Raw genomic sequence first — 115,343 nt, forward strand, 5'->3', positions numbered from 1 at the left:
ATAATCGCCAGCTATTCTGGTATCGGTGAACTGGTATGTTGTATTCGTTTCTCCAATAATATCTACCCAGCTGTTGCCATAGTCGTCAGAAAACTGCCATTGAAACCGAGGATCTGAGTATCCTGCAGAAATAATCGTTTGAAGAGTATGGTCTACGCTTTCATCTTGACAAGTAATAATACTAGTGCCCGTTTCATTCTCTATGGAATTTGTTATGGTGGGTCCGCAAGGTTTAAAAGTTATATCATCTAAAACAATATCATTACCTGGGTGTGCACTTGGTGCTGTATTTAATATGGTGATCACCACTTCGGTATCACTTTCTAAGGTAAAAAAGAAACCATATTGCACCCATGTACCCGAAGATGTCTGTTGAATATCTCCTGTATTATAAGAACCTAAAATTGTGCCTGATGTATCACTTACTCTAAATGTTACATCTGGGTGGTACTCATCTGTACCCACACTTGGGTTCATCACATTCATAAGCCATGCAGAAAACTCATAAGTAGTATTACCACATAGCCCTGTAACCGATTTTCTATAGAAGACACCTTCTTCTGAAAGTACGGCGCTATTAATGACCATCATATACCCATTAGTATCGCCGGTATGATCGCCGGTAACGTGCCAAGCATTTCCTTTTAAACCGCTTGTACTATTAGCAATGGTATATTCGCCCTCGTCTAATTCTCCTGAACTGCTATAAGTAAATGCTGTGATAGCTGTTCCTAGAGTAGCACCAACGTTTGTTCCCGAACCAAAATTAATTTCGGCAACGGGGTCTCCTAAACTTCCTTCACATAATTGAGTATATGCTTGTGTCGTAAAAAATATACATAAGAATAATAAAAAATGGTGATTGGTGACCAACGTATTTTTTTACTAAATCTATTTAAGTGACTGTAGTTAATCAAATAAAATCAGCGAATGCATCTTATAAATAAGTGAATGGCATTTAAGGGTGTATATGTATCTCTGGATATAATTTAGGAATGACACTATAAATAGACCGAAAATTTTAAACCAATCTTTTAATATTTGAAATTTGATGCTACACTTTTCTAATAACTAACATAGGTTTGCTTTAATCGTCATATCAATACATCCACCAATCCTTCAAATAGTTTCAATTATTACGTAATTTCGAAGTGTCTAAAGACATGAACTATGGAGGTTAGTAAAATGAAGAGTTATATTAAAGATGTATTAGAACATATGCCAAGTGATTGGTTGAACCTAACAACGCATCGACTTGATATTTACAATGAAGAATTGGCTAAAGTTCAATTTTTAGACCAGTTCGAAAATTTAGCTAAACAGAATAATTCTGATGCCACTGCGCTAAGTAATTTACCAACTGCTTACGATTACATCCGTCTTGGTCATCCATTGTCTTGTATTTTAGAATGGGCAATTGGGTCTTTAAACAACGTAGCGCCTGAACAGGTGATTAGTTTCTTGTCAAAGACGACTCCTATTTTATCCATCCTTAGAACAAATTTATTAAACAATAGAAATACGCTTATTGCTTATACGGGAGAATTACCTAGTGCTTTTGATGCCGATGTATTACGAGAGATTTACGGCTATACTTTTGAATTAAAGAAAGTTGAGAATGTTGCAGATATAGTGGCGTTCGATGGTAGTACTATTTTTTTATCGCATGATGATGAGATTTCTGCTTCTGACCTTAACACTAATATTGATTTTTACATAGATATATATGCCGATTTAGGTAGTATTTTATTGGTGAACGGCGAACAGAACAAAAGCTATATTTCAGATATTCAGCATGTTAGACGAAGAGAGACTGTTGCTATGACTCCCGCAAATTGTCTTAATGCGCTACAATCTTTAGTTGATCAGCCTTCTACTCAAATTCATAAAACAAATGTAGCTGATAATAAGGCAAAGATATTAGATGCCATAAGAGATGTTTCTGGGAGTAGTACAACCCCATTGGTGGCTTCTAGCGGATTATCTATTCAATATGCAATTATGATGGGATTGGTTCACCATGCAATCGAAAATCATAAAGGGAAAGCGATTAAAATTGTTGTTCCTCCAAATTGTTATGGTGGTACTAACGACCAAGCGAGACGTGTGGCTGCTTGTAGCAGTGCTATTGAAATAGTCGATTTACCAGTGGATGGGGATAATGATATGGTACAAAGTATTGATAAGGTTCTTAATCAATTAGCCAAAGAAGATGCCATACCATTTATTATTGCCGAAATACCAACGAACCCAAGAGTTGAAGTCCCAGATGTTTATAAATTAAGAGCTGTTTTAAGTGCTAAAAGAAAAACGGCAAGTGGGAGTGAGGCTATAGATCCTGTATTTATTTTGGATCAAACGTTCTGCCCCAATGTTCACTTTTTAGGGGATGCTGATATTTTGTCATCCGTAAGAACAATTTCATTTGCTAGTGGGTCAAAATTTCCAAGTGGTGGTAAATGCACTGCAGGTTATTGTATCGCAAATAAAATAGCGGAACCTTTAATGGATAAAATCGGCTTGCATTTAAGTCTTTGTGATAATGAAGCTACCGATTTGCAGTATGAAATTTTAGCAAAGCAGATGCCATCGATGATACAGCGTATTCACGATGCTTATGAAAATACACTTGATTTTGTAAACTATATTAAGAAGACATTGCCTGCCGCTAAAATCAATTTTGTATCTGAAGAATTGGCAAACGAAGGATTTACGCCTTCTGTTTTTTCTTTAGACCTGCCTACCAAAGGCGATAGCCCTGAAGAAAGAGAAACGTATAAACGAGAAATGAACCATAGGCTAATCAACCTAATGATTACCGAAATACCTAATGAGAGTAAATACTGTGTTAGCTACGGACAGTTACATGGTTGTTACTGGACGATACCGGCAACTTCTACCCAAGGCACCACTAAAGAAGATGATAAAGACTATATTGCCCGTGTATCACTTTCTCCTAATATGGATGTGGAACTTCACAAAAAAGTATTTCTGAAGTTTGTTGAAAGTATGTAAAAACTGTTTGAAAAAGGCTATTCTATATAGCCTTTTTCACGCATCCAATCATCATTGAACATTTTACCAATATAACGACTACCGTGGTCATGAAATAATACTACGACTACATCGTCTTTTGTAAAATGTTCTTTTAATTGCAGCACTCCTTTTATTGCAGATCCGGCAGAGTTGCCCAAAAACATGCCTTCTTCTTTAGCTAAACGTTGCGTGTATACTGCACCGTCCTTATCGGTTACTTTGGTGAAACCGTCAATAATGCTGAAGTCAACATTTTTCGGTAAAATATCTTCACCGATACCCTCAGTTACATACGGATAGATTTCCTTTTCATCAAAAATTCCTGTTTCATGGTACTTTTTAAAAACACTACCATAGGTATCAATTCCCCAAATTTTAATATCCGGATTTTGCTCTTTTAAGTACTTACCTACGCCAGAAATTGTTCCTCCGGTACCGACACCCACAACAAAATGGGTGATTTTACCATCGGTCTGTTTCCAGATTTCTGGTCCCGTACTTTCGTAATGTGCTTTTGCATTACTCGGGTTATCATACTGATTTACGTACCAGCTATTTGGAATTTCAGTAGCCAATCGTTTAGAAACGGAATAATAAGACCTAGGGTCTTCTGGTTCTACAGCAGTTGGGCAAACCACCACTTCTGCACCTACAGCTCTCAAAATATCGCACTTTTCTTTGGACTGCTTATCCGCCAGAACAAAAATACATTTGTACCCTTTTATAATTGCAGCTAATGCAAGTCCCATACCAGTATTACCCGAGGTTCCTTCAATAATGGTTCCGCCAGGTTGTAGTCTTCCATCAGCCTCTGCATCTTCGATCATCTTCAACGCCATACGATCTTTTACCGAGTTGCCAGGGTTAAAAGTCTCGTATTTAGCTAATACTAAACAAGGTAACTCCGCTGTAAGCTTATTCATTTTTACAAGAGGCGTGTTACCAATGGTACCTAGTATATTTTCTGCGTATTCCATAGCTGTTTTTAAAGTCTCTCAAAAGTATAAAACTAGATTGGTATTCGCAATATTGTTGCAGATGCATCAAAAATTATATATAGTATATCGTTTGGATGTTAATGAGACACTACCATAAGATTGAAGTTGGCGTATTTTAATTTATCATAATGTCAAAATTATCATTACCATTGATACATCGATAAATTATTCACAAGTATCGCTTGAGTCCTTTATTAGAATAACATTGTACATAGTCTCTAAGGCACAAACTTCTGCCGGTATAACCCTAAGATTTGCAGTATTACTTATAACCAGTCTGTTAAGATTAATCAAATTTCCTAATTCAGTTGGTAAAGAAGTTAAAATAGAATTTCTCCCAATATCTAAATTATACAAATTCTCAAGATTGCCTATTTGGCTAGGGATTCTCTCCAACGGAGTACCTTCAAGAAACAAATTCTCAAGATTAGTAAGATTATCGATTGTTTCAGGTATCATCGTTATTTCTGTATCTGACATACGTAGATAATTCAAATTCAACATATTAGTGATTGTAATAGGAAATATTGCAATTGGGTTATCAGCGAAATGTAACTGTTGTAAAAGAGGGAAATTAAGTTCTTCAGGAAAAACAGTTATTTGATTATTACTCATAACTAAGAGTTCCAATTGAGTAAGGCTACCTAGTTCAATAGGTAATAATTGTATGTTGTTCGTGTTTAAATATAATTGTATCAGTTGAGTAAGATTACCAATTTCTGTAGGTATACTATTAATATTATTATCACTTAGATTTAAAAATTGTAAATTAGTAAGGCTAAGTATTGTATTTGGAAATTCGGACAAGTTGTTACCACTAACATCCATTCTCCAAATTTTTGTCAATTGCGATACGCTTTCAGGTAAAGAGGTAAGTTGATTGTTTTGAACGAAAAAGTTACCCAAATTGATCAAATCACCAATATTAGCTGGTAATTGAGTAAGTAAATTATTATCTAAATGGAAATAATCTAAGGATGTTAATGTGGTAAATTCATCTGGTAAGGTTGAAATTTCATTTTGACCTAGATTAATATAGGTTAAACTTTCCAAATTTGCGATTTCAGGGTCAACTATAGTAATATTATTATTACTTAAATCCAAATAATCAAGGCTTGAGATTTCATATATTTCATTAGGTATAGCGTCCAATGAATTAGATGACAAATGTAAATTACTTAGTCTTGTAAAACCGCTCATACCTTCTGGAAAGTTGGTGATATTTCTACCTTGAAACTCTAATCTCCTAACTGATTGATTGTCGAAGGTTTCAACAAAAGGTAATTCATTTAAGCTCATAACACTAAAATCCCAACCTAATGTATTATCAGGATTAAGTGCATCAATTTCCATTAAAAGTTGACGATCAGGTTTTAAACCTGTTGTTAAAGAAACTTCATATGTTTTAATATTTCCAGCTTGTGAAGTAACTGTATAAGTAATAGGTTGACTAAAATTATGAGCAACTTTATTCTGGGGTGAAATGGTTGCAAATTCTGAAGTTGTTATAGTTGGTACTAGTTCGTCGATTTCTGTTCCGACCGGAATGGCAATTGTAATAGTATTATCTTCTTCATTGATTGTACCAACAATATCTTCATGAATTTGTCCAAAAATGGTACCGTCATTATTATCCATAGCCAACAAACTAAAATTCACAACATTGCCTTCTTCATTTTCATTTTCTGATATTGAAAGTCGATATTCTTGACTAGTACCATCTTCTGCAGTAACCGTAAATTCTACAGAAGATTCTAAGTCTATTGCTGCTTTACTAGCAGGAACTATAGTTGCGTTTGGAGAAATTTCAATTGTTGGAATTAGACCGTTTAATTCGGTGGCAAATGGAAAACCTCCACTTAGACTTAAAGTATTTTGATCGATTGAAATAGTTATATCTTCATTAAGATTTAAATTATCTTCTTTTAAAAATTTAAAACTTACAATTTCTTTATCTTGACTTTTAACTATAGGTGCTGGGGTATTATCCTCAGTTGGTGAGTCTTTGCTACAAGAGGTTATTAAAATGAATAATGCAGCTATTTTAAAAATTTTTGATTTCATGTAATTTTGGCTATTCAGTTATATAATAAACTGAATTTTAATTTATTTGTTGCTCCTTCCTATTAATTTTTGTGATATATAATGGTACTATAACTCACATGGGTCTTCGACTGCGCTCAGACTGACAGTAGTTACCTATCTAAAGAAGATAAAAAATACAATAAGTCATTCCTAAATTAAAAGCGGAGTGGCATAGTATTGCTCCTAAAATTGAGCCGGAACCTTCTCTGCAGATATAAAACATAATATTCACCAAAAACATACACAAAACCCATATTGCAGATGGTACTAGCAAAAACTCCCATTGCTGATTATGGAATACTAAACCAAAATGGGAAATATGTACAATAGCAAATGCTGAACTATCTATTATAGATGCCTTATTATTACCTAAGGAATTAGCAAAACTTGAATGAACTATACCTCTAAAAAATAGTTCTTCACCTATGGGACTAAATGTCATACCTATAAATGCCGAAATACCGAAGGTTATTAGTTTTGTTTGTTCGTTTATATCTGTAGATATATTATAAGATTTACTAATATATTGATACCAATTCTCATAGGATTTACCATAAAGTGATTCACCTAAGAAGTAAAGAAACATACTAAAAGTTAAACCAATACAAATTGCTATAATTAGCCAGCTATAGTTTGCAGGTTTTTTGATACCTATTTGATATCTACCATGCTGACTTAGAAATATAAATGGTGCAACGGCCATAAATAGCATCATTATACCAACAAATTGCATATTACCAATTTGATTGCCATGTAAAACCAAAACTATGCGTGGAATACAAAGCAGAAGAATTAAAAACAAACCGAATTTCCAATCGAAATTGAAATACTTATTCCAGAAGGGTTTTAATTCGTTCTTGATATTTTACTAAGAAATATAAATTAACAATAGGTAATATTATAAAAAAGAATAGATTGATTAAAGAAATAGATTAAGTTTCGTTATCGTGTTTGTGTATGGCTTTTGCGTGTTTGAACAACTCAAATTATTTAAATGAACGGTTTCTCAAATAAAATATTATTAGAATAAAATTCTGATAAATTTTCAGTCGCCTTTGCAATTTCTATTTCGCTAAAGTTTTCCTCCATTGTTGCAATTTTGTTACGAATATTACCTAGCGGAGTCAGTTTTCGTAGAAATTCAAAATCAAGTATTTTTTGCTTTACAAGCTCTTCTACGACCTGTTTTATGGTTTGATCCTCTTTAAATGTATAACCGCTATTATTGTATAGTGAAATTATTTCATCTTGGATCGAGTTCCACTTATTAAAGTAACTTTCTAGTAATTCGTTATTTACTTTTACAACGCTTTCTAATAATGCACTTTTTTCTTTTTGTGGAATAATAATTCCGTCTACAGAATCTATTGCTTCTTCAAACTTTTCTTGCAATTTTTTTACTATTTGGTTTAGTTCATCGTATTCATTCGATGAAATAAAATTATTATGAGCGATTAAACAACGCAATTCGTAAAGTCTAGTCCAGTTTTTCAAAAGAAAGCCATCTTCACAATTTACAAATTGACTAAAATAACGTTCCCAATTTGATTTTGGAATGAAGTCTTGAAAATAGTCTATATCTAAATTTTCTAAATCTTTTCTTTTCCGTAATTCTTTAAAAAGCAACTCAGAACTCTTCGTAGAATAGGGCTTAAAAAGATAATCAGCAAGCTGTATAAAATCTGTGTCGTGTAGATAATTATTTTTATCTATCTTACTTTTTATATTATTTTTAACTTCATTGGGAGTGCTTTCATCGCTCCATTCATTTCCGAATTTAGATATCATAAAATACGTAATCAATTTTCTAAAAAGATTCTCTATCCTATTGATTTCAGGATACCCTAAACGAGAAAAGTGATTTGAAATATCATCCCAAATAATGCTAAGCTTTCCATCTGTTTTATGGGTCAACTCTCTTACAATTTTTAATAAGTCAGAAAAAATATTGATAGAATCGACTTTATTAAATTTTATCTTAAGTTTAAACAACCGTTGATTTTTATCGGCTATTTCATGAACTATCAAATTATATTCAAACTCTTCTTTATCAAATAAAATTTTGTCATTATTAATTTGAATTTGAGAATTTGACATTAATAGGTTATTAAAACCTCTCACGTCTTGAAGAAATTTTCCTTTAATGTTATATGTTATTAAATACTCTATCGTCATATTATTTCTGGTAACTGCGAGCTAAGAGAAGTTCAATACTTCGGCAAGCTCAGCACAAGGTCCTTTTAGCGGATGATACCGAAGTTCGTTCTTTCAAAAATTATAAGCAACTACTTACAATATGACTTATAATCAAGTTATTAACGAAATAGTTAATTAACTATAGCCCAAAATGATTAATAGGTCCGTTGCCTTGACCTAAGGTTTTATGTTTGCCAGCCGCAATTGCCTTATTGACATAGTTGCAACCTTTTGTAATAGCACTAAGCATAGGTTCTCCTAAACTTAAATAAGCGGCAATGCTTGAAGAAAGGCTACAACCCGTACCGTGAGTATTGTCTGTATGTACTCTTGGGTTTGTTATAATGCTTACTTCTCCTGTGTTATCATCATAAAAAACATCGGTCATTATAATTGTATGGTCATTTATATGTCCGCCTTTTAACAATACAGAACTTTGAAACTGTTCTCCGATCTTCTTTACCATGACTTTCATGTTATCACTTGTAATTTTCTGACCAATTAACAATTCTGCTTCAGGAATATTAGGAGTGATCAAACTTACTTTTGGAAATAAATTCTTTAGACAAGCAATGGCATCATCGGTAATTAATTTATGTCCGGATGTAGTGACCATTACTGGGTCTAAAACAATGTTCTTTAGTTCATATTCCGCTAGTTTTTCTTGTACTAGTTTAATCACTTCGCACGAATGTAACATCCCAATTTTAATGGCTCCGAATTGAATATCACTAAGTACAGCATCTAACTGCTTTTCTATATGAGAAATGGGTATAGCATGTATATCTGTGACTCCTTTTGTATTCTGTGCCGTGGTTGCTGTAATTACCGTAGCAGCATATGCTCCGCAGGCACTAATACTTTTAATATCTGCTTGAATACCTGCACATCCACCAGAATCGCTTCCAGCTATGGACAATACACTATTGTATGGCGTCTTTATATCTTCCATGCTTCTTTATTATAGGCGCTGTCCCAAAACATCCATTCTAATTTCGATGCTTTTTCAAAAGCTGCTTCCATTTTATGTAAGACATCATCAGAAGCTTGTGCTGCGTATTTGTTTGTTATGGCTATGGCATTATTTACCGAGGTTGCAAATGCTTCGCCACCATAGGTATCTATCCAATCTTGATAGGGGTTATCGGCTTTATTCGTTTGGTTCGCTTGTATGTAATCTCCTATTTCTTTATAAATAGTAAAGCAGGGCAATACGGCAGCGAATGCTTCTTCTAGCGAATGATTTGAAACAATGCGAGATAAATAACTGGTATACAGTTCGCAAGTAGGTGAGGGCTCGTGTGCCAACTGATTATCCTTTAGAAATATTTGATGCAACGCATTTTCTACATTGATAATACCTGTGGCGGAATCTAGAAAAAATTGGGTATCATCGACATGCTCACATTTTACGCCAACAGTTGCTAATACCTTTTTATATTCCGCCAAATACATGGCATCTTGATTAATATAAAATTGAAAAATGTCTGATGGTAACGTGCCGTTCATCAGTTCTTTAATGAAGGGTTGCTCTTTTATAGCTTCCAGAATATAATCTGTCTGTGTTCTTGCTAGTTTGTACCAGTCTTGCATACTATTTCTTTAAGTTCTTTTGTTGCCGCTTCAGGATCTTCTGCATTAGAAATGGCAGAAACTACTGCTATTCCGTCCGCTCTATTTGCTATGATTTCTTTTGTATTGTCTTTGTGAATTCCTCCTATGCAAACAATAGTTTTTTTATAAATCTGTCGTATTTCTTTTAGACCCGAAATGCCTAAGGGTTGTGCTAAATCGGTTGTCTTTGTAATCGTTGAAAAAATAGGGGAGATGCCTATATAATCCGCTCCTTGAGCATTAGGCTGCTCCGCTTGTTCTTTATTACTGACCGATAGTCCAATAATCTTACTATTACCCAATAATCTACGTGCTACTTCATAAGGCATGTCGGTTTGACCAATATGTACACCGTCTGCATCTATGGCAAGTGCAATATCTAATCGGTCATTAATTATCAATGGAATATCATAGGTGCTACATATTTCTTTACACCGTAATGCACGTTTATAAAACGCCAAGGTATCTGAAGTTTTCTCTCGTAATTGAATGATGGTTGCTCCGCCTTTTAAAGCCCCTTCTAGAATAGCAAAAAAGTGGTTGTCATCTCTAATGCTATCATCAGTAACATACATTAAAGCGTAGTCTACTTTAGGCATTTGTTTTAACTTTTGATGCTAAGATATCGGGAGTAATATCATATAAACTATCATAAAAATTCATTTGAAAGCTCCCTGGTCCTGCACTTTTTTCATTCGCCATATCTCCCGCAACGCCCATAATCGCCATTGCCGCAGTTGCTGCCAAATGAGCATTTTCTTCCACACCTAAACATGCACCTACCATAGCAGTTGCCGTACAGCCCATACCGGTAATTTTAGCCATTAGCGGACTCCCGTTTTCTATTTTAGTAATGATGTCGCCAGTAATGATATAATCGGTTTCACCACTGATTACTACCGTGTTATTAAATTTCTTAGCTAATAGGGTAGCACCTTCAATAGCATCTTGCGTATCCATCGTACTATCGACCCCTTTGGTAGAATTGGTCAATTTTGCCAATGCCATAATTTCTGATGCATTACCACGAATTACATTGGGTGTGGCAGCATTAAGAATCATTTGGGCAACTTCGGTTCTGTATGCCGATGCACCAACGCCAACAGGATCAAATACAAACGGAGTTTTGGTTGCCTTTGCTTGCTCAGCAGCCATTAGCATACTTTCTACCCATTTCTCGCTCAATGTACCCATGTTTATTACCAAAGAAGAAGAAATCGAAACAATATCTTTTACTTCTTCTTTTGCATGTGCCATAACAGGCGATGCACCTACAGCTAACAACGCATTGGCTGTATTGTTCATTACCACATAATTGGTGATGTTATGTACTAGCGGACTCTTGGTTCTTATTTCTTGTAATACAGACGAAATACTGCTCATTATAATAGTTGATTATTGATGAATGATTCATTTTTAAACGGAATCAACTAAGATCGCTATAATCAAAAAAATAGCATACAAAATCATGTTACCATTGTGATAAGTTATTAACGGGAAGAATAATTCAGTGTAATAAAGCATATTTATATTCGTTATTTATTTCATACGTTTTAGCAATAGATAGATTACGTATAAGAAATTAATTTGTTATGAAAATTATAGTAAAAGGTATCTTATTGTTTTTGACATTTATCACATTATCGTGTTCTTCTGAAGTAGATAATGATTCATTGCCCATAATAGACAATACTCCAATTGAGAAAGAAGTTATTGAAGGTCTTGATTTCGTAGGCGCGACATTAGTTGAAGACACTCTTGACAAAAGTTTTAGCGCTTGTTTTGTAAATGAGGATAAGATGTATGCAACTGCAGAAGATGAAACTTATATGTTTGAGTTTGCTACAAATACCTGGAGTTTGCTTGCAACAGATGTAGATACTCCGGATTCTGATTTTGAATTAGGAATAAATTTTATTCGTAATAATAAATGGCATAGGCTTATCAGGAAAGGATTATTTGTATATGATTTTGAAACGGCAAACTGGGAAAGGGTAAAATTACTTACTAACACTTTAGGCATTTTTTCAAATGAAGGTTTTTATGTTGAAGAAGACGACGCAGTTTATTTTGTTGATCAAACTAATGGCAAAGAAAATATCTTTATCTATGATTTATTGTCCAATGAATTAAGTATACATAGTACATACGTAAATGATGGAGGTTGGTATCCAATTTCAACAAATGCCTTTACCAAAAATGATACTAATTATATAGTTAGTTTAAGCGGATGGGAAAGCATGAAAATATCTAAGTTCAATGATGATTTCACCACTTTTGAAACGATAAATAATTTTGGAACAGAAAATCATTTGGATGATAGTGTAGCTTGCCAATATGGCGATTATTTCATTTTTGGATTAGGTGGCGTACCTACTGGTGATGGTGAAGGTAATATAATCTCTGACCCGTCTACTTTAAATTTTTTCTATTATAACATACTTAACAATACTTTTGGCACTATGAGCACTCCATTCTATGAAAGTCGTAGAAGTGCCCAATTAGTTACCTATAACAATGAATTCTATCTAGTAGGTGGATATACCATTAAAAACGGTAAATCAGAAATCACTACTAAAGTTGAGAAACTTGAGTTTAAAATTGTGGAAAAATAATATGACGTTATATCTCTAGTATTTATTTTTTAAAATCAATCGTTCTTCGTAAAATACCCTTCGTTAGATACAGCTGCATCGCTAACGCTTATACTGGCTGTTTTAAACCACACTTCGGCATAATTACCATCTGCATATTGCTTTTGAATATCGCCGCCATGGGTTTCTGCACCTGAGCACCAATTCATATTAGTTTCTGGATATTTACCATTTGTTTGGTTGTAAGTACCCAATTTAAAAAATAGACCTTCACCAGAATATGCCTCTTTTCGCTCAACACCATCTTGACCAATTGGAAAGAATAATTTCTTCGTTTGCTCTGGAATATCAGCTTTTGTAGTGTATTCAGATTCTAAAAGATTCTTAGTAAATGTTTTAGTTTCATGTCCGTCACTCATAAATTTCAAGCTCATGATTCCGTCTTTTACAACAACTTCATAACTGAATTCTTCACCCAATGCTATACCATCTTCTGGCTCTGCAGGATAGGTGTCAGCTGTTTCACCAACTACAGAAAAGTCATTTCCCCAAACAGCATTAGAGTAGTCCCATCTGCCAGCATTATCATCACCAGCGGTATTAATTTCATAATGCCAAAAAACAGAACCTTTAGTATGTCCCGGGAATTTTTTGTAGAATATTTTTAATGGTTCATTTTCAAAGGCATCTGCACTATGAATTTGACCAACCACAACAGCATGTGTTGCTGCTACACGTGCATCACCAGTAGAAGAAACATTCATAACTTTTAATGTAGCGATTAATTTATCATCTGCCGTTTCTGGATAAAACTTTTTAATCTGCGCTAGTTCTGTTCTGGTATTATTAGAAGTACCATGAGTATCGCCACCATTGGGAGCTTTAAAAACTACCCAATCATCTTTGCCGTCATTTGTAGTATAGAAGAAATCTTTATTTTCGAAATTATTGGCAATTCCTGCATTCGATCCATCCCCCAAAATTAATTTCCAATCATCGAAAAAGGGAATTACTTCACTTGCGTATATAATTTCTTCTTCGTCTATTTCGCTAATTGCCTCTTCGTTTGCAGCATTAGAATTTTTAGAAGTATTCTTGCAACTAGTCAAAGAAAATCCAATTACTAGAAGTGCCGTCGCGAGGCTAATGGTTGTTTTTTTCATATCATTTTTAAATGGATGATTAAGATATGAATTGTTTAGCTGATTGATATAGAATTTTGAAGGAATACTATAACGGATTGCGAGAGATTTGTTTTTATTTATAAAGCATCATTCCCAAACCATAACTACTTTCCCTCTTGTTCTCAGCTTTTCAATATACTTTATCGCATCTGGTATTTGAGTATATTGATATGTCTTTTCAATATAAACCTTAATCTTATTTTCTTTCACCAATGAAGCTAAAATTTTTAAATCTTGGGTATTGGCTTCGGCAGTAAATTGAGTTAAAGGGAACTTACTGAACGCCTTTTTAAAAAGAACAGAAAACATATGACCCATAGTAGTGAAACCGACCATAACACCTCTTTTACCCATTCTCGTATAATCGTCATGTTTTAGGTTACCATGGGTATCGATGATTACATCATAGTTGTCTTTATATTCTTGAATGTTTACTTTATCATAAGCAATGACATTATCTGCACCAATAGATTGTACAAAATCAATATTTCTACTAGAACAAACTGCAGTTACTTTAGCGCCATGAGCTTTTGCTATTTGTACGGCAAAGTGGCCAACACCACCTGATGCTCCATTGATTAAAACCGATTCACCAGCTTTTATTTTTCCATGGGTGATCAAGGCTTGGTAAGCGGTTAAACCCGCAACAGGAATACTTGCCATTATAGGGAAATTTACATTCTCTGGCACTTTAGCACAAACATTAGTTGGTACACATGCATATTCTGCAAAAGCACCACCACCTAACATTTCACCAAATACATAATCACCAACCTCAAAATAATCTTCATTAGCACTAACTTCTTGTACGATGCCCGAAAAATCTATACCTAATATAGCATCTTTAGGTTTGAACAACCCGAAAGAGAATCTTGCTAAAAATGGTCTGCCGCGTAGAATATGCGAATCTGCAGGATTAGCAGAATTTGCCAATACCTTTACCAAAATATGATTATTCTTAAGTACTGGTTTATTAACTTCTTCTAATTGCAATACTTCTGATCCGCCATATTTATATTTAGTAAAAGCTTTCATTTTAATTAGTCATTAATTCAAGATGCTTTTTCAACCTTCATATCGGGCTGATAATGGGCTTTAAACTCAAAAATATCGTTACGAGAATAATGACCATTGACATCAAAATCTAACTTTGCATGTACTATTTCATCTAAATCTATTTCTGCTACCAATGCGCCGGCTTCATCAAATAATGGACCTGCAATAATTTTACCTAAAGGAGAAACGATAACACTGCCACCACGACAAAGATTTTCAGGTTCATTTTCTACCAAATGCCGATATTTATCAGGATACATTGACTTTGTATAATACTGATTGCAACCTAAAACAAAACACCTACCTTCTAAAGCAATATGTTTCATGGTAGATGTCCATTCATCTCTTGAGTCCGCTGTTGGTGCGATATATATTTCTAAACCTTTTTGGTACATTGCCATTCTAGCCAAAGGCATATAATTTTCCCAACAAATGAGTCCGCCCAGTTTACCAATTTTAGTGTCGAAACTCACCAAAGATTTCCCATCGTCTTCGCTCCAAATTATGCGTTCGCTACCTGTAGGTTTTATTTTTCGGTGAACACCCAAAAATCCGTCAGTAGGAGAGATGTAGAGCATAGAACAATATAGACTTCCATTGTTGGACTGTTTTTCAGTGATACCAATAACTAAATATACCTTCTCGGTATTGGCAAGTTTTACTAATCTTTGGAGTTCTTGACCATCTAAGTCTAGACTATTTTTATGATACTCGGTATAGATTTTTCTACCTTCTTCTGTTCTGCTGCCAACCACGGCGCCAAAAGAGAACCCTCTTGGGTATCCAGGAATAAAGGATTCTGGGAATACAATTAATTCACAACCTTGCTTGGCATGAGACTTTACGAGACGTTCAATTTTTTCTATGGTTTTCTCGATGTCAAAGAAAACGGGACTATCTTGAATAAGGCAGATTTTTACTTTCATATTTTACACTAAGTGTGATTATGTTTTTCTTTAATATTAAAATACATAATGTAATCTTAATAAAAATTTTGTCCGTTTTATAGTTTATTTAATATTAAGATAAAATAACATTTATGTATTAGTCTGAAAATTATTGATTTAAAATTCACAAAAAGCAAATACATCATTTATATTAGTACACTTAATCTTACAAAATGGAATCAACATCTGAAAAATCATGGTTACAAAGTTTATGGGACAAAAAAGTTCCTCAATATCTGGGTACTTATTTTGCAGTTGGTTTCGGACTTTTACAATTCGTAGAATTCCTAACAAAAAGATATGATTTAGGGGATAATTTAGTAGATCAATATCTATTGTTGTGGTTCACATTAGTACCCGCAATTATTACTATAATTTATTTCAGTGACCAATTAAACCCGAGAACTTCTAAAGGTATTGTTCGATGGCCTAAGTTTTTAATAATAGGAAATTTCATTCTTTCTTTCATTCTAGTTGGTTATTTTAATTTTAAGAGCCAAAAGGAAAATGTTGAAATAGTCAACCTTTTAAATGATGAAGGTGAAACTGTGCAAGCAGTAATACCAAATCTAAAAAAAATCAAAACCATAGCTAGTTTTCAATTTATAAATACTGGAAAAGATGAAGATTTAGATTGGTGGGGTTTAGCATTTTCCAATTTGTTGGAATACAATCTTGATCAGCGACCAGAATTCTATACTACTTCTCAATATGGGCTTCATTGGTATTATGATAAACTTAGTCTGCCACCGTTTAAAGTGCCTAATATTGGAATGCAAAGAGAAATTGCTAAACAGTCTAGACAAGATTATTTTACTCGTATTTCTTTTACGCTAGCAAAAGATGTTTACTCTTTTAAAGGAAGCCTATATAGTGTAAAAGATGGTAATATAGTTTTAGAAATTGATGCTTTTAATTCTGATCCGTTTTTAGCTATAGATGAAATAACGCAACAAATTTTTGATAAAATTCCAAATCGTTTTCATTTTAATGATCAAGTTCAACTACCTAGTTCAAGTTTAATTACCGACAACATTGAAGCTCTTAAGTACTTTACACTTTCGAGATTGTCTTTCTTTAATAACCCAACTGGATTAGATGAAGTTGTAAATCTTGTAACTAAATCTATTGAACTTGACCCTTCTTGTGCGATATGTTACATTTATTTAGGTGATCCTTTATATGGGCAAGGAAAAAGGGACGAATCCATACTTAACATTAAAAAAGCTATCAAGTTTGGCGCATCACTTCCTGAAAGAATGCAGTTTTATTCAAAAGAAATGCTTTATGGTATTACCAATGATATGGATGCCTATTATAAACTTCAAGAGCTCAGGAGAAAAATGTTTCCTTACGAATTTAGCCCGTATGAAAGATTGCTTCCTCTATATCAATCTACTTATGGAATAGATAGTGCAAAAGTATTGATCAACGAAGCAATTGATTATGGAAATATTGAAAAGGGACTACTGTCATTATATGATTTACAGCTTGATAACGAAGAATATATTGAAGCAAAAAACACCCTTGATAAATTAAGTGAAGAATTTCCAACACGAGATGAGGATAAAATGAAATATGCGGACATTTTTGAGAAGCAGGGGAACCTTGAAAAAGCGAAATTAATTTTAGAGGAAGAGGAAACCTTAGACCCATTAAATTCTACTATTCAAATGAGATTGGCATTTATAGATTTTAAAAATTCAGAAATTCAAAATGCAAACAATAGACTAGAAAGAAATATAGCCCAGTCTACAACATTGACTGATAGTTTAAGCTTTATATGGTTAAAAGCAAATTTTTTAAGACTTTCTGGTCAAATTAATAAATCATTGGAATTGTTAGGTTCATATGAGAAATTTGGTGTTAAAAAGATACCTTTAAATGTAATGATTAGAGAGACTTTCAATATAAAGTCTGACTTATACTATTCTATAAATCAGGTAAGTAAACCAGAAGAATTATTGTCTGATTTGATGAAATATTCTCCTGAAGCCGAGTCAATTTATAAATGTATATGCTTGATGAACGTTATTGAAAAAGCATATCAGAATAATTCTTACACCAGGGATTTTAAGGATTGTCGTGATGAATTTAAAGCCTATAGCGAAGGTTATGCTGAAATTTTTGATGTAATAAACTTTTATCAATTGGGAGATTTTGAAAAATCTATTGAAATTCTGGAGCGCGATAATGGCAGAATTAAAAAGTTTTTTTCTGAAAAGACATATTTTTTAAGTCAAATTTACAAAGATTCAGGTAATAGAGATGAAGCATTTAAAATCTTGGAAAAAAGTATTAATCAAAAATCTGAAAACCCTGTTCACTATTACTTAATGGCTTGTTTGCTCGAGAGTGAGAACAAACAAGAGGCAAGAAAATATTTGAATTTGGCAATGCATTTTTGGGAGAATGCAGATGAGAAATTTATACCGCTACAAAAGGCAAAAGCGCTTTCTGAAAGACTTTTGGTCATTAATGATGAGGAAGGCTAAAATAGTTTTTTGAAGATTATTAATATATTTCATAATTAGTTTTTATATTAATATTAGTAGTGGTGAGAAGTTGATAACAATTATTCCAATCCTTTTTTATCCGGATTCCAGAATGGTTTGGTTTTAATTTGTTTTGCACTCCAATTCAACTCTTTTCTGAAATAATTGGTCAACGCAATACAAACGCGACTATCACCAGCGATATACACCATGGTATCGCCTTTCATTTCAGGAATTATGCTATTCAATTTTTGGATAATTTCTGTAGATGAATTTTCACTCATCACATGAAAATCAAAAGGTTTTAAACCATCAACATCTGTAAAAAAATCGTTGCTGTCTTTACTGTAAATTAAACTCTTAACCTGCTTGTTATCCGGTAGATTTCGATTAATAATATATAGATGTGAAAGTGTTGATAAATCACCGATCATTAAATAACTATCTGCGGAGTCATCAACAAGAAATTTCCCTTTTTTCCACTTAAAATATACCGTGTCATTGGGTTTGCAAGTTTCTACCCATTTAGCGCCAATACCCTGGCTATGAGTTGCGATGGCAATATCTATTGTACTATTTTCTTTATTAATATCCCAAACGCTATAACTTCTTACTTTGTCTTTTAAAGAAATTTCATCTTGATCAATTCCTACGCCTAACCTTAAAAAATGCCCAGGCACAAAATCATAATCAGCAATGCCATCACTCTGAATGCGTATTTTATACACTGAACCTGATAGCTTTGTTTTTTCTATTATAATCCCTTTTTCAAGAACCTTTTTAATAATGGTTTCCATCAACCCCATATTGTTTCGTTTTTAATTAATAAACAAAGCACCTAGAAATTATATTCTCGGTGCTTCGTCTATAATTTTATCAATTGCTCTCAAAATTAAATGATCTAATTCTTAAAAATGGTTAAGCTTCACTGTTGTTCTTAAACTCAGAAATCATCTCGAAAAGAGATTTAGGAGCCCTGCCCGTAGCTTTTTCATAATCGGACGTTACATCGTTAGCTCCAGCTTTTATCCCTTCATAAATACCCGCAATAACGGTACCCATGAAATCTCCTAAAGCAGCTTTTCTATCTGCAGCATAATTGTCGACCGTTACCGAATTGTAGATAAGGTTAGTGCCATACACCTTATTGATATTTTCTGGCAATTCGGTTTGCGTTACTGGCTCACCAACCAAGTTGTATACTTGACCATTGTGTTTATCTTCAATTAATAATTTGGCGTAGGCGTAACCTAATTCTTCTCTGCTAGTGTAGGTACATTTTCCTTGTCCGGCACAGTTCTCTATTCTGCCTTCTTTAATATAAGTATCCAAATACTCCAAATCTGGCTCAATATAGATTCCGTTTCTACCAATTACCCATTGCAGTCCAGATGCTTGGACGTCTTTTTCTGTTTGTCTATTGCTTTGTACTATAGGGCTAAAAGCATTCTTATCTTCATCACCAACAATGCTAGTATATACTATTTTTTTAACGCCATTTTGTTTTGCAGCTTCTATGACATTTCTATGTTGTTGGATTCTTTTTTGAGGTTCGTCCATTCCGGAAACCAAAAGAACGGCGTCTACGCCTTGTAATGCTGAATTAAAATCTTCACGACTATTATAATCTCCTTTTCTAATTTCTACCCCTAAATAGGTTGCCTTTTCTACAGTTCTGGCAATACCTATTACATTCTCTTTTCCTATTAAGTTAATTAAGTGTTTTACAATAGATACACCTAATTTTCCACTGGCTGATGTTACTGCTATTTTCATTTGATTTTATATTTATCTTAAGCTACCGTAGCTTTGTTTTTTCTTCTATTAATAAATTTGTCTTTTATAACGGGTATTCTAATGATAAAACCTAATCCCACAATTACGGCATATATGATCCAGGTTTTTTCTAAAATGGCAACATGTAAAAGACTAAGTACAATGGCGGCATATGCCCAACTCTGAAGCTTTTTCCATGTAGCTTTTAGCTTTTTCATCCATTTTCTATTAGAAGTGAATAACAATGGAATTAGAATTAAAACAGCTATAAAACCTGCTACGTAATTTACTTGAGTAAACGTTTCTAAAAAGCCTTCTGCCCAAATAAATATTATAAAGTGTAATAAACTCCATACTGCAGTAGCAATACCCATTGCTTGCCTAACAAATAGATTTGTGACACCAATAAGTATGAAAAATGGAGTACAGGTTAGTACAGCAGTCATCCATCGAATAGCAAATTCACCTGTAATATGGTATAACATTTCTAGGGTAGACAAACCTTCTTTACCACCGTTATCTACCAATGATACATGGAAGCCATTAGATATATCAATTTTAAACACATTGCTTAAAATGAATAATGGAAGTGTTGCCAAAATAGCAACAATCATCCAACCATAATTTTTCTTTAAAAATGCCATATTATAATGAAGCTTTTAATTCATTCAATTCTTTTTCCAAAGCTTCAGATCTTGCTTTGAACTTTTCCATAGCTTTCTTTAATTGACCAATGTTTTAAAGGCTTCTTCATCTTGTACAGCTGAATAAACCGTTTGACCGTCAACCTCTTTTATTTTCGATTTGCTACCACAAGTTGGGCAATTTGCTATTTGGCTCATAAGCTTATTACTTAATTCTAATTAATACAACTTTACCTTCAAATATACTTTCTAGGGTGTACTTATCATTTTGACCTACAGCTGTTAAAAATGCACGAGATTCGGTCATATTGGCATTATCAACATAAATTATGGTATTGGTATGAAAGTTCGATTCTAACATATTAAATAGGGGTTGATATAAATTCTTCCAACCATCTAAAAACAATAAATCTATAGGCTTCTTATGATTTTGTAAAGTTTGCATGGCATCACCAATTCTTACATCGATGATATTGGATACTTCCGCTTTCTTAAAATTCTCCATAGCCTTTTCAGCCTTTGAAGCAATTAACTCGGTGGTAATAATTCTGCCTTTCGTCTCTAAAACACCTTGTGCTAAAAATAGGGTAGAGATACCAAATGACGTTCCGAATTCCACCACATTCTTAAGGTTATTTTTCTGTATTAATTCTACTAAATACAGCCCTTGTTCTTCGGAGATTGCGAGATAGGCATCTTTAAAATCTTCAGGTTGAATTGGTCTAAGTATACTCTTGACCAAACCTTTTATAATTCTAGTTTTATCGTATTTAGCATCATTAAATAAATCTAACAAAGTAGCAGTAATAGAATTATGCGTTGCTGTTATCATATTATATTTTTTTAAAAAATTAGAAGGAATACCAGTGAATACAGATATTCCTTCTTGATTCAGTTTTACAATTTAGAATTTACCATTGGTATTCTTCCAATCAGATTTTGCAGGAATAGTAGCTATCACATCCCAATGCTCAACTATTAATCCATTTTCTAGTCTGAACAAATCATAATATGCCGTATGGTCTCCTTTTCCAAATTTTCCTTCACTAACACTTAATACAAAGTTCCCTTGACCTAAGACCATATGAAGATTATCATACTCCATTACTAATCCGTTTTCTGCGAAGTACTTCATTGCAGCTCCAAAACCTTCTAAACCGTCTGCAACTGCAGGGTTGTGTTGTACATATTCTTTAGGATTGATGTAGCTAGCCACTTTATCCATTTGATGATTTAACAATACATCTTCAATAAATCCTCTAACTACTGCTTTATTAGCTTCAGTCTTGTCTAAATCTGTAAGCGCAGTTGCACCATCAAACTGAGTATGACCACTTGGGTTTGGTTTTTGAACCTCTAATAGATTATCCCAATGCTCAACAATTAATCCGTCCTCAAAACGAAATATATCAAATGCAGCTTTAGGTCCGAAGAAATCATATTCTGTTTGTGCAAAAACATAATCGCCATCTTGAAACGCACGAACAACGTTTGCTTTAAATCCGCCTTCTGGAGCATGTTGCATTAATTCTCCAAAACCTTGTAAACCATCTGCAACACCTAAGTTGTGTTGAATGTATTTGTTCGGATTTATGTAAGAAATTGGAGTTTGATCACCTGTATTAAAGCTTTTTAACAAAGCAACCACTTTATCCTTATTTGATAATGTTACGTTTTTCAAAGAAGCTAAAGATTGGAATCTCATCATATCTATAGTAGACTGATCCATCATTCCCATAAACTCTTTGGCTACAGGAGCATTCATGAAATCATTGATTACAGCATCTGAATTTGCTTTTGTATCCCAATAAACGACTGCTACTTGTTCACCAGAATCATTGGATCCCGTAATGCGTTGTAAAAAGCCTTTTTGTTTTTCGGTAAACTTTGGACCAACACTTTTATTTACTTTATTGAAAGCTTTTAAATCAGTACCCTCTTTTGTGTTGAAAGTCATTACCTCTGTAAACGTGCTATTAGTTGCCTTAAATTTATCTGTGATGTTGAAACCAGACATTTTCATGGTAGACCCTTCAATCATAATAGCATAACCAGCCACAGATTGGTCATTCATAAACTTATCCATAGATGCTTTGGCATCTGTAAGTGATTTCCAATATACCAGTACAACGTACTTACCTTGTTCGTCCACACCACTTTGACGTCTAATATAACCAGGTTGTTTACTTGTAAAAGTCTTTTCTATTTCAGCATCAAGGGTATTGAATTCTAGTTCACTTGCCGTGGTTTTTAGATTATAACTTGTTACTTCTAAAACTGTTTCTATTTTTTTATCTTCTGTGTTACAACTAGCTATTGCCATTGTAAAAAGACTTAATGCTATTAATTTAGATTTCATAATGTTCATTTGTTCTTAATTAGTGTTATTTAACACTACAAAACTAATGGTACATTAATATGTATTGATTATCAATATGATGCTAAGAATGGTAAATGTGAGATTTCTAGAGTTGCTTGTTTCTGAACTCTTTAGGAGATAAATTCATGTTTTTTTTAAAGAACTTGGTAAAATTGGTGAGTTCGTCAAAACCTGTATCAAAAGCAATTTCCTTAAAGCTTTTATTCGTACTTACAATAGCACGCTTAGCCTCTAAAATAACATAACTATCAATGAAAGTTTTAGCAGTATTCAACGTGAATTCTTTAACAATTTCATTAAGATGTTTTGTGGTAATAGATAGCATTTCTGCGTAATCTTTTACATTTCTAGTTTTTATATAACACTCTTCTACTAAATTTTTAAATGTAATAAAGACCGGGTAGTGCTTTGAGTTGTTCTGCTCTATATTATTCTGCGAATTACGCTCTAATCGTAATAAATACAAATCTATTAAAGCTGCAACAATATTAATTTGAGCAAAGGTATTGGTGTTTCTAAGCTCTAAACTTAGCTCCTTTAAAAAGTCTTCGTTAAGAGATTCATTATTAGAAATGGGAGAGGTAATGTGGTAATTATACAGATGTGAAATAATAGCAATGGAAGATTTTGAAAAATGATTTAAGACGAAATCTTCTGTAAAAATTAATAAGCAACCTTCATAATCTGCATTTTTCTGAAACGCGTGTATTTGTCCTTTTGCAATTTTAAGAACTGAACCTTTCTTTAAGGTATATTCCTTTAAATCTATGCTATGTTTTCCAGTTCCTTTTGTAACGATTAATAAGGCGAAAAAATGAATTCTATGAGATAGGGTAGGGTCATGGTCTGCCATCTCAGGTATTCTTGCGAATAATTCCGTTAGTACCAAACACTCAAAATCTTTTGTGTTATCAGGACCTTGAAACGATATGTTGGGAATTTCTTTCAAATTAAAATGTAGACCTTTAATAACTAATAGGCAATTCTACTCTATCCATATCCCAAGCTATATACATAACACCAACTCCTTCTTCTACATCTTCAAATTGTATAGAGAATTCTTCAACTGACTTCTGGTTATGTAATACATGCGCATTTATTCTGAGAACATCATTATTTTCATCGTAACTGTAATGACCCCAGTGATTTAGAGCAGTATTGAAAATGATTGTCCATTGTTCTTCAGTGGGTATTGCATACATAGTATAAGTACCCTTTTTGAGAAGTTTACCATCTATTTTTACATCTTTATAAACTTTAATCTCTGTAGCTTCATTAGCACCAAGACGCCATATTTCATTGTATTTGACCATACCGCCAAAAACTTGTCGTCCATTTTTCTGTGGTCTACTATAATCAATTCTTAAAACTGGAGCATCAGGAAGGTTTCTTTCTGGGGCAAATTTTATGTCGTGCGCAAAATGATCTGGCAAATACACTCTATCTAACGGACTCTTATCTAGCCCTCTAAATTCTTGGGCGAAGCCAATTGTGGTAAATAAACCTAAAATGGCGACGACGGCGATAATTTTTTTCATACTACTTTAGGTTAAATCAATTAGTACGGGAATTTAAGAATTATCAGCCAATTTTGAGATTATGACTAATAAATCTATTTACCTCACCTCATTGATTAACTCCGTATTATTCTTAAAAGCTTTTATATTCTCTAAGGTTGTTATCGTAATTTGATCCATTGCCTCTTTAGTGAAATAGGCTTGATGTGAAGTAATCAATACATTCGGGAAACTCAACAACCTCAATATTTGCTCATCCTGTATAATGTGTTCAGATAAATCTTCAAAAAATAGATTCTCTTCTTGCTCATATACATCAATACCTAAGTAGCCAATTTTCTTCGTTATTAATCCTTCAATGGTATCTGCAGTATTAATTAAAGCGCCACGGCTTGTATTAATAATCATAGCGCCTTCTTTCATAGTAGCTATAGAAGTATTGTTGACTATATGTTTGGTGTGTTTGTTTAGCGGACAATGAAGAGATAAGATGTCTGACTGTTTAAACACATCTTCTAATGAAACATATTTAACCCCCAATTCTAACAACTCTTGATTCTCGGCGATATCATATGCAATAATATTACAGCCAAACCCTTTAATTATTTTGCAGAAAGTAACTCCGATTTGTCCGGTTCCTATGACACCTACCGTTTTTTTATGCAGATTAAATCCGATTAGATTCTTTAGAGAAAAATTACCCTCTCTAACTCGGTTGTAAGCTTTATGTGTTTTTCTATTTAAGGTCAGTATCAGTGCTAATGCATGTTCTGCGACTGCCTCAGGTGAATATGCTGGTACTCTGACCACTTTTATGTTATGAATTTTTGCCGCTTCTAAATCTACATTATTATAGCCTGCACAGCGTAATGCTATTAATTTTACTCCGTTAGCTGTTAATACCTCAATTGTAGCTTTGTCGACAACATCATTTACAAAAACACAAACTACATCGCTACATGTGGTGAGTTTAGCCGTGTCTGAATTTAATGCAGTTTCATAGAATGAGAACGTATATTGGTGCGTATCGTTGTACTTTTCGAAGTATTCTTGGTCATAAGATTTTGTACTAAAAACAGCTATTTTCATAAATATTTAATTGGTAATTTATTACGGAATAAAATTACTTAATGGAACCTAAAATTTTATGACAATTATCAGGTTTGCAATTTATGTTTTCGGGTCTGTTCTAAACAACTGTATCAGGTCAAATATTAACACACAAAAAACTACCCAGATGAATCCGGCAATAAATCCGCCAGCGATATCTGATGGAAAATGAACTCCCAAATAAATTCTGCTTATACCTATGCTTAGAATAATAGTAATTAAGGCGATAATCAATACATATTTTATCACCTTTTGAATATTGAACTTGGTGACTAGAAAAATTAAGAATCCGTAGAATGCCATAGCACTCATTGCATGACCGCTAGGGTAACTCAGCGTTTCTACAGAAACGAGATGTTCTATTCCTGGTCTTGCGCGATCAATAAAACGTTTTAGCATCATATTCGAAATTGTTGCCAATGCCAATACCATGGTCGCTTGTACAACATATTTCCAACGTTTAAATACCAATAAGGATATTAAAAGGAATATTACTAATACAATTAAATATCCGTACGTATCACCAACATTAGTCATAAACTTAAAGTAAGATGTTAAGCCCGGTGATCGATGAGAAATTACATAATCGGTAATCGTGGTGTCATACGTAGCAAGGGTTTCTGTTTTTAAAGTTTCAGTTAATTCTACAAATAAATTTATACCGCCTACGACTATTATCAAAGCTACAATAACCGTAATAACGTATGGTAAGGTGGTATTGTACTGGTTTAATTTATTCGCTAAAAATTCTCGAAGCGATTTTATAAATGTGTAAAGCGATTTTTTCATGAAACGTACTATTGATTATTTTGTAAACATAGTAGATAATGGGCATATCTTCTGTTTCAAATAAATTGATAACTGACTCGATTGAGTTAATGCCTAAATTTTAAATCAGGTAACCTAGTTTTCAAATTTGGACAGGTATACCTTGAACCCTTATCTTTATGCGATAATAGAATTGTTAGAAATTATGAAATCACCCAACTGGAAAACAGCTATAGAATTTGATGATATTACCTATAAAAAATGTGACGGCGTAGCGCGTATTGCGTTTAACCGACCAAATGTTCGAAATGCTTTTAGACCACATACGACAAGCGAGCTAATTAAAGCTTTTTATGATGCTCAAGAAGATACTTCTATCGGCGTGGTTTTGCTTTCTGCGGAAGGACCTTCTACAAAAGACGGAATATGGTCTTTTTGTTCTGGTGGAGATCAAAAGGCTAGGGGAGAGAAAGGCTATGTTGGTCAAGATGGTCAGCATCGTTTAAATATATTAGAAGTTCAGCGGATGATTCGCTTTATGCCAAAAGTGGTTATTTGCGTTGTACCGGGATGGGCCGTTGGTGGCGGACATAGTTTGCACGTAGTTTGCGACATGACGTTAGCTAGTAAAGAACATGCTATTTTTAAACAAACCGATGCAGATGTAACCAGCTTTGATGGCGGATACGGTTCTGCTTACTTAGCTAAAATGGTGGGACAGAAAAAAGCACGTGAAATATTCTTTTTAGGCAGAAACTATTCTGCACAAGATGCTTTTGATATGGGTATGGTAAATGCCGTAATACCACATGACGAGTTAGAAGATACTGCTTTTCAATGGGCACAAGAGGTTTTAGAAAAATCGCCTATTTCAATAAAAATGCTAAAATTCTCTATGAACCTTACCGACGACGGAATGGTGGGACAACAAGTATTTGCAGGTGAAGCAACAAGATTAGCCTATATGACCGAAGAAGCTAAAGAAGGTAGAAATGCTTTTCTAGAAAAACGTAAACCAAATTTTGGAAAGGATAATTGGCTACCTTAATATAGCTGTTGGCTGTTGGCTGTGGTAAAAAAGTTCATTTTTCCTTGGAAAAATGAACTTTTTTAGGCTAAAGGCTAAAGGCTAAAGGCTAAAGGCTAAAGGCTAAAGGCTAAAGGCTAAAGGCTAAAGGCTAAAGGCTAAAGGCTAAAGGCTAAAGGCTAAAGGCTAAAGGCTAAAGGCTAAAGGCTAAAGGCTAAAGGCTAAAGGCTAAAGGCTAAAGGCTAAAGGCTAAAGGCTAAAGGCTAAAGGCTAAAGGCTAAAGGCTAAAGGCTAAAGGCTAAAGGCTAAAGGCTAAAGGCTAAAGGCTAAAGGCTAAAGGCTAAAGGCTAAAGGCTAAAGGCTAAAGGCTAAAGGCTAAAGGCTAAAGGCTAAAGGCTAAAGGCTAAAGGCTAAAGGCTAAAGGCTAAAGGCTAAAGGCTAAAGGCTAAAGGCTAAAGGCTAAAGGCCAAAGAAGCAACTGAAAACTGATACTGCCAACTGAAAACTGAAACACCTGTAACTAAAAAGAGTCCGATCAGTGAAGATCAGACTCTTTTACGAGAACACTATATGAAAATGAAAATTTTTAATTCGTTTTTAATAACACTGTAAATGTATATATCATTCAGGGTTCTTTGAAACTATTGTTGCCACACATGAGAATTTTGTTGTGAACTGCTTAAAAAATGTGGTATTGCATTTAAAAGGTTAAAGTTTTGCCCTTTTTATCGAATAGAAACTATTATTTCTTTCAACAGTGTGTTGAATTGCTCGTCGGTCTGTTCTTTTAGTCCGGTTCTGACTATCACAAGATCTTTAGACGGTATAATAAAGATGCGTTGTCCTTGAAATCCGTTTACCGAATATAGGTCTGTGGGAATGTCCTCATATTTACCTTCTGCATTCAGCCAAAAGTGTGCGCCGTAGGTTCCGTTAGAATTAATTGTAGGCTTGGCTACATAGTCTGACCAAGATTCTGAAAAGATTCGATTACCATTCCAATCTCCCTTATTCAAGTAAAGTAATCCGAATTTAGCCCAATCTCTCGTTGTTGCCCATCAGTATGATGACAAAATATAGTTGCCAGATAAATCAGTTTCTAAGAGCATAGAGTTCATTCCTATTTTATCGATTAGTTCTTTATACGGGAAATCTAAATATTCTTGATGTGTAGCAAACTGCTCTCTTAGAATACCAGAAAGTAAGTTAGTGGTGCCAGAAGAATAGTTCCACACTTCTGTTGGTTCGGCGACTACTTTTTTATATCGCTGCGCCAAAGTCATATCAGAATCTAAGAAAAGCATCTTTGTAACATCAGATATTTTAAAATAGTTCTCGTCCCATTCCAATCCGCTTTGCATACGTAAGAGGTGATTAAGGGTAATATCGGGCTTGTGGTTCTTCATGCTCATTTCCTTTGCAAATGGCTTAAATTCCATATCGATGTCATCTTGGTACTCTAAAATACCATAAAGCGTAGCCAATATACTTTTGGTCATTGACCACCCAAGAATTTTTGTATCCTTAGAAAATCCGCGTATATAACGTTCTCCAATAATTTGGTTTTTATGCACTACTAAAAGAGATCTGGTTTTTTGTTCGGGATCCTGAAAAGCATTTTCTAATGCTACTTCTAATTTATCATAAGCTACATTTTCTAGTACCGTATCGATAACACCGTTGTTTCCATATGGGAAAGGCAGTGAATCTTTCACTTGAAACCTATTGGGTACAATGTCGAAATTATGCTTAGAAAACTCTTTGTTGGTAAGTACAGCCCCAAGTCCTTCTTTATAAACCGCTATTCTAGGCATTAGACCGTATACCTTGGCAGTGGCAGATTTATTCTCATTTGTAACCTCTGTATCTGCCAATTTGATCAAAGGCATATCATTATCGTTCAATGTTATATCTACAGCATCTCTATCAGCAATAAATACCGTAGAAGCCATATTTTTAGAAGCATATCCAGATATTAGATTAAGTTTGGGGTAGTTAAAATATGCCGCGGCAATGATACCTACTAAGACAATGCCTAAAAGCAGTTTTGTTTTCTTCATTCTTAATATGTTCTGAATAAGATTAAAATGTGTTGATATCTTAGGTTAAGATAGACTTCTTTTTTACCTGAATTATTTGACTTTCTCCCAAGTTTTATCTGATGTAAGTTTAAAACTACCAACATGGTTAAAGTTACATTCTTGAGGTAAAATCAATGATAGAAATGTACTTTCATCTTTAGCTTTATACAAGTGATATACCTTACCTACAATGGGTTCGAAATTGAATTTTGCACTGTATACCAAATTATTGTATTCAAAATTTGCCATCAGTTTCTTGTACGTTTCTTGAAGTGCTTCATATTCTGCCTTAAACTGATTATTAGCACTAACAATGTGTGTATTCTTCCAAGAAGTTACGTCTGGCGGAGTAATTTTTGGTGCTGATACTCCGGTTGCAAAAGGGGATAGTTTTCCGTGATACTCTTGGGTATCTTCATTGAAAACTACATTATCTGGTTTTTTTTCTTTTTTCATAGCGATACAAATTTAAAGAAAAGCCTGCATTTATCACTTGCAAGATTATAGGGGTATAGGTATCTTCCATTTTTCAATTCCGAATTCAACAAAACATCCTAATTCTAATGGCTTTTAAATCTGTCTTCTACTCCCTACTATTATGTGCCATTGTATCTTGTAACACAGAAAAACGTTCAAAAGAAGTGGTGCTTTATGAAAATTATTGTGCCAGCTGCCACATGGCACCGAATATCAATGATTTACCAAAAGATATATGGCGAGATAATATACTACCAGATATGGGTGCTCGATTAGGAATTATTACACCAGATAAACACCCCTATTATAAGCTTTCTTTCGATGAACAGGCAGCTATTATAAAATCTGGAATATACCCAGGTAAACCATTAATTAATGAACAAGACTGGCAACTATTGGTCGATTACATTATTAGTTTGGCGCCAGATAGCGTAGTCAACAATCCGCTGAAAATTGAAAACGATAAGCTTTCACAATTTAATACCAAGCCAGTAGCTTTAGATAGTATAAAGGGTAATCTGTACACTTTTTTAAAGATTGATACACTCCATAATCAAGTACTTACTGGAGATAGGAGAGGAGTTTTAAGTAGCTATGATCTGCATACAGGCGAAAATACGTATTTGGGTAATACTGATTTAGCTATTACAGATGCACGACTAATTGGCGATAGTATATTTGTTACCACTATGGGCGTAATGGATCCTTTTGAAATACCTAGGGGGAAGACCATTCTCAAAAGTGGAAGTGCTACAGCTATTTTACAGGATTCGTTACATAGACCTGTACATACTTTGTATATCGATTTAAATAAAAACGGAAACGAAGAAATTATTATAAGTGAATTCGGTAACCTAAAAGGTAAACTTACACTGCTTGAAAAAGACAAATACGGATTCTATAAAAACACAACATTACTTAATGTACCTGGCACCATAAGAGTTATCGCTATGGATATGAATGCAGATGGTCAAGAAGATTTAGTAGTCATGGCAGCGCAGGGCGATGAAGCGATATATATATTATATCAAAAAGAAAATTTGACTTTTGATACTGAAAAAGTGATTCGCTTTAGTCCCGTATATGGCTCTAGTTGGTTTGAACTGGTAGATTATAATGGTGATGGTTTCGACGATATCATTACAGTTAACGGTGATAATGCCGATAAATCTATATTTCATAAACCTTACCACGGCATGCGAATTCATATCAATGATGGAAAGAATAATTTTACCGAAACTTTTTTCTACCCCTTAAACGGTGCTACTAGAGTTGTTGCCAATGATTTTGATGAAGACGGCGATATCGATATTGCGCTGTTAGCGACTTTTCCTGATTATGAAAAGCACCCAGATTATAATTTTGTTTATTTAAAGAACGAGGATAGTGAAAATTATTCTTTTAAATCTGAGCATTTTGCAGATATTAATATGGGTAGATGGTTTTTGATGGATGCCGCCGATATTGACGGTGATGGCGATAAAGATATGGTGCTTAGTGCTTTAAATTATTCTTTTACCGAGGTGCCTAAAGACATCAAAAAAGCTTGGGACGAAAGTTATACCGACCTTTTAATTTTAGAAAATAAACTACATTAGTAGTTATGATAAAAAGGTTGTCCATTTTTTTTCTGCTATTAATAGCTTTTGGCTGTTCAGATAAATCTTTGGATAAAAAATATAAGTGGGTTCCTTTACAAGTAACTGCAACTGCATATAATTCGGTTCCCAACCAAACATCATACGAGCATCCTGCAATTACTGCCTGGGGAGATTCTATTAAACCGGGTCAAAAATGGATAGCGGTATCTAGAGACCTATTAAAAAAAGGACTTGCATATAATACCTTAGTGAAAATCGACACCTTTGAAGGTATCTATATCGTTAAAGATAAAATGCATTCGCGATGGCGCAACCGTATTGATATTTATATGGGTGAGAATATTAACCAAGCGAAAGAATGGGGAAGAAAAAAAATCACCATTTCATATGCCGTTGAAAAAGATAGTTTACAAATTGCGGAATGATGAAAAAACGTATACTTTATTTTATTCTGTGTCTGGTCTTGGTATCGTGTTCTGCTACCAAAACAATTGTAGAACACCCAATTACCTTTAATGAAGAACGAAAAATACTGACATTAGAATATTTGCAGAATAGATACGGATTAGAGCAAGATTCCCCTAAAATTGAGCCCAAAATGATTGTTTTACATTGGACGGTCATTCCGACTTTTCAAAAGTCATTTGAAGCTTTTGATCCGGTTACGTTACCCAATTGGCGACCAGATATTAAAAATGTAAGTGGCTTAAATGTCTCTTCTCAATTTATGGTCGATAGAGATGGTACTATTTATCAACTATTACCAGAAACTACTATGGCGCGACATGTCATTGGTTTAAATCATTGCGCGATCGGAGTGGAGAATGTTGGCGGCACCGAAGAACTGCCATTAACAAAAGCGCAATTAAAATCTAATATTTGGCTGGTGAAGTTTTTGAAAGATAAATATGATATCGACTACGTAATCGGACACTACGAATACACCCTTTTTGAAAATCACCCTTTATGGTTAGAGACCGATGAGGGCTATAGAACTGTAAAAACAGATCCAGGACCTGAATTTATGGAGAATGTGAGAAAGGCAGTGAAAAATTTAAATTTTAAAGAATTACCCAACAAACAATAAAAAACATCTAAAGAACAGCAATAAATGAAAAACATATTTCTATCTATATTAAGCTTATGCTCGCTTTCGGTATTAGGGCAATCAGATAATATAACCACCCAATTATATGATACCTACGAAAATTATAAAGAAAGTTCTATTGGCAAACGACGTATTAAAAGAACCGATATTCAACCGCTTATCGATAAACTTTCTGCTAACAGCAAGTTTAAAGTAAGTACTGTTGGTAAATCTATTGGTGGCAAAGATTTAAGTCTTATTAGTATTGGAACAGGAGAAACCAATGTATTCCTCTGGTCTCAAATGCATGGCGATGAACCAACGGCTACACAAGCTATTTTTGATATTCTTAATTTCTTTGACAGCGCTGATTTTGAAAAGGAGAAAGAGGCCATTCTTGCCAACTTGACTGTTCACTTTTTACCAATGCTGAATCCTGATGGGGCTGAGCTTTATCAACGTAGAAATCTGTTAGGTATAGATATTAATAGAGATGCGTTGCGTTTACAGTCTCCCGAATCTCAGACCTTAAAACGAGTACGCGATAGTCTTAATGCCGATTTCGGATTCAATCTTCATGATCAAAGCACATATTATAATGCGGAACGTACCGAAAAGCCTGCTACAATATCTTATTTGGCTCCGGCTTATAATTATGAGAAAGATATCAATGAAACCCGCGGTAATGCGATGAAAATCATCGTTTTCATGAATGATATTCTACAGAAATATGCACCGGGACAAGTTGGTAGATATAATGATGATTTTGAACCAAGAGCTTTCGGAGATAATATTCAAAAATGGGGGACAAGCACTATTTTAATTGAATCTGGTGGATTTGCTGAAGATGTAGAAAAGCAAGAAATTAGGAAACTAAATTATACCTCTATCTTATCTGCAATTTATACTATTGCTCAAAAATCTTATGAGGCTATCGGAATTGAAGAATACGAGAAAATTCCGCAGAACGATAGAAAACTGTTCGATTTGAAAATTGTCAATGCGAGCTATGAACTTATGGGTAATACCTATTCAATTGATCTAGGTATTCACCAAGTAGAAGTTGATTACCCAGATCACAACTCTTTTTGGTATAGTAGTAGAATTTTAGATCAAGGAGATTTGTCTACCTATTACGGTTATGAAACATTAGACGCTACTGGGTACACGATAAAGCAAGCAAAGGTTTATCCGAAGAACTTAACGAATTTTGATGAAGTAAAAGCGTTGAATTTTAAAGATGTTTTGAAAAAAGGGTATGGTTATGTACGTGTATCATCTATTCCTTTAAAGAATATTAATTCACCTTTTCCGGTTCATATATTAAGTCCAAAATTTATAATTCCTATATTAAATTTAGCTCCTGGTATCAACCCGACCTTCTTTTTAGAAAAAGCGGGTATTATAGAATATGCTGTGATTAACGGATTTTTGGTTGATTTAAAAAAACAAGATATACATGTACCAAACGGAATGATCTTTAGATAACAAGTTTAGATTTTAAGCATAAAAAAAGGGAAGCAATAGCTTCCCTTTTTAATAGTATTTAATCCTAAAGTTTATAAGCTATCTTCTGCATCTAAAAGTGCAAAGAACTTATCTAAGTTAGGTAAAATGATGATTTTAGTTCTTCTATTCATCGCCATGTTTTCTTTAGTATCATTTTCTACTAAAGGCAAGTAGCTACTTCTACCAGAAGCGATAAGTTGAGAAGGATCAACATCATATTCTTTCTGTAATTTACGAACGATTGAAGTTGCACGTTTTACACTTAAATCCCAGTTATCGGTTACCATCGGAGTATTGATTGTTCTAGCATCAGTATGACCTTCAACCATAACTTCCATACTTGGCTCTGATTTAATTACATCTGCCAATTTTTTAAGAATTTTATCAGCTTTGCTACTTACATTATAACTTGCTGTGTTGAATAATAATTCATCAGAGATGTTGATCATTACTACAGTCTTGTCAATGCTAACATCGATATCTTCTCCTTCTTCAGAAATTGATTGTTTCAATTTATAAGAAACTGCCAAATTCATAGAATCTTGTAATGTTTTTGCACCTGCTAATTTTGCTGGATCTACATTTTTCAATGTATTTCTCATCTTAGCTTTTGTATTATTGCTCATAACCGCAACATCATCAACACTTGTGAACTGACTATCGTTCATTTCTTTCAATGAGTTGATTTTTGAATTGTACTCTTCAACACGAGCTTCAATTTTTGTCATTTGAGCTTGTAGCTCTTCTTTCTCAACTTGAGTCTTTTGTAGACTACTTTGTGTTTGAGATAAGTTATCTTCTAAAGCAACATATTTCTTTTTAGAAACACATGAAGTTAAAAGTGCTATCGATAAAATAGTAACTAAGGATACTCTTTTCATTTTATTCTCTTTTAATTAATATTAGTGTAATCGGTTTTATATACGGCACAAATCGATAAACGGATGTTTAAACCTTTACTCAAATATCCTTCGCGCTGAAACTTTATTACTCAACAAAATGATTATCAATAAGTTGTTGTTTTCACTTTAGGGCAAAAAAAAAGAAGCATTTTCATGCTTCTTTCTATATTTTCATCGGTAATTACCTATTCGCAACCACCTGTAAATCCGTTTGCACTAAACTTGGTCTGTACTGCACCTTGTCTAGAACCTGTGTTGATTTCAATCGCTAAATTATTTTCGCCACTACCATCTCTTTTTGGACTACAGTATTCGAATAAGTAAAAGCTGTTCGCTCTTTCAGAAACCTTTTCAGAGATATCTCTAAATGTTCTTTCTAGTTCATCTTTATTCTGTGCGAATACACTTGCCGTCTTACCAATAGCAGATAATACTTCGGTATCTATTTCTGCACCTAAACCAATACTAAAGAATGATATGTTAGCGTTCGCGTCATTAACTTTTTTCAAAGCAGCGTCTTCTGTAAATCTAGAAGCTTGATCGGTACCATCGGTAAATATAACTACAGATGCCGCCCCAATTTTACCACCAGCGGTAGAGACCTTAACTAATTCTGAAGCAATGTCGGTAGATTTTATAACCGCACCATATAAATCTGTCGATGGGTCATTACTAATATCATTGGTAATACCATCAACAGCATCTTTAAGCTCTGCTCTTGAAGTTGTCAATGCATTTAATAAATGCAACTCGTCTTCTCCATCAAACCAGTAAATAGCCATTTTTACAGACTCTTGTGGGGTAGATGGCATAACTGCATCGATAAAACTTGTTGATGCTAACTTCAACTCATCTAAGCTACTGCTTAATACACTATTACTTAAATCTAATACCAATAAGGTATTGTTAGAAAATATCTGCGAGTTCGGAGAAATACGTGCCGAAGATTCTGATGTAGATATCGTTTTAAAACAATCGTCGTTTCTGCCTTGCTCGTAAATAGTGAATTGATTTGCTGTTAAACCTGGAACCGGATTACCGCCTGTATCAGATACTCTAAAGAAAACAGATACTTTACCTGGTAGGGTGGTATATTGTTCTTGTATAGATAAAACCAATTCTCCTTCTTCAAGTCCTAAACAATCATCAACTTCAGTTCCTTTTCCTAAGCCGTCGCCTGTAATTAAATCTAAGTTTACATCATCATCTGCATTGCCACAAGAAACAAGTAGTGTTAAGATAAATAACACACTAAAGGACTTCAAAAAATTTTTCATATTAATTCATTATAGGTTCAACTAGCAGAACGGACAAAGTTTATTTAAATTATGGGGAATAATAAAATAAATGTTAAAGATTGTTAAAGCGGAAGCTGTTCCTTATCTAAAGTTCTCAAAAGTCCTATATTTCCTTAGGTTTAAGACAAATACACTTTAGAAATATTAGCCTTAATTTTACTACATTAGAAGGTGTAAAAACTAGTATCTATGACCCATGAATTCAAGAAGATTATTAAAGAGTATAGCATTGCTACTTCTGCAAACCTAAAATGTGTTTTGGCAACTGTTGTCGATTTAGATGGTTCTTCGTATCGCAAGCCTGGTGTGCGTATGCTTATTCGTGAAGATGATATAATGATCGGTGCGGTCAGTGGTGGCTGTGTTGAGAAAGAAGTATTGTTTCAGGCACAATCTGTTTTTGAAAATCAAACCTCAAAATTAATGACCTATGATGGTCGATTTAGATTAGGCTGTGAAGGTATATTATACATTATGCTAGAATCTTTTTCACCAAGCGATGCGCTGATAGAAGTTTTTAACTCTGTCATTGAAAATCGTGAATCTTTTGAGGTTCGTATCTCATATAAAAAGGAATATGGTATTATGGACGGATATGGTAGCTTCATAAACCTATCTTCAAAGTCCTACACTTTTAATAAGAACACCAAAGAACAGTCAAAAGCTTTAATCTTTACCCAATTAATGCAACCGTGCCAACGCCTATTATTAATAGGAGGTGAGCATGATGCTGTTCAATTAGCACATTTCGGATTAAGTATGGGGTGGGAAGTGAATATTGCCGTAACTCCGAAAGAGAATAAATCAATTTCAGATTTTCCTGGTATAGATGCTTTACTGGACTATGAACCCGAAGATTTTCCTGTTGAAACAATAGATAAGAATACAGCCATTCTTTTAATGACGCATAGCTATGTTAAAGATTTGAAGTATTTAATGATGCTTAAAAATAGTAGTCCGACCTATTTGGGAGTCTTAGGACCTATAAAACGCAGAGAGAAATTACTATCTGAATTGGTAGAGCATGATATAGATATTGATTTAGATTTTATAGAAGGTATTCACGGACCAGCAGGATTGAATATCGGAGCTGAAACTCCCCAAGAAATAGCAATTTCTATATTGGCTGAAATTTTGACCGTCATTCGTAAAATGAAACCCGTAATGTTGAAAGACAGATTGAAACCGATTCATAATTGAAAACAGATTTAGATATAGCAGTACTAATAATGGCAGCTGGCGCCTCTAAAAGAATGGATGGCATCAAGCAATTAATGCCTTGGAAAGATTCTAATTTCTTATTAGAAACTATTAAAACTGTTCAAAATACCAATGTAAATTCATTGCATGTTGTCTTAGGCTCAAACGCTGAATTTATTACTAATCAGTGTAGATTAAAAGAAAAAAATATAGATGTTATCATTAATTCAAATTGGGAAAACGGATTGGGTGATAGTATTGCAAATGGAGTTAAAGTATTACTTAAACAAAGACCTACCTTAGACGGAATCTTAATTTGCCTTGCTGACCAGCCTTTATTGAGTTTTAAATACTTAAATTCCTTAATGGTAGAGTACGTAAAACATCCTTCAAATATCATAGCAACAAACTATGGTAAAAAGGTAGGTGTACCCGCATTGTTTCCTAAATTGCTGTTTGAAGAGTTATGTACGTTAAAAGGAGATTTCGGCGCTAAAGAAATTTTGAACAATAAGAACAATGCTATTATTCCATTAGACGCGGCAGATCAAATTGTTGATGTAGACACAAACCTAGAATATCAGAATCTAATAAATCGAACCAATAACACGCTTAACACATAACATGATCAACTTAAAATATACAGTTCTTGTCGTACTTACTTCCTTACTTTCCACTCCAATACTAGCCCAAGAAATGGGTTTTGAAGAGTATAATCCGACATCTACTTTGGTGGTACCGGGTAATGAAATTACCAAAGCAAAATTCCCTTTTATAGATGTACATAGTCATCAAAACGACATGTCTGTCGAGGCTCTAAAGGGTTTAGTAGGTCATATGGATGCTATGAACGAAGCAATTATGGTGAATTTAAGTGGACGCTCAGGAGAAAGTTTAAAAGAGAAAATCGATAATATAAACAAGAGTTACCCTAACCGGTTTGTAGTTTTTGCCAATGTAGATTTTGAAGGAGCAAAAGATATGGAATGGGGAGAAAAAGCTGCTGCGCAATTAGAACAAGACATAAAAAACGGAGCTAAAGGTTTGAAGATTTTTAAAAGTTTAGGCTTGCGTAATAAAGATGCTAATGGTAATCGTTTGGCGATAGATGACCCTCGACTGGATCCTATTTGGGCTAAATGTGCCGAAATGGGCGTACCCGTATTGATTCATGCTGCAGATCCAGAATCTTTCTGGGATGATATGGATGCCGATAACGAACGTTGGTTAGAACTTAAGACCCACCCTAGAAGAAAGCGTACGGCAACAGATCCCGCACCATTCGAGCAGATTATTCAAGAGCAACATAATGTGTTCAAAAAACACCCAAATACCAAATTTATAAATGCACACATGGGCTGGCATGCGAATAACCTTAAGAAATTGGGAGAATTATTAGATGAAATGCCAAATATGAATGTGGGCATATCGGCTGTAATTGCTGAACTTGGTAGACAACCGCAGAATGCTAGAGCATTTTTTATCAAATATCAAGACAGAGTGTTATTTGGAAAAGATAGCTGGAAACCAGAAGAATTCCCTACATACTTCAGGGTTTTGGAAAGTAACGATGAGTATTTTCCGTACTACAAAAAATACCATGCATTTTGGGCAATGTACGGATTGAACTTACCTGACGATGTGTTGAGAAAATTGTATTACAAGAATGCGCTAAACCTTATTCCTGGTTTAGATACATCGTTATTTGAAAAGTAGATTATATTTTTTTTAGTACTACAACTTCTGCTTTAACGGGAATATCTTTAACATCTTGAAAAATACCACATGATACTTGCTTTTTAGCTAGTGCTGGGGTATTTTTTCTTTTTGTCAAAGCCTCAATTTGCGGATTTAAATACTGCATATCAGATTATTTTTTTAATAAAACGCACATATATATCTCATGTTGTACTAGTTAGAATTATTTTACTCTAATTTAAAAAAGAATTTACACTGAAGTGTGATAAAGTTCATAAAACTCATACTAATGGGTAAATAGGTTTTTATACATGCAAAAAGAAGCAGTCTTTACTGATTTAATACGAGAGCATCAGGCGCTGTTATTTAAAGTGACTTCCGTTTACACCGATAATAAAGAAGATCAAGAAGACCTATTTCAAGAAGTTGTATATCAGTTGTGGAAGTATTTTGATTCATTTCGTAACGAATCAAAAATAACAACTTGGATGTATCGAATTGCAATGAATACATCGATTACATTTATCAAGAAAAAAAAGAGAAGACCAGATTCCGTTCCAGTGGCAGAGGTCTTCAGTATACAGTCAGATACGAAAGATGATGAATTCGAAGAAAGATTAAGATTACTGTATCAGCATTTACATCATTTAAATACCTTAGAAAAAGGACTCATTTTTCTTTTGCTAGAAGGTAAGAGTTACAAAGAGATAGCACAGATTACAGGATTAAGTGATAGTAATGTAGGGACAAAAATATCTCGGGTAAAGAAAAAATTAAAAACGAACATGACAAATCATTAAATCATGGAACTAGAAGAACTACAATCAGCTTGGGCACAAATGAGCGAAGAGCTCAGTGATCAAAAAAAATTAACGAACCAACTAATATTAGATATGACAAAGCAGAAATATCAGAATAAATTTACTACCATAACCAAATATGAAAATTTAAGCGCTGTAATCTGTTTTGCTGTGGCATTCTTCGTACTGCTAAGCTTTGATAAATTAGACACTTGGTATTTAATTGTCTGTGGTATTTTCACACTTTCTTTTCTTATAATACTACCCATATTGGTGTTGAGCACGCTAAAAAAAATTAAAGATATAGATATATTAAAAGGATCGTACAAAGAGAATTTAAGTGCCTATCTAAAAACAAAAAATAGACTTTTAAAGCTACAGCAAATTGGTATTTTAGTAGGGTTTGTTGGCTTGGTATTCATAGCTCCGGTGACTTCGAAAATCATGTCCAATAAAAATGTTTTTCTAACAGGTTTGAGAACAGAACAATATGTGATTTTTGCGATTACCTTGGTAATATTAGCATTTTTTTGTAATTGGGCCTATAAGGGTTATCAGAAGATAACTCAATCTGCCCAAGAGTTGATTCAAGAATTAGAGTAAATACTTTATTCAGTAAGTTTCTTTTGAACGTAGTTTAAAATTAACATCCAATTCATTTTTAATAGGAGGGAAGCCGTCGGTACATTATCATCGGCAATTGCAGAAATGATGGAGTCATGCTGATTATCAGATTTATTGTAAAAAGAATCATCTTTGGTAAAAGCCCGTTCGTAGAAAAATATGCGTGTCTTTAAATCTGTTAGAATTTTCAATGCCAAATCATTTTTATAACCTTTGGTCATTAATCTATGAAACTCTAAATCAGCTTGTATTCTTGAAATAGCGTTGGTGGCATTTTCAAATACTTCTTGCTGATTTTTAAGATTGATGATGTCTTCTTGACTGAATTCTGAATTTTCAATTGCCATGACTTCTAAGTTGGCAACGAGTTCATAAAGATCTTCAGCTTCTTTTACATCTAATTCAGCGATAATGAACCCTCTATTTGGTACTGCCTTAATAATATGTGCCTGTTGCAATTGTGTTAACGCCTCTCTTATAGGTGTTACACTTACATTCAAATGACGCGCAAGGGCAGCTAAATTAATAGTTTTACCTGTTTTAAGATTACCGGTAATCATTTCTGATAATAGATAATCGCGTACTTGATCTCTTAAATTCATTTTAACCAACATACATCAAATATAATATATCGTATACGATTATAACTGTTGTATATAGCATTTAGTACATGGTTAGCACATCATTTAGTGGTATAAAAAAAGACATGAGTGATGAATTCATATCTTTTAATCACTAAAATGCTAAATGCCGTTCATTTGATACCATTTTTCTCTGCTTGTCTTTTATAGCATTCCATAAATTAAGTTTTGCAGAAGTTTTGGGTAATACTTTTAGAAAAGTTCTCATGTTGTTCGTTTTAAATTCGGTGATGAGCCGAGTGATTGATGATTGATTTTTTGATTAATAAATTTTAATGGGTATGATTTCTTGATGATGCCCATTGCACTCTTTTACTATTCTTAAAACTTGAAAAGAATGAATTTCTTCTAGTTTCTGTCGGTGTGTTTCTGATAAAAGTTCTCATGTTGTTCGTTTTTAATTCGGTGATGAGCCGAGTGATTGATGAATGTTTATTGTAACTATTTTAATGGGTATGATTTCTAGATGATGCCCATTGTACTCGTTTACTATTCTTAAAACTTGAAAAAAATGAATTTCTTCTTGTTTCTGGCGGTGTGTTTCTGATAAAAGTTCTCATGTTGATCGTTTTTAATTCGGTGATGAGCCGAGTGATTGATGAATGTTTATTGTAACTATTTTAATGGGTATGATTTCTAGATGATGCCCATTGTACTCGTTTACTATTCTTAAAACTTGAAAAAAAAGTATTTCTTCTAGTTTCTGTCGGTGTGTTTCTGATAAAAGTTCTCATGATATTCGATTTTTAATTGATGATTAATAAATTTGTTATACTAAGTAGACGACGACACTTCTATTTTGTTACAGTACTATGCATAAAAAGGTACTATTTTTAACAAAATTCATTTTATAAAATACTTCAATTGCCTGTTTTACAGTTATTTAATCACCTTTATAAATATTTCATTTTAACATAAATTTTATTAATCAAATAAAAATTGAAACGATTAAAGTAGAAGAGGAGCGTATAAATTCTGAAATTATGATAAGTAATAAGATGTAAATCTGAGCTATAAATTATCTCTATTAAAAGATTGATAGAATGAGTCATTTTAATGTTAAATAATTGAAATACAAATCATATCTTTGCAGAACTTTAAAGGGATGCAGATGATTCTTGCAATGACCTTACAACAAGTGGCGTTATAAGTTTACTCAAAAGGCTTACCATTTGTTATACACGTCACCACGTATTTCAATTCCTTTACAGTAAAATCTATTATTATCATTAAAATTACGAATGGCAAAATCACAACAGACATTTAATAAAACTGAAAAAGAAAAAAAGCGCTTAAAGAAGCGTGAAGAAAAAAAGAAAAAAATGCTTGCTCGAAAAGCAGCTACTAAAGAAAGTGGTACTTCTGGTATTCCTCTTGCTTATGTAGATTTCAACGGAAACTTGGTAGACACTCCGCCAGATCCAGCGATGAAAGTAGAAATCGATGCAGAAGATATCATTTTAGGTATTCCAAAGAAAGAAGAAGGTGATGTAGAAGAATTCGATCCAGTAAGAAACGGTAAAGTTTCTTTCTTCGATACTACAAAAGGTTTCGGTTTCATTATAGATACTGAAAACAACGAAAAATACTTCGTTCACGTTAGTGGTCTTATCGATGAGATTATGGAAAACGATAAAGTTTCTTACGAGTTAGAAAAAGGCATGAAAGGTATGAATGCCGTTCGTGTAAAGAAGATTTAGTTTTAAAGATTTTTAATGGTGAAAATGCAACGTAACACCGTTCTGGTAGTATTGTCATTTTTCGCCATTTATTTCATTTGGGGATCTACCTATTTATGGAATAAAATAGCAGTAACCGAATTGCCTGCCTTTATGTTGGCAGGCATTCGTTTTGTTATTGCCGGTAGCCTAATTTTTGCTATCTCAAAAATATTGGGCTTTTCTCTAAAAATTACAAAGCAACAATTCAAGAATACATTTCTTGCAGGCTTTCTATTTCTAACTTTCGGAAATGGAGTAGTCGTATGGGCTCTTAAGTTTGTAGATAGTGGCTTTGCGGCTCTAGAAGTATCTGCCCAGCCGCTAGTGGTTTTACTAATGATGCGTGTATTTCAAGGTAAGAAAATTCAACCAATGTCACTAGTGGGTGTAATTCTTGGAATTGCAGGTATTTTTCTTTTAGTCGGTCAGAAAGAAATAATTGCACAAGACGGAGCGATATTGGGAATGGTACTAATTTTTCTTTGTATGCTCAGCTGGTCTTATGGTAGTTTGTTTGTTGGTAGTGCCGAGTTACCCAAAAATTTCTTTGTAAATACGGGTTATCAAATGTTAACTAGTGGTGTTTCATTATTAATAATAAGCACACTATTTGGCGAACAATGGTCATCACCGGTAACATGGAGCACTCCCGTTCTTTGGTCTATGTCGTTATTGATTATTTTTGGTAGCATCGTAACCTTTACCGCCTTCAATTACTTACTACGCATTGTATCGCCAGAAAAAGTAGCTACTTCTTCATATGTAAACCCCATTATTGCAATGATTCTGGGTTGGTATTTTTTAAATGAAGATATCACCATACAATCAGCTATTGCATCTGTAGTACTGCTAACTGGTGTTTACTTTATTAATACTAAAAAGAGTTTGACCATTTTCTCTAGGTTTTCAGGAAAACGGATTCCTAAAGCGCCGTAGAGTAATTTCAATAGGAGTTACATCTCTAGGATTCATTTTTTCTAAATGAATTGTACCGATGCGAACGCGAATTAACCGAACCGTCGGATACCCCACGGCAGCAGTCATTTTACGGACTTGTCTAAATTTACCCTCTTTAATCATAATGCGAACCCACGATGTCGGTCTATGCCTACCAATTCGCAATGCTTGATCAGCATCTGGTAGCGATGGTAAATCGTCTAAAACGGTTATTTTACAAGGTTTTGTTGTGTATTTATTACCAAATATTCCGATGGTTACTCCTTCTGCTATTTTTTGAATTGCATCAGGTGTAATAAAGCCATCTAGTTGAGCTAAGTATTCCTTTTCTATTCCTGAACTATTTATAGTGTCACTCAACTTCCCATCCGTGGTCATTAATAATAACCCCTCAGATTTTTCATCTAATCTACCAATTGGCATTATCCCATCCGGAAAATCATAAAGCTCACTTAAAAATCTTTTTTTTCGAAGCTGTCGATCTTCTCCAGAGCTCATCTGACTCAACATTGCAAAGGGTTTGTAGATTTTAAAATGGCTGTGTTGCATTAATTTTACCCTTTACGGTTTATTTTGATGACATATGGTCGCAAAAGATACCCTTTTTAACGCATGAATTAGTAATCTACTATAGAGAATGTTACCTTTGTACCCTCCAGAGAAGATTTTATGCAAGAGACAGTTTTTGAATTACAAGATAGAAAGACCGATAAGGAACTTTACAGCTATCAACAAGGAGCAATTCAACAAATTTTTGATAAGTTCGATTCAGAACGAGATGATTATCATCTACTATATCAACTACCGACCGGTGGTGGTAAAACAGTGATTTTTTCTGAAATGGTACGTCAGTATTTAAAAAACCACAACAAGAAAGTTTTGGTAATGACGCACCGTATTGAACTTTGTAACCAGACTTCTTCAATGCTAACAAGTTTTGGTGTTGTTAACAAAGTAGTCAATAGTAAAGCAAATCTTGATGACCATGAGCGCTATAGCTGTTATGTAGCAATGGTAGAAACCTTGAACAATAGGTTGAACGATGATCAATTAGATATTTCTGATGTTGGTCTTGTTATTATTGATGAAGCTCACTATAATTCTTTTACCAAACTATTCAAGTTTTTTGAAAATTCTTTTGTTCTTGGTGTTACGGCAACCCCGTTAAGTTCGAACAAAGATTTGCCAATGAACAAAAACTATGATGAGCTTATACCAGGTGAAACCATAGAAAATTTGATAGCCAATGATTTCTTGGCTAGGGCAGAGGTATTTCAGTATGACATGGGACTTACATCTCTAGAAATTGGTTCTAATGGTGATTATACCGTTAAATCTTCTGCTGATTTATATACGAGTCCGGCAATGTTGAACAAGCTTTTAGAAGCGTATACTAAGCATTCTAAGAATAAAAAGACATTGATTTTCAACAATGGTATAGAAACATCTATTCAAGTTTACCATACTTTTCATGCTGCAGGTTTAAATATTCGGCACCTTGATAATACCGCTACCAAAAAACAGCGTAAGCAAATATTAAAATGGTTTAAAGAAACACCTGATGCAATTTTAACATCGGTTAGTATTTTAACTACAGGTTTCGATGAACCTACTATTGATACTATTATTTTAAACAGAGCAACAAAATCGCTAACACTTTACTACCAAATGATCGGTAGGGGTTCTAGGATTTTGAATAACAAATCGAAATTTACGGTTATAGATTTAGGTAACAACCTTTATCGTTTCGGACCATGGGGTGCAGACTTAGATTGGGGAGCTATTTTTAAGTCTCCGAACTTCTACATGGACCGTATTAAAGATGATGAGGATATTGAAAGTGATTTTAAACTTGAGCTTTCTGATGAAGTTAAAGAAGAGTTTAAAAATTCTAAAGAAACCTATTTCGATATTAAGGAAACCTACGAAACGGCAACGTTTGCAGGAGATTCTTCTAAAGTAGTTTTAGAACGTTCTATCGCTCACCATGCATATATGTGTGTCGAAAATAGTGAGGATGTTTATGATGCTTTGGCATTGGCGAAATTATTAAAAGAAGATATTGACAACCGTATACATGTGTACGGAAAATGTATTAGCAAGAGTACCTACAATTTCTTGAGCTGGTTAAAAGATGATTATCAAAAGAAATTGAATGCGTATTTACGTGAAAATTTTGATACTGTATTTGAAGAAATTCATGGGCATCCGCCAGAGGATTAATTGGAACATAATATTCTATTTTTTTATAGAATTTAAAAGCATAAAAAAGGGCTGTTCATTTAAGAACAGCCCTTTTTATGTATAGCTAATTACTTCTTACTCTACAATAAGACTGTATTGTGGAGTTGGATTTAAAGGACAGAAATATACATATTCGCCTTTTTCCAGTTTCGTTTCTTTAGAATGACCTACAGTGTTATTCTTAACCGCAGCTGTTACATAAGCCGTCTGAATGTGATTTTCTGGTTTAGAGGCATCTTTACCTTTTTTTACCAAAACCAAACCAACATCTTTACCTACGCTATTATTTGTAACATCAAATATGTATGTGCCCTCACTAACAGTAATTGATTTCTGTGTAAACTCGCCAGTTGTTTGCTCTAATGCAATTGTCTTAACTGGTTCTTGCTTCATCATTTTATCTTGAGCGTTTGCGCTGAATGAGAATGCTAATACGATAACTAAAATTGATAATACTTTTTTCATTTGTTTTAAATTTAAAGGGCTTTTGCCCAAATGGATAGATTAATAATTATTGTTTGTAAAATTGTTTATAATGATGGTGCTACCGGAAAATCAACTGGCACTTGCGTTGTACTGTGTATGTAGTTCGATATGGTTTTATCACCTACTAATGAAATGGTATCTATTAAATTTGCTTTTGTATACCCAGCTTTAAAATAGTTTTCTAAAACTTTTTCGTCTGTACGACCTCTATTTTCAGTAACATTTTTCGCTAATTGTGCTAAAGCATCTAATTTTGTATCAAATGAAGCTTTACCAGCTCTAAGTTCAAGAATTTGCTCGTCGGTGAATCCGTTCATTTTACCAATTGCGGTATGCGCAGATAAACAGTAGATACAGTTGTTTACTTGACTAACTGCTAGATTAACAACTTCTTTTTCTTTAGCTTACAATGATGTTTTAGCATTAGCAAAATTTAAATAGTTTTCTAAAGCTGTATCACTATTAGCGTAGGTTGCATATAAGTTTGGTACAAAGCCTAAAGCTTTTTTAAGGTTATCAAAAATTGCTTGATTATTTTCGCTTACTTCTTCTCTTGTTGGTATATTAAATGTGCTCATGATTTTATTTTTAAATTTTATTATAAATTGTTTTTGTTCTATTGATTATCTGGTACAAAGGTATATTTAGAATGATGTTCTAATCATGTAGAGACTTCCTTTCTACATGTCGATTTTTCCTTTACATAAAAGAACTGAATGCTTTGGTCAATTTTGAAGACGTATCAGAATCACAGTAGTAATCTGATATTTGGTTATGAAGACAATGTTTTTCTATATTGATGGTATTCGCGACTATCGCCTTTTTAGACGTAAATATTTCTATTAAATTGAAAATTGATGTGTGTTTTAAATTCATGTCTTTGTTGTTTTAATTCTACACTACAAAGATCAAGTTATTATGAATCTTAAAACGGGCAATATCACCCAAGGTGTTGTCGATATTTCCCTAAAATGATTTTTTGAGTTGTTTTTTGAAATCTGATGGAGATTGTTGTGTTTGGTTTTTAAAAAGACGACTTAGATGCGAGGCGTCATCGAAACCAATTTCATACGCTATTTCTTTTGCTGTCTTATCAGTATAGATAAGTAATCGCTTTGCCTCATGAATAATTTGTAGGGGAGTGGTATTAAATTTTGAAAAGGTATTGGATAAGGTTTTAGGAGATTTAAACAATTTGTCTGCATAGAACGAAACTGAATGTTCTGACTTGTAATGCTCTTCGACCAATAAATTGAACCCTCTTAGTAAATCAACTTTTACATCGTTGACAGCTTCACTGAAACCTTCTTTAGCTTTAAGTAATCTTGTACTCATAATCATAAAGCGAGCCATGAGCATACGTAGCATTTCTGCTTGTATAGTGTCTTCGGTTTCTAACTCATCAACAAATACCTCGTGCAACGTATCGAATTTTCGTTGTTCTTTCTCGCCTAAATCGATTACAGGTATGTGTGCATTACCAAAAAATAATAATCCGGCACAGCTTACTTCTTGATCATGGTCCTTTATGCAATAGAACTCCCGGTTGAATTGATACACAATTAAATCGCTGCCTTCTATATATCGAAAAAACTGGACAGGAGTCAGTGCCAATAAACTATGTTCAGAAATTGTATACGGAACACCATCTACTTCTATAGAAGCTTTTTGAGTAGTGGTTCTAATAAAAATATAAATTCCTGCTTGCTTTGGTTTTCTATATGATTCTAATAATAACTCATTACCAATTTTAAGTAATCCACCCGTACTAAAATCTTTAAAAACTTCTTGCATAAAAACTTGGTCTAAAAAAAGGTTGACTCATTACATACGTAATGAATCAACCTTTATAAATTTTATAAACAACAATTTAACTTAAAACCTTACAGAAACCTTTCCTCTTAAATAAAACGGAGTACCAGGAGTAAAATGAATTTCTTATACTGATGCCGTTTCATTAAATAACCTGCTTTCGGTAGTAAATTGAGTTTCGTTCCATTCGGTGTCAAATAAATTCTCAACAATTACACCAACTGTCCAGTTTTTGATATGGTAGTTTAGGTTTAAATCGGTTACGAAATAGCCTTCTGCTACAATACTATTATCTTCATTTGCAGCTCTATCACCCAAATATCTATAATTAAGGTTTCCTGAAAAATTACCAATATCACTGAAAGACAATCCACCTACAGCTGTAAAATCTGGTGCTAACGGAATATAATCTTCGTCATCTGGTTCTTCTGTACTTCTAGCATACGTATAGTTTACATCACTATATAGATATAACCAATCTAAAATTTGATATCGACCACCAACTTCAACACCAACTCTCCTGGTTTTACCACTTGGTTCAACAATACCAGCATCGCCAACATAAACAAATTCTTGATCTAAGAACAGCCCCCATAAAGTTGCATTAAGCACCATTTTATCTATTGGTTTAATGATTGTTCCGAAATCTACACCATATGCTTTTGGTAACACATCTCGACCTTCATTCGCTGTAACTACACGCGCATCATTAGAGTGAAAACCTAAACCGATTTTTAAGAACAATTGCCAATTTCTATTTACAGAATATAAGGTGTTTAATTTCGGACTTACAATTGCTTTATTTTCGCTTTTGTTATCATATAACTCACTCAGTTTATTCTCATAATCAAAATTGAAATAGTCTAAACGTACTGAAGGGTTAAAAGTCCAGTTTCCTGTTTTGTACTCTCCATTTACAAATCCATAGATATTAGTTTCATCAACATCACCAAATGCATATTGCTCTAGAGAGGTTTTTCTATTTAAGGTGTGCTCTAAAGTAACATCATCTACGTTATCATTTCTAAACCCGATTCCTGTAGCATATTTAAATCTATCATCAGTGCCTACGGCAATATCAATCTGTTCGAAAACAGTTTCGACACCCATAATGGTTCTATCTTCATACTGTCGTATTTGGTCTCCATTAACAGGGTCTTCTAAAAAGAATGTGAAGTTTGAAAACAACTCAAAATCATACTTGCTTACAAAGGCTCGTGTTTTTAAAAATTGATTTTCACCTAAGAATTTGGTATGATTCAACATTAAGTTCGTTCTACTCGTTTGTCCACCTTCCTTGTCATCAATAGCTCCAAAACGACCTATTATATTTTGATCTATTGCGCGTTGCGGAATTTGACCAGAGGCATCCCATTTACTTTGAAAATGAGACGCGGTTAGTGTCAGTTCTTCTTTTCCTATATCCATATAATGATAATGACCTAAAATATTTACACGGTTAAAGTTTTGAGGAGAATCAAATGCTCCATCGGTTAAATAAATTTCTGAGGCTAAATACGCATCACTCTTACTAGTTTCCAAAATATTAAAAAGACCAACAAATCGATTGGTATTAAACTGGCCCGATTCATAAGAAACCATGCTTTTATCTACGCTTTTCATAAGACTTAAATCGACATATCCTGCTGTGTTAAAATCTCCTTTATCAGCATAATACGGTCCTTTTCCGAAGTTAATATTTTCTATAGTTTCTGGTATTACAAAGTGCAAATCTGCATACCCTTGCCCGTGGGCATGAGACACCATGTTTACTGGCATACCATCTACACTAATGGCAACGTCTGTACCGTGATCAATATCAAATCCTCTTAAAAAAATCTGTTCTGCTTTACCACCGCCTGCATGTTGGCCAATTAATAGTCCGGGTACTTTTCTTAGTATTTCCTGCGATGATTTTACGGGATCGTTTTGTACATCTATATTCACAAATCTTGTCATGGCATCTACCTTAGAAACAACTACTACTTGATCTAAATTAATACTTGATTCTTCTAACACTATAGCTGTCCCTTCATCAAAATGGTTTTGATTTACAACCAATATAAAGGTCTTAAAACCCAAGTTGGAGAAGTAAACGGAATCATTTACTGATGTTGATGGGAGTGAAAATGCGCCTGATAAATTAGTATGGCTGTGTTGCCCTGATGTTTGATTAAATATACCGACATTCTCTAAAGCAATGCCTTCTTTATCGGTTACTATACCTTTTAGATTTTGTGCTTCTACAACATTTGATGCAATAAGTAAAAAGGTAAATACTAACAGCTTTAATGCCCAATTATAGCTATAATTCATAAAATAAAATTTAAATAAGGTTGTCGTTTGCAATACCTACGATAAAAAACAAGATTGGTTTTATAAACTTTTACAAAGCGGCAAAATTAATTTATATAGATATAGTTCAAAGTATTTTATGCTTTATAGCAATCTTTTTTCGGTAAGAGTCAAAGAGCCTCATTTAATAGTGAGATCTTTGTAACACAAACAAAACAACTTACATACACATATATGAGCACACAAGCATTATTAACCCCGTTTCATAAAAATATTAATTTAAATAATCGTGTCGTAATGGCACCTATGACTCGAAGCAGAGCTGCAAACGAAGGCAATGTGCCTACCGAAGATTTACATGTTCTTTATTACACTCAAAGGGCATCTGCAGGATTAATTATTACTGAGGGCTCACAGGTTTCTAAAGATGCCGTAGGTTATATTAACACTGCAGGTATTTATTCTAAAAAACAGGTAGAAGGCTGGAAAAAAGTAACAAAAGCAGTTCATGATAAAGGCGGAAAGATTTTTATTCAATTGTGGCATGTTGGTCGTATGTCTCACCCAGATTTTCATAATGGGGAATTACCACTAGCTCCTTCTGCTTTAAACCCGAATGCGAAATCATATACACCTGAAGGATTTAAAGATACCGTGACACCTAAAGCAATGACTTTAGAAGATATTAAGCAAACGGTAGAAGATTTTAAAAACGCCGCTATAAATGCCGTCGAAGCGGGATTTGACGGAGTGGAAATTCATTCATCTAACGGCTATTTATTTCATCAATTTTTTAATGGCACTTCTAATATTAGAACAGATGAATATGGTGGGAATATGGAAAATAGAACTCGCTTCTTTTTTGAAGTTTTAAATACGATGAAAAGTGTTATTCTACAAGAAAAAATAGGAGTACGATTTAATCCGTCATTGAACGATATGTTCGGTATTACTTTAGATGAAGAAACGATACCAACTTTCGAATATATTATTAAGAAACTGAATGATTATAATTTAGCTTACGTTCATTTATCTGAACCATTTAATGACGTTTCTAATGTACCATTCGCTGTAGAACATATTGCGAAGCATTTTAGACCTCTTTATAATGGAACCTTAATGATCAACGCTGGTTTTGATCAAGATTCCGGTAATAAAGTAATTGAAGAAGGTAATGCAGACTTGGTTGCATTTGGTAAGCCGTTTATTTCTAATCCGGATTTGGTAGAACGGTTTGAGTATAATTATCCAATTGCAGATTGGGATGCAGACACTTTCTATACTCCAGGTAAAGAAGGTTATATAGATTACCCAAATTATAAAAAAGAAGAGCACTTGGCTAAGAAGTAGTTCTAGAATATTAATTTTTAAAATAAAATTTATGAAATTCACAAGAAGCGCTAAAGCACAATGGAAAGGAAGTGGCAAAGAAGGAAAAGGAACTATCTCCACCGAAAGTACCGTTTTACAAAATGCTCAATACTCTTTTAATACGAGATTTGAAGACGGAAAGGGTACCAACCCCGAAGAGTTAATTGGTGCTGCCCATGCGGGTTGTTTTTCTATGCAATTAAGCTTTTTACTTGGCGAATCGGGTTATACACCCACAAGCTTAGATGTTAATGCAAAAGTTGATTTTAAAGATGGAGAGATAGTGAAAATAACTCTAAATTTAATTGGCGATGTACCTAATATTAATGAAGATGAGTTTAAAACCATTGCAGAGAAGGCTAAAAAGATTTGTCCTGTTTCTAAATTATTAAATACTGAAATAGAGTTAAATGCAAAGCTTTCGTAATACCAAGTTCAATAGCATATAAATTAAAGGCAGCCTATTAAGGCTGCTTTTTTTTACTAGATAATCGAGATTTAAATGCTCTGAGGTCTGCCTCATAATGTTATTGTAGTTCTCCTACGAATGCCTCGTGGGTTTATCTCGAGGTTGTTTGCTTTCTAGAAATTTAGCATCTGTGTCAATATAAAACGGTAAAGCATTAATGTGTACTACGTTATTTAGCCAACTTGCGCTAAAAATAAAGAACATGGAAAATATTTTAGTAGCCGGAGCCAACGGTACAACCGGAAAAAAAATAGTAAACCTTTTAAAGAACTCGCAATATTTTCAACCTATTGCAATGGTGCGAAAAGAAGAGCAAAAAGAGCAGTTTGAAAAAGAAAACATAAAAACAGTGCTTGGTGATTTAGAAAAAGATCTTTCACACACTGTAGAAAATATCGACAAGGTAATTTTTGCAGCTGGATCTGGTGGTAAAAAGGTAGTCGAAGTGGATCAAGAAGGTGCTAAAAATTTAATCGATGTTTCTAAAAAAGCTAACATTAAAAAGTTTGTAATGCTTAGTTCTATGGGGGCGGATAATCCTGATGAGGCTAGCGATTTAAAAGAATATTTAAAGGCAAAACATAATGCAGATGAATATTTAAAATTGGCTAATTTAGGTTATGCCATTGTTAGACCTGGTTCATTAACAAATGAGGTTGGTACAGGTAAAATTGAACAAAAAGGGTTCTATTACTAGAGATGACGTAGCGCAGACATTGGTAAGATCTTTACATGATGATGCCGCCATTAATTCAACTTTTGAAATTATACAAGGCGATACTTTAATTGGTAAAGCAATGGATGCTTAATAGTTCAGCTATAAAATTAATTAAGACCCATTATTGGGTCTTTTTTTTTGCATTAATATTTCCTTTTTTTGGAACAATAAGAGGTTTCATTTATTTCGTAAAAGAATTAAACTCGCCTTAATTTAGATTAAAAAAATTATGGCTACTAAACATCTATTTAACAAGAGCGCACAAGACAAAATCAAAGAATTAGCTGAAGCTATAGATTTTACTATGCTAGCGACCAATTTATCTAAAAGACCTATTCACGCAATACCTATGAGTACCAAAAAGGTTGATGAAGACGGACATATTTGGTTTTTAAGCAATAAGCACAGCACACATAATGCGAATATTCATAGCGATGAAGAAATTCACTTATTCTATGCAAAGGCAATGAGTATGGAGTTTATGAATGTGTATGGCACTGCCGAAATTCTAGAGGCTAGAAGTATCATATCAGAATTATACCAAAAAAGTGATGACAACTGGTTCGATGGAGAAAATGACCCTAATATTACTGCAATAAAAGTGACACCAAAAGATGCACATTATTGGGATACTAAGAATAATATGCTAATTAACCTTTTTAAAATGGGGATTGGCGCTATAACTGGTGAAAAAACAGATCTTGGCGAAGAGGGTAAATTAACCATCTAAATATTCGATTTGTGGGTGGTTTTACTATTACAAACATCTGTATTATAATGGGGTACAAACTAAAGCTTGTTGCGTATCTTCGTAATAAACTAAACAACTTAATATGAAAATTTCATTTTTAAAGATAACTATGGCACTCGCCGTAGTAATATCTCTAAATTCTTGTAAAGAGAGCAAGAAAGAAAATAAAGATAGTGCGGTTAAAGAAATGGAACTTGACAGCACCGATTTGGCATTATTAGATTTAAACTTACCTGAAGGATTTAAGATTGAAGTTTATGCTAGGGGAGTAGATGGTGCTCGTTCTATGGCTATGGGTGATAACGGGACGCTATTTGTTGGTACACGCACAGAAAACAACGTGTATGCGATACAAGATACTGATGGAGATTTTAAAGCTGATAACATTATTGTTTTAGATACGATGGAAGTACCTAATGGTATCGCCATGAGAAACGGAGATTTGTATGTTGCTCAAGTGGGTAGCTTATGGAAATATCCGAATATTGAAGAGCAGATTGGTAGCGAATTAGAAAAGGAATTAATTTATGATGATTTTCCGACGGAATTTCACCATGGATGGAAATATATAGCCTTCGGACCAGACGATAAACTTTATGTTCCTGTTGGGGCTCCTTGTAATATTTGTAATAAGACGGATGAAGATGAGCGATTTGCAACCATCTCAAGAATGGATCCTGACGGTAGTAATCGTGAGATTTACGCAAGAGGAGTCAGAAACTCTGTCGGATTCACTTGGCATCCTGATACCAAACAAATGTGGTTTACAGACAACGGTCGTGACATGTTAGGTGACGATATTCCGCCTTGCGAACTAAATACTGTAACTGAGGCAGGTCAGCATTTCGGTTATCCTTTCTGCCATGGAGGTATTGTTAAAGACCCTGAATTTGGAGATTTACGTCCTTGTTCAGATTTTGTTGATCCTGCTTTACAATTAGACGCTCACGTTGCTCCACTTGGTATTAAGTTTTATACTGGTACTATGTTCCCTGCGGAATATAAGGGTAAAGCTTTCATTGCAGAACACGGTTCTTGGAACAGAAGTAAGAAAGTGGGTTACAGAATAATGATGGTTGATATTCAAGATGGTGAAGCAATTAGCACTGAACCTTTTATTGATGGTTGGTTGGACGAAGTTGCTCAAAAAGCAACAGGAAGACCTGTAGATATATTAATGCTAAAAGATGGATCTATGCTGATTTCAGATGATTTTGGCGATGCCATTTATCGTGTTTCTTACAGTGAAACTGCTGTAGCAAGTAACGAGTAGATTTACGAACTCAATAGAATAAAAAGCAGCCTTTATGGCTGCTTTTTTGTTTGCAAAATGTTCAAGTTCTTTATGCAAACCTTATATTTATAATCCGTATTTATTTAATCGCAACATCATCATGAACGACTCAAATTCTCGCAGAACATTCTTAAAACAAACCGGTGTGCTTTCGGTAAGTTCGATACTGCCATTATCTGTAATACCGATGGATTATAAATATAAAATGGGTTTGCAATTGTTCACCATTCGCGATGCAATGGCGAAGGACCCAATCGGAAGTATTAAAAATGCACGTGAGCTAGGATATAATGACGGAGAAATTTATGGTTACGATGGTGATAACGATACGTATTACGGTATAAAATCTAAGGAATTTAAAAAACAGATCGATGATTTAGATTTTACCATATCTAGTGGTCATTATGATTTCTCTAGTCACTTTAACGATTCTAATGATAAACTTTTACGTTATGTTGACCAATGTATAGAGGGTTCTAAAACTTTAAACAGCACCTACATTACTTGGCCATGGTTAGCACCAGAATATCGAACTATTGAAAATTTTAAAATATTAAAAGATAAATTAAATGTAATAGGCGAGCAGGTAACCAATGCCGGTTTACGGTTCGCTTATCACAACCATGATTTTGAATTTACAGACCATAATGGTGAGCAAGGCTATGATATAATTTTATCTGGCACAGATGCAAATTTGGTAAAATTACAAATGGATATGTACTGGGTCGAACATTCTGCAAATAAGAGTCCGGCTGAATTAATTGCTGAAAACCCTGGTCGCTATGTTATGTGGCATATTAAAGATATGGACAAAGTAACTCGCGATTATTCTGAGATGGGTAATGGATCTATTGATTACAAAAGCATGTTATCATCTATCAATAAAGATGATTTACAATATTACTATATAGAACAAGGCGGTAATTTTGCAGAGAATTCTATGCAAAGTATTACCGATAGCGCTATCTATTTTAAAAAACATCTTCAACGTTATTTATAAGTTTTATGAGTTACCCAGATAAAGTATATCTAAACGGAAGTATTGTAAATTCTGCAGATGCTAAAGTATCTGTTTTCGATCGCGGATTTATTTTTGGTGACGGATTATATGAAGTAATGGTTCAGATAAACGGCAGATTCTTTTATGAGAAAGAGCACCTAGACCGCTTACAATCAGGACTCCAAAAAATTAATATTAAGTTCGACGTTAGCTTGCTCAAAAATGAAATTGCCACTTTGTTGAAAGTAGCAGCGCTAACCGATAAAGACTGCATGCTTTATATTCAAATTACTAGGGGGGTAGCACCAAGACAACATTCATTTCCTGCAGATATAAAACCTACAGTTATGATGTATGCCGTACCAAAAGTATTACCTGAAATAAATACTGTAAATGCCCATGTAATTACCAGAAAAGATTTTAGATGGTCTCGTTGCGATATTAAAATGACGTCTCTTTTAGGTAATGTGATGTTGAATGAGGAAGCCATGCAGCATGAATGTTACGAAACTATATTACATAGAGACGGAGTATTTACTGAGGCATCTCACAGTAATCTGTTTTTTATCAAAGATGGGGTAGTATATACTCATCCGGCAGATGAATATATTCTTAATGGTATTACTAGAATTGTTGTAATAGAGCTTTGTCACTCTTTAGGTATAGAAATTGTTGAAACTCCTATTTCATTAGCAGAATTGAATACTATTGATGAAGCATTCTTAACCGGTACGAGTACACAGATTGCTGCGATTCAACAAATTGATGACTACATACTATATACAAGGAATGAAAAAGGCCCCGTAACGCAAAGATTACAAGAGGCCTTTTTAAAAATTAAATAAGATTCTAGTCTACCTTAAAATAGGTAAAAAATTCATCTGCATCTTTAATATCCATAAGGTTTAAAATGACACTATCCCATTAACTGTGTAAGTTAAAAATAACAGGGGTTGGACTTTTATCTAAAGTCTGACCCTTTTTTCATAGATCGTCAGGAACTGATTTAGGATTATGCCCCAGTTCCTTACAGGCATCGACCACTTTTTGGTGGCCTCCCTTACCGCCAAATATACGGATTTCATCACGGCATCGTCCGTCGGGAAGGACAGCTTGTTCTTGGTGTACTTCCTGATCTTGCCGTTCAGGTTCTCGATAAGGTTGGTGGTATAGATTATTTTCCTGATCTCGATGGGGAACTCGAAGAACACGGTAAGCTCGTCCCAGTTGTCCCTCCAGCTTTTGACGGCATAGGAGTACTTCCCTTCCCATTTGTCCGCAAAGTCCTTTAGGGCGGCCTTCGCCGCAGCTTGTGTAGGTGCGTTGTAGATAAGTTTCATATCTGTTGTAAAGGCTTTTTTGTCCTTCCAGACAACGTACCTACAGGCATTCCTTATTTGATGCACCACACATATCTGGGTCTTGGATTCGGGGAACACGTTCTTGATGGTCTGGGTGAACCCGTTCAGATTATCGGTTGCGGTTATCAGGATGTCCTCGGTGCCACGGGCGCGTATATCGGTCAGTACGCTCATCCAAAAAGCGGCGGACTCGTTCTTGCCCAACCAAAGCCCAAGGACCTCTTTCTTACCGTCCCTGCGCAATCCTACCGCGATATAGACCGTTTTGTTGATGACCTTCGAGTTCTCGCGTACCTTGAACACGATCCCGTCCATCCAGACGATAAGGTATATCGGTTCCAATGGCCTGTTCTGCCAAGCGACGATGTCCCCGGAGATCTTGTCGGTTATCCTCGATATGGTGGATGTGGAGATATCGAAGTTGTAGACCTCCCGTATCTGCTCTTCGATATCGCTGTTGCTCATTCCCTTGGCATAGAGCGATACGATCACGTTCTCGATACCGTCGACCATATTACCGCGCTTGGGCACGATCATGGGGTTGAAACTGGCATCCCTGTCCCTTGGCACCGCGATCCTTGATTCCCCGAAGGAGGTACGGACTTTTTTGGTCGAATGGCCGTTACGTGTGTTCCCGTTCCTGGCCTTTCCATGTTTGTCATAATCGAGGTGGCCGTCAAGCTCGCCTTCCAGCATCTTCTCGATACCACGTTTTTGGAGTTCTTTCAGAAAACCGTTCAGCTCGTCACCGGTCTTGAACTGTTTTAAGAACTCATCGTTGAATAATTCCTCTTTCTTCATAATGGTGTGAAAATTTAAAGTTAAAAAAATAGCGGGGGCATGCCCCCGCTATTTTTTTATTTACACACTTTATGAGATAGTCCTATCTATAATAAAAAAGCTCTTCATTTCTGAAGAGCTTTTTCTTAAACTTGAATGTATATATGTCTTAGATAACTTTAACGTTCACTGCGTTTAAACCTTTGTTTCCTTCTTTTAGTTCGAATTCAACTTCATCGCCTTCACGAATTTCGTCGATTAAACCTGAAATGTGCACAAAGTGATCTTTTTCAACTCCTTCTTCAGTGATAAAACCGAAACCTTTTGTGTCATTGAAAAATTTTACTGTTCCTTTACTCATTGTAATGTAATTTAATTTATAATACTTATTAAGTTGCAAAGATGACGCCAATAGTTGACAAACAGCGATTAAAGTTCTTTTATATCTATTTTTTGTGAATACTTTAAGAGTTTTTGCTTGTTTAGAGCATTATAAAGACAATTCTTACTTTTTCTGAGCCGCTAACCACTTCATAATACTCACATTTTCACCTTGTAATAAGACTGGTTCTCCATTGAAATCAAAATTTGCATGGTTAGCATGGCTATAAATCCAAGACCAATGCCCTGGAAAATAATAGTTTTCGCCACCATAAAATCCGGTTAAATCAATAACATGTTCATAATAAGAGAAATGTACATTAGGTGCTTTGGCATTTACTAGTCTTTTATATAGTGGTACCACAGTTTCGTCTGGTAGTGTAGTAGTATCATCTTTCGAATGAATAAACCAAATCGGTACATTTTTGATACTTTCAATTTGTTTATCAGTAATATTCGAATCTAAATAAGCAGGTGCGCTAATATAACTGGCAGCAAAATATTTAGGATGTTCAAGTATAAGTTTAAGACTCATGTAGCGGCCATTAGAACAACCACCGATGTAAACCCGGTCTGCATCTACCTTCGGATTATCTTTTACAAAATTGTCGATTAGTTTGAATAAGGCTTTGTTATAAATATCATCAGTATCACCCCTAGTATAGTCTCCATTAACATTTTGCATCCAAAACGTTGGTGCTTGTGGCACTAGAACATATGCACCGTTAAAAAATGATTGTATTTCAGGTGATGCATAGTTAGTGGCTTTATTGGCAACTAAGGCAATACTTGGGTCAGTACCACCTTCGCCACCACCATGTAACCATATAATTAGAGGAGACTTGGCAGAAGTAGTTTTAGGTTCGAATGAAGCGTATGTTAGGTTAATGCCATTAATGGTATGTTTTCCTTTTAAATCAAATCGATATAAATCTTTATATACACGAGAGGCTTCATTGTTCCATATTTTACTTGTTGACGTATTGGTAATGGTCATTTTATAATCAATCCATTGATTACTACCTCTGCCATCTTTAAAAACATACTTTATAGGGGAATCTATTGGATTCTTAGGGTGCACTAATAACACCAAGGTTACATGATTTCCTTCTGATACTCTACTACCATTGGCATCAGAAACATAAGCGAATACTATTTCTCGACTACCCTTTGCTTCTTCTGACTTCATTTCTACACCAACAGCACTTCTTTCTACCTCGATTATATAATCGCTAGCATTAGCTTCAGTGTTTAATGTTGCGGTAGGTAATACGACCTTTTTGACGGCTGGTCCCCAATCGTATCCTTCTAAAATTAAGGTATAGCTACCATCTTCATAATTAGAAATAATTTTGGTTATGGGTTCTATCGCTAAAAGCGGATTTAGAATCATCAACATAAGAAATGTCGACAATACAAGAAATGATTTTTTCATTGTGTGAGTTTTGTTGTTTGGTCTAGTAAGATACGAGCTTTTGATAGTATTTGCGACTATATTATATGTCGGAAGATTTCTTGAAATTTATTTCTGAGTCGAAGTGAATTCTATTGCGATACACTTAATATTTAATACTTTAGTAGAAACAACAAAACGATAAATTCAAATATCTTCAAATGAAAAAAGCAATCAGTAAAAAGAAAATAATATCAGGCTTAGCATGTGCCCTACTCTTTAGTATCGGAGTAAATGCCCAAAAAGCAGCCTTCGAAATAGATAAAGATTTATTGCTAGTGCAGTTAGACTGTAAAACCGATATCGACGATTTACATACCGCAGCAGGTTTTGCTACGCTATTAAATCACCCAGATTATAAGGACTTAAATTATCTAGCCGTTGCAGGTACTTATGGTATTCAAGAAGGTTTGTATGTACCACCAAACGAATTAATGCCAATGGTCTTCGGTGAAAATTGGTTAGATGCAGATAAAGAATGGAAAGCTTCGGTAGATAAAGTGGTAACTAAGGCATTGAAAATCATTGAAAATGGAGGTTCTATTTGGGTGGCAGAAGCGGGACAGTCAGATTTCACGTCAGAATGGGTTAAGGAGTTGTCAAGAAAGGATATTTCGATTAAAACAAGAGAAAGTGTTCATGTAGTTCAGCATAGCGATTGGAATGAGTCGGTTACTAAAACTGTTAAACTTATGTATACAAAAACGGTTACAGATTATCATAAAATTGCAGATGGTAATGAAGTGGGTAATGGTACACCAGGTTTAAAGTCTGATGGTAAAGTAGATTGGGAATCTAAATTAAATGATGAACACTTAACAAAGGTTTGGAATACAGCTATTCGTCTAGGAAATCAATATAATGGCAAGGATGGTAGATGTTTAAACGAAAGTGTTGATGAAGGCGGACTTGATTTTTCTGACTTAAGTGAAGTATGCTACATTTTAAAAGGACTATCTCATAAAGTGTGTAAATAAAAAAATAGCGGGGGCATGCCCCCGCTATTTTTTTAACTTTAAATTTTCACACCATTATGAAGAAAGAGGAATTATTCAACGATGAGTTCTTAAAACAGTTCAAGACCGGTGACGAGCTGAACGGTTTTCTGAAAGAACTCCAAAAACGTGGTATCGAGAAGATGCTGGAAGGCGAGCTTGACGGCCACCTCGATTATGACAAACATGGAAAGGCCAGGAACGGGAACACACGTAACGGCCATTCGACCAAAAAAGTCCGTACCTCCTTCGGGGAATCAAGGATCGCGGTGCCAAGGGACAGGGATGCCAGTTTCAACCCCATGATCGTGCCCAAGCGCGGTAATATGGTCGACGGTATCGAGAACGTGATCGTATCGCTCTATGCCAAGGGAATGAGCAACAGCGATATCGAAGAGCAGATACGGGAGGTCTACAACTTCGATATCTCCACATCCACCATATCGAGGATAACCGACAAGATCTCCGGGGACATCGTCGCTTGGCAGAACAGGCCATTGGAACCGATATACCTTATCGTCTGGATGGACGGGATCGTGTTCAAGGTACGCGAGAACTCGAAGGTCATCAACAAAACGGTCTATATCGCGGTAGGATTGCGCAGGGACGGTAAGAAAGAGGTCCTTGGGCTTTGGTTGGGCAAGAACGAGTCCGCCGCTTTTTGGATGAGCGTACTGACCGATATACGCGCCCGTGGCACCGAGGACATCCTGATAACCGCAACCGATAATCTGAACGGGTTCACCCAGACCATCAAGAACGTGTTCCCCGAATCCAAGACCCAGATATGTGTGGTGCATCAAATAAGGAATGCCTGTAGGTACGTTGTCTGGAAGGACAAAAAAGCCTTTACAACAGATATGAAACTTATCTACAACGCACCTACACAAGCTGCGGCGAAGGCCGCCCTAAAGGACTTTGCGGACAAATGGGAAGGGAAGTACTCCTATGCCGTCAAAAGCTGGAGGGACAACTGGGACGAGCTTACCGTGTTCTTCGAGTTCCCCATCGAGATCAGGAAAATAATCTATACCACCAACCTTATCGAGAACCTGAACGGCAAGATCAGGAAGTACACCAAGAACAAGCTGTCCTTCCCGACGGACGATGCCGTGATGAAATCCGTATATTTGGCGGTAAGGGAGGCCACCAAAAAGTGGTCGATGCCTGTAAGGAACTGGGGCATAATCCTAAATCAGTTCCTGACGATCTATGAAAAAAGGGTCAGACTTTAGATAAAAGTCCAACCCCTGTTATTTTTAACTTACACAGTTAATGGGATAGTGTTTTATAGATCTTTTTTAAGTCTATCGAAATCTTTTTCTAATTGAAATAACTTTTCTTCTAAATTGAAATTAGTCTCTGGTAATCTATGATAGAATACATATCTAACTCGCCACATTTCATGTATTTCTTTTAACTGCAACTCTATATCTTCTACGTTTTTATGTTCTGCACGTAAAACGAATTTATCATTGGTTATAAATAGTCTTCTTAAGATGATATTCTTATCTGCTACCGTAAATACCAATGTACCGTTATTTAGCTTTGAATATACTTCTGGTGGTATCCATTCTCCAATAGCTATGTCTTTTGGAAACATACCTAATTCATTCTTACTCATTTCTAAATTCTGAACGGTGTATGCCCGAAACTTCTTATCAGGATTTATTGGTAAAGACAAAAACGGCAAGTCTTGTATGTAAGAATCCTTATTGTAATATTTAATATAATCTGACTGATTTAAGGTGGTTATACAGGGTACCTTAACGAAAAATTCTTGCTCACCTAAATCTTGTTCAACGGTTAAGTTACCTTTAAACTTCAATAAATTATTTACTGTTAATTCGGTAGTCAATAGGTCATCTATAGGAATGCTAAAATAATTAGCAATTTTTATTAGCGTCTCTAATTTAGGCTCACTTCGTCCTTCTTCATAAGCACCTAAAGTACCTCTCTTCAGCTCAAATAGCTCAGCAAATGACTGTTGGCTAAGACCTTTTAAACTTCTTATCTTCCGTATATTTTTTCCGAAGTATGACATTTTTTTGCTAATTAAATTTGCAATTGATAAAAATATAATTATATTTGTCTAACAAAATTAGCAATAATATTTTTAATTGCTATTATTTTGAGCTAGTATTTTTTATTAATCAATTTAAAAACACAATATTATGTTCATCGTAGTTGTTTACATTTTAGCGTTCCTAATCTCAATTTAAGAAATCACACCAATAATATTTTGTATTATTGAATTTAAGAAACCACCTACATAAACCAACACATATGAAAAACCATTTTAATATAACCAGAGATTATCTTCTTGAATTAAACTTTAATATCGTTAAAGAAAATAGGGCAGACGGAATTTTAGTGGTGGCCAAAGAAGATTTCGGAATTAAAAATCTCATTTTAGGGGTTTCGCCACCGATATTGATAATGGAACAATTTATATTCTCTGTCCATAATCAATCTGAAAAAATCTTCAGAAACTTACTCCAGAAGAATAGAGATATTATACATGGAGCTTTTGTTCTTGACGAGACCGCAAATCGGGTCATTTTTAGAGACACATTACAAATCGAGAATATGGATTTAAACGAATTTGAGGCCAGCCTTAATTCTTTAAGTTTATTAATGAGTGAATACTCAGATCAAATAATTGAATTTTCTAAATATTAAAAATAAAAAATCATGAATATATTTAAAAGACTATTTAAAATAGGAGAGGCTGAAACCAATTCAGCGATTGACAAAATGGAAGATCCTATAAAAATGACCGAACAGGGCATTAGGGATATGAAATTAGACCTAGAAAAAAGTTTAGAAGCGCTTGCACAAGTAAAAGCACTTGCCATTCGTTCTAAGAACGATCAAGACCTTTATAAGAACAAAGCCAAAGAGTATCAAGATAAAGCCATTATCATTCTAAAGAAGGCTAACAGCGAGGAAATGGATGCTGCCGAAGCAGACAGACTTGCAAAGGAAGCTTTAATGCAAAAAGAAGCTAATGAAAAACAATTAGCCGCTACTAAAACTGAAACAGAAAAGTTTGAGACTAACGTTAGCCAAATGCAAGGTAATGTTGAAGCTTTAAAATCTAACATTGGCAACTGGGAAAATGAATTGAAAACATTAAAGGCTAGGGTAAAGGTTAGTAATGCTACTAAAAACTTAAACAAGCAAATGGCTGAGTTAGATAGTACCGGTACGGTGTCAATGCTCGAAAGAATGAAAGAGAAAATTGCCCAAGAAGAAGCTTTGGCCGAGGCTTATGGCGATATAGCAAAATCAAGTAAATCTATTGATGATGAACTTGATAAGGCTGCTGATACCACTGAAGCCGTGGCAGATGATGAGCTTCAAAAGTTAAAAGAACAGTTAGGGTTTAATAAAACCAAAAAATAAAAAATTTGAATCAACTAATAGACATATTATTTTCTGAGGTAAATATCACGCTAACATTATTACTGATAGTTCTTCTGGTATACTGGATCATTACTATGATAGGTGGTCTTGACTTCGATATAGACGTTGATGTTGATATTGACATCGATGCCGATGTAGACCTTGACTCTGGTATTGAAGGTGGTAATCTTGATTTTGAAGATATCTCTAATACCGAAGTCAACCAAGATGATATCATTGGTAAAAGACGTAGACCTTTAAAGTGGTGGCAAATATTTTTGATTTATTTCAATTTTGTCGGACTCCCTTTTATGTTCACGTTTACCTGTTGGATATTTATGTGGTGGTTGATTACAACACTAATAACTACATTGACGTTTACCTATGATAATTTTATTGGCTTCATTATAATGCTAGCTGCTTTTTTTCCGGCTTTGTTCATTAATAAATTGTTTACAACGCCGTTTAAGGGCTTTTTTAAGCACTTAAATAAAGATGGCGATGCACCTGTAGACTTTTTAGGCCGAGAAGCAATTTTATTATCTAACATCAGTGAAGATAAAATGGGTAATGCAGAAGTGAAGGCAGAAGGTAACAGCCATTCAATTTATGTGAAATCTTTAGACAAAAAGCCATTAACATATGGTAGTACGGTTTTAATCATTAAAAGATCTGCGGATCATACATACTTTTTAGTTCAATCATATAATCAATAAATCTTAAATCATTTATGGAATCCATCTTTTCAATTATCGGTATAGGTCTCGGGATCATCCTCTTCCTTATCATCGTTTATTTTGCAATTATTGCAATGTTCTACAAAAAAGTTCATCAAGGTCAAGCCCTGGTAAGAACCGGATTTGGAGGAACTAAAGTAGCAACGGACAAAGGACTTTACGTTGTACCAGTATTTCATAGGGTCGAAATAATGGATATTTCTGTTAAGAAAATTCAAATCGAAAGACTCGCTACCGAAGGACTAATTTGTAAGGATAACATGCGTGCCGATATAAAAGTGGCATTCTTCGTTAGAGTAAACAATGAAGTTGATTTTATTAAAAAAGTAGCACAAACTATTGGGGTTCAAAGAGCATCTCGTCAAGAAACCTTAGAAGAACTATTTGAAGCTAAGTTTTCTGAGGCTTTAAAAACTGTTGGTAAAAAGTTTGATTTCATTCAATTATACGAAGCTCGTAGAGAGTTTAGAGATGAAATCGTTGACATCATCGGTACAGACCTTAATGGGTATACTTTAGAAGATTGTGCTATTGATTACCTAGAACAAACCGCTGTTGCGCACTTAAAAGCTGATAATATTCTTGATGCAGAAGGTATTAAGAAAATCAACGATTTAACTGCCGCTCAAAATGTGCAGTCAAACCTTATTAAACGTGATGAAGAGAAAACCATTCGTAAGCAAGATGTTGAAGCCCGTGAAGCTATTCTGGAACTTGATAAGCAATTAGCTGAAAAAGAAGAACAGCAAAAAAGAGAGATTGCGAATATTAAGTCTCGTGAAGAGGCTGAAATTTTAAAGGTTTCTGAAGAAGAGCTTCTGAAGTCTGAAACCGCTCGTATCGCCACTCGCGAAAAAGTAAAAGTTGCCGAAGAAAATATGGAGCGCCAAATAATAGTTGCCCTAAAAAATAAGCAACGTACCGAAGCCGTAGAAACTGAAAGAGTAGAAAAAGACAGACTTTTAGAGGCTACAGAAAGAGAAAGAGTCGTTACTCTTGCCCAAATTGAGAAAGAGAAAGTAGTTGAAGTTGAGAAAAAGAACATTCAAGATGTTATTCGAGATCGTGTTACTCTTGAAAAAGGAGTTGTGGAAGAGCAAGAAAACATGAAAGATATTCAAGCTTTTAAGACTGCTGATCGAGATAAGCGAGTAAAAATTACTGTTGCAGAAGCAAGCGCCGAAGAAGCTTTAATAAAAACGATTAAGGCTGCAGAGGCTCAAAAAGAAGCTGCAAAGCAAAAAGCTGAAGAAATTAACATCGAAGCATTAGCACATAAAGAAGCTAGTGAAAAAGAAGCCGAAGCTCGTAAAATCTTAGCGGAAGCTCAAGCGAAAGAAGAAGCAACTGTTGGTATGTCTGAAGCTCAGGTTATGCATGCCAAAGCTGATGCTTACGAGCGTGAGGGAATTGTTCAAGCAATTATCATTGAGAAAAAAGCTAAAGCAGAAGCTGCAGGTATCGAAGCAAAGGCTGAAGCGAAACGCAAAGATGGGTTGGCAGAAGCTGCTGTTATCAAAGAAAAAGCTTTAGCAGATGCCGCTGGTATTGAAGAGAAAGCTAATGCAATGAAGAAGTTAGATGGTGTTGGTAAAGAGCACGAAGAATTTAAATTGCGCTTAAATAAAGAACTACAAGTTGATCTTGCTCATATCAATATTCAGAAAGATATAGCAGATGCTCAGGCACAAGTTATTGGTGATGCATTAAAAGCAGCAAAAATTGATATTGTTGGTGGTGAAACGATGTTCTTTGATCAAATTATCGGACAAATTACCAGAGCCAAAGGATATGATAGATTGGTTGCAAACAGCACCAACATACAAGATGTAAAAGATGCTATTTTAGGTAGTGATGATGTTAAAGGTAACTTATTAGAGAAGGTAAAAGAATTCGCTGATAAATACGGAATTTCATCTGAAGATCTTAAAAATGTAACTATTGCTAATTTACTGATGGACTTAAAAGCAAAGTCTAACGACAATGAAGAGCAAACACTTTTTAGTAACCTATTTAATCTTGCAAAAGGATTAGGTATGGGCGATAAAAAGCTAAAGTAAACTACCTCAGAGGTAAATCCACGAAACATTGCACATAAACAACTGTGAAATTTCGTGGTAAGCCTAGAAGTGTTATCATCTCGATTATCGAGTAAATGCTTTTCAATGAGTGATTTAAAGTAAATTATTAATGTAATACTAAAGTCTAGTTACTTTTATGGCAGAAGAATCCCGAACAGACAAAACGGAAGAACATATTTTAGATGGTGGTACTTACGATGTAATTAAAAACCGACTGCAGAAGCAGAAAGAATTATTACAGAGTAAGCTCATCGAACTAAATGATGACAGAAAAACCGTATTCGGCTCACTAGAAACAAAACTTATTGCAAATGCCAGAATCAATACAGAAAATAACTGTATTGCACGCGACATTGTTTCTTTTGGTGATACGTGTCTGTTCGGGTATAATGTTCATTTCGGACTCAGAACCGAGATAACTATTAAAGACGTTTTTAGTAGTTTCACTTTTACAGACAACAGTTTTAAAGCTGCAAATCTTGATTTGTTAAATGATGAAACATTTAAAACAGATTTTACCAACTTATACAAATACTACAGAAATACGATATTTTCCAATTTTGCCATCATCGGAAATTATCTTCATATGGTTTTTCAGTTAAGCGAAAGTCCGACTGATATTAAAACTTTTAAATGGCTACTGGTCGATAATGCTTTAAAGTATATTGATAACCGTAGTGAACATGAATACAGATTTCCGGTTCAACAAGAATTTAAATGGCAAGAAGCTACACGAGACATGCAACGTTATGGTGTGCATCCTCACGTATCTATTAAAGACCGTGTTTTTGTAGAAACTATTGGTGGTGATCTTACTATCAAAATTGAAGATAACACTGCTGAAGGCAAAGGTATCTTAGATGAACCTGTAGAGTACGTTGATCAAACTCTTGATGATGGTCAGTATCGTTTTGGAGATTTGGGTAATCTCTTAATATTAGAAATAAAACCGTTTCAAGAATCGCCTCGCTACTTTGTTTTTAATGACAAAATGAAGGAGGTTCAGAAAATTGAATCCGTTAAAAATGCCTGTATTTTATTGCCAGATGACCAGGGAATCATATTTCCTACGGGTTATTATTTACAAACAGGGGAGTATCACATTTTTGATAATACCATTCCTAATGTAAAATTTCAAGAACGTATTGTTTCTCCGAACGGAGAAGATTTTCTGTACGTTTTTTATTCTGCTGCAGAAGGGCTGTATAACCTTATGTCTTATAACATTATAAGTCAGGTTATTAAAACGCCTATTATCTGTAACGGATTTACAATTTTAGAAAATGGTGAACTTTGTTACTTTAAAACGGAGCAAGAGCAAACCAAACATCATGTGGTTCAAATATGGCAAACTCCGTATTTAAAAGGAGATTACGTGCCTTCTCAACATGAAGATACACTGCTTTATAAAATAGGAAACAAAGATATTGTAAAGGCTATGGCAGAAGTCAATAGCTTAATTACATTGTTGAATAAAAACGATAATTACGCCGGATTATATAGTGATATTGCAAAGTTCTCGAAAGATATATTAGATGCGTATTATTGGCTGCCTGAACCAGATACACATCAATTAAATGAGCCTATTGAAGAAATCAACAAAGCATCTAACGCTGCTATTGATGAGTTTGAAAAGGTAGTACAACTTCGTAAAAATGCTCAAAATCAGTCTAAATTAATACAGCAAAACTCAGAAGAGTTATTTAATAAAATTAAAAGTACCTCATTTAAAAGTATTGATGAGTTTGTTGCACTACTTACTAGACTACGATCTTTAAGAGGCGAAGCTATTTCGCTAAAAGAAGTGAGGTATATTGATTTGGAGTATTTAGAAGTACTCGAAGAGCAAATAGGAGAACAAACCAAGAAAATATCTGAACGCTGTGTTCAATTTCTTTTGAATCCGAATGCGCTACAACCATATCACGATGCTTTAAAAGACAAGAAGGATTTTATTGCCAAAGTTGAAAAGGTAATTGAAGCTAAAGAAAAAGAAGAAGAAATTAATGAAATCAGTGCCGATCTTGAAATGCTGATCGATATTGTTTCTAATTTAGAAATTGAAGATACTGCTCATTCCACCAAAATAATCGATGATATTTCATTGATTTTCTCTACCATTAATGAGCTTAAAGCTGCTTTAAAAAACAAGAGGAATTCTCTTGGCATATCTGAAGCTAAAGCGGAGTTTGCTGCACAGTTGAAATTGATAGATCAAAGTATCATCAATTATCTAGATATGGCAGCTACACCAGAAAAGTGTGATGAATATCAAACAAAAACATCGATACAATTAGAAGAACTCGAGGGTAAATTCACTGATTTTGAAGAGTTTATCGAAACTATCATTGAAAAGAGAGAAGAGGTATATGCTGCGTTCGACTCCAGAAAGAACTCTTTAATTGAAAAGCGGAATAAGAAATCTAGTGCATTAGCAAATGCATCTAGCAGAATATTAAAAGGTGTTCAGAAAAAGGCACAGAGTTTTAATTCTGCCGTAGAAATCAACGGATACTTTGCTTCAGATTTAATGATTAATAAGCTTCGAGATATCATTTCTCAATTACAAGAGCTTGATGATAGCGGTAAAGCCGAAGAGATTGAAACACAACTTAAGACAGCTCGGGAAGATGCACTTAGAAAGTTAAAAGATAAGCTAGACCTTTATGAAGAAGGCGATAGTATAATTCGCTTAGGAAAACACAAATTCGGAGTAAATAAGCAACAGTTAGACTTAACTATTGTTTTTCATAATAATGAACTTAATTATCATTTAACAGGTACCGATTTTTATAAGGTACTGAATAACGAAGAGTTCATTAAAAACCGACATTTATGGGATCAAGAATATGTTTCAGAAACTGATGATATCTATCGTTCAGCTTATTTAGCATATAAGATATTTAGAAATTTCACTGAAGAAGATTTGCTTCCGCTAAGCGAAGAAGAGCTTTTGAAAGTTGTTCAAGAACAAAGTAGAAATGATTATTCTGAAGGTTATATTAAAGGGGTTCATGATGTAGATGCATCAAGAATACTAAGGCTTTTAGTACATAAGCACCATGAATTAGATTTGCTTACATACCGACCAGAAATTCGTGGTTATGCCCAATTTTTCTGGAACGATTTAGATAAGGATATTAAGAGTGAAATAGATAAAGGTTTAAAGGCTGCTGGTGAAGTTTTACAGTACTTCCCAGAATCTAAAGAGTACGCCTCGATTATAGAGGAATTAAAAAAGAAAATTGAGGTATTTTCTACAGATACAAAATTATTTGATTCACTTTTAAGCGAAGATATTGCTGCATATTTGTTCGAAGAACTGAAATCTGATTCTGAGTTTGTCTACAGTAGCTTTGCCCTTCAATTAAAGGATGAGTTTTTAAAATTACTTAAATCGCAACAGGCAGATTTAAAGTTTAAGAAAAGTGTAGAAGAATCTGCCAATCTTGCAACTAGGGTTCGCTTAGTGAAGCAATGGGTAGGTGCATTTTTAAAATCTAAAAAAGACGTTGACGATTTAACAAACAGTAATAGATACGAAAATGAAATTGTCGCAGCCATTTTGTTTAGAGATGAATCTTCTTCTAAAATTAAAGCTGTTTCGCCTAATGAAATTTTAAAAGCCTTAAGAGGTTCTCATGCTACAATTGTAAAAGGCGTCTATTCATTCAATTACCATGATTTTATCTCTAGGTTGAATTTATTCGTATTAGATGAAGTTCCTGCTTTTCTTAAATTTAAAAAGACGAAGCTTGAAATCACCGAGAAATTAAAGACCGATTTAAAGTTAGAAGAGTTTAAGCCAAGAGTACTTACCTCTTTCGTACGAAACAAATTAATAGATGAAGTTTATTTACCAATTTTCGGGAATAATTTAGCTAAACAATTGGGTACAGTAGGGGCGAACAAACGTACCGATAGAATGGGTATGTTGCTGTTGATATCTCCGCCAGGTTACGGTAAAACTACCTTGATGGAATACATTGCTAATCGCTTAGGTCTAATTTTCGTTAAGATTAACGGACCAGCAATTGGTCATGAGGTAACCAATGTTGATCCTGCCTCTGCAAAGAACAGTGCTGCTCGAGAAGAACTTAAAAGATTGAATCTTGCTTTTGAAATGGGAAATAATGTGATGCTCTATATCGATGATATTCAGCATTGCAATCCGGAGTTTCTACAGAAATTTATATCGCTATCAGATGGTACCCGTAAAATAGAAGGTGTTTATGAGGGTCAACCTAAAACATACGATTTACGCGGTAAAAAATTCTGCGTTATTATGGCGGGTAACCCATATACGGAAAGCGGAGATAAATTTCAGATTCCTGATATGCTAGCCAATCGTGCCGATATTTATAACCTTGGTGATATTATTGGCGAAACCGAGCATTTATTCAGACTTAGCCTTATTGAAAATTCGCTTACCGCAAATCCTATTTTACAACAATTGGCGAGTAAAGAATTTGACGATGTATATACCTTGGTTGAACAAATTGAGTCTAAGTCTGACGAAGGTCAACTTATAGGTAACCATTCTAGCCAAGAGGTTGAAGAATATAAAAAAGTACTTGAGAAAGTTTTAAGGGTACGAGATGTATTGTTGAAAGTAAATGCAACATATATTAAAAGTGCAGCCATGCAAGACGAATATCGTACAGAACCTTCTTTTAAACTTCAAGGTTCTTATCGAGACATGAATAAATTAGTGGCTCAGATTGTACCCATTATGAACGAAAAAGAACTAAACACCATGTTACGTTCACATTACGAGAATGAAGCGCAAACTTTGACTGGTTCAGCAGAAGCTAATTTATTAAAGTACAATGAGTTAATAGGCAATCTTTCAATTGAAGAAGATACACGCTGGAGCGCTATTAAGGAGCAATTTGTAAAGAATAATAAAATCAAAAGTTTTGGCAATGCTAACGAGATGGCACAAGTGCTTTCTCAAATGATGGAATTTTCTGAAAATCTTGCAGGTATTAAGTCCGTTCTTGAAAAAGGTCTAAATAATGAGTAACTATTTTTTAATCAATTAATTTTTTCTTTTATTCCTGAAATTCAGGCATCCACGTCAAAATAAAGATGTAATTTTGCACCCGCAAAAAAGCTGCATTATGAAGCGTATTAATGAATATAAAAAACTCTTCGGAGTTGAAAAAGAAATTGAACTTAAAGCACTTAAGTCTACTTACAGAAATTTGGTGAAAGAATGGCACCCAGATAAATTTCAAGAAGGTGATGACAAAAGAGAAGAGGCTGAAGTTCAAAGTCGTCGTATCATTGACGGATACCACTTTTTAGTGAGTATCGCTCCAGAAACTAAAGAGGCTAACAAAGAGGTGTACAACGAGTCTATTAACTCTGGTGTTGCCGATTTTCAGCACAACGGTTTGGTATTAGAGGTTACTTTTGTTGATGGTGCTACTTACGAGTATTTCGGAGTAACGAAGCCTATTTTTCAGAAAATGATCAATTCTAACAAATTGAACAGATTCGCGAAAAGAAGTATTTTTCCAAACTATTTGTACAGAAAATCGAAACGTGACCTTCAAGAGGCATAATCGAATATAAATTAACGGTGATTAAAGACGCATGAAAAATCAAGAAGAGATTTTATCAAAATTGAATATTGATGCGTTAAATCCGATGCAAGAGAGCGCGTTAGATGCTATCTCATCATCGAATAATACCATATTACTTTCTCCGACCGGTACAGGAAAAACCTTGGCTTTTCTTTTACCGGTTTTAGATTTTATGGACCATGACAATCCTGAAGTTCAGGTATTGATTTTAGTTCCTTCTCGCGAATTAGCTATTCAGATAGAACAGGTTATTCGTAATATGGGTACTGGTTTTAAAGTGAATGCCATTTATGGTGGTAGAGCTATGTCTAAAGATAAAATTGAACTAAAGCATACTCCTGCAATTTTAATAGGTACTCCTGGTAGAATATTAGACCATTTTATAGCAAATCGTTTTACTAAAGACCATATTAAAACATTGATTCTTGACGAATTCGATAAATCTTTAGAAGTTGGTTTTGAAGAGGAGATGAGTGAAATTCTAGCGGAACTGACTAACCTTAAAAAACGTATTCTTACTTCAGCAACTGAGGGTGTTAAGATTCCGAAATTTGTGGGTATGGAGAATCCGAAGCGTGTTAACTTTCTCAACAAAGTTACTCCGTCACAACTTACCATTAGCATTGTAATTTCCGAAGACAAAGACAAGTTGAAAACACTTGTGCAATTGTTGAAATATATAGGTGAAGAACCGGGTATTATCTTTTGCAATTTTAAAGAAAGTATTGATAGTGTTAGTGACTATTTAAGTCAGAAACGCATTCAGCATGAGTGCTTTTCGGGTGGTATGGAACAGAAAGACCGAGAGCGTGCTTTAATCAAATTTAGAAATGGTAGTAGTCGTATATTGGTTGCTACAGATTTAGCTGCTAGAGGAATAGACATCCCCGAATTAAAATTCATCATTCATTACGAATTACCACATCGTATTGAAGAGTTTACCCACCGTAATGGTCGAACTGCGCGTGTAAATGAAACAGGAACTGCCTATGTTTTACAATGGGACCAAGAATCTTTACCTCCTTTTATAAAGAAGTCTAAACCTATAAACATTGGTAAAACTAATACCTTAGGAGATCCTCTTTGGGAAACCTTATTTATTTCTGGCGGAAGAAAAGATAAAATATCTAAAGGTGATATTGCGGGACTTTTCTTTAAGCAAGGTGGATTGATTAAAGAGCAATTAGGCGATATTGAACTTAAGCAAGATTGCGCATTTGTAGCAGTACCTAAAAGCAAATCAGATAAACTTGTAAACGAGTTAAACAACTCCAGATTAAAAAAGAAAAAAGTGCGTATTACCGTACTTTAATCATAGTTAGTATTTTTGCCCTTTTTAAGGTAGTATGATGAAGGATAAACAACACGAGAACGAAACTGAAATCGATTTAACCGAGATTGAAAGTTGTATTGAAATTTTAAATCGTTTGGTAACCGATACCAACCAAATATTTGAAATTCCTGAAGATAGAAGAATTGCCTTAATTAAAGTTGCCGGTCAGTTATCTCGCCCTAACAAGCAAGAGTTTGCTAAAAGGGTTAAAGACGCCAAGCGTAACGAAAAAAGAAAGCAAGCAGTTCGCGATAAGCATGCTCGTAAAGAAACTGGAATTCGTAGTGCTCGCGAGGCGCATGTTTTTGTTGCCCCGAAATTATTATCTGCCGCTGTTTTAGAAACTAAAGATTTACCCGAACTTACCACACCTCGTAATTGCTACGTTTGCAAGGCTGAGTTTACACAACTTCATCATTTTTATGATACCATGTGTACCGATTGTGGTGATTTCAATTATGCGAAAAGATTCCAGAATGCCAATGTTAAAGGTCAGGTTGCAATTATTACCGGGTCTCGTTTAAAAATTGGTTATCATATCACATTAATGCTACTTCGTGGTGGAGCGACTGTTATTGCAACAACCCGTTTTCCTGTAGATTCTGCACTTCGTTTTTCGAAAGAGGAAGATTTTACGGAGTGGGGACACCGACTTAAAATTCACGGTTTAGATTTACGTCATATACCTAGTGTTGAAATTTTCTGCAATTTTATTGAGCAGCAATACGATAAATTAGATATTCTTATCAATAATGCTGCACAAACAGTACGCAGACCTGCAGGCTTCTATCATCATTTAATGGAGAATGAAGAACGCGAGTTTTCTACTTTACCAAAGTTTGCCCAAATGGTATTGAGCGACCATGAAAGTTGTTTAGATGAATTAAAATCGTTCAGTACTAAAGCTTCTCCTAATCAAAACATGCCTGTTACTTGGCACGGACCAGAGCCTGGTATTGGTTTACGTGCTTCTGCTAAGCTGTCTCAAATTCCGTATAGTTTTGATAATGCGTTGGTTGCCCAAGAGGTTTTCCCAACAGGAGAATTGGATGCCGATTTACAACAGGTAGATTTACGTAAAACGAATAGCTGGCGCTTAAAGCTAGGCGAGATAGAAACCACCGAAATGATTGAGGTTCAGCTAGTTAATTCCGTTGCACCATTTGTACTTTGTAATCGTTTGGCTGAGTTGATGAAGAAAGAGAACACGGGTCAGAAGCATATTATTAACGTAACGGCGATGGAAGGTAAATTCCACCGTTTCTTCAAAGAATCTCGTCACCCACATACCAACATGGCGAAGGCAGCCTTGAATATGCTAACACATACTGCTGCCGGTGAATTGGCTAAAGACGGAATTTTTATGAATGCTGTCGATACGGGTTGGGTAACCGATGAAGATCCTGCTGAATTGGCTAAAAAGAAACAAGAAGTTCACGATTTTCAACCTCCTTTAGATATTGTTGATGGTGCTGCTCGTGTAATGGATCCTTTGTTTGACGGTATTAACACTGGAAAACATTGGTGTGGTAAATTCTTAAAAGACTATTTTCCAATAGATTGGTAGTTACATTATTCTTAAAAAATGTTGTTTTTATTGCCGCATTCTAAATTGTTTAGAAACATTTAATAAAAAGTCAAAACTCTTACCGTTCTAATTTACTAGTCTGAATCTATTTTCGTTTTTTTGCGGCATGATTAGGCTAACTATCAAACCATTACTACAATTTCTTGTATTTATAGTTGTCGGAATTTCTATTCCGAGCAGCGCTCAAGAAACGCAAACGTATGACGGACCTTTACAAATAGGTAAGTATAACGGAAAAGCAACGTATTCTTATAAACTTGTTGAGAACGATACTGTTCTCGACGGCGATTTTACGGTACTACGTTCAAATCTTCAAGAACTTTTAGAGAAGCAAGATTACTCCTTTCAATTTAAAGGAGCTTTCGTTGATGGCACCGCAAACGGACCATGGAAGTTTCAATTTGGGGAATTCAATTCTAAAAGTCAGTCTGAAGTTATAGATTACCAATACCGTGTTCTCGTTAGCGGAATTCAGAAATCTGCTACTGGAAAAATCCAAATGGGCAAACCCAATGGTAAATGGACCATTTTAGAAGAACAAATTGAAAATTCTAAAATATCAAATACCTTGTTTAAGAGTGTTGTTTCTTTTGACAACGGTATTCCACAACAGAATTTTAGTATAAATAATGAAGATTATACGCTAGTAGGTAGATTTCTACGAGATGGTTTGGCTCATGATGAGTGGTCGTTGTTTCCTTCAAACGGAATGGACCAATCTGAAAGCTGGTATTTTAAAGATGGCTTATTGCAATCGATTAAGGTGGATGACGAAAGTGATCATAAAACCATAAAAGGATACAAAGACTATAACGGACAAACTAAAATCATCAATCTAAATGCTGGTTATATTCAAGCTTTAGAAATTCAACTTTCGCAAGTAGATGTTGACATTCTACATCATAATAGTTTACCTGAACTTTTAAAGCAAAATGCAGCACGTTACCAAGAGGTTGATGGTATATTATCTGAATTAGGTAAGTCAGAATTTCTTCCTGAATTTAAAGTTAAGGTTCCTTATTACCCATTAGATTCTTTAGAAGTTCAAAAGGTTGATAGCATTGTATCCTATTATAAAAAAGCAAATGAATTAAGTGAATCTATACTCCATAATTCACAGCTGAATATTCTAAGATTATCTGATACCAATACAGCGTATCAGTACAATACGGTACTTCACTTAAAGGAAAATTTCTTAAAACCTATTGAAGAAATTGTAAGTTATGATTCTTTAAAAATTCTAGAATATACATCGCGAGAGCAATTGGTAAATCACGTTTTTGCAAACGGAATGCCAAAATCTGAAATGGATATTAAGATGCAAATAGATAGTATTGAATCGTCTAAATTATATTCGATTCCATCTACCTCTTTAATAAATACTTCAAATTCAAATATCGAGAATATTGAAGCCGTTGCTAAAATGGGTTATGACGGCATTCTGTCTATCGCTAACGAGGTTAAAGAAACGTTAGCGCAAGAAAAAAGACAAAATGAATTAGCTAGTTTAGAAGAGGAAATCATATTGCAGAACGATTCATTGGTAACTTTTATTGAATCAATAAAGGATAGTGTGCCACTAAAATATGCCAATTCTTTACATAAAATTAAATCTTTTGCTAGTACTACGTTGAGCGATTATTCAAAAGTAAAAACTGCTCAAAACAGATTATCTGCCGCTAGAAATACGGTTGTATGTCTTGACAATTTAAACGATTTATCAAGAACAGTTTCGCAAATGCCAGTATACCATACGGCTATAAAAGAAAGTTATACCGATCGTATTTGGAATCCGTTTATGGCAACATTAATGGATGAGGATATTAAAAAGAAAATCACATCAGCCTATTCCAAAATTTTAGAACCTTACTTCTTAACTGAAATAGAACAATATATATCGTGTGAGATTATTGAAGATTTAAACAGCACCATTACAGCTACGTACAAAAAAGTTCTAGAACTAAAAGATCAAGATACCAAAAAGCTAGAACGAAAGCTCAAAAAAGAAAAAAATCCCGTATCAGTATTAAAGATGTTGAATGTACAAAACACTACAAAGCAATAGCCTATGAAAACGTTTCGTACACACATCGTAAAGCTTTCATATTTAATGCTTTTCGCCTTAGTTTTTCAAGGATTAGCACAAGAAAAAGAAGCCGTAGAATTGCCAGAATATTCGAAATATAAAGATTTAGGCACCAAAACCTGGATCAATACTTACGGGAATATTAGAATAAGCAAGCGCTTATTTTGGGATGCTCAAACGCATTTAAGATTAGAGGAAACTGAAGCTACACCATTTTTTGGGCAAGTAGCTCAGGTTTACAATAGACATGCTATTGGGTACATACACTCGAAATATTTCAATGTTCGTTTAGGCGGGGTGTTACGTTTAAACTTCAATACAGATGAAGCATCTACGGATCGTAATCTAGTACCTGAATGGCGTATTTGGCATCAGTATCAATTTGCGCAGTCATTGGCAAGTATGATGATTTATCACCGTATTCGTATTGAACATCGTTGGACACAAAGTTTTGTGGAGAATAGTGAATACATATTTAGAAACCGATGGAGGTATATGTTTAGAATGAAAATTCCTTTGAACGATCATAAGCTAAAAACTAAGACATTGTACATTGCACCAGAAGCAGAATTAATTATGCAAAGTGGAAAAGCCGTTGTCGCTAGCCCGATGGAAGATTTACGATTAACAACAACATTAGGTTATATTCTTACACCAAGATTAACCGTTGCGGCGGGGGCAATGTATTCACAAGGGCAAGATTTAGCCAATGGCGGATATTACAAGCAAAGTTGGGCGATGCGTTTTCACGTATATTTCTCTCCAGATTTCAGAAAGGTAAAAAACAAACTACCTGAAATTCACTTAACAGATTAATACCATAGAGCAAACAAACACTATGAAAAAAAGAGATGTAATATTGTACGGTCTGTTAGCCATCATATCTGTATTGGCAATTTATTTTGGTATCAAATCTAGCACACTTCAAAATGAGATAGGGGAGAGTAGCAAGACAAAAAAGGAGTTAGATGTTCTAGTAACCGGTAATAAAGAATTAGTAGCCATAGATTCTGTTTTAATGCGAGGCGATTATGACAAAGCAATTGAATCTTATACTACTACGCTTCAAAATCACGAAGAGCTGAATACGGTTATTCCATTACGTATCGCTCTTGTCCAAAAATTAATGGAAAATAATATTGCAAATACTTCTAATAAGGGAATTGAAAAAATCTCGGTCGATTCAACTGCTATTGCCACAGTTTCGGAAAGTGAAACTAGAAGTATCGATTCATTAAATTTTGCATTAGAAAAAGCTCGAGTTCAATTGAGTAATATGCGTAAGCAGTTGAACAATAAATCATTTGGCGAATACCTTAGTTTCACAAGTAAAAAAGGAACTGCCTTGCACTATGTCGGTCAAGTTAAAAACAACAAAGCAAATGGTGCAGGTATTGCCGTACTTGAAACCGGTAGTAGGTATGAAGGCGAATGGAAAGACAATTTACGTGAGGGTAATGGTACATTTTACTGGCCTGATGGTGAATATTACATTGGCAGCTACAAAGATGACATGCGAAATGGCGAAGGCACTTATTTTTGGCCTAACGGTGAAAAATACAAAGGACAGTGGAAAAATGACAAGCGAAATGGTAAAGGTATTTTTCATAAAAAAGAAGGTTCGGTCATAAGCGGCATCTGGGAAAATGATAAACTTAAAGATACTGACAAGTAGATAATACATTATAATATCAGCTTATTATAAAAATTTCTCCAATGAGATTACGTCAAATCTTAATATGTAATTGTCAAAATAAGAAAATCGTAAAAATCACTTTGAACGTATGTTTTACGTAACAGTTTAAGTAACTTTAGGTCTTAACCAAACTATTACTCAGACCTAAATGAAATCGTTCTTTCTTTACCTAGCCTTTGCATCGTTCATATGCATTTCCTCATCAGTTTTTTCTCAAGATTTTTCAGCATTGGAGTATCGTACTATTGGTCCGTCGCGCGGTGGTCGTGTTACTACGGTTACGGGTACACCTAGCTTACCGGGTACTTTTTACCTAGGTGCATCTGGTGCCGGTGTTTGGAAAACCGATGATTATGGTACATCTTGGAATAATATTTCTGACGGATTTTTTGACACTCCTTCTATTGGCGCGATCGAAGTTGCTCTTAATGACCCTAATATCGTTTATGTGGGAACTGGTTCGGACGGACTGCGTAGTAACATCATCAGCGGAAAAGGTGTTTATAAGTCTATAGATGCCGGGAAATCTTGGGACCATATTGGACTAGCTAAAGCCGGACAGATTGGTGCCGTAGAAATTGACCCTTCAAATAGTAATATCGTTTGGGTGGCTGCTATTGGCGATGCTTTTAAGGCTAATGAAGAACGAGGCATTTACAAAACCATTGATGGTGGTGTTACTTGGGAGAAGATGTTACATATATCTAACACAACCGGATTTGCAGATTTAGAGCTATTACCCGGAAACCCTAATGTTGTTTATGCTGCTGCTTGGAAAGCGCAACGTACACCTTGGACTATCATTTCTGGAGGAGAAAACAAAGAAGGCGGAATCTATAAATCTGTGAACGGAGGTAAAGATTGGATCAAACTAGAAACAGGATTACCACAAGGACTAATCGGTAAAATAGATTTAGCAGTTTCAGCAGTAGATTCAAGTATTCTTTATGCGGTAATTGAAGCTCCTGGTGATGAAGGCGGAGTTTACAAATCTGCAGACCAAGGAAAAACGTTTGTTCAAACATCTAGTAATAAAGGTTTGGTCAACAGGCCATTTTATTATACAAACATAGAGTTAGACCCAACCAATCCTGATATTGTGTATTCTAATGCCAATCCGTTATTGAAGTCTACGGATGGTGGTAAGAACTGGACAATGATGGCTGTACCACATGGTGATAACCATGATATCTGGATAAACCCCAATAATCCTAATTTATTGATTCAGTGTAATGATGGTGGTGCCAATGTTTCTCATAATGGTGGTAAAACATGGTCATCGCAATTCAATCAACCAACAGCAGAAATATATCAAGTAGCAGTAGATGACCAATATCCTTATTGGATCTATGGAGCTCAACAAGATAATACCACTATAGCGATACCAAGTTCGGCACCAAGTGGAACTTCTGCTCAGGGTACCCAGGTAATGATCGAGGTTGGTGGTTGTGAAACTGGTCCGTCAATTCCTAAACCGGGCAATCACAATATCGTTTATAATAATTGTAAAGGTCGTTTTAGTGTTTATAATAAAATTACCGGTGCAGATCGAGAATATTCAATTGGAGCCTCTAATATTTATGGTCACAACCCTAAAGATTTAAAATACAGGTTTCAGCGTGTAGCTCCTGTTCACGTATCTCCACATGATCCTGATGTAGTTTATATGGGATCTCAATTTGTACATAAAACAAGAAATGACGGAGTTATATGGGAGACCATTTCTCCAGATTTAACTGCCTTTGAAGCAGATAAGCAAGTGATTTCAGGAAGTCCAATAACTAGAGACATTACCGGTGAAGAATATTACAGTACAATTTATTCGATAAGAGAATCTAAAATAAAGAAAGATCTTATTTGGACGGGATCTAATGACGGGGTTGTTTCAATAACTCAAGATGGCGGACAAACATGGTCCAATGTTACACCTAAGAAAATGCCAAAAGGCGGAAGAGTTGAATCAATTGAAGCTTCTCAATTTGACCCTGCAAAAGCATATATTTCGGTAGACAGACATTTGTTAGGTGATGCTACTCCGTATTTCTATAAAACAGCAGATTATGGTAAAACATGGGAATTGATAAGTACCACTACAAACGGAATTCCAGCTGACTATACTGCTAAAGTATTACGTGAAGACCCAGAAACTGCTGGACTTCTTTATGCAGGTACAGAATACGGAATGTTTGTTTCTCTTAATGATGGAAAACAATGGAAATCTTTTCAACAAAACTTACCAGTTACACCGATTACCGATATCATTATTAAAAGAGGAGATTTGGTTTTAAGTACTATGGGACGTGGTTTTTGGGTATTGGATAATATTACAACATTGAGAAACCCAACGGTTGCTAACTTAACCGATGCACCTGTATTATTTCAACCAGATACTACCATTAGATATCGTACGCCTAGAGGTTCGGGAGATTTTCCGAATTACCCATCAACGGGAGTACTTATTGATTATTACCTGCAAAAAGAAGGAAAGAATGATATACAGTTAGAAATACTTAATGCCAACAAGCAATCTATAACGACCATAATAAGTGATTCTACAAAGATAAAATCTACTACAGAAAAAGTGGAAGATATGAGTTTAAGTATGACTTTTAGCTACTTTGATAATAAACTAGAAACCAAAAAAGGTATTAATAGATTTCAATGGGATATGCGCCAAAAAGGAGCGTGGAACGATAAGGAATCTAGAAGATATAAAAATGGACCTATAGTACCGCCTGGAACCTATATCGCAAAATTAACCGTAGGGAAAGAAACGTTTGAACAGCCTTTTGAAATTTTGGTGGATCCACGTTTAGCAGAAGAAGGTATAGATAATACTATCATTCTTGATCACTTAGATTTTGAAAATAAAGTACTTGATTTATTAACGGAGGCCAGAAAGTTTCAATCGGAATTAGAAGCTGAAATAAAGAAAAGCACGGGTGATAAAAAACAAACTTTAGAAACTGTTTTAAAAGAGATAAAAAATGATGAAGGTGCATATCCTCAACAAATGCTGGTTGCACAAATATCCTATTTATCTTATATCGTTGGTGGTGCAGATAAAGTGCTTGGAAATGAAGAAGTAGAACGACTTAAAGACCTACAGCAACAGTTTAATTTTGTAAAAGATAAAGTAAAACTTAACTAAATATTTACTGGGCAATTGTTACGAATAACAACAATTGCCCAAAAATCTCGTCGATAGAATAAAGGTTTCCGAACAAACAAAAGGGCTAGACTTCTATTACATTCTACTAGAGAAGTATAAAGTTTCATTTTTGAAGTGTTAATTAAAAACACGCTTTAAATGAAACAATATATAATCATAGCAAGCATTTTATTTGCTCACTTTGCTTTTGCACAGGATGTAGAAACCAATACCGCCTCTAAAATATGGTCTTTAGAAGATTGTATTTCTTACGCAATAGAAAATAACATAACTATAAAAGATGCTGATTTAAATACCAGTATTTCTGAAGTAAGTTATAATAAAGCAAAATCAGCTAAGCTTCCAAACTTATTTGGCAGTGCCTCCCAAAACTTCTCTAACGGTACTTCTATTGATCCAATTACAAGTGATTACGTTTCTGACCAAATACATAGTACCAATCTTGGTATTAATAGTTCGGTAACACTCTTTCAAGGAAATCAGCTAAACAATCAGGTTAAGCAAAATCAATTGCTAGTAGAGCAGAATAGTTTATTGGCACAAGAAGCCAAAAACAATATTGTAATCAGTATTCTTGAATCTTATTTACAAACCCTATTTAGTAAAGAAGGTATTAGCATTGCGGAAAACAATTTAAGTGCTTCAGAAAAGGAAGTGCTACGAGCAAAATCTAGATTAGATGCCGGTACTATTGCATTAAGTGATTATACCGAAGCACAAAGTCAGGCAGCAACTAATAAATACAACATAATTGCTGCAAAAAATGATTACGAGCTAAACATTATCAACTTAAAACAACTACTAGAATTACCGCCCTTAGAGGATTTAACTATTGAAACGGTTGATGAGAATCAAGATTTAATAAATCTAGAATTAAACAAAGAAGCTATTTACACCAATGCCCTATCGTATTTACCTGAGGTAGATGCTAGCAAAACAAATATTTTAGTTAACGAAAAAGAGTTAGAAATAGCGAAAGGTGGTTATTTACCAACCCTTGCTTTAACAGGAAGTCTTGGTTCTGGTTACACCAGTATACGTGACAATACATTCACTGATCAATTAGATGTCAATTTTAATCAAAGGTTAGGGCTAAGTTTGAACATACCTATTTTCAATAGAAATCAGACAAAATCTGCTGTTCAGACTGCTTCATTTAATATAGAAAAAGCTGAGATTCAGAAACAAACTATTGAGAAAGAAGTAATTAAAAAGGTGGAAACAGCCTACCAAAATGCACTTTCATCACAAGAACAATTAGTGGCTGCAGAAATCTCCCAAGATGCAGCAGAACAGTCTTATAATCTAGCGCAGAAAAAATACGAGTTGGGCGACTTAAGTACTACCGATTTGGTAATTAGTCAAAACACCTTTACCAATGCGCAACAGAACTATTTACAATCAAAATACCTAAATATTTTATACCATCAATTATTACAATTCTATCAAGGAAACGATATTAAACTTAAATCAAAATGAAAAATAAAACAAAAATCATAATAGGAGGAATAGTGCTGGTAGTCTTAGCTTTTGTAGCATATAGCTTTATAAAAGGTGATGACAGCGTTGCCATTGAAGCGAAAATCATAGCCGCTAAAAAAGGTGACGTCACCACTATGGTAACTGCAACAGGTACTATTGAGCCTATAAACCAGGTTGATGTTGGTACGCAAGTCTCTGGTGTTGTCGAGAAAGTATATGTGGATTACAATAGCGTGGTTAAAGAGGGGCAATTAATTGCGGAATTAGATAAAACGAATCTTAAAGCTTCCACTACACAAGCTCAAGCTTCTTATGACAATGCTATTAGTCAAAGAAACTATTTGCAAACCATTTATGAAAGACAGAAATCATTGTACGACAATCAGGTAATTAGCAAATCAGATTTTGACGATGCTGTTTACAATTACGAAACTGCAAAGGGTACCGTTACACAACGTTTGTCTGACTTGCAACAGGCAAAAACAAACTTAGGCTATGCAAATATCTATTCTCCTATAGATGGTGTGGTACTTTCAAGAGATATTGATGAGGGGCAAACAGTAGCCGCAAGCTACAGTACACCAACACTTTTTACCATTGCACAAGATTTACAGGAGATGCAGGTAGAAGCTGATGTTGATGAGGCAGATATAGGGGTTGTAAAAGAAGGTCAACGAGTAAGTTTCACTGTTGATGCTTACCAAGGTCAAGAGTTTGAAGGTGAAGTAACACAGGTAAGATTAGACCCAACCATTACTTCAAATGTAGTTACCTACACTGTGGTTATTAAAGCTGATAATCCTGATTTAAAACTTAAACCAGGTTTAACGGCAACTATTTCTATTTACACCCTCGAATTAAAAGATGTGTTATCGGTAGAAGCAAAAGCTATCAATTTTAAGCCAACACCACCAGAAATGATGGCATATAACGAGCAGGAGAAATTAACGGTAGAGCGTCCCAATAATGGACCACGAACAACCGATGAAGAAGATGTTACCAAAGTTTGGGTTTTAGAATCTAATGGAGCTATAACTCCGAAAGAAGTGAAATTAGGTGCGAGTGATGGAGTAAACGTTCAAATTTTAAGTGGTATTAATGAAGGTGACAAATTGGTCTATAGTTTAAAATCCGAAACTACCCAGTCTGGTGTATCAGCAGGTGGTACAGAAGAGAGTCCATTTATGCCACAACGCCCAGGAGGTAAAAAGAAATAAGCATGAGTAAAGAAATCATAAAAATAGAAGACTTAAAACGTGAGTTCGTCATGGGCACAGAAACTGTTCATGCGCTACTTGGAATATCATTCTCTATAAAGGAAGGGGAGTTTGTAACTATTATGGGGTCTAGTGGCTCCGGTAAAAGTACTATGCTTAATATATTGGGCTGCTTAGATCAACCCACATCTGGTACTTATGAGATTGATGGCGTAAGTATGAAAGACTTAAGTAGAAATGAACTGGCTACAATTAGAAATGAGAAAATAGGATTCATTTTTCAATCCTATAACCTTTTAGCTAGAACATCAGCAATTGAAAATGTAGAATTACCATTGTTATATAACAGCAAGGTATCTACAGAGGAGCGAAGAGAACGTGCTATTAAAGCTTTAGAAATGGTTGGCTTGGGAGATAGATTGCATCATACACCTTCTCAACTTTCTGGTGGGCAACAACAACGTGTTGCCATTGCTAGATCACTAGTAAACAACCCAGTAATGATTTTAGCAGATGAGGCAACGGGTAACCTAGATACACGTACATCTTATGAGATTATGTCTTTATTTCAAGATTTGAACAAGAAAGGCATCACCATCACCTTTGTTACTCATGAGCCAGATATAGCTACGTTTAGTAGTAGAACCATCGTATTAAAGGATGGGGATATCATGCAAGATTATCAAAATCATAAAATACAATCCGCAGCAGCAGAATTGGCAAAATTGCCTAAACAAGACGATTAATTATGAGACTATTAAATCTATTTAAAATCGCTTTCAAAGCTATTATTCTTAACAAAACAAGAACATTGTTGACCATGTTAGGGATTATCATTGGCGTAGCTTCGGTAATTGCCATGTTAGCTATAGGTGAAGGTTCTAAAGAGAGTATTAGAAGTACCATTTCAAGTATGGGATCCAATATGATTACCATACGTCCTGGGGCAGATGATAGAGGTCCTGCAAGGGGTAGTGGGGGTGATGTGCAAACTCTTACGCTTGCTAATTATGAAACGATAAAAAATCAATCTACACTTCTAAGTTATATAACACCTATTGTAAATGGTGGCGGACAAGTAATAAACGGTGCCAATAACTGGCCAAGTACCATTTATGGTGTTAACCCAGAATATTTGGAGATTAAAGTTGTGGGGCTTCAAAGTGGGAGTATGTTCACCGATGCCGAAGTAAAATCCGCTTCTAAAGTTGTTGTTCTAGGACAAACCGTCAGACTGCGCAAAAACCTACCCTTTCTTAATAACTTTGTTGATTTCCTTTAGCACGGCCAATACCATAACGTATTGATATTGATTATCTTAATGGTATGGATTTTATAACAGGTTTTGACAGGGACCAACTCGTAATGATGGATTTCGAATCCTGCCTGGGTCCCGATTCGTGGGCAAGGATCGTCGATATGTTCGTGGATATCCTCCCAATGGGCGACCTGGGGTTCAGGGACGTGCTGAACAACGAGGGCAGGCCACCATATCGTTCCTCGGACATGCTCAAACTCTATCTCTACGGCTACAAGAACAAACTGCGCTCCTCCCGCCAATTGGAACATGCCTGCAAGGTAAACCTCGAGGTCATATGGCTCCTGAAGGGACTAAGGCCGTCCGCAAGGAAAATAGCCTATTTCAGAAAGCGTAACCCAAAAGCCTTCAAAGGGGCATTCAGGTATTTTGTGGTGCTGCTCAAGGATTGGGAACTAATCGAAGGCGAGACCATTGCCATCGACTCCTTCAAGATAAGGGCCCAGAACGCCCTGAAGAACAACTTCAACCAGAACAAGATCGACCGCCATATCGAGTACATAGACAACAAGATACTGGAATACCAACAACAACTTGATGCCGAGGACGGAGATTCGGATACCGAAAAAATACAGGACAAAATTGCCTACCAGGAATCGAAGAAGGAAAGATACCGCAACATCGGGGAAGAGCTGCGCACCAGTGGGGAACGACAGATCAGCCTTACCGATCCCGATGCCAGATCGGTAGTACTGCACCGCAACATAATCAATGTGGGCTATAACGTGCAGGCAGGGTGTGATGCAAAATACAAACTCTTCGTCAACAACGACACGGGCACCGTAAACGATACACACGCACTTTCGCCCATGGCACTCGATGCAAAGCAACTTTTGGGCGTGGAAAAAATGAGGACACTTACCGATAAAGGGTACACCACGGGCAAACACCTGGACATCTGCACCAAGAACGGGATAACAACTTACTCATCCCCAAAGGAGCATTCTTCCCAACACAACGGCCTTTATCCCATGGTCGATTTTAAATACGACAGGGAAATGGATACCTATACCTGTCCCGACGGACAGATATTGGTGACCAATGGAACCGTTTACAATAAGGCGGGCCACAAGGTCAAGCATTACAAGAACCGACAGGCCTGCAAGGTCTGCCCCGTAAGGCACCTTTGTACCACGAACAAGAACGGACGCTTCATAGAGCGCTCCATTTATCAGGAGGCCTTGGAGGAAAACCAGAAAAGAGTGGAGGAAAATCCGGAATATTATAGGCTCAGGCAACAGATCACCGAGCACCAGTTCGGGACCATCAAAAGACAATGGGGCTTCACCCATACATTGATGAAAGGAAAACAGAACGTGCTCTCCGAGGTAAACCTGATCATGATATGCTACAACCTTAGCAGACTTGTGTCCATTCTTGACCCAAAAGTGTTGAAGGACAGGCTCAAAAGGCTTGTCGACATATTTTTTGCCCTATTCGGAGCCATTTCAGCCATTTTGGGCGACTTTCCTTTTCTTGGAAATTTAGTTTACCACAAAAGAACCGGCTATAAAACCTTCGCTTAGGGTCCTATAAATCAAAACAAATCATTTATTTTTATTCGAAATGGAGTTGCTGCGCAAACTCCCGTTGTAGACAATGTATTTCCTGATGGTCAAGACCCTGTAGGTCAAATGATCCGTTTTGATAATATTCCGTTTAAAGTTATTGGAGTTTTAGAAGAAAAAGGGGAGAATACATTTGGGCAAGATCAAGATGATGTGGTTATCGCTCCTTACACCACGGTACAAAAACGAATTCTGGCTATTGATTATTTAAATCAGATAATGGCATCTGCCACTAGTGAAGATGATGCACCCGATGCTGTAATAGAAGTAACCGACATTTTACGTGCAGAACATAAGTTAATGGATACCGAAGATGATGATTTTACGGTTCGTTCCATGGAAGAGTTAATTTCTACCTTTAGCTCTACAAGTGAAATGCTTACTATTCTTTTGGTTGCAGTTGCCAGTATTTCATTATTAATTGGTGGTATTGGTATTATGAATATCATGTACTTATCGGTAAAAGAGCGAACAAAAGAAATAGGACTTCGTATGGCTGTTGGCGGTAAGGGTTCTGATATTTTGATGCAATTTCTTATTGAAGCAATATTAATTAGTATTACTGGTGGACTCCTTGGTGTAATCTTAGGTTTAGGTGCTACCGTTTTTATTGAAAAGTTCTTACATTGGCCTACAAGTGTTGCATTGTATTCAATAATAATATCGTTTGCCGTTTGTGCGGTAACAGGTATATTTTTTGGCTGGTATCCGGCAAGAAAAGCATCTTCGCTAGATCCTATCACAGCATTACGTTATGAATAAAAAACTATGTACAAGAATAAAAAAATAATAATTATTCAGCATCTACTGATTTGGTTGGTGCTGTTCAGCATACCTTTTGTTTTATCATACGGTCAAGACTTGGACAATAATAGATTAATTGCCCATTTCTTAATACCGATGCTGTTCTATGCAATCATATTTTATCTGAATTTTTTCTTGCTAATAGACAAATTCCTTTTTCCGAATAAAACGGTAGCATTTATTCTTATCAATTTAGTGATTATTGGTTTTTTTATTTTGATGAAAGAATTTATTGAGGATAATTATTTTGCCGAACTTATAAAAAAGCGCCAGCCTGATGAGAATAGGGAAGGACCGCCATTTAAACTGTTCTTATATGTACAAATGTTGTCTTATGCAGCACCTTTACTTTTTTCAATAGCCATTAAGACCACTAAAAGATGGGTTAGAACTGAAGCGGAGAAAAAGGAAGCGGATAACTTTAAATTACAAACTGAACTGCAGCATCTTAGATATCAGTTACAACCCCATTTCTTTTTCAATTCTTTGAATAATATATATTCGCTTGTAGATATCTCTCCAGATAAAGCAAAATCTACTATTCATAGTTTAGGCAAGCTAATGCGCTATTTGCTATATGAAACAAGTACTGAATTAGTTCCTCTTTCAAAGGAAATTGAATTCATGAGAAAGTATATTGACTTAATGAATCTTCGTTTAACAGATAAAACAACCGTAGAATCTAGCTTTCCAATTAGTGAACCACAAACTAAAATTGCTCCATTATTGTTCATCTCTCTAATTGAAAATGCTTTTAAACATGGGGTTTCTGCGAACAAAAATAGTATCATTTCAATTGATATGACCATTAAGGAAAACATGGTGGATTTCACAATTGAAAACCATAATTTCCCTAAACAGGATGATGATAAAAGCGGTTCAGGAATTGGGTTGGCTAATCTAGAAAAACGCTTACAGTTATTATATCCAAACAAACATACTTTTGAAAAGGAACTTAAAGCTGGTGTTTACAGGGTAAATTTAAAAATAGAGACTAAATAAGCATCATTAGATTCTTATTTTTTTGAATAGTATTGACAGTGATAAACTGGATACTCTAGTTCAATACTAATTATGTTTTTTTAATGCTTTTAAATAAATACAATTCGTTTAAACTTTAATATATGAAAGATGCCTCTAAGCAGACGCTAATAGAGCTTTTTAAAAAACTTTGGGAGTACGTAAAACCTTATAAAAAATTGGTGATTGCGTCTTTAATCCTAACTATAATTGGTGCCTTATTGGCGCAGGTTAATGCGTTAGTATTGCGCTACACCGTTGATGAATTAACCACATTAAGTGACGCAAATAAAACCGTAAAAGATGGGTTTTCGCTATTAGCAACAATTAGTATTATTCTTCTTTTAAAGGAAGGGTTTTATGCACTAGTACAATTTGGTCAAAAGTTCTACGGAGAAAAAATGAAAATTTATATTTCAAAAGACTTTGCCCAAAACATTGTAGAACGCATATTGACTTACAAAATGGCTTTTTATAGTTCTCCAACTAATGAAAGCGGCAAATTACAAACCAGAATAGATTTAGGCGTCTCTAGCCTTACACAGTTAGTAAAAAACTTTTTTATTGACATATTACCTTTATTTTTTAATGCTTTTGTAGCTTTAATTATCATGTTTAACGCTAACGTGTATGTTGGGCTAGTGAGTCTTTCAATTATTCCACTTTTCTTCTACATAAGCAGTCTGCAAGCTAAAAAACTGAAAGGTTTTAGACGCACCATGAGAAAATATAGAGAAACAAAGAATAATGGCATTATTGGTTTAATAAATTCTATTACTGTTATAAAATCATTTACAAGAGAAAATTTTGAAAGTAAAAAGCATGAAGCCATTCAGTTAGACATGACTGAAAATCAATTGCAAACAAGAAAATTAAGTTTCTTATTTGACGGATTGAAAAAATTCACAGAACAATTTGGAGTCGTAATTATTATCATATTAACCGCTTATTTTGTTTTAAACGGCAGCATGACTATCGGCGCCATAATGTTTCATATTTTACTATTTAACAATGTATCGGCACCTATACAACAGCTACATCGCATTTATGATGAAGTACAAGATGCGATAATATATTCGGATGCTTTTTTTGAAATTATGGACGCCGATGAAGAAACAGAATTAAGTGGCAATTACATTCCTGAAAAATTCAACGGTACTTTTGAAATTAATAATGTTGATTTTGCATATCCAAACGGAACCAATGCCCTTTATGATGTTTCGATGGTTATTAAACCCAATACGATAAATGCACTAGTTGGGTTAAGTGGTGCTGGAAAAAGCACGGTGATTAATTTGTTAGATAAGTTCTACGCACCCACTTTAGGCGAAATACTTTTGGATGGTGTTGATTTACAAGAGTATGATACGCATTGGCTAAGAGATAACATTGGGTTGGTCTTACAAAAGAACCATATATTTAATGGTAGCATAAAGGAAAATATGCTTTACGGAAAAGAAAATGCTACAGACGACGAGGTTATAGCGGCAGCAAAACAAGCCTATATCCATGAGCAAATTATTCAATTACCAGAGGGCTATAATTCAAAAGCAACATTACTGTCTGGAGGGCAACAACAGCGGGTTTCTATAGCACGATTATTTTTGAAAAATCCTCCTATTATTTTTCTTGATGAACCCACGGCAAGTTTAGATGCTATAGCAACAGAAAAAATAAAGAAAAGTTTAGACGCCATAAAAAAGGGGAGAACAGTAATTTTTATTTCCCATAGTATTTCTCAAATAATCGATGCTGAAAATGTCATTGTTTTAGAAAAAGGAAAAGTTATTGAACAGGGTACTCATGAGGCATTGTACAGCAATGAGAGTGCCTATTATAAAATTTTTAATGCTATGGCAAACAGCTTAAATATTGATAAAATTAAAAACACTTTAAAAGAATAAATTTTTGATTTTTTTTAAAAAATAACAACTATAAATATTAGTACGAAAGACTATGAAACATTCAATTTTAATTATCCTCGTCGTCTTATCCTTCGGTGCTATTTCTGCTCATGAGGGTGGACATGGAACTCCATCCAAACAATGGGAGTTAACAACAAATGAACTATTCAATGCTGATTTTATTTCTTATGAAAACGGTGAAGTTTGGCTCATGGATGGCAACCATAGTATTCAAACTTTTCAAATTACAGACTTTGCAGAAGCTGATCAAGATTATATTAAAAGTAAAAATGAGTTCATTCATTCATTAAATAGCACAATAGGTATTGAAGCTGATTCTCAATCACTTTCAAATTTTAATTGGGCTATTATTGGTTTAGGTATTATTCTTTTGTCCTTTTCTGTTTTTAAACTGATAAAACAAAAGAAAGCAGTGTATTTTACTCACGGAGTACTTGGGTTAGGTGTAATTTTAATAGTATCGTGTAAAAATACCAGTACTACTAAAACAAGTACTTTACAAGTACCAGCATATAATGTTTCGCTGATGCAAACCTTTTTTGAAAAATTTGACGGTGTCACAACACATTCAGATGAGAACTATCTGTATATTTCATCGAATGGGTTACCAGATCATGAAATGATGGTTGGTATCACAAACTGGCAACAACAAGTGCCTATAAAACAAAATTACACGGGTGACAATAGTTGGGCTATACCTACGCATCCAAAAATGGCGGAACATCCGTTATCTACAAAAACCAATTTACTAAAAGGTGCGATAGCTGTTGCAGTAAATGGAATCCCCATATTTAACCCTTTAAACAATAGAGGTGAAGATGCGAATGCTATTGGAGAGTTAGATAATTGGGGCGGACATTGCGGGCGTGCAGACGATTATCACTACCATTTACCTCCTCTACATTTGCAGGACCAAGTTGGTGCGGGGAATCCAGTTGCTTATGCTGTTGATGGATTTCCTGTATACGGCGAAACCACAGATACATTAGATGAATTTTTAGGAAAAACAAATTCAGATGGTTCGTATCAATATCACACCATTAAAGAATATCCCTATTTTATTGCAGGTATGCGGGGCGAAGTACAATTAGACCCAAAAACAAAAGTACCTGAAAACCAAGTTTATCCGCAACCTAGAACACAAGAATTAAGACCTGCATTAAGACCGTTACGAGGTGCGGAGATTATTGATTTTAAATCCTTAGGATAAAACTCATATTCCTTAACCTACAGTTTAGATTCCAATGAATTTATTATAAATTATGAGTGGGACAGTGAAGATACTTACACCTATCAATTTATAAATCCTGACGGTACATCAACTGTTGAAACCTATAAACCAAGAGAAAAATGAAATATTCAAAATTTATAATTCCCATACTTATTATTGGTTTGATGTCTTGTAAAAACAATAAAAATGCAACTACAGAAGTGAATCATGATAATTTCAAAACCATACATTCAGATTTCAAACTAACCAGTATTGCTATAGAGAATGGTGTTTTATTGGATGCTTATAAGTGCGAAGAGAAGGTCAATGATGTTGAAAACTCCATTCCACTTTCGTGGGAAAATGTGCCAGAAGACACTAAATCGTTGGCAGTTGTCATGTATCATTATCCAAAAAAAGATAATAAAACAGAAATTAATTCCTATCTGTTGTTATGGGATATAGATTCTGAAACCACAGAGATACCATACAAAATGGCTTCTAAAGGAAATTGGTTTATGGGAGCCAATAAAGATGGTACAGCCATATCCTACACATCGCCTTGTTCTAGGGGGAAAGGAAAACATAAATACACTATAGCACTTTATGCCTTATCAGATACGCCAACTAGTTTACCAAAAAAACATAGTTTAAATGTAGATTACAATGTATTTATGAATGCATTGACTACCATGAAAATTATTGATAGAACAACATTAACCTATATATACTCAAATTAAAATAACAAAAAAATGATATACTTAAAGAACACTTTACTACTCTTTGTTTTCGCTTCTTTAACGATGACAGCTTGTAAAAACGGGCAAAACAGTAAAAAAACGACAGCCGAAAATTCAGAAGTTTATAAAGGCACAGCATCTGTATCTCAAGGATCCGCAACAGTACTAACTCAAAATATATTTAATTGCGATAGGGGTAGAGAAGCACCAATTGGTACGTCTACTGCAACAGATGGCAGTAAATGGACGGTTCCTGCAGAAGTAAATTTTACTGATGATAGTTTTCCTTTTGCATCAGATTTGTTTAATCCGTGTACAAAAGTAGAATATATAACGGCAGATGAAGCTTTAGCAGCTTTAGACGGAACAGATATTATAGAAGTTGATGCCGATGGTGAGGTTGTTACGGCATATGTATTTGCCGATAACTATTTTGAAATGTACATTAATGGCATACCTGTAGGTAAGGACAATGTTCCTTTTACCCAATTCAATTCTAATATTGTTCGTTTTAAGGTGAAAACGCCTTTTACAATAGCTATGAAATTAGTAGACTGGGAAGAGAATAGTGGTTTAGGATCAGAAAGCAATAGAGGAAAAGCGTTTCACCCTGGAGATGGTGGTATGGTAGCTGTTTTTAAAAATGCCAAAAATGAAATAATAGCCACAACTAATTCTAATTGGAAAGCACAGACCTATTACACCGCACCAATAAAAGACTTATCATGTGTTTCTGAAGAAGGTGTTTTACGGTTAAGTGATAATTGCAGTACCGAAGGTTCAGATGACGGAACTTCTTACTTTGCCTTACACTGGAAAACTCCAGTTGATTGGCAATCAACAAATTTCGATGATAGTCAATGGCCTAATGCGTCTGAGTATACTAATGAAATTATAGGTGTTGACAACAAATCTTCATACACCAACTTTACCGATATTTTTGATAATAGTGCAGCAGATGCCCAGTTTATATGGTCTACTAATGTAATTTTAGATAATGAGGTGCTTGTTAGGTATACTGTTGAATAAACTATCTGATAGTAAAATCACTTATTACATAAACGAATATCATAGAATCATTTACGTCTAAATTTAGAAAGTACTGTTCATTAATAAATTTTAAAAACCAAAATGGAAGCTATTCAAATAACCTGTATGATTGTTGATGATGAGCCTATGGCTGTTAATCTAGTAGAGAGTTATGTAGCAAAGACTCCTTATTTAAAGTTGATTAAAAAATGTAATAGCGCAATTGAAGCGATGCAGTTTTTAAATTCAGAACAGGTTGACCTTCTTTTTCTAGATATTCAGATGCCAGATTTAACAGGAATTGAATTTTCTAAAATGCTCCCGAAAAATTCTAAAGTGATCTTCACCACTGCATTTGATCAATACGCACTAGAGGGCTTTAAAGTAGAGGCTTTAGATTATCTACTTAAACCTTTCGATTATGCCGAATTCTTAACGGCATCAAATAAAGCTTTAGAATGGTTTTCTTTAGTTAGAGGTAACGCCACGGTTCAAAATAAAGAAATACCTCAAGAAAAGGAGTTTCTTTTCGTAAAGTCAGAATACAAGCAACTGAGAATTAAACTTGCCGATGTATTGTATTTTGAAGGATTGAAAGACTACATTAAAATTTGGTTGAAGGATAACCCTAAGGCTATTTTAACATTAATGAGTCTTAAGAGTTTGGAGGAGGAATTACCGGGAACACATTTTATGCGTGTACATCGATCATTCATTGTAGCTCTGAAATATGTTGAAGTGGTTGAGCGTAGTCAAATCATTATCAACAAACAACGTATTACTGTTTCAGAGCAATACAAACCTCGGTTTTTAGAATATATAAATGATAATTCATTAAACTCATAACGTTTAAATTGACACCATATAAAAGTTACTGCAATCTAATTAATCGAGGTAATTATATATTGAATCTCATTAATGCCGCATTTTAATAAGCTTTAAATTCATTACAAATTAAAAAGTAATGAGCAGAGGTTTTGTTAAAGAAGAAGATCAGGAAGAAATACCGATGGTACCACCAAGGGCAGATTTACCCAGCGGAGCGGTTAATTATGTTACCAAAATAGGGTATAACAATTTATTGGAAGAAAGAAATGCTTTATCACTTGAAAAAGAATCTTTACAACACGACAACGAGAAAGAAAGACGTATTGCAAGTAATTTAATTAATGTTAAATTACAATTGCTGAATGAGCGCATTGCTAGCGCAAAAATTGTAAATCTAAATGAACAACCTCAGAATGAAGTTCGTTTTGGTGCAACGGTACTAGTAGTAATTGATACTACTGAAACACCGCAACAATTTCAAATAGTAGGGGTTGATGAAGCAAACATAGCGAAAGGTAAAATTTCGTTTTTATCACCAATAGCTCGAGTTTTAATATCTAAACATGTTGGCGATACTGCAACATTACAATTAGGTAATGTTGAGCGTGAATTCAGAATTATGAATATATCGTACACTAATACATTATAATAAGCGACCCGCTTTACATGAGCATATTAATTATGTTTGAATTCTTTCGCAAAAACATAATTTTTAACCACTTATTTCTAATAGAGACCATTTTATATTTTTCACAGTTAATTGATCGTTTTTATTACTAATAATTTTATTGGAACAATTGAAACATCCTACACAATGAAAAATGATAAATCAGCAAAAATCAAGGATTTAGAGAAATTCCAAAAAGATATGAATGGCAAAGCTTTGACAACCAATCAAGGTTTAAAAGTTAATGACACTAATAATAGTTTAAAATCTGGCGAGCGCGGTTCTACGCTTCTTGAAGATTTTCTTCTTCGAGAAAAGATTACCAATTTTGACCATGAGAGAATACCTGAGCGCATTGTGCATGCACGTGGTAGCGCTGCCCACGGTTACTTTGAACTTTATGAAAGTATTGAAGAGTTCAGTAAAGCAGGTATTTTTACAGACACTGAACGTAAGACTCCTGTTTTCGTGCGTTTTTCAACAGTAGCAGGTTCTAAGGGTTCACCAGATTTGGCAAGAGATGTTAGAGGTTTTGCCGTTAAATTCTATACCCAAGAAGGTACTTGGGATCTGGTGGGTAACAACATGCCTATTTTCTTTATTCAAGATGCCATGAAGTTTCCAGATTTAATTCACTCTGTAAAACCAGAGCCTAATAAAGAAATTCCCCAAGCAGCCTCTGCACATGATACGTTTTATGATTTCGTTTCATTGACTACAGAAACTTTACACAATCATATTTGGGCGATGAGCGACAGGGCAATTCCTAGAAGTCTTCGTATGATGGAAGGTTTTGGTATTCATACCTTTAGATTAATAAATGATAAAGGTGAGGCACATTTTGTAAAATTTCATTGGAAACCTACTTTAGGAATTCATTCTGTGACGTGGGAAGAGGCTGTGAAAATTAATGGTGCTGATCCAGATTTTCACCGTAGAGATTTATGGGATGCCATTGAATCTGGTCAATTTCCAGAATGGGAGTTAGGTCTTCAGATTATACCTGAGGCTGACGAACATAAATATGAATTCGATTTATTAGACCCTACAAAACTGATTCCTGAAGAAATGGTGCCTGTAAAGATTATAGGTAAAATGACCTTGAATAGAAACCCAGAGAATTTCTTTGCAGAAACAGAACAAGTGGCATTTTTACCAGGCCATATTGTTCCGGGTATTGATTTTACCAATGATCCTTTACTACAAGGTCGTTTGTTTTCTTATCGAGACACACAATTATCACGTTTAGGTAGTCCGAATTTCCATCAAATTCCGATCAACCGTCCTATTGTAGAAACGCATAATAATCAACGTGATGCACATATGCAGATGGATATTCCGAAAGGGCAGACGGCATATTTTCCGAATAGTCTAAACGGTGGTTGTCCGCATCTTTCAAAAATGGCAGAGGGCGCATTTCATTCTTATGAAGAACGAATAGATGCTAAAAAAATTCGAACTAGAAGCGAAAGTTTCAGTGACCATTTTTCGCAACCTGCATTGTTTTATAGAAGTTTGGCTGATTGGGAAAAAGAGCACGTGGCAGCTGCGTATACATTTGAATTAGGGAAATGTAACCATGATCATATTAAAGAACGCATGTTATGGTTAATTGCTCAAATTGATACGGATTTGGCTAAAACAGTTTCGGAAGGTTTGGGTATGAAAATTCCGAAAAATATTGAACAACCAATTAATCAAGCAATTGGTGCCGATGCAGATGTTGAGAAACATCAACCTGGTAAAAAGAAAAATTATCTAGATAAATCAGAGGCATTGAGCATGGCAAATACAAAGTTTGATCGTATTGCTACTAGGCAAATAGCTGTGCTTGCAGCTGATGGATTTAGCATGAAGAATTATACCGCTATAAAAGACAAACTGGAGAAAGAAGGCGCTGTAGTAAAAATTGTTGCCCCACATGGCGGAAACATAACATGTGACCAAAATATGGATCATAAAGTAGATGCCGCAATCGCAACTACTGAAAGTGTACTTTTCGATGCAATTTATATTCCGGGAGGGGAAAAATCTGTAAACGCATTGCTGAAAAATGGCAAGTATTTAAAATTCATTAATGAAACTTTTAAATATTGTAAAGCTATTGCAGTCGATGATGAAGGTGAAAAGGTTTTAGATAAATCTTTTGCTTCTAATTACAAAGATGATAAAGCTATACACATCAATGATAGTGCAACTAATTTTGCCAAAAGTATTGCAAAACACCGCAATTGGGATAGAAGAGTATATTCTGATATGGTACCTGTTTAGTTGAAATAGGTATTGATGTAGCTGCATTATTGTTTGTAATCATTAATGTATCTGTTGAAATTAATTTTATAAAACTTTCTATTAATTATTACGTAAATAAATAAAAGTCTTCTTGCTTAATCTAGTTCGGAGTCTTAATGAACCAAAATAAAAATTCGAGGTAAGCCTCATACTAATTAATCTCGGTAATCGAGTAAATTTCAAAAATTATGAAACTAAGAAAAATTAAAAATTTATTATTTGTCGGTATAGCCATATTGGCTTTAAGTTCTTGTAAAGATCAAGCAAAAATAGACGCTGATAAAAAAGCCATGGAAGAAAAAGTGGCGATGGAAGAAGCGAACGTACAGGCTGAGGAAATGAAAATGAAAGAGGAAGCCAAACAAAAAGAGATGATGGCAACTAGTATTGCTGCAGTAGCAAGTAACAATCCAGAACTGTCTACATTGGTTTCTGCAGTTAAAGCTGCCGATTTAGATAAAATGCTCTCTGAGCCTGGTAGTTACACCGTATTCGCTCCATCGAATAATGCCTTCGAGAAGCTACCTAAAAAAATGTCTATTGCAGAATTAGGAAAACCAGAAAATAAAGAGCTACTGACTCAAATATTACAATATCATGTTGTTTCTGGTGTAATAACAAGCGATAAATTGGTAGCTGCTATTAAAGGGGCAAATGGAAAATATACCTTTACAACCGTTGGTGGAAAAGATATTACCGCTAGTCTTACAGGAGATAAAATTATTTTAAAGGATGAAAAGGGAAATAAAACAGAAGTTGTTTTAGGTAATGTAAAAGCTTCTAACGGAGTGGTACATGTTATTAATAATGTGCTGTTAATGAAGTAAATTCTAAACTGTTATGAATAAAAAAGAGGACCCGATGGGTCCTCTTTTTTATACTATTTAACCAACTGTGCTTATTCTTCGCTAGATAATACGTCACTCATTTCTAATTCTTCATCCATTGAATTATCAACAGGAACTGAATCTTTCAATACATTGAATTTTTCTACACGTTCCATATCATCTTCTTCACCAGAAAAATATGGAAAAACATCCATAATTGGTGATTCTGCTATTGAAGGTACCGAGTATTCACCCATGGTATCTTTCATTACGCTAATCGTATTATCATAAGCTTCTTTTACGTCATTCGCCTGTATCAATAAATACATGTTCGTTTTACGTTCTTTACCACTTTCTTCATCAAAAGCAATTAAAGACACTTTAGATTTAAACCATCTATCTGAATTCTCGAACGGATGAATTTCGGCAAAATTAGCCACCTTAATATTGGTAATTTTAATTTCTTCCGTATCGCTTAAATAAACCGACATCTCTTCGGTAATTCTACTTTCGGCTTCAGTATACGAAATGGCATCAACCAAAAAAGGTTCTGTTTTTACCTTCAACATACCTGAAGCATCGTCTAATTTTCTATATTTTACTTTACACTCGTACCAAGTTGCACTCATAATTTCCATTTATTTTGGGGTGCTAAATATACTTCTTAGTCATAGTTTGCAAAGCCAAAAAATGCAATAGATATTCACAATTTAAGGGTCACGACTATAGTTCTCTAAAAATTAGATACTTAGATATTCTTTGGTGATTTCAGAAGTTTTGAATTAATAGTTGGTATAAAATGGAAGAAAATATCGATTAAAACACTTCGTCTTTAACCTTGTCATAATAAGAATCACTTACAGGGATAATAACATCAGAAAGCATTAAATCTCTACCCTTTAAACCCGTTACGCTGCTTTTATTGATAATGTATGATCGATGAACCCTCATAAACATGGCACTCGGTAATTCTTGTTCTAAAGCCTTTAAACGTTGATTGCTTATGATTTTCTTATTAGCCATATGAAAGGTGACATACTCGCTATCGCTGATGATATACTGAATATCTTCAAATTTCACCTTATGCAAATCATAACCAGATTTAATAGTAAATGAATCAGACTTATCTACTGTTTTATTGGTTTTTACCTTATTTACCGCAGTAACAAATCGCTCGAAAGTAATAGGTTTTAAGAGGTAATCTATAGCATTCAATTCATAGCCTTCTAAAGCGTATTGAGAGTATGCTGTGGTGAAAATTATCTTGGTATTGGAATCTACCATTTTAGCAAAATCCGTCCCCTTTATTTCGGGCATTTGAATATCCAAAAACAAAACATCTACATCATGTTTTTTCATTAATTGTAAAGCCTCTAACGGATTTTCAGCTTCACCTACCAAATTTAAAAAATCTAACTTTTCGATATAAGTTATTAGTAGGGCTCGTGCCAATTCTTCGTCATCTACGACTATACAATTTATACTATTCATTCAACTGCAGTTTTAAATTCACTTTAAAAGCCTCTGTGGTTTCATTTATAACCAATTCATGTCGGTTTGGATATAGAATGGACAAACGTTTCTTTACATTTTCAATTCCAATACCACCAACATCATCCTTTACTATCTTAAATTCAGGTTTACTATTCTCTAATTCAAAATCAAGACTATTTTCGGTAGCATTAATTTTCAGATTGATAAATGTGCCAGTTATTTTTTCAATATTACTATGCTTTAAGGCATTTTCCAAAAAAGGAATCAATAACATGGGCACAATTTGAATATTCTGATTTTCTATAGAATATGTAGTAGTTATAGGATATGTTTTACTACTCTTAAGACAAAACAATTTTATATAATTTTCAATATAATCTATCTCTTTATAAAGCGGAACAATTTCTTGCTCACACTCATACAAAACATACCTAAGCATATCAGACAAATAACTAATACTCTTTTGTGTTCTTCCAGAATCTATTGCAGATAATGCATATATGTTGTTTAAGGCATTAAATAAAAAATGCGGATTGATCTGCGACTTCAACAGCTTCAATTCTGTTTGTAATGCTTCATTTTTATTGATGACTATTTCCTCTTCTTTGCGCTGAGCTAATAGAAATATCTCCACAAGCGTACCAATCACATAGGCAATTGCAATCAATAATAAATTGATAAAGAACCGCGATGGAGGTCTGCGGTTACTTTCTAATGGTGGTCCATCTTCAAATCTAGGTCCTGACCCTGGTCCAAGCCCTTCGGGTCTCGGTCCCAATCTAGGTCCAGGTGCCTGACCTATGGTATTTTCTGGTCCTAGTATCTGATCTGGAACAACATTGGTTAATATTAGGGTGACTACAAAAACCGTAATTATAGAGACTACAGTAAATGCTATATACTTTTTCTTAAGTAATAATTGTGGAACCGTATAATAGATTAATATGGCAATCACTAAAATTTGAAACACGAGTGCTAATCCATTTTCAGCTGCAAATTGAATATCACTGCCACTAAAAATCCAAGCAGTTGACCAAATCAGTAACCAAAGCGCTACGTGAAATATAAAATTCTTATGTCTGTTCATGTTGCAAATAAAAGGAATAAAAATTCAAACAAACCCCGTAAACAAGGGATTAAATAGGTGATTCTAAAGAGTTCGCTGTTTATAACATGCCATTCACTTAAAAGTAAACGGTAAACACTTAATGCGCTCATATTACATTAAAGATTCTTACATCTTTGTTCTCGAATATTAATTATTAAAATTAAAACATATGAAACGTATTACATTAAAAACAGGATTATTATTTGCCATGTTGGTTGCTTTTGGAACCGTTACCGCAAATGCACAGTCTAAAGGAGATAGAAAAGAACCACCAACGACAACTGAGCTTTTAAAGCAAATGGATAAAGATGAAGACGGTCAACTTTCTAAAGAAGAAGTAAAAGGACCTTTAAAAGATGATTTTGATAAGATTGATGCGAATGAAGATGGTTTTCTTTCTAAGGAAGAATTAGATAACGCTCCTAAACCAAAAAGAAGATCTAGAGACTAATTCACATTAATCCTTAAAATTTTACACATGAGTTATAAAGATATCAAGTCTGTTTTTCCGATCGAAAAGATGTTGTTTTTCTTATTTATTTCTGTTTTTATTGCTTGTAGCGATGATGACACGATAACAAGTACCGACGCGGATGTTGAAGAAATTGTAGAAGAGGAAGAAGTTAGTACAACTGTTGACGATACCGATTTTGAGGCTACAGATTGGACCACGGCAACACACAGTAAAGACGCCGACCCAGATTTTGAAGAGGTATTTGAAGATAATGCGGTAAAACGCCTTGATATTGTTATAACCGAAGAGCGTTGGGATAGTATGTTAGATAACATGACATCTCTTTATGGTTCTTTTGGCGGATCTAGCCAAGGAGGCGGACCAGTGGGCACTACATCAACTGATGAGGATCCTATATTTGTTCCTGCAGAAGTATTCTATGAAGGTATAGAATGGTATAGAGTTGGTGTTCGATTTAAAGGAAACTCTAGCTTACAATCTACTTGGCAAGCTGGGAACTTAAAACTTTCCTTTAAACTAGATTTTGACGAGTATGAAGATGATTATCCTCAAATAGACAATCAACGCTTTTATGGATTTAAGAAGTTAAGTCTTAAAAATAACTTTGACGATAAATCAATGCTTCGCGAAAAAGTGGCTGCAGATGTGTTTCGCAGTGCAGGGTTAGCCGTTTCAAACACTGCATTTTACACGGTTTATGTTGATCATGGAGATGGTCCTATTTATTTCGGATTGTACACCCTTGTTGAAGAAGTTGATGATACCGTAATAGATGAGCAGTTTTCTGATGATGACGGAAATTTGTATAAGCCAGATGGTGATGCCGCTACTTTTGCCGCAGGTACTTATGATGAAGATGAGTATGTTAAAAAAACAAACGAAGATGATGCTGATTTTACTGATGTAGAAAGTCTTTTAAATATTCTACATGATGCGTCAAGAACAACAGATGCTGCAGCATGGAGAACAAATTTAGATGCTACGCTTGATACTGATGTGTTCTTGAAATACTTGGCTACCAATACCGTTATACAAAATTGGGATACTTATGGTAGAATGTCTCACAACTACTATCTATATAATAATCCGGATAACAGTAAGTTAACGTGGATACCATGGGACAATAATGAAGCTTTACAAGCTGGGAAACAACAAGGTTCTGCAGAGTTAGATTTCTCAAATATTACTGCATCTCAATGGCCATTAATTTCATACTTGTATAATGATGATGTTTACCAAGCTAAATACGATGCCTATGTTCAAGAAGTTATTGAAGGTCCGTTTAACGAAGCAACGGTACAAGCATTGTATGCTACTTATTCTGCACTAGTAGAGCCTTATGCAACTTCTGAAATTGATGGGTATACATTTTTAAATTCTAGTACAGATTTTCAAAATGCAGTAAATGAACTAAATGCACATGCCACAAGTAGAACTGCGGCAGTAAATAGTTACTTAAATAGATAATAATTGTTGTTGAAGTTAGCTCAAAGCTTCATGAGAAATCATGGAGCTTTATTTTCAAACAGTCTTACGACGGATTATAAAATAACTTTCAATGGTATTATTCAGAAAAGTTAGAAGAAAATTAATAGATTTAGAAAAATTCAAAAGTTATTTTATTTATGCCCTTGGTGAAGTGTTGTTAATTGTTGTTGGGCTTTTAATTGCTTGGAAAATAAACAGCATTAATGAAATCAAGAAGAATAGAATCGTTGAACTAAAAATATATAAAAGTTTAAGTCAAGAATTGGATACTAATTTAATTGTTCTAGATAGTGCCATTGTAAAATATACAAATAGCATACAAAAGCTTCAAAATACTATTAATTATTTGGGTATTCCTACCAATGAATTATCACAAGAGGCTAAAGAGTTAATAGTGAATTTAAACTATGAGAGAACTATAGTGCGCGATGAAGCTATTAACTCGATAAATGTTACTAACAAATTTGAATTTATTGATAGTGATTCTCTTAAACAATTAATTGCTGCTTACCCTAATGAATTGGATAGTTTTGATAATCAACAAGATAAAATTGAAAGTATTATATCGAATAGGTTAAAACCCATTATAGAAAAGCATATTTCATTAATTGAAATTTTGCCTCAAAATAGCTATAACTATAATAGAATGAAAGTATATGGCAATCAATCTAACTATACCGAACTACTGGTAAATAGAGAGTATCAAAACAGTATTATAGATAGACTATTGCAAACTAAAGGACAATTGACTATTGCAAAGAATTTGAGACAGAAAACAGAAACAATTGCCACAAAGTTGAATCAAGAGTTGAACAGACCCTAATCACTTTAAAATAATAACAATTTAATACATAAAATTATGATCCATAAAAATAAATACTCGATTTTGGCTTACTTTCTTTTTGCCTTTACCGCTATAACCTTTGTAAGTTGTAGTGACGATGACTCTTCGTCTACAGATGATTCGGTAATTGAAGATGAAGACGATACAGTTACCGATGGCACTGACGATGACACCACTGATGAAAATACAAATACAGTAAGTGTTGATGCTTCTTATTTTTATACTACCGATGGCTCTGTAACCATTACAACTGTGCCCTGTACTTTATCTGACGGTACTGAAACAGATTGTTATCAAATAGTTACGACCAGTCTACCTGGTGATCATGAAATGGGACCATGGTGCCCTGGTAATATTGAAGATGATGCTACCGCAGGTGGTATTTGGCTAGAAGGTGGAGAAGTATATGATGTAGATGGTGCTTTCGTTGAAAATATGGCAACATTCTATAATGATCCAAATTGGTTGATGTACGATGCCAACGGTGATATTTATATTACCGATACCCAAGAAGATTGTGAAAATGCAGCCAACCCTAATGTTGGCACAGAATATGAAAATTTCTGTGTTGAATGTCTACCTTCATATATCACTGATTTGACGCAAACATGGACTATTCCTATTACTCCGGTTTCACAAGATACTCCTGTACTATTTACTACCGCAGGTGGCCCTGGAGGTCCAGGAACAACAACAGCTCCATCAACACGTGGTGTTGCTTTAAATGGTATCGAATTTTCTGCTCCGGCGCCAGTAGATAATATTCTTGGTGCCTATACTTTAGCTCCCTTTGATGATGCTGGCGGACATATTAACGTTCACCAAGGTTATCATTACCATGCAGCAACGGGCTTTAGTACTAAAGTAGCGCAAGATGACGGACATGCTGCCTTAATTGGTTATGCTTTGGATGGATTTGGGATTTATGAATTGGCTGATAGCAGCGGTGTCGATGCTACCGATTTGGATGAACTTCGAGGACATTCTGATGATACTAGAGGTTACCATTACCATGTAGATGCAGCTGGTAATAACAACTTTATTGATGGATTAAAAGGTGCTTACGTAAACTAAAAATATTATTATGAAAAAGTATATCTTAATTTATATAACCGGGCTATTTTCATTGCTAGGGTATGCCCACAACCCAGATGCCTCTACAATTATGCTAGTTGAGAAGGAAAACAACATTTGGGTACTACAGATAAGTTCTTCATTAACCGCTTTTCAGCAAGAAGTACGAACACATTTTGCAGAAACTCCGTATAAAACCCCCGAGGAGTTTCAACAAATGGTGTTGGAGCACATTAAAAACAATTTGGATATTAGTTTTAATGATGGTTCAAAAATCACCCTAGGTCAAGGTATGGTTAAACTAGGTCATGAGACAAAAGTAGTGTTTGAAGTATTTGGTATTCCTTCAGATTTACAATCTATACGCGTAAGAAATACAGCATTTAAAGATATTGGTAGAAGTCAAAGTGCATTGTTCATTTTTAAAGATGGCTTCAGTAAAGATCAATTCATTTTAAATAATGATAATGACCATACTTTAAATCTAAAAGTTAATGGAAATAAGTTCGTTGAGGCGAGTCAACAAAATGCAGGAGTATCTCCTTCGCTAATCATCTTGGGTTTAATAGGCAGCATATGTTTAGGTCTATTGATAAAAAATATTTTTCTGTTGAAAGAAAAATCTGTGAGTGAAAATGTTTCATCTTAATCTAAATCCAGATTCACTTAATAGAACGTGTAATTCACTGATTTCTAAAATCTGGTATGCACTTAGTTAGTAGTATTGTAGTGTTAAATCGCTGAAATCAAGCTCAAATTAAATATTATGAAAAAAAATAGTCTAAAAAGAATTCCCCAAGTGTCATTTGTTTTGGCATTATCGTTCATCACCTTAATTGCATGTAGTAGCGATAGTGTTGATGATGATATTACAGAAGACATTGCCAGTAATGATGACGATGATTCTGAAGAAGTCGTAACAGAATTACATGCGGCATATGCTGCATTTAATTCAGATGCTGTAACTGTTTATTTAGATGGCTCTGAAGTTGTTGTAGAAACTACAGGGTTACCTAATCATGAAACAATTTATTGGGGCGAAGGTAATGCATTGTATAGAGAAGAACCTGACGTTAACAAAACCCCAAGTATTATGTCAAGTAATAATAATGCCACAACTATTAGAGTAGATGCAACACCTAATTTAACCGGCAGTACTATTGAAACAGAGTTAAATACAATAGGTATTGCTGTTAGTGGTTCATCTATATTCAACGACCAAGAAGGTGGTGGCGCTTTAGACCAAGCTGCAGGAAGTTTAGACTGGACAGGTGCTCATATTGGTCCTGGAGTATATCATTATCATCTAGAGCCTAAAGCATTTACTGATGATGATGAAAATTTAGTAGGTGTTTTACTAGATGGTGTATTTCTTTATGGTCGTAAATGTAATTCTACAGGTGATTATCCAACAGATTTAGATGCCTCTGGCGGACACACTTCTGCTACACAATACACAGATGGCGAAGAAGAATACCATTACCATATTATTAATGAAGTATATTCAACAACTGGTTCGTACTTAGCATTTGCAGGTCCTTACCAAGGCTATTAAAATATGAAAAAGTTCCATTTCCATATCATATTAATCATACTGCTTTTTCAAGTTGGTTGTAAAAATACAGCTGAACCAGAAAATGTAGTTGAAGAAATAATACCGATAAAGGAAGAAACAAAGTTTAAGGAAGAATTAGTTCTTAATCAACTTGAAGGAACTTGGTATTACAAAAACTCACCTTATGAGGGGTATTCAATAGCCTTACATGAGAATGGAACTTTAGCTGAAAAGGTGGGTTTTGTAAAAGGAAAAAGAGAAGGCGTTGCTCAAAGATGGTCTGATGCCGGAATTTTAAGAGTAGAATACCATTATAAAAACAACCGTTTAGAAGGCATTTATAAAAGTTGGTGGGAAAACGGACAGCTGGCGCAAGAAGCTAAGTATGTAAACGGTAATATGGAGGGAGTAGAAAAGAAATGGTACTCAGATGGTCAATTAGCCAAAGAACGCCAGTTGATCAACGGGAAAGAAGAAGGTCTACAAAAAGCTTGGTTGCAAAACGGAACCTTATACGTGAATTACGAAGCTAAAAACGGACGCATATTTGGTTTAAAAAGAGCAAATTCTTGCTATCAATTAGAAGATGAAGTTGTAATTAGATCAGAAAATGAATTATAATGAACAAGACAGTACTTTCTATAGTTGCTATATTACTTTTTGCTGCTTGTAAACAAACGGTAAAAAAAGAGAATATTCAGGTAACCGAAACCAGTAGGGTAGAGCACTTGCCATATTACAATGATGAGTCATTTACACCACATTGGGTTACACCAAATACGGAAGAAGAGAAGCAATTTCATAAAATTCCTGATTTTAAATTGGTAGATCAGTTAGGTGATACATTGACCCAGAAGTCTTTTGATAATCAAATCTATATCACGGATTTCTTTTTTACTAGTTGCCCAGGTATTTGTTTGAAGATGACCAATAATATGACAAAAGTGCAAGAAGCCTTTTTAGATAATGATGAAGTAGCTATTCTTTCTCATTCTGTAACTCCTTCAATAGATTCAGTTTCTGTTCTTAAAACATATGCTGAAAAGAATGGAGTTATAGATGCTAAATGGCACTTGGTTACAGGTGACAAAACTGAAATTTACAACTTAGGTAGAAACGAATATTTTGTAGAAAATGATTTAGGTATTCCTAAAGATATCAATGACTTTCTACATACCGAGAACTTCTTATTAATTGATAAGAACAAACACATAAGAGGAATTTATAACGGATTAAATAGAGCATCTATTGCGCAATTGATTACCGATGTAAAAGCCTTGTTAGAAGAGAGTTGATAGAGATTGATTAAGTAGTAAACACAAAAAAGCCCGTAAAATAATTTTACGGGCTTTTTCATTTAATATTCTGAATGCTATTTCAAAGCTCCCAATAACTTCTCTGCAACCAATTCAGATGAAGCAGGATTTTGACCTGTAATTAAATTACCATCTTGAATTGCGTATGCTGCCCAATCTTCTTTTTTAGAATAGATACCTCCATTTTCTTGCAACATATCTTCTACTAAGAAAGGAACAACCTCAGTTAACTGAACAGCTGCTTCTTCACTATTTGTAAATCCGGTTACTTTTCTACCTTTTACTAATGGCTGACCATCAGTTCCTTTAACACCTTTTAATGCTGCAGGTGCGTGACATACAAATGCAACTGGCTTCGCTTGTTCGTTGAATGTTTCAATCAATTTGATAGAAGTAGCATCATTCGCTAAATCCCATAAAGGTCCGTGACCACCTGGGTAAAAAACTGCATCAAAATCTGAAGCATTTACTTCTGCCAAAATCTTTGTATGATTAATAGCATTTTGTGCCACTTTATCTTCTTTATAACGCTTTGTATCTTTCGTTTGAGCATCTTCAGTATCACTACTAGGATCAATTGGTGCTTGACCACCTTTTGGTGTAGCCACTGTAATTTCTGCACCTTTGTCTAATAAAGCGTAATACGGAGCTGCAAACTCTTCAATCCAAAATCCTGTTTTTTTTCCTGTGTCCCCTAATTGATCGTGAGACGTTAATACAAATAATATTTTCATTGTTTTTTGTTTTTAAGTTATTGATTTATAGCAAGTCTTTTATTTAGACTTTAACTATCATTTTTCCTTTATTTTTACCATCCATCATATCTAAGAACGCTTGTGGCGTATTCTCAAATCCTTCAACAACAGTTTCTTTATACTTTAATTTACCTTCACCTAACCAAGTTGCTAATTGCTTCATAGCTACGGGGAATTTATCTGCGTAATTAGATACTATAAAACCTTGCATTAATGCACTATTCTTAACCAAGAAAGGTTGCACAGCTACTGCCATAGGAGTTTCTGTATCATTGTACACAGAAATTGCACCACAATTAATAATACGTGCAAATTGATTGATATTGAATAAAACAGCGTCAGATATTGGTCCGCCAACATTATCAAAATAAATATCAACACCATTAGGGGCTGCTTCTTTGATAGCAGCTTTCATATCTTTGGTAGTTTTATAATTGATACCATGGTCGAATTCGAATTCAGATTTTAGCATATCAATCTTTTCATCTGAACCGGCAATACCGATAACATTTAAACCAAGAATTTTACCGATCTGACCCACAACACTACCAACGGCACCTGCAGCACCAGATACTACTAAAGTTTCACCTTTCTTAGGCTTCCCGATTTCGTGAAGACCTAAAAAAGCAGTTAAGCCTGTCATACCAACGATACCTAAATAAGCACTTAGTGGGGCTTTACTTTTATCAATTTTCTGCAATCCTTCACCTGTTGAAACTTGCTTTTCTTTCCATTGTAATAATCCTGAAACAAAATCACCTTTCTTAAACTTGTCATTATTAGATTCTATTACTTCTGCAACTACACCAGAGCTTATGGGCTCATCTAAATTAAATGGTGGTACATACGATTTGGCATCGCTCATACGACCTCTTAAATAGGGATCGACAGAAATATATTTTGCCTCTAACAACAGTTGACCATCAGTAATACTTGGATTTACATCAGATTCAACAAACTCAAAGTCAGAAATGGTAGGGGTACCTACCGGACGTTTTTTTAAATTAATGGACTTATTCATAAGTTATTATTTAAATTCTATACTAAATTATTGCCTAAGAGTTATGTAATAATTAGTGCTACAACTTATATACTTTCATGTGAAAGAGTATAAACTCTTAATAACCATTATTAGACGTGTCAAAGATATTACAAAAAAGAATGAACATTCATTTTTTAACAAAGGTTTATAGATAACCCTTAAACTGATACTAAAAAAGCGGAGTATAGACAAACTATTCTCCGCTTATAAATTTTTTTATTTCTCTTCCATTATTATGATGGATTTTACATTAACGAATTCTTTCATTCCGAACCCGCCATGTTCACGACCGTAACCAGAATCTTTGACTCCGCCGAAAGGCATTGAAGGTTCTGCTAATCCGAAGGAATTAATAAAGACCATTCCGGTATCAAAATGCTTCTCAGCAAGTTCTGTAGCCTTTTCAATATCTTTAGAAAAGATTCCGCCACCGAGACCAAATCTACTGTCATTCGCTATTCGCATAGCATCTTCATCATCTTTAGCTTTAATCAATGATGCAACCGGACCGAATAATTCATCATCATACGCTGGCTGACCAGGAGTTACATTACCTAATACTGTAGCAGGGTAGAAGTAACCTTCACCATCTGGAATTTTTCCGCCACATAATATTTCTGCACCTTTTTCGACGCTTTCGAGAACTTGTTCGTGAATTTCTTTTCTTAAATCTTCACGAGCCATTGGCCCTAATTCCGTTTCTTTTTTCTTAGGATCACCAACTTTTAAAGCATCCATTGCTTTAACGAATTTTTCTTTGAATTCGTCATACACTTTCTCGGTAGCAATAAATCGTTTTGCAGCGATACAGGTTTCCCCATTATTATAGATACGACCCATTACGCTTTTTTCTACCGCTAAATCAATATCCGCATCTTCTAAAACTAAATAGGCATCATTACTGCCTAATTCCAGCACCGTTTTCTTTAACTGCGCACCTGCTTTTTCTCCTATTTTCTCACCTGCAACTGGGCTACCGGTTAAAGTTACCCCTCTTATTAATTTGTGCTCTATGATTGCATTAGACTGGTCATGTTCAATTATCATTACATTAAATAGTCCGGCAGGTAAGCCGGCAGTATCAAAAATCGTTTTCAATAACTTAGCTGTACCCGTTACATTAGAAGCATGTTTTAGCAAAATGCTATTACCCGCCATTAGGTTTACAATCGTATAGCGTAATACTTGATAACTTGGGTAGTTCCAAGGTTGAATTCCGTATATGATTCCCATTGGCGAATAGGTAATAATTCCTTTTCCTCCGTTAGATAACGCACGTTTTTCGTTCTTTAAAAATTCTGGCGCATTCTCGGCTGAGTAATCACAAATTGAAGTACAGAGGTCTACTTCATGCTCACTTTGAGAAAGTAGCTTACCCATTTCATCGGTCATTAATTCTGACAGCTCTTTCTTATAATTTTGAAGTTCTTTACCGATAGATTTTATAATTTCGCCGCGCTCTTCAATAGATTTCATTTTCCATTTCAGAAACGCCTTATGAGATTGTTGTATGCTTTCTTCTACTTGGTCACCTGTCATATACGTATGCGATGTAATTTCTTTACCAGTAGTAGGATTTATTGTTTTGAATGTATCTTGTTTTGTTGTCGTAGACATAGCTTTTTTTTTAAATTAATAATATTATTGTTGGTCACTTGGTACCAAATAGACATCATTGATATTTACACGTTTTGGTTGTGTTAATACATAGTAGATAGAATTTGCAATATCTTCAGCCTCTAAGGTGTCCATTTTTTGCATTTCCTTTATTTTCTCTTTGATATCCTCATCGCTAATGGTGCTAGTTAGATTTGTAGCAACTGCACCAGGTTCTATTGAAGTAATATTAATACCGTATTTAGGTGCCAATTCTTGACGAAGACCCTCTGAAAACATTTTTACTGCAGATTTTGTCGCGCAATACACCGCACCACCAGGAAAATATCTATTTGCAGCCATTGAAGAGATATTAATAATATTACCGCCTTTGTTTTCTATTAACTCTGGTAAAACTGCTGCGACTCCATTAAGAACTCCTTTAATATTGACATCTACCATTTTGTCCCACTCATCAGTTTTTAGCTTTTCAACAAATGACAAAGGCATTAATCCGGCATTATTTACCAAACCTGTAATTTTGCCAAATTCTCGTTTTGTTTTGGATACGACTTTCTCGAAATCACTTTTTTTGGTTACATCGCCTGTAACTACTAAAGCTTCTCCGCCTTTTTTGGTAATTTCAGATTTTAAGTCATTCAGCTCATCTTCACTTCTTGCCATTAAGACCACTTTGGCTCCGTTATCTGCTAATTTGATTGCTGTTGCCCTACCTATACCGCTAGATGCGCCAGTTATAATAATTACTTTATTTTCTAAATTCATTGTGTCTTATTTTGATTTAGTCACAAGATAACGGGAGTTTCTAAGGACTTTTAATCATATGAATTCAAGAATTGACCGATAAGGTATTGAGCTAAGGCTTTGCCGATGTGAGCTAAAAAAACGACTCATTTTACTTCTAAATGAAGAATATATTAGAAGTTATAGATTTATTAAAGCGGTTACTTAATTAAATGCCATTAATTTGACCCTACATTTTTGATGACTATTTAGAATTATTGAGTGATGACAAAGGATGATGGATATCGTTAGGGGAGTTGGTTGTTATGCCGTTAAAGAATTATTTTTGCATCGATATATCATACTAGTTCAGGCATTTTCTAATGCTATTATTAAATAAGTAAAAGAAAACCTTAGTATGGCAGCGACTTATTTATCTCGAAAAGGGGCACAAGCCGTTATTTTAAATTATAGAGAAAATCCGCTAGCGATTCAATATGAATTAATAGAAGACAGTTTGATAACCGATGCGACTACAGATTTAGAAAGAGCATTGATCAGGAAATCTAAAAAAATGGAAATGATTGCCTAACTCGCACAAGCACCTCGTGCAAGAATCATATAACTGCCATTATTTTTAAATTCTTTTATAGAAGTACCAACATACCGTTTGAAAGTTTTTGACAAATGACTAACATCTGTAAAGCCTAAATCGTCGGCTATTTGGGTAAGGGTATAATCGGAATTTAATAAGCGAATTTCAACTAGTTTCAACCTAGCTTTAATAATGTATTCACGTAAAGAGATATGTACCTGCTTTTTAAAATATTCACTTACATAGGTAGGCGACATCATAAAAACTTCAGCTAGATTTTCGACTTTTAGTAAATCGGTTCTATCTATATTTTCATTGATATAGGTGAGCATTTTAGTGATTCTCTCTTCTGAAACTTTTGCATCTGTATCGAAATAATTACTCTTCTTAATATTTCTAATCAATATCTCTAGAATACTCGTCATTAAACTGGTGATAAGGTTTACCGAATCGGTACCATAATTTCTGGTTTCTAAGAGAATCATATCAAATAGATTACTAATATGAAGCTTATCTGTTTCTGATTTAATGATATCGCCCGGTAATTGATTGTAATTAGAAAGAATATATGAAGCCTCTTTAAACCACTCGTTTTTAGCAACCTGTCTATGGTTTGGAGTTCTAAAAAAGGAGTCCGTAAATTTTAAGAAAACGAATTTCGTAGGCTTTTTAATTGCAAATGAATGGCACTTTAAGGGTGGTAACAAAAACATACTGCCCTCTTGGTAATCAAAATTATTATAGTTTATACATTGCGTTCCTTCTCCTGATTTTATTAAAACCAATTCGAAAAAGTTATTCTTAACTGGTCTTACTTTCCAAGAAGACAATTCTACTTCTTGTATTTCAAAAGGTTTAATTGCATCTATAATTTGCATAATCTTGTATTAATCGAGCGAATATAGCTCAATTCTGTATAAAATAGTTTTAAATCTGGTTTACAAACCTCTATATATACTATTTAACCCTTTTAATTTACCAGTACGGCTTTTAATTTCTAATTCTTAAATAATATACCGCCACGATAAACATTTGCCAGAAATAAGATTAATATTCTAATCTCTATTTTTACACAAAACCAATAATTTTGATTTTGAAATACATTCAAAAGCACTCCATATTATCTATTTCTATAGGCATCATTTTTATATGCACTTTAATTGTATTTTTTGCAACAGAGGCAAGCTATAACGCTATTGAAAGTG

The 115,343-nt window shown here is 34.6% G+C and carries 105 protein-coding genes and 3 pseudogenes (2 of these 108 running past the window's edge); 62 read left to right on the plus strand and 46 right to left on the minus strand.

The window, feature by feature from the left end; all coding sequences use genetic code 11:
- On the minus strand, positions 1 to 873 hold the start of the coding sequence (locus tag ACPF9A_RS20045; protein ID WP_423999820.1) for a T9SS type B sorting domain-containing protein. Its footprint begins 1,311 nt before the window's first position; 873 of the gene's 2,184 nt are visible here — the first part of the coding sequence; it begins with the start codon at positions 871 to 873; its stop codon lies beyond the left edge, outside the window.
- A 297-nt stretch (positions 874 to 1,170) separates the two neighbouring features.
- Between ACPF9A_RS20045 and ACPF9A_RS20050 the strand changes: the two genes are divergently transcribed.
- A complete protein-coding gene (locus tag ACPF9A_RS20050; protein ID WP_423999822.1) occupies positions 1,171 to 3,015 on the plus strand; it encodes a cystathionine beta-synthase in 1,845 nt (614 codons plus the stop codon).
- A gap of 17 nt (positions 3,016 to 3,032) precedes the next feature.
- On the opposite strand, the gene ACPF9A_RS20055 is transcribed toward ACPF9A_RS20050, so the two are convergent.
- The 8 genes from ACPF9A_RS20055 to thiM form a co-directional block, all read right to left on the minus strand.
- Entirely contained in the window at positions 3,033 to 4,013 is a 981-nt protein-coding gene (locus ACPF9A_RS20055) for a PLP-dependent cysteine synthase family protein (protein ID WP_423999824.1), read from the minus strand.
- 186 nt (positions 4,014 to 4,199) lie between these two features.
- Positions 4,200 to 6,098: a leucine-rich repeat domain-containing protein gene (locus tag ACPF9A_RS20060; RefSeq protein ID WP_423999826.1), complete on the minus strand. Its 1,899-nt coding sequence runs from the start codon at positions 6,096 to 6,098 to the stop codon at positions 4,200 to 4,202.
- Between the two features lie 139 nt (positions 6,099 to 6,237).
- A complete protein-coding gene (locus tag ACPF9A_RS20065) occupies positions 6,238 to 6,852 on the minus strand; it encodes a lysostaphin resistance A-like protein (protein WP_423999828.1) in 615 nt (204 codons plus the stop codon).
- Positions 6,853 to 7,109: 257 nt separating this feature from the next.
- Positions 7,110 to 8,216 carry a hypothetical protein gene (locus ACPF9A_RS20070; RefSeq protein WP_423999830.1) on the minus strand — a complete coding sequence of 369 codons (1,107 nt, stop codon included), beginning with the start codon at positions 8,214 to 8,216 and terminating at the stop codon, positions 7,110 to 7,112.
- A gap of 238 nt (positions 8,217 to 8,454) precedes the next feature.
- Positions 8,455 to 9,267 (minus strand): bifunctional hydroxymethylpyrimidine kinase/phosphomethylpyrimidine kinase, encoded by an 813-nt coding sequence (thiD, locus tag ACPF9A_RS20075; protein ID WP_423999832.1) that lies wholly within the window; start codon positions 9,265 to 9,267, stop codon positions 8,455 to 8,457.
- Positions 9,255 to 9,908 (minus strand): thiaminase II, encoded by a 654-nt coding sequence (gene tenA, locus ACPF9A_RS20080; RefSeq protein ID WP_423999834.1) that lies wholly within the window; start codon positions 9,906 to 9,908, stop codon positions 9,255 to 9,257. Before tenA ends, thiD begins: the two co-directional genes overlap by 13 nt.
- Entirely contained in the window at positions 9,887 to 10,528 is a 642-nt protein-coding gene (gene thiE, locus ACPF9A_RS20085; protein ID WP_423999836.1) for a thiamine phosphate synthase, read from the minus strand. The genes tenA and thiE overlap by 22 nt, the downstream gene beginning before the upstream one ends.
- The gene (gene thiM / locus ACPF9A_RS20090) at positions 10,521 to 11,312 is read right to left on the minus strand and encodes a hydroxyethylthiazole kinase (RefSeq protein WP_423999838.1); all 792 of its coding nucleotides are present in this window, start codon (positions 11,310 to 11,312) and stop codon (positions 10,521 to 10,523) included. The genes thiE and thiM overlap by 8 nt, the downstream gene beginning before the upstream one ends.
- Before the next feature lie 209 nt (positions 11,313 to 11,521).
- Between thiM and ACPF9A_RS20095 the strand changes: the two genes are divergently transcribed.
- A complete protein-coding gene (locus ACPF9A_RS20095; RefSeq protein ID WP_423999840.1) occupies positions 11,522 to 12,544 on the plus strand; it encodes a hypothetical protein in 1,023 nt (340 codons plus the stop codon).
- 35 nt (positions 12,545 to 12,579) lie between these two features.
- Here ACPF9A_RS20095 and ACPF9A_RS20100 read toward each other — a convergent pair whose 3' ends face one another.
- The 3 genes from ACPF9A_RS20100 to ACPF9A_RS20110 form a co-directional block, all read right to left on the minus strand.
- Positions 12,580 to 13,686: a polysaccharide lyase family 7 protein gene (locus ACPF9A_RS20100; RefSeq protein ID WP_423999842.1), complete on the minus strand. Its 1,107-nt coding sequence runs from the start codon at positions 13,684 to 13,686 to the stop codon at positions 12,580 to 12,582.
- Between the two features lie 108 nt (positions 13,687 to 13,794).
- Positions 13,795 to 14,742 carry an NAD(P)-dependent alcohol dehydrogenase gene (locus tag ACPF9A_RS20105; protein ID WP_423999844.1) on the minus strand — a complete coding sequence of 316 codons (948 nt, stop codon included), beginning with the start codon at positions 14,740 to 14,742 and terminating at the stop codon, positions 13,795 to 13,797.
- A 17-nt stretch (positions 14,743 to 14,759) separates the two neighbouring features.
- Positions 14,760 to 15,689 (minus strand): carbon-nitrogen hydrolase family protein, encoded by a 930-nt coding sequence (locus ACPF9A_RS20110; RefSeq protein ID WP_423999846.1) that lies wholly within the window; start codon positions 15,687 to 15,689, stop codon positions 14,760 to 14,762.
- Positions 15,690 to 15,883: 194 nt separating this feature from the next.
- Here ACPF9A_RS20110 and ACPF9A_RS20115 point away from each other — a divergent pair, with 194 nt between their 5' ends.
- Complete coding sequence (locus tag ACPF9A_RS20115) at positions 15,884 to 18,205, plus strand: tetratricopeptide repeat protein (protein ID WP_423999848.1); 2,322 nt, start codon at positions 15,884 to 15,886, stop codon at positions 18,203 to 18,205.
- An 80-nt stretch (positions 18,206 to 18,285) separates the two neighbouring features.
- Here ACPF9A_RS20115 and ACPF9A_RS20120 read toward each other — a convergent pair whose 3' ends face one another.
- The 9 genes from ACPF9A_RS20120 to ACPF9A_RS20160 form a co-directional block, all read right to left on the minus strand.
- The gene (locus ACPF9A_RS20120) at positions 18,286 to 19,002 is read right to left on the minus strand and encodes a siderophore-interacting protein (protein ID WP_423999850.1); all 717 of its coding nucleotides are present in this window, start codon (positions 19,000 to 19,002) and stop codon (positions 18,286 to 18,288) included.
- Between the two features lie 121 nt (positions 19,003 to 19,123).
- Positions 19,124 to 19,981: an SDR family oxidoreductase gene (locus tag ACPF9A_RS20125; RefSeq protein ID WP_423999852.1), complete on the minus strand. Its 858-nt coding sequence runs from the start codon at positions 19,979 to 19,981 to the stop codon at positions 19,124 to 19,126.
- Positions 19,982 to 19,998: 17 nt separating this feature from the next.
- A complete protein-coding gene (locus ACPF9A_RS20130) occupies positions 19,999 to 20,625 on the minus strand; it encodes a ferric reductase-like transmembrane domain-containing protein (RefSeq protein ID WP_423999854.1) in 627 nt (208 codons plus the stop codon).
- Positions 20,626 to 20,830: 205 nt separating this feature from the next.
- Complete coding sequence (locus tag ACPF9A_RS20135) at positions 20,831 to 21,457, minus strand: O-methyltransferase (RefSeq protein WP_423999856.1); 627 nt, start codon at positions 21,455 to 21,457, stop codon at positions 20,831 to 20,833.
- 72 nt (positions 21,458 to 21,529) lie between these two features.
- The gene (locus ACPF9A_RS20140; protein ID WP_423999858.1) at positions 21,530 to 22,984 is read right to left on the minus strand and encodes a nuclear transport factor 2 family protein; all 1,455 of its coding nucleotides are present in this window, start codon (positions 22,982 to 22,984) and stop codon (positions 21,530 to 21,532) included.
- A gap of 106 nt (positions 22,985 to 23,090) precedes the next feature.
- A complete protein-coding gene (locus tag ACPF9A_RS20145) occupies positions 23,091 to 23,954 on the minus strand; it encodes a helix-turn-helix domain-containing protein (RefSeq protein ID WP_423999860.1) in 864 nt (287 codons plus the stop codon).
- 16 nt (positions 23,955 to 23,970) lie between these two features.
- Positions 23,971 to 24,543, minus strand: a complete 573-nt coding sequence (locus tag ACPF9A_RS20150; RefSeq protein WP_423999862.1) for a DUF2911 domain-containing protein — start codon at positions 24,541 to 24,543, stop codon at positions 23,971 to 23,973.
- A gap of 78 nt (positions 24,544 to 24,621) precedes the next feature.
- A complete protein-coding gene (locus ACPF9A_RS20155; protein WP_423999864.1) occupies positions 24,622 to 25,611 on the minus strand; it encodes a 2-hydroxyacid dehydrogenase in 990 nt (329 codons plus the stop codon).
- Between the two features lie 81 nt (positions 25,612 to 25,692).
- A complete protein-coding gene (locus ACPF9A_RS20160; protein WP_423999866.1) occupies positions 25,693 to 26,421 on the minus strand; it encodes a phosphatase PAP2 family protein in 729 nt (242 codons plus the stop codon).
- Positions 26,422 to 26,605: 184 nt separating this feature from the next.
- Between ACPF9A_RS20160 and ACPF9A_RS20165 the strand changes: the two genes are divergently transcribed.
- Positions 26,606 to 27,448, plus strand: coding sequence for a 1,4-dihydroxy-2-naphthoyl-CoA synthase (locus ACPF9A_RS20165; RefSeq protein WP_291790819.1), 843 nt, complete (start codon positions 26,606 to 26,608; stop codon positions 27,446 to 27,448).
- Positions 27,449 to 28,152: 704 nt separating this feature from the next.
- Here the strand turns inward: ACPF9A_RS20165 and ACPF9A_RS20170 are convergent.
- The 3 genes from ACPF9A_RS20170 to ACPF9A_RS20180 form a co-directional block, all read right to left on the minus strand.
- Positions 28,153 to 28,443: a hypothetical protein gene (locus tag ACPF9A_RS20170; RefSeq protein WP_423999868.1), complete on the minus strand. Its 291-nt coding sequence runs from the start codon at positions 28,441 to 28,443 to the stop codon at positions 28,153 to 28,155.
- A 42-nt stretch (positions 28,444 to 28,485) separates the two neighbouring features.
- The gene (locus ACPF9A_RS20175) at positions 28,486 to 29,487 is read right to left on the minus strand and encodes a serine hydrolase domain-containing protein (RefSeq protein ID WP_423999870.1); all 1,002 of its coding nucleotides are present in this window, start codon (positions 29,485 to 29,487) and stop codon (positions 28,486 to 28,488) included.
- A 72-nt stretch (positions 29,488 to 29,559) separates the two neighbouring features.
- The gene (locus ACPF9A_RS20180; RefSeq protein ID WP_133687572.1) at positions 29,560 to 29,964 is read right to left on the minus strand and encodes a DUF2452 domain-containing protein; all 405 of its coding nucleotides are present in this window, start codon (positions 29,962 to 29,964) and stop codon (positions 29,560 to 29,562) included.
- A 107-nt stretch (positions 29,965 to 30,071) separates the two neighbouring features.
- Here ACPF9A_RS20180 and ACPF9A_RS20185 point away from each other — a divergent pair, with 107 nt between their 5' ends.
- From ACPF9A_RS20185 to ACPF9A_RS20200, 4 genes are all read left to right on the plus strand, one after another.
- A complete protein-coding gene (locus ACPF9A_RS20185) occupies positions 30,072 to 31,583 on the plus strand; it encodes an FG-GAP-like repeat-containing protein (protein ID WP_423999872.1) in 1,512 nt (503 codons plus the stop codon).
- A gap of 68 nt (positions 31,584 to 31,651) precedes the next feature.
- Positions 31,652 to 32,011: a 3D domain-containing protein gene (locus ACPF9A_RS20190; RefSeq protein WP_423999874.1), complete on the plus strand. Its 360-nt coding sequence runs from the start codon at positions 31,652 to 31,654 to the stop codon at positions 32,009 to 32,011.
- Complete coding sequence (locus tag ACPF9A_RS20195) at positions 32,011 to 32,673, plus strand: N-acetylmuramoyl-L-alanine amidase (protein ID WP_424004541.1); 663 nt, start codon at positions 32,011 to 32,013, stop codon at positions 32,671 to 32,673. Before ACPF9A_RS20190 ends, ACPF9A_RS20195 begins: the two co-directional genes overlap by 1 nt.
- A gap of 24 nt (positions 32,674 to 32,697) precedes the next feature.
- The gene (locus tag ACPF9A_RS20200) at positions 32,698 to 34,161 is read left to right on the plus strand and encodes a M14 family metallopeptidase (RefSeq protein ID WP_423999876.1); all 1,464 of its coding nucleotides are present in this window, start codon (positions 32,698 to 32,700) and stop codon (positions 34,159 to 34,161) included.
- A gap of 71 nt (positions 34,162 to 34,232) precedes the next feature.
- Here the strand turns inward: ACPF9A_RS20200 and ACPF9A_RS20205 are convergent, their stop codons facing one another.
- Both ACPF9A_RS20205 and ACPF9A_RS20210 read right to left on the minus strand, forming a co-directional pair.
- Positions 34,233 to 35,063 carry an OmpA family protein gene (locus ACPF9A_RS20205; RefSeq protein ID WP_423999878.1) on the minus strand — a complete coding sequence of 277 codons (831 nt, stop codon included), beginning with the start codon at positions 35,061 to 35,063 and terminating at the stop codon, positions 34,233 to 34,235.
- 206 nt (positions 35,064 to 35,269) lie between these two features.
- Positions 35,270 to 36,361, minus strand: coding sequence for a vWA domain-containing protein (locus ACPF9A_RS20210; protein ID WP_423999880.1), 1,092 nt, complete (start codon positions 36,359 to 36,361; stop codon positions 35,270 to 35,272).
- A 210-nt stretch (positions 36,362 to 36,571) separates the two neighbouring features.
- Here ACPF9A_RS20210 and ACPF9A_RS20215 point away from each other — a divergent pair, with 210 nt between their 5' ends.
- Genes ACPF9A_RS20215 through ACPF9A_RS20225 form a run of 3 tightly spaced genes read left to right on the plus strand, consistent with a single transcriptional unit; the run spans position 36,572 to position 39,298 of the window.
- Positions 36,572 to 37,582 carry an XdhC family protein gene (locus ACPF9A_RS20215; protein WP_423999882.1) on the plus strand — a complete coding sequence of 337 codons (1,011 nt, stop codon included), beginning with the start codon at positions 36,572 to 36,574 and terminating at the stop codon, positions 37,580 to 37,582.
- Complete coding sequence (locus ACPF9A_RS20220) at positions 37,579 to 38,205, plus strand: nucleotidyltransferase family protein (protein ID WP_423999884.1); 627 nt, start codon at positions 37,579 to 37,581, stop codon at positions 38,203 to 38,205. Before ACPF9A_RS20215 ends, ACPF9A_RS20220 begins: the two co-directional genes overlap by 4 nt.
- Before the next feature lies 1 nt (position 38,206).
- Entirely contained in the window at positions 38,207 to 39,298 is a 1,092-nt protein-coding gene (locus tag ACPF9A_RS20225; protein WP_423999886.1) for an amidohydrolase family protein, read from the plus strand.
- Position 39,299: 1 nt separating this feature from the next.
- On the opposite strand, the gene ACPF9A_RS20230 is transcribed toward ACPF9A_RS20225, so the two are convergent.
- On the minus strand, positions 39,300 to 39,446 hold the full coding sequence (locus ACPF9A_RS20230) for a hypothetical protein (protein ID WP_423999888.1): 147 nt from the start codon (positions 39,444 to 39,446) through the stop codon (positions 39,300 to 39,302).
- Between the two features lie 145 nt (positions 39,447 to 39,591).
- Between ACPF9A_RS20230 and ACPF9A_RS20235 the strand changes: the two genes are divergently transcribed.
- Entirely contained in the window at positions 39,592 to 40,080 is a 489-nt protein-coding gene (locus ACPF9A_RS20235; protein WP_423999890.1) for an RNA polymerase sigma factor, read from the plus strand.
- Between the two features lie 3 nt (positions 40,081 to 40,083).
- Entirely contained in the window at positions 40,084 to 40,683 is a 600-nt protein-coding gene (locus tag ACPF9A_RS20240) for a hypothetical protein (protein ID WP_423999892.1), read from the plus strand.
- Positions 40,684 to 40,688: 5 nt separating this feature from the next.
- Here the strand turns inward: ACPF9A_RS20240 and ACPF9A_RS20245 are convergent, their stop codons facing one another.
- Positions 40,689 to 41,306, minus strand: a complete 618-nt coding sequence (locus ACPF9A_RS20245; protein ID WP_423999894.1) for a GntR family transcriptional regulator — start codon at positions 41,304 to 41,306, stop codon at positions 40,689 to 40,691.
- Positions 41,307 to 42,586: 1,280 nt separating this feature from the next.
- Between ACPF9A_RS20245 and ACPF9A_RS20250 the strand changes: the two genes are divergently transcribed.
- On the plus strand, positions 42,587 to 43,045 hold the full coding sequence (locus tag ACPF9A_RS20250) for a cold-shock protein (protein WP_423999896.1): 459 nt from the start codon (positions 42,587 to 42,589) through the stop codon (positions 43,043 to 43,045).
- Positions 43,046 to 43,069: 24 nt separating this feature from the next.
- Entirely contained in the window at positions 43,070 to 44,002 is a 933-nt protein-coding gene (locus tag ACPF9A_RS20255) for an EamA family transporter (RefSeq protein ID WP_423999898.1), read from the plus strand.
- Here the strand turns inward: ACPF9A_RS20255 and ACPF9A_RS20260 are convergent.
- Complete coding sequence (locus ACPF9A_RS20260) at positions 43,973 to 44,572, minus strand: pseudouridine synthase (RefSeq protein WP_423999900.1); 600 nt, start codon at positions 44,570 to 44,572, stop codon at positions 43,973 to 43,975. The two genes, ACPF9A_RS20255 and ACPF9A_RS20260, sit on opposite strands and share 30 nt — an antisense overlap.
- A gap of 120 nt (positions 44,573 to 44,692) precedes the next feature.
- Between ACPF9A_RS20260 and ACPF9A_RS20265 the strand changes: the two genes are divergently transcribed.
- Positions 44,693 to 46,246 carry a DEAD/DEAH box helicase gene (locus tag ACPF9A_RS20265; RefSeq protein ID WP_423999902.1) on the plus strand — a complete coding sequence of 518 codons (1,554 nt, stop codon included), beginning with the start codon at positions 44,693 to 44,695 and terminating at the stop codon, positions 46,244 to 46,246.
- Between the two features lie 96 nt (positions 46,247 to 46,342).
- Here the strand turns inward: ACPF9A_RS20265 and ACPF9A_RS20270 are convergent, their stop codons facing one another.
- From ACPF9A_RS20270 to ACPF9A_RS20290, 5 genes and pseudogenes are all read right to left on the minus strand, one after another.
- Positions 46,343 to 46,732 carry a hypothetical protein gene (locus tag ACPF9A_RS20270; protein WP_423999904.1) on the minus strand — a complete coding sequence of 130 codons (390 nt, stop codon included), beginning with the start codon at positions 46,730 to 46,732 and terminating at the stop codon, positions 46,343 to 46,345.
- Between the two features lie 65 nt (positions 46,733 to 46,797).
- A pseudogene (locus ACPF9A_RS20275) lies at positions 46,798 to 47,331 on the minus strand (carboxymuconolactone decarboxylase family protein).
- Positions 47,332 to 47,452: 121 nt separating this feature from the next.
- A complete protein-coding gene (locus ACPF9A_RS20280) occupies positions 47,453 to 47,629 on the minus strand; it encodes a hypothetical protein (protein WP_423999906.1) in 177 nt (58 codons plus the stop codon).
- A gap of 90 nt (positions 47,630 to 47,719) precedes the next feature.
- Complete coding sequence (locus tag ACPF9A_RS20285) at positions 47,720 to 48,547, minus strand: helix-turn-helix domain-containing protein (RefSeq protein ID WP_423999908.1); 828 nt, start codon at positions 48,545 to 48,547, stop codon at positions 47,720 to 47,722.
- Between the two features lie 144 nt (positions 48,548 to 48,691).
- Positions 48,692 to 50,881 (minus strand): TonB-dependent receptor, encoded by a 2,190-nt coding sequence (locus ACPF9A_RS20290; protein ID WP_423999910.1) that lies wholly within the window; start codon positions 50,879 to 50,881, stop codon positions 48,692 to 48,694.
- 213 nt (positions 50,882 to 51,094) lie between these two features.
- Between ACPF9A_RS20290 and ACPF9A_RS20295 the strand changes: the two genes are divergently transcribed.
- The 7 genes and pseudogenes from ACPF9A_RS20295 to ACPF9A_RS20325 all read left to right on the plus strand — a co-directional run bounded on the left by ACPF9A_RS20295 (position 51,095) and on the right by ACPF9A_RS20325 (position 57,308).
- The gene (locus ACPF9A_RS20295; protein ID WP_423999912.1) at positions 51,095 to 52,210 is read left to right on the plus strand and encodes an alkene reductase; all 1,116 of its coding nucleotides are present in this window, start codon (positions 51,095 to 51,097) and stop codon (positions 52,208 to 52,210) included.
- 31 nt (positions 52,211 to 52,241) lie between these two features.
- Complete coding sequence (locus tag ACPF9A_RS20300) at positions 52,242 to 52,658, plus strand: OsmC family protein (protein ID WP_423999914.1); 417 nt, start codon at positions 52,242 to 52,244, stop codon at positions 52,656 to 52,658.
- A gap of 244 nt (positions 52,659 to 52,902) precedes the next feature.
- A pseudogene (locus tag ACPF9A_RS20305) lies at positions 52,903 to 53,509 on the plus strand (SDR family oxidoreductase).
- Positions 53,510 to 53,647: 138 nt separating this feature from the next.
- Positions 53,648 to 54,148, plus strand: coding sequence for a pyridoxamine 5'-phosphate oxidase family protein (locus ACPF9A_RS20310; RefSeq protein ID WP_423999916.1), 501 nt, complete (start codon positions 53,648 to 53,650; stop codon positions 54,146 to 54,148).
- Between the two features lie 103 nt (positions 54,149 to 54,251).
- The gene (locus ACPF9A_RS20315) at positions 54,252 to 55,442 is read left to right on the plus strand and encodes a PQQ-dependent sugar dehydrogenase (RefSeq protein ID WP_423999918.1); all 1,191 of its coding nucleotides are present in this window, start codon (positions 54,252 to 54,254) and stop codon (positions 55,440 to 55,442) included.
- A gap of 121 nt (positions 55,443 to 55,563) precedes the next feature.
- Positions 55,564 to 56,463 (plus strand): sugar phosphate isomerase/epimerase family protein, encoded by a 900-nt coding sequence (locus ACPF9A_RS20320; protein ID WP_423999920.1) that lies wholly within the window; start codon positions 55,564 to 55,566, stop codon positions 56,461 to 56,463.
- 5 nt (positions 56,464 to 56,468) lie between these two features.
- Entirely contained in the window at positions 56,469 to 57,308 is an 840-nt protein-coding gene (locus ACPF9A_RS20325; RefSeq protein ID WP_423999922.1) for an aminotransferase class IV, read from the plus strand.
- A 120-nt stretch (positions 57,309 to 57,428) separates the two neighbouring features.
- On the opposite strand, the gene ACPF9A_RS20330 is transcribed toward ACPF9A_RS20325, so the two are convergent.
- The 3 genes from ACPF9A_RS20330 to ACPF9A_RS20340 form a co-directional block, all read right to left on the minus strand.
- The gene (locus ACPF9A_RS20330) at positions 57,429 to 58,625 is read right to left on the minus strand and encodes an IS256 family transposase (RefSeq protein ID WP_423997793.1); all 1,197 of its coding nucleotides are present in this window, start codon (positions 58,623 to 58,625) and stop codon (positions 57,429 to 57,431) included.
- 148 nt (positions 58,626 to 58,773) lie between these two features.
- The gene (locus tag ACPF9A_RS20335) at positions 58,774 to 58,965 is read right to left on the minus strand and encodes a cold-shock protein (RefSeq protein WP_027067037.1); all 192 of its coding nucleotides are present in this window, start codon (positions 58,963 to 58,965) and stop codon (positions 58,774 to 58,776) included.
- Between the two features lie 144 nt (positions 58,966 to 59,109).
- Entirely contained in the window at positions 59,110 to 60,420 is a 1,311-nt protein-coding gene (locus ACPF9A_RS20340) for a prolyl oligopeptidase family serine peptidase (protein WP_423999924.1), read from the minus strand.
- Positions 60,421 to 60,599: 179 nt separating this feature from the next.
- Between ACPF9A_RS20340 and ACPF9A_RS20345 the strand changes: the two genes are divergently transcribed.
- Together ACPF9A_RS20345 and ACPF9A_RS20350 are read left to right on the plus strand one after the other, a co-directional pair.
- Positions 60,600 to 61,415: a hypothetical protein gene (locus tag ACPF9A_RS20345; RefSeq protein ID WP_423999926.1), complete on the plus strand. Its 816-nt coding sequence runs from the start codon at positions 60,600 to 60,602 to the stop codon at positions 61,413 to 61,415.
- Positions 61,416 to 61,471: 56 nt separating this feature from the next.
- Positions 61,472 to 62,668 carry an IS256 family transposase gene (locus tag ACPF9A_RS20350; protein ID WP_423997793.1) on the plus strand — a complete coding sequence of 399 codons (1,197 nt, stop codon included), beginning with the start codon at positions 61,472 to 61,474 and terminating at the stop codon, positions 62,666 to 62,668.
- A gap of 53 nt (positions 62,669 to 62,721) precedes the next feature.
- Here ACPF9A_RS20350 and ACPF9A_RS20355 read toward each other — a convergent pair whose 3' ends face one another.
- Positions 62,722 to 63,477, minus strand: a complete 756-nt coding sequence (locus ACPF9A_RS20355; RefSeq protein WP_423999928.1) for a helix-turn-helix domain-containing protein — start codon at positions 63,475 to 63,477, stop codon at positions 62,722 to 62,724.
- A gap of 242 nt (positions 63,478 to 63,719) precedes the next feature.
- On the opposite strand from ACPF9A_RS20355, the gene ACPF9A_RS20360 reads away from it, so the two are divergent.
- The 27 genes and pseudogenes from ACPF9A_RS20360 to ACPF9A_RS20490 all read left to right on the plus strand — a co-directional run bounded on the left by ACPF9A_RS20360 (position 63,720) and on the right by ACPF9A_RS20490 (position 100,052).
- A complete protein-coding gene (locus ACPF9A_RS20360) occupies positions 63,720 to 64,115 on the plus strand; it encodes a molecular chaperone Tir (RefSeq protein ID WP_423999930.1) in 396 nt (131 codons plus the stop codon).
- 12 nt (positions 64,116 to 64,127) lie between these two features.
- The gene (locus ACPF9A_RS20365; protein WP_423999932.1) at positions 64,128 to 64,841 is read left to right on the plus strand and encodes a PspA/IM30 family protein; all 714 of its coding nucleotides are present in this window, start codon (positions 64,128 to 64,130) and stop codon (positions 64,839 to 64,841) included.
- Positions 64,842 to 64,846: 5 nt separating this feature from the next.
- Complete coding sequence (locus tag ACPF9A_RS20370) at positions 64,847 to 65,557, plus strand: hypothetical protein (RefSeq protein WP_423999934.1); 711 nt, start codon at positions 64,847 to 64,849, stop codon at positions 65,555 to 65,557.
- A 14-nt stretch (positions 65,558 to 65,571) separates the two neighbouring features.
- Positions 65,572 to 67,638 (plus strand): SPFH domain-containing protein, encoded by a 2,067-nt coding sequence (locus ACPF9A_RS20375; RefSeq protein WP_423999936.1) that lies wholly within the window; start codon positions 65,572 to 65,574, stop codon positions 67,636 to 67,638.
- Between the two features lie 157 nt (positions 67,639 to 67,795).
- Complete coding sequence (locus tag ACPF9A_RS20380; protein ID WP_423999938.1) at positions 67,796 to 72,685, plus strand: DNA repair ATPase; 4,890 nt, start codon at positions 67,796 to 67,798, stop codon at positions 72,683 to 72,685.
- Between the two features lie 97 nt (positions 72,686 to 72,782).
- Entirely contained in the window at positions 72,783 to 73,229 is a 447-nt protein-coding gene (locus tag ACPF9A_RS20385; RefSeq protein WP_423999940.1) for a KTSC domain-containing protein, read from the plus strand.
- Between the two features lie 31 nt (positions 73,230 to 73,260).
- Positions 73,261 to 74,562 carry a DEAD/DEAH box helicase gene (locus ACPF9A_RS20390; protein ID WP_423999942.1) on the plus strand — a complete coding sequence of 434 codons (1,302 nt, stop codon included), beginning with the start codon at positions 73,261 to 73,263 and terminating at the stop codon, positions 74,560 to 74,562.
- A 37-nt stretch (positions 74,563 to 74,599) separates the two neighbouring features.
- Positions 74,600 to 76,150, plus strand: coding sequence for an SDR family NAD(P)-dependent oxidoreductase (locus tag ACPF9A_RS20395; protein WP_424004543.1), 1,551 nt, complete (start codon positions 74,600 to 74,602; stop codon positions 76,148 to 76,150).
- 127 nt (positions 76,151 to 76,277) lie between these two features.
- Complete coding sequence (locus tag ACPF9A_RS20400; RefSeq protein ID WP_423999944.1) at positions 76,278 to 78,236, plus strand: hypothetical protein; 1,959 nt, start codon at positions 76,278 to 76,280, stop codon at positions 78,234 to 78,236.
- Positions 78,237 to 78,239: 3 nt separating this feature from the next.
- Complete coding sequence (locus ACPF9A_RS20405) at positions 78,240 to 79,073, plus strand: DUF2490 domain-containing protein (protein WP_423999946.1); 834 nt, start codon at positions 78,240 to 78,242, stop codon at positions 79,071 to 79,073.
- A 22-nt stretch (positions 79,074 to 79,095) separates the two neighbouring features.
- On the plus strand, positions 79,096 to 79,932 hold the full coding sequence (locus tag ACPF9A_RS20410; protein WP_423999948.1) for an MORN repeat-containing protein: 837 nt from the start codon (positions 79,096 to 79,098) through the stop codon (positions 79,930 to 79,932).
- Between the two features lie 169 nt (positions 79,933 to 80,101).
- Positions 80,102 to 83,104 (plus strand): WD40/YVTN/BNR-like repeat-containing protein, encoded by a 3,003-nt coding sequence (locus ACPF9A_RS20415; protein ID WP_423999950.1) that lies wholly within the window; start codon positions 80,102 to 80,104, stop codon positions 83,102 to 83,104.
- A gap of 159 nt (positions 83,105 to 83,263) precedes the next feature.
- Complete coding sequence (locus tag ACPF9A_RS20420; protein WP_423999952.1) at positions 83,264 to 84,604, plus strand: TolC family protein; 1,341 nt, start codon at positions 83,264 to 83,266, stop codon at positions 84,602 to 84,604.
- Positions 84,601 to 85,824, plus strand: a complete 1,224-nt coding sequence (locus tag ACPF9A_RS20425) for an efflux RND transporter periplasmic adaptor subunit (protein ID WP_423999954.1) — start codon at positions 84,601 to 84,603, stop codon at positions 85,822 to 85,824. Before ACPF9A_RS20420 ends, ACPF9A_RS20425 begins: the two co-directional genes overlap by 4 nt.
- Before the next feature lie 2 nt (positions 85,825 to 85,826).
- Positions 85,827 to 86,570 (plus strand): ABC transporter ATP-binding protein, encoded by a 744-nt coding sequence (locus tag ACPF9A_RS20430; protein WP_423999956.1) that lies wholly within the window; start codon positions 85,827 to 85,829, stop codon positions 86,568 to 86,570.
- Positions 86,571 to 86,572: 2 nt separating this feature from the next.
- A complete protein-coding gene (locus ACPF9A_RS20435) occupies positions 86,573 to 87,106 on the plus strand; it encodes an ABC transporter permease (protein WP_423999958.1) in 534 nt (177 codons plus the stop codon).
- A gap of 44 nt (positions 87,107 to 87,150) precedes the next feature.
- Positions 87,151 to 88,668, plus strand: a complete 1,518-nt coding sequence (locus ACPF9A_RS20440) for an IS1182 family transposase (RefSeq protein WP_423997090.1) — start codon at positions 87,151 to 87,153, stop codon at positions 88,666 to 88,668.
- Positions 88,669 to 88,698: 30 nt separating this feature from the next.
- A pseudogene (locus ACPF9A_RS20445) lies at positions 88,699 to 89,472 on the plus strand (ABC transporter permease); the annotation flags it as partial.
- Between the two features lie 6 nt (positions 89,473 to 89,478).
- The gene (locus tag ACPF9A_RS20450; RefSeq protein WP_423999960.1) at positions 89,479 to 90,516 is read left to right on the plus strand and encodes a sensor histidine kinase; all 1,038 of its coding nucleotides are present in this window, start codon (positions 89,479 to 89,481) and stop codon (positions 90,514 to 90,516) included.
- A gap of 122 nt (positions 90,517 to 90,638) precedes the next feature.
- A complete protein-coding gene (locus ACPF9A_RS20455) occupies positions 90,639 to 92,438 on the plus strand; it encodes an ABC transporter ATP-binding protein (protein ID WP_423999962.1) in 1,800 nt (599 codons plus the stop codon).
- Positions 92,439 to 92,490: 52 nt separating this feature from the next.
- On the plus strand, positions 92,491 to 93,669 hold the full coding sequence (locus ACPF9A_RS20460) for a YHYH protein (RefSeq protein ID WP_423999964.1): 1,179 nt from the start codon (positions 92,491 to 92,493) through the stop codon (positions 93,667 to 93,669).
- A gap of 140 nt (positions 93,670 to 93,809) precedes the next feature.
- Complete coding sequence (locus ACPF9A_RS20465) at positions 93,810 to 94,409, plus strand: YbhB/YbcL family Raf kinase inhibitor-like protein (protein WP_423999966.1); 600 nt, start codon at positions 93,810 to 93,812, stop codon at positions 94,407 to 94,409.
- A 12-nt stretch (positions 94,410 to 94,421) separates the two neighbouring features.
- Positions 94,422 to 95,438, plus strand: coding sequence for a hypothetical protein (locus tag ACPF9A_RS20470; protein ID WP_423999968.1), 1,017 nt, complete (start codon positions 94,422 to 94,424; stop codon positions 95,436 to 95,438).
- Between the two features lie 102 nt (positions 95,439 to 95,540).
- Entirely contained in the window at positions 95,541 to 96,284 is a 744-nt protein-coding gene (locus ACPF9A_RS20475) for a LytR/AlgR family response regulator transcription factor (protein WP_423999970.1), read from the plus strand.
- Positions 96,285 to 96,402: 118 nt separating this feature from the next.
- Positions 96,403 to 96,915, plus strand: coding sequence for a GreA/GreB family elongation factor (locus ACPF9A_RS20480; RefSeq protein ID WP_423999972.1), 513 nt, complete (start codon positions 96,403 to 96,405; stop codon positions 96,913 to 96,915).
- 165 nt (positions 96,916 to 97,080) lie between these two features.
- Positions 97,081 to 99,204: a catalase gene (locus ACPF9A_RS20485; protein ID WP_423999973.1), complete on the plus strand. Its 2,124-nt coding sequence runs from the start codon at positions 97,081 to 97,083 to the stop codon at positions 99,202 to 99,204.
- A 209-nt stretch (positions 99,205 to 99,413) separates the two neighbouring features.
- The gene (locus ACPF9A_RS20490) at positions 99,414 to 100,052 is read left to right on the plus strand and encodes a fasciclin domain-containing protein (protein WP_423999975.1); all 639 of its coding nucleotides are present in this window, start codon (positions 99,414 to 99,416) and stop codon (positions 100,050 to 100,052) included.
- 71 nt (positions 100,053 to 100,123) lie between these two features.
- On the opposite strand, the gene ACPF9A_RS20495 is transcribed toward ACPF9A_RS20490, so the two are convergent.
- From ACPF9A_RS20495 to ACPF9A_RS20505, 3 genes are all read right to left on the minus strand, one after another.
- Entirely contained in the window at positions 100,124 to 100,681 is a 558-nt protein-coding gene (locus tag ACPF9A_RS20495) for a DUF4494 domain-containing protein (protein ID WP_423999977.1), read from the minus strand.
- A 187-nt stretch (positions 100,682 to 100,868) separates the two neighbouring features.
- Positions 100,869 to 101,543, minus strand: coding sequence for a LytR/AlgR family response regulator transcription factor (locus ACPF9A_RS20500; protein WP_423999979.1), 675 nt, complete (start codon positions 101,541 to 101,543; stop codon positions 100,869 to 100,871).
- A complete protein-coding gene (locus tag ACPF9A_RS20505; RefSeq protein WP_423999981.1) occupies positions 101,536 to 102,633 on the minus strand; it encodes a sensor histidine kinase in 1,098 nt (365 codons plus the stop codon). Before ACPF9A_RS20505 ends, ACPF9A_RS20500 begins: the two co-directional genes overlap by 8 nt.
- Positions 102,634 to 102,823: 190 nt before the next feature.
- Between ACPF9A_RS20505 and ACPF9A_RS20510 the strand changes: the two genes are divergently transcribed.
- From ACPF9A_RS20510 to ACPF9A_RS20545, 8 genes are all read left to right on the plus strand, one after another.
- Positions 102,824 to 103,105, plus strand: a complete 282-nt coding sequence (locus ACPF9A_RS20510) for an EF-hand domain-containing protein (protein WP_303600248.1) — start codon at positions 102,824 to 102,826, stop codon at positions 103,103 to 103,105.
- Positions 103,106 to 103,132: 27 nt separating this feature from the next.
- Positions 103,133 to 104,596: a CotH kinase family protein gene (locus tag ACPF9A_RS20515; protein WP_423999983.1), complete on the plus strand. Its 1,464-nt coding sequence runs from the start codon at positions 103,133 to 103,135 to the stop codon at positions 104,594 to 104,596.
- Positions 104,597 to 104,687: 91 nt separating this feature from the next.
- Entirely contained in the window at positions 104,688 to 105,440 is a 753-nt protein-coding gene (locus tag ACPF9A_RS20520; protein ID WP_423999985.1) for a hypothetical protein, read from the plus strand.
- A 36-nt stretch (positions 105,441 to 105,476) separates the two neighbouring features.
- Positions 105,477 to 106,535 (plus strand): YHYH protein, encoded by a 1,059-nt coding sequence (locus tag ACPF9A_RS20525; protein WP_423999987.1) that lies wholly within the window; start codon positions 105,477 to 105,479, stop codon positions 106,533 to 106,535.
- Positions 106,536 to 106,545: 10 nt separating this feature from the next.
- On the plus strand, positions 106,546 to 107,184 hold the full coding sequence (locus tag ACPF9A_RS20530) for a hypothetical protein (RefSeq protein ID WP_423999989.1): 639 nt from the start codon (positions 106,546 to 106,548) through the stop codon (positions 107,182 to 107,184).
- A 117-nt stretch (positions 107,185 to 107,301) separates the two neighbouring features.
- Positions 107,302 to 108,090, plus strand: coding sequence for a YHYH protein (locus ACPF9A_RS20535; protein WP_423999991.1), 789 nt, complete (start codon positions 107,302 to 107,304; stop codon positions 108,088 to 108,090).
- A gap of 3 nt (positions 108,091 to 108,093) precedes the next feature.
- Entirely contained in the window at positions 108,094 to 108,711 is a 618-nt protein-coding gene (locus tag ACPF9A_RS20540; protein WP_423999993.1) for a toxin-antitoxin system YwqK family antitoxin, read from the plus strand.
- Positions 108,711 to 109,385 (plus strand): SCO family protein, encoded by a 675-nt coding sequence (locus tag ACPF9A_RS20545; protein ID WP_423999995.1) that lies wholly within the window; start codon positions 108,711 to 108,713, stop codon positions 109,383 to 109,385. The genes ACPF9A_RS20540 and ACPF9A_RS20545 overlap by 1 nt, the downstream gene beginning before the upstream one ends.
- Before the next feature lie 77 nt (positions 109,386 to 109,462).
- On the opposite strand, the gene ACPF9A_RS20550 is transcribed toward ACPF9A_RS20545, so the two are convergent.
- The 4 genes from ACPF9A_RS20550 to ACPF9A_RS20565 all read right to left on the minus strand — a co-directional run bounded on the left by ACPF9A_RS20550 (position 109,463) and on the right by ACPF9A_RS20565 (position 113,585).
- Entirely contained in the window at positions 109,463 to 110,140 is a 678-nt protein-coding gene (locus ACPF9A_RS20550) for a type 1 glutamine amidotransferase domain-containing protein (RefSeq protein ID WP_423999997.1), read from the minus strand.
- A gap of 43 nt (positions 110,141 to 110,183) precedes the next feature.
- A complete protein-coding gene (locus tag ACPF9A_RS20555) occupies positions 110,184 to 111,182 on the minus strand; it encodes an NADP-dependent oxidoreductase (protein ID WP_423999999.1) in 999 nt (332 codons plus the stop codon).
- A gap of 237 nt (positions 111,183 to 111,419) precedes the next feature.
- The gene (locus ACPF9A_RS20560) at positions 111,420 to 112,820 is read right to left on the minus strand and encodes an NAD-dependent succinate-semialdehyde dehydrogenase (RefSeq protein ID WP_424000001.1); all 1,401 of its coding nucleotides are present in this window, start codon (positions 112,818 to 112,820) and stop codon (positions 111,420 to 111,422) included.
- A 24-nt stretch (positions 112,821 to 112,844) separates the two neighbouring features.
- Positions 112,845 to 113,585, minus strand: a complete 741-nt coding sequence (locus ACPF9A_RS20565) for an SDR family oxidoreductase (protein WP_424000003.1) — start codon at positions 113,583 to 113,585, stop codon at positions 112,845 to 112,847.
- 376 nt (positions 113,586 to 113,961) lie between these two features.
- Between ACPF9A_RS20565 and ACPF9A_RS20570 the strand changes: the two genes are divergently transcribed.
- A complete protein-coding gene (locus ACPF9A_RS20570; RefSeq protein WP_424000005.1) occupies positions 113,962 to 114,135 on the plus strand; it encodes a hypothetical protein in 174 nt (57 codons plus the stop codon).
- Here ACPF9A_RS20570 and ACPF9A_RS20575 read toward each other — a convergent pair.
- Positions 114,132 to 115,016, minus strand: coding sequence for an AraC family transcriptional regulator (locus ACPF9A_RS20575; RefSeq protein ID WP_424000007.1), 885 nt, complete (start codon positions 115,014 to 115,016; stop codon positions 114,132 to 114,134). The genes ACPF9A_RS20570 and ACPF9A_RS20575 overlap by 4 nt on opposite strands.
- Positions 115,017 to 115,225: 209 nt before the next feature.
- Here ACPF9A_RS20575 and ACPF9A_RS20580 point away from each other — a divergent pair, with 209 nt between their 5' ends.
- Positions 115,226 to 115,343, plus strand: the 5' portion of a protein-coding gene (locus tag ACPF9A_RS20580; protein ID WP_424000009.1) for a BCCT family transporter. 1,385 nt of this gene lie beyond the right edge of the window; only the first 118 of its 1,503 coding nucleotides appear in the window; the start codon lies at positions 115,226 to 115,228; its stop codon lies beyond the right edge, outside the window.

Origin of the sequence: Maribacter sp. IgM3_T14_3 (genome assembly GCF_049603095.1) — a bacterium.
Classification (GTDB): Bacteria; Bacteroidota; Bacteroidia; order Flavobacteriales; family Flavobacteriaceae; genus Maribacter.

What these genes read in the sequence shown, in the direction of transcription:
- ACPF9A_RS20050 (WP_423999822.1), top strand. Translation starts at nt 1,171, where the DNA reads ATGGAGGTTAGTAAAATGAAGAGTTATATTAAAGATGTATTAGAACAT.
- ACPF9A_RS20055 (WP_423999824.1), bottom strand. Translation starts at nt 4,013, where the DNA reads ATGGAATACGCAGAAAATATACTAGGTACCATTGGTAACACGCCTCTT.
- ACPF9A_RS20060 (WP_423999826.1), bottom strand. Translation starts at nt 6,098, where the DNA reads ATGAAATCAAAAATTTTTAAAATAGCTGCATTATTCATTTTAATAACC.
- ACPF9A_RS20065 (WP_423999828.1), bottom strand. Translation starts at nt 6,852, where the DNA reads ATGCAATTTGTTGGTATAATGATGCTATTTATGGCCGTTGCACCATTT.
- ACPF9A_RS20070 (WP_423999830.1), bottom strand. Translation starts at nt 8,216, where the DNA reads ATGTCAAATTCTCAAATTCAAATTAATAATGACAAAATTTTATTTGAT.
- thiD (WP_423999832.1), bottom strand. Translation starts at nt 9,267, where the DNA reads ATGGAAGATATAAAGACGCCATACAATAGTGTATTGTCCATAGCTGGA.
- tenA (WP_423999834.1), bottom strand. Translation starts at nt 9,908, where the DNA reads ATGCAAGACTGGTACAAACTAGCAAGAACACAGACAGATTATATTCTG.
- thiE (WP_423999836.1), bottom strand. Translation starts at nt 10,528, where the DNA reads ATGCCTAAAGTAGACTACGCTTTAATGTATGTTACTGATGATAGCATT.
- thiM (WP_423999838.1), bottom strand. Translation starts at nt 11,312, where the DNA reads ATGAGCAGTATTTCGTCTGTATTACAAGAAATAAGAACCAAGAGTCCG.
- ACPF9A_RS20095 (WP_423999840.1), top strand. Translation starts at nt 11,522, where the DNA reads ATGAAAATTATAGTAAAAGGTATCTTATTGTTTTTGACATTTATCACA.
- ACPF9A_RS20100 (WP_423999842.1), bottom strand. Translation starts at nt 13,686, where the DNA reads ATGAAAAAAACAACCATTAGCCTCGCGACGGCACTTCTAGTAATTGGA.
- ACPF9A_RS20105 (WP_423999844.1), bottom strand. Translation starts at nt 14,742, where the DNA reads ATGAAAGCTTTTACTAAATATAAATATGGCGGATCAGAAGTATTGCAA.
- ACPF9A_RS20110 (WP_423999846.1), bottom strand. Translation starts at nt 15,689, where the DNA reads ATGAAAGTAAAAATCTGCCTTATTCAAGATAGTCCCGTTTTCTTTGAC.
- ACPF9A_RS20115 (WP_423999848.1), top strand. Translation starts at nt 15,884, where the DNA reads ATGGAATCAACATCTGAAAAATCATGGTTACAAAGTTTATGGGACAAA.
- ACPF9A_RS20120 (WP_423999850.1), bottom strand. Translation starts at nt 19,002, where the DNA reads ATGGAAACCATTATTAAAAAGGTTCTTGAAAAAGGGATTATAATAGAA.
- ACPF9A_RS20125 (WP_423999852.1), bottom strand. Translation starts at nt 19,981, where the DNA reads ATGAAAATAGCAGTAACATCAGCCAGTGGAAAATTAGGTGTATCTATT.
- ACPF9A_RS20130 (WP_423999854.1), bottom strand. Translation starts at nt 20,625, where the DNA reads ATGGCATTTTTAAAGAAAAATTATGGTTGGATGATTGTTGCTATTTTG.
- ACPF9A_RS20135 (WP_423999856.1), bottom strand. Translation starts at nt 21,457, where the DNA reads ATGATAACAGCAACGCATAATTCTATTACTGCTACTTTGTTAGATTTA.
- ACPF9A_RS20140 (WP_423999858.1), bottom strand. Translation starts at nt 22,984, where the DNA reads ATGAAATCTAAATTAATAGCATTAAGTCTTTTTACAATGGCAATAGCT.
- ACPF9A_RS20150 (WP_423999862.1), bottom strand. Translation starts at nt 24,543, where the DNA reads ATGAAAAAAATTATCGCCGTCGTCGCCATTTTAGGTTTATTTACCACA.
- ACPF9A_RS20155 (WP_423999864.1), bottom strand. Translation starts at nt 25,611, where the DNA reads ATGAAAATAGCTGTTTTTAGTACAAAATCTTATGACCAAGAATACTTC.
- ACPF9A_RS20160 (WP_423999866.1), bottom strand. Translation starts at nt 26,421, where the DNA reads ATGAAAAAATCGCTTTACACATTTATAAAATCGCTTCGAGAATTTTTA.
- ACPF9A_RS20165 (WP_291790819.1), top strand. Translation starts at nt 26,606, where the DNA reads ATGAAATCACCCAACTGGAAAACAGCTATAGAATTTGATGATATTACC.
- ACPF9A_RS20175 (WP_423999870.1), bottom strand. Translation starts at nt 29,487, where the DNA reads ATGAAGAAAACAAAACTGCTTTTAGGCATTGTCTTAGTAGGTATCATT.
- ACPF9A_RS20180 (WP_133687572.1), bottom strand. Translation starts at nt 29,964, where the DNA reads ATGAAAAAAGAAAAAAAACCAGATAATGTAGTTTTCAATGAAGATACC.
- ACPF9A_RS20185 (WP_423999872.1), top strand. Translation starts at nt 30,072, where the DNA reads ATGGCTTTTAAATCTGTCTTCTACTCCCTACTATTATGTGCCATTGTA.
- ACPF9A_RS20195 (WP_424004541.1), top strand. Translation starts at nt 32,011, where the DNA reads ATGAAAAAACGTATACTTTATTTTATTCTGTGTCTGGTCTTGGTATCG.
- ACPF9A_RS20200 (WP_423999876.1), top strand. Translation starts at nt 32,698, where the DNA reads ATGAAAAACATATTTCTATCTATATTAAGCTTATGCTCGCTTTCGGTA.
- ACPF9A_RS20205 (WP_423999878.1), bottom strand. Translation starts at nt 35,063, where the DNA reads ATGAAAAGAGTATCCTTAGTTACTATTTTATCGATAGCACTTTTAACT.
- ACPF9A_RS20210 (WP_423999880.1), bottom strand. Translation starts at nt 36,361, where the DNA reads ATGAAAAATTTTTTGAAGTCCTTTAGTGTGTTATTTATCTTAACACTA.
- ACPF9A_RS20215 (WP_423999882.1), top strand. Translation starts at nt 36,572, where the DNA reads ATGACCCATGAATTCAAGAAGATTATTAAAGAGTATAGCATTGCTACT.
- ACPF9A_RS20225 (WP_423999886.1), top strand. Translation starts at nt 38,207, where the DNA reads ATGATCAACTTAAAATATACAGTTCTTGTCGTACTTACTTCCTTACTT.
- ACPF9A_RS20230 (WP_423999888.1), bottom strand. Translation starts at nt 39,446, where the DNA reads ATGCAGTATTTAAATCCGCAAATTGAGGCTTTGACAAAAAGAAAAAAT.
- ACPF9A_RS20235 (WP_423999890.1), top strand. Translation starts at nt 39,592, where the DNA reads ATGCAAAAAGAAGCAGTCTTTACTGATTTAATACGAGAGCATCAGGCG.
- ACPF9A_RS20240 (WP_423999892.1), top strand. Translation starts at nt 40,084, where the DNA reads ATGGAACTAGAAGAACTACAATCAGCTTGGGCACAAATGAGCGAAGAG.
- ACPF9A_RS20245 (WP_423999894.1), bottom strand. Translation starts at nt 41,306, where the DNA reads ATGAATTTAAGAGATCAAGTACGCGATTATCTATTATCAGAAATGATT.
- ACPF9A_RS20250 (WP_423999896.1), top strand. Translation starts at nt 42,587, where the DNA reads ATGGCAAAATCACAACAGACATTTAATAAAACTGAAAAAGAAAAAAAG.
- ACPF9A_RS20255 (WP_423999898.1), top strand. Translation starts at nt 43,070, where the DNA reads ATGCAACGTAACACCGTTCTGGTAGTATTGTCATTTTTCGCCATTTAT.
- ACPF9A_RS20260 (WP_423999900.1), bottom strand. Translation starts at nt 44,572, where the DNA reads ATGCAACACAGCCATTTTAAAATCTACAAACCCTTTGCAATGTTGAGT.
- ACPF9A_RS20265 (WP_423999902.1), top strand. Translation starts at nt 44,693, where the DNA reads ATGCAAGAGACAGTTTTTGAATTACAAGATAGAAAGACCGATAAGGAA.
- ACPF9A_RS20270 (WP_423999904.1), bottom strand. Translation starts at nt 46,732, where the DNA reads ATGAAAAAAGTATTATCAATTTTAGTTATCGTATTAGCATTCTCATTC.
- ACPF9A_RS20280 (WP_423999906.1), bottom strand. Translation starts at nt 47,629, where the DNA reads ATGAATTTAAAACACACATCAATTTTCAATTTAATAGAAATATTTACG.
- ACPF9A_RS20285 (WP_423999908.1), bottom strand. Translation starts at nt 48,547, where the DNA reads ATGCAAGAAGTTTTTAAAGATTTTAGTACGGGTGGATTACTTAAAATT.
- ACPF9A_RS20290 (WP_423999910.1), bottom strand. Translation starts at nt 50,881, where the DNA reads ATGAATTATAGCTATAATTGGGCATTAAAGCTGTTAGTATTTACCTTT.
- ACPF9A_RS20295 (WP_423999912.1), top strand. Translation starts at nt 51,095, where the DNA reads ATGAGCACACAAGCATTATTAACCCCGTTTCATAAAAATATTAATTTA.
- ACPF9A_RS20300 (WP_423999914.1), top strand. Translation starts at nt 52,242, where the DNA reads ATGAAATTCACAAGAAGCGCTAAAGCACAATGGAAAGGAAGTGGCAAA.
- ACPF9A_RS20310 (WP_423999916.1), top strand. Translation starts at nt 53,648, where the DNA reads ATGGCTACTAAACATCTATTTAACAAGAGCGCACAAGACAAAATCAAA.
- ACPF9A_RS20315 (WP_423999918.1), top strand. Translation starts at nt 54,252, where the DNA reads ATGAAAATTTCATTTTTAAAGATAACTATGGCACTCGCCGTAGTAATA.
- ACPF9A_RS20320 (WP_423999920.1), top strand. Translation starts at nt 55,564, where the DNA reads ATGAACGACTCAAATTCTCGCAGAACATTCTTAAAACAAACCGGTGTG.
- ACPF9A_RS20325 (WP_423999922.1), top strand. Translation starts at nt 56,469, where the DNA reads ATGAGTTACCCAGATAAAGTATATCTAAACGGAAGTATTGTAAATTCT.
- ACPF9A_RS20330 (WP_423997793.1), bottom strand. Translation starts at nt 58,625, where the DNA reads ATGAAGAAAGAGGAATTATTCAACGATGAGTTCTTAAAACAGTTCAAG.
- ACPF9A_RS20335 (WP_027067037.1), bottom strand. Translation starts at nt 58,965, where the DNA reads ATGAGTAAAGGAACAGTAAAATTTTTCAATGACACAAAAGGTTTCGGT.
- ACPF9A_RS20340 (WP_423999924.1), bottom strand. Translation starts at nt 60,420, where the DNA reads ATGAAAAAATCATTTCTTGTATTGTCGACATTTCTTATGTTGATGATT.
- ACPF9A_RS20345 (WP_423999926.1), top strand. Translation starts at nt 60,600, where the DNA reads ATGAAAAAAGCAATCAGTAAAAAGAAAATAATATCAGGCTTAGCATGT.
- ACPF9A_RS20350 (WP_423997793.1), top strand. Translation starts at nt 61,472, where the DNA reads ATGAAGAAAGAGGAATTATTCAACGATGAGTTCTTAAAACAGTTCAAG.
- ACPF9A_RS20355 (WP_423999928.1), bottom strand. Translation starts at nt 63,477, where the DNA reads ATGTCATACTTCGGAAAAAATATACGGAAGATAAGAAGTTTAAAAGGT.
- ACPF9A_RS20360 (WP_423999930.1), top strand. Translation starts at nt 63,720, where the DNA reads ATGAAAAACCATTTTAATATAACCAGAGATTATCTTCTTGAATTAAAC.
- ACPF9A_RS20365 (WP_423999932.1), top strand. Translation starts at nt 64,128, where the DNA reads ATGAATATATTTAAAAGACTATTTAAAATAGGAGAGGCTGAAACCAAT.
- ACPF9A_RS20375 (WP_423999936.1), top strand. Translation starts at nt 65,572, where the DNA reads ATGGAATCCATCTTTTCAATTATCGGTATAGGTCTCGGGATCATCCTC.
- ACPF9A_RS20380 (WP_423999938.1), top strand. Translation starts at nt 67,796, where the DNA reads ATGGCAGAAGAATCCCGAACAGACAAAACGGAAGAACATATTTTAGAT.
- ACPF9A_RS20385 (WP_423999940.1), top strand. Translation starts at nt 72,783, where the DNA reads ATGAAGCGTATTAATGAATATAAAAAACTCTTCGGAGTTGAAAAAGAA.
- ACPF9A_RS20390 (WP_423999942.1), top strand. Translation starts at nt 73,261, where the DNA reads ATGAAAAATCAAGAAGAGATTTTATCAAAATTGAATATTGATGCGTTA.
- ACPF9A_RS20395 (WP_424004543.1), top strand. Translation starts at nt 74,600, where the DNA reads ATGAAGGATAAACAACACGAGAACGAAACTGAAATCGATTTAACCGAG.
- ACPF9A_RS20400 (WP_423999944.1), top strand. Translation starts at nt 76,278, where the DNA reads ATGATTAGGCTAACTATCAAACCATTACTACAATTTCTTGTATTTATA.
- ACPF9A_RS20405 (WP_423999946.1), top strand. Translation starts at nt 78,240, where the DNA reads ATGAAAACGTTTCGTACACACATCGTAAAGCTTTCATATTTAATGCTT.
- ACPF9A_RS20410 (WP_423999948.1), top strand. Translation starts at nt 79,096, where the DNA reads ATGAAAAAAAGAGATGTAATATTGTACGGTCTGTTAGCCATCATATCT.
- ACPF9A_RS20415 (WP_423999950.1), top strand. Translation starts at nt 80,102, where the DNA reads ATGAAATCGTTCTTTCTTTACCTAGCCTTTGCATCGTTCATATGCATT.
- ACPF9A_RS20420 (WP_423999952.1), top strand. Translation starts at nt 83,264, where the DNA reads ATGAAACAATATATAATCATAGCAAGCATTTTATTTGCTCACTTTGCT.
- ACPF9A_RS20425 (WP_423999954.1), top strand. Translation starts at nt 84,601, where the DNA reads ATGAAAAATAAAACAAAAATCATAATAGGAGGAATAGTGCTGGTAGTC.
- ACPF9A_RS20430 (WP_423999956.1), top strand. Translation starts at nt 85,827, where the DNA reads ATGAGTAAAGAAATCATAAAAATAGAAGACTTAAAACGTGAGTTCGTC.
- ACPF9A_RS20435 (WP_423999958.1), top strand. Translation starts at nt 86,573, where the DNA reads ATGAGACTATTAAATCTATTTAAAATCGCTTTCAAAGCTATTATTCTT.
- ACPF9A_RS20440 (WP_423997090.1), top strand. Translation starts at nt 87,151, where the DNA reads ATGGATTTTATAACAGGTTTTGACAGGGACCAACTCGTAATGATGGAT.
- ACPF9A_RS20450 (WP_423999960.1), top strand. Translation starts at nt 89,479, where the DNA reads ATGTACAAGAATAAAAAAATAATAATTATTCAGCATCTACTGATTTGG.
- ACPF9A_RS20455 (WP_423999962.1), top strand. Translation starts at nt 90,639, where the DNA reads ATGAAAGATGCCTCTAAGCAGACGCTAATAGAGCTTTTTAAAAAACTT.
- ACPF9A_RS20460 (WP_423999964.1), top strand. Translation starts at nt 92,491, where the DNA reads ATGAAACATTCAATTTTAATTATCCTCGTCGTCTTATCCTTCGGTGCT.
- ACPF9A_RS20465 (WP_423999966.1), top strand. Translation starts at nt 93,810, where the DNA reads ATGAAATATTCAAAATTTATAATTCCCATACTTATTATTGGTTTGATG.
- ACPF9A_RS20470 (WP_423999968.1), top strand. Translation starts at nt 94,422, where the DNA reads ATGATATACTTAAAGAACACTTTACTACTCTTTGTTTTCGCTTCTTTA.
- ACPF9A_RS20475 (WP_423999970.1), top strand. Translation starts at nt 95,541, where the DNA reads ATGGAAGCTATTCAAATAACCTGTATGATTGTTGATGATGAGCCTATG.
- ACPF9A_RS20480 (WP_423999972.1), top strand. Translation starts at nt 96,403, where the DNA reads ATGAGCAGAGGTTTTGTTAAAGAAGAAGATCAGGAAGAAATACCGATG.
- ACPF9A_RS20485 (WP_423999973.1), top strand. Translation starts at nt 97,081, where the DNA reads ATGAAAAATGATAAATCAGCAAAAATCAAGGATTTAGAGAAATTCCAA.
- ACPF9A_RS20490 (WP_423999975.1), top strand. Translation starts at nt 99,414, where the DNA reads ATGAAACTAAGAAAAATTAAAAATTTATTATTTGTCGGTATAGCCATA.
- ACPF9A_RS20495 (WP_423999977.1), bottom strand. Translation starts at nt 100,681, where the DNA reads ATGAGTGCAACTTGGTACGAGTGTAAAGTAAAATATAGAAAATTAGAC.
- ACPF9A_RS20500 (WP_423999979.1), bottom strand. Translation starts at nt 101,543, where the DNA reads ATGAATAGTATAAATTGTATAGTCGTAGATGACGAAGAATTGGCACGA.
- ACPF9A_RS20505 (WP_423999981.1), bottom strand. Translation starts at nt 102,633, where the DNA reads ATGAACAGACATAAGAATTTTATATTTCACGTAGCGCTTTGGTTACTG.
- ACPF9A_RS20510 (WP_303600248.1), top strand. Translation starts at nt 102,824, where the DNA reads ATGAAACGTATTACATTAAAAACAGGATTATTATTTGCCATGTTGGTT.
- ACPF9A_RS20515 (WP_423999983.1), top strand. Translation starts at nt 103,133, where the DNA reads ATGAGTTATAAAGATATCAAGTCTGTTTTTCCGATCGAAAAGATGTTG.
- ACPF9A_RS20520 (WP_423999985.1), top strand. Translation starts at nt 104,688, where the DNA reads ATGGTATTATTCAGAAAAGTTAGAAGAAAATTAATAGATTTAGAAAAA.
- ACPF9A_RS20525 (WP_423999987.1), top strand. Translation starts at nt 105,477, where the DNA reads ATGATCCATAAAAATAAATACTCGATTTTGGCTTACTTTCTTTTTGCC.
- ACPF9A_RS20530 (WP_423999989.1), top strand. Translation starts at nt 106,546, where the DNA reads ATGAAAAAGTATATCTTAATTTATATAACCGGGCTATTTTCATTGCTA.
- ACPF9A_RS20535 (WP_423999991.1), top strand. Translation starts at nt 107,302, where the DNA reads ATGAAAAAAAATAGTCTAAAAAGAATTCCCCAAGTGTCATTTGTTTTG.
- ACPF9A_RS20540 (WP_423999993.1), top strand. Translation starts at nt 108,094, where the DNA reads ATGAAAAAGTTCCATTTCCATATCATATTAATCATACTGCTTTTTCAA.
- ACPF9A_RS20545 (WP_423999995.1), top strand. Translation starts at nt 108,711, where the DNA reads ATGAACAAGACAGTACTTTCTATAGTTGCTATATTACTTTTTGCTGCT.
- ACPF9A_RS20550 (WP_423999997.1), bottom strand. Translation starts at nt 110,140, where the DNA reads ATGAAAATATTATTTGTATTAACGTCTCACGATCAATTAGGGGACACA.
- ACPF9A_RS20555 (WP_423999999.1), bottom strand. Translation starts at nt 111,182, where the DNA reads ATGAATAAGTCCATTAATTTAAAAAAACGTCCGGTAGGTACCCCTACC.
- ACPF9A_RS20560 (WP_424000001.1), bottom strand. Translation starts at nt 112,820, where the DNA reads ATGTCTACGACAACAAAACAAGATACATTCAAAACAATAAATCCTACT.
- ACPF9A_RS20565 (WP_424000003.1), bottom strand. Translation starts at nt 113,585, where the DNA reads ATGAATTTAGAAAATAAAGTAATTATTATAACTGGCGCATCTAGCGGT.
- ACPF9A_RS20570 (WP_424000005.1), top strand. Translation starts at nt 113,962, where the DNA reads ATGGCAGCGACTTATTTATCTCGAAAAGGGGCACAAGCCGTTATTTTA.
- ACPF9A_RS20575 (WP_424000007.1), bottom strand. Translation starts at nt 115,016, where the DNA reads ATGCAAATTATAGATGCAATTAAACCTTTTGAAATACAAGAAGTAGAA.